A 114,452-nucleotide genomic window follows, 5' to 3' on the forward strand; every position below is an offset into this window, starting at 1 on the left:
TGGGATGCCAACTGTCCGCCGGCGCGCCCGGGCACGGCTCAAAGCAGTTCCCGGTGGACATCCAGCACGGGGGCATCGATGCGCTGTTCGATGGCCTTTTCCACCTGGTCCAGCCTGGCTGTCAGTTGCTGGGAGGTACCACCGATGGCGACAACGCTCCACACGGCACTGTCCAGCGCCTCGAAATCACCGGTCTCCGCTACGGCGAGGTCCGGTTCCCTGCCCCAGATGGCTTTCATGGGGGTGAAGGCTTTCCGCTTTGCCTTGAGATCCGCCACTCCGTACAGCTGGAAGTGCAGGGTGACGATGCCGATCTGGGGGGTCAGGCTGACGGGGGCGGCTTCCCGCTCCGCCAGCAGTTTTCGGAACAGGTCAGACATGAGGGGTCGCTCGCTGGATGATGCCGGAGGCGTCAATGCCGTGGGGCAGGGCGCCGATATTGTGGCTGCCCTGGCTGGCCAGCCTGGAGGCGCAGAACGCATTGGCCACCGCGGAAGGCGCGTGACGGATCAGCAGGGATGCCTGCAGCGAGGTGGCCAGGCGGTCCACCAGGTCACGGGCCTGGAAAGCGGCGGTCTGCTGATCCTTCACTGCGGTGGCGAAATCCTGCTTCAGCCGGTCGGTGAATCCATCGAAGTGGCGGTCCTGCCCCCGGCCCAGGCTGACTTCGCTGAAGAAGGCTTCCAGGGAATCCGGCGATTTCTGCAGCGCCCTCAGGGTGTCCAGGCATTGCACGTTCCCGGAACCTTCCCAGATGGCATTGACCGGGGCCTCCCGGTACAGCCTTGGCATGATGCAGTCCTCCATTACCCCGCTGCCGCCGATGCACTCCATGGCTTCATAGGCGTGATTCGCCGTGCGCTTGCAGATCCAGTATTTGCCTACGGGTGTGGCCAGCCGCAGGAACAGCTGCTCCTGCTCGTCGTCCCGTGCATCCAGGGCCCTGGCTATCCTCAAGGTATAGGCCATGGCCGCCTCGCTTTCCAGCGCCAGGTCCGCGAGCACATTCTGCATCAGGGGCTGATCGCTCAGGCGGGCACCGAAGGCGCTGCGATGATGGCAGTGATGCAGCGCCTGGGCGGCGGCCTGGCGCATACCGGCGGAGCTGCCGATCATGCAGTCAAAACGGGTCATGGCCACCATTTCGATGATGGTGGGAACGCCGCGGCCCTCCTCGCCAACCATCCAGCCCAGCGCACCGCGCAGCTCCGCTTCGCTGGAAGCGTTGGCGACGTTGCCCATCTTGTTCTTGAGGCGCTGGATCTGCCAGGGATTCTTGCTGCCGTCGGGGCGCCAGCGGGGCATCAGGAAACAGGAAAGGCCGCCGGGTGCCTGGGCCAGCACCAAGAAGGCATCGCACATCGGGGCGGAGACGAACCACTTGTGGCCGACCAGCTCATAGGCCTGGCCAGGTCCTCCGGGGCCGGTGGGGACGGCCCGGGTGGTGTTCGCCCGCACATCGCTGCCTCCCTGCTTCTCGGTCATTGCCATGCCGATGGTGACGGAGGACTTCTCGCTGTCCGGCACGTTACGGGGGTCGTACTCCCGGTTGAGGATCTTCGATGCCCAGCGTTCGGCAAGGTCGGGCTGCTTCATGATCGATGGCATGGCAGCGAATGTCATGGTGATGGGGCATCCGTGAGAGGCCTCGACCTGGGTGTGCAGGTAGTATTTTGCCGCCCTGGCAACGTGGGCCCCGGGCCCCGGTTTCTCCCAGGGACTGCTGTGGAGGCCGTGGTCGTGGGCAAGCTTCATGAGCTCATGGTAGGCGGGGTGAAAGCGCACCTCATCAATGCGGTGGCCGAAGCGGTCATGAGTGTGGAAGGTGGGCTTGTTGTCATTGGCCTGGAAGCCCAGTTCGATGGTTTCCCGGCGACCGGCCAGTTCACCGAAGGCCTCCAGCTCCTGGCGGGCCCACCCTGCCCCTTCCCGCTCCACGGCCTCCTGCAGGGCGGTATCCTCAGTGAACAGGTTGTAGTTCTCCAGGGCGGGCGGCTGGTTGACTACCTCATGGGTCTGGGCCAGCCAGGGGTCAGGCTGAAAACCCGTCGCGTCGGGGGTGGGGTGCTTGGCATTCATGTCGGGCCTCACAAGTCCAGGGTGTTGTATTTATTATAAAAGTCCAGGGGAATTTGATTGGGTCGCCAATCGTTACAAAAATTTACAAAAAAGACGTTGTCGCCTGATAGCGCTGTCATCAATTCCCGATTATAAAGACGCCAAGGCGCCCATGCACGTCCCTTTCTCCGCCTCGGACGGGGCGGGCGCCGATCAGGAAGCGGCATTCGGAACTTGCTCAAGTCTCCTCAGTGCGCGTTTCATCGAACAGGATTTTCGCTGATGGAGCATAGCCATGAGTGAATTCGACGAAAGCAACCTGGAAAGCTCCGGCAGCTGGAGTGAGATGGATGACACTCATTCCATCGCCGGTCGCGCCCGGATCCGTGCCCAGCTTGAGGCAGACATCCAGGCTTTCCTGAGCCAGGGTGGCCAGATCGAAGAGCTGGATACGAACCTGCGTCAGGACGCCCCCCGCAAGGTGGATATCGGCTTCAACAACCGCAGCCTCTGAGCGGTGTCCCCCGCGGCAGCCAGCCCCCCTGGCTGCCGCTTTCTGCTACGCTTTCCCTTATTCCGGTTGCCATACCGGCGTCAGGTCATGCCCCGGTAACATTCCAGGGTGTATAGTATCCTGTTGAACCCATCCACCCGGAGGCATTACCCGTGTTTTCACCCCAGAACCGTCGTTATCCCGGCACCCGGCTCCGCAGGAACCGCGCAGATGCTTTCTCCCGCCGTCTTGTGCGCGAAAGTCAGCTGACCGCGGACAACCTGATTTACCCGGTATTTGTTCTGGAGGGCGAGGGCCAGCGTGAAGCCGTGCCCTCCATGCCGGGTGTTGATCGCCTGAGTATCGACCTCCTGCTGGATCAGGCGGGGGAAATGGTGGATCTGGGTATCCCGGCCATCGCCCTGTTTCCGGTGGTGCCGCCGGAAAAAAAGGACCTGGAAGGCTCCGGCGCCTGGGACCCTGAAGGACTCGCCCAGCGGGCGACCCGCGCCCTGAAGGACCGTTACCCGGAGCTGGGGGTGATTACCGATGTGGCGCTGGATCCGTTCACCACCCATGGCCAGGACGGGATCATCAATGACACCGGTTACGTGCTGAACGACCGGACCGTGGAAGCGCTGGTGAAACAGGCGCTGTCCCACGCCGCTGCCGGAGCGGACATGGTGGCGCCTTCGGACATGATGGACGGGCGCATCGGTGAGATCCGCCAGGCCCTGGAGGAAGCGGGCCACGTCAACACCCGAATCCTGGCCTATTCCGCCAAGTACGCGTCGTCCTACTACGGCCCGTTCCGCGACGCCGTCGGGTCCGCCGGGAACCTGGGCAGGGGCAGCAAGGAAACCTACCAGATGGATCCCGCCAACAGCGACGAGGCACTCCACGAGGTGGCGATGGACCTGGCGGAAGGCGCCGACATGGTGATGATCAAGCCGGGCATGCCCTATCTGGACATTGTTCGCCGGGTCAAGCATGAGCTTCAGGTGCCTACCTTTGTCTACCAGGTCAGCGGAGAGTACGCGATGCACATGGCTGCTGCCCAGAATGGCTGGCTGGACGGCGACAAAGTCATGATGGAGAGCCTGGTGGCCATGCGTCGGGCCGGAGCGGATGGCATCCTGACCTATTTTGCCGTGCGTGCGGCGCGCCTGCTGAAGGGAGGCTGACCATGACGATGGAACCCGTGGCAAAGACCGGGGAAGTTGCAGCCATACCCGAGCCGGTGGATGTGCCGGAGCAGGTAGTGGACCTTTCCGCCCGGGAAAACTACTTCAACCGTGAGCTGAGTCATCTTCAGTTCAATTACCGGGTGCTGCAGCAGGCCCTGGACGAGACTCATCCGCTTCTGAACCGGTTGATTTTCTGCTGCATCTTCAGCAGCAACATGGACGAGTTCTTCGAGATCCGGGTGGCCGGCCTGCGCCAGCAGATGAAATACGGCCGGGAGATGGTGGGACCGGATGGCATGCTGCCGGAACAGGTGCTGGCGGAAATCAGCAGGGTGGCCCATGAGTATATCCGGGAGCAGTACGACATCCTCAACAAGGTGCTGATACCGGAGATGGAAAAGCAGGACATCCACTTCGTGCGACGCCGGGACTGGACCCCGGCCCAGGCCGAATGGGTGCGCCAGTATTTCGAGGACGAGATCCTGCCGGTGGTTAACCCCATCGGTCTGGATCCGTCCCATCCCTTTCCCCGCCTGGTGAACAAGAGCCTCAACTTCATTGTCGAGCTGGACGGCAAGGACGCTTTCGGTCGCGAGACCGGTATGGCGATCGTGCCGGCGCCCCGTTCCCTGCCGCGGCTGGTACGACTGCCCGATGATGTCTGCGACGGTGGTGAGAACCTGGTGTTTCTGTCCTCCATGATTCATGCCCATGCGGACGAGTTGTTTCCGGGGATGGAGATCATGGGCTGCTATCAGTTCCGCCTCACCCGGAACGCGGACCTTGAACTCGAGGACGACCTGGAGGACCTGGCGTCGGCCCTGCGGGGTGAATTGCTGAGTCGCCGGTTTGGTGACGGTGTCCGGCTGGAGGTGGCGGATAACTGCCCGGACGAGCTGGTACAGTTCCTGCTCCGCCAGTTCGGCCTTACCGAGCGGGATCTCTACCAGGTCCATGGCCCGGTCAACCTGACCCGGTTGATGGCGGTCAGTGGGCTGGTGAACCGTCCCGATCTGACCTATCCGGGTTTTTCGCCATCCCTGCCCAGGCAGATCCGCAACAAGGAACTGATTTTCGATGCCATCCGCAAGCAGCCGATCCTGCTGCTGCACCCCTACGAGAGCTTCACGCCGGTGGTGGACTTCCTCCGCCAGGCCGCCAAGGATCCCCATGTGCTGGCCATTCGCCAGACCCTGTATCGTACCGGCGCCGATTCGGAGATTGTCGAAGCGCTGATGGACGCGGCCCGGCGTGGCAAGGAGGTCACCGCCGTGATAGAGCTTCGGGCCCGTTTCGATGAGGCGGAGAATCTGGAGCTGGCCAGCCGCCTGCAGGAGTCCGGTGTTGTGGTGGTCTACGGTGTGGTTGGCTACAAGACCCACGCCAAGATGATACTGATCGTGCGGCGCGAGGAGGGCCGGCTCAAGCGGTATGTGCACATGGGCACGGGTAACTACCATGCGGGCAACGCCCGACTTTATACTGACTACAGTTTCCTGTCCGCGGACGACGCCCTTGGCGATGACGTCAACAAGCTGTTCCAGCAGCTGACCGGCATGGGTAAGGCGCTGAAGATCAAGAAGCTGTTCCATGCGCCCTTCACTCTCCACAAACGCCTGATCGAGATGATTGACCGGGAGGCCGGCCTGGGTGAGAGCGGACGCATCATCTTCAAATTCAATGCCCTGACGGATCCGGATGTCATGCTCGCCCTGTACCGGGCCTCCCAGGCGGGTGTTGCCATTGACCTGATTATCCGGGGTATCTGCTGCCTGCGGCCCGGGGTCCCGGGGCTGTCGGAGAATATTCGTGTCCGCTCCATTGTCGGCCGGTTTCTCGAGCATGCCCGGGTCTATTATTTTGGCAACAACGACCGGCCCGAAGTCTACTGCTCCAGCGCCGATGCCATGGTCCGCAACCTGGTTAACCGGGTGGAAGTGGCCTTCCCGGTGGAGGACCGGGATCTGGTCACCCGCCTCAAGGAGGACCTGGATGCCGGTTTACGTGACAACTGTCAAAGCTGGGTCTTGCAGGCGGACGGAAGTTACCTGCAGAATCAGCCCTCCCCGGGGGAAGAGCGTTTCGCGGCTCAGCTGACACTACTGGACCGGCTGACCGGTAAGTGACGACGTTCGCTCCCGGTTCGTTGCCCGTTCAGGCCGGATGGGCTTGTCAGTAACAGGGAGAGTTCAGGCATCCCAACCTCCCTGAAGTGGAGCAGACACATGAAAAAAGCATGGATCATTGCCGGCGGTGTCGTCGTGGCGCTGGGTGTTGCCACGCCGTGGGCCGTTGGAAAGCTGACGGAACAGCACTGGCTGACCGCCACCGATGCTTTCAACGATTCCCAGCCATTCCTGATACTGGACACCAGCGCCTATCAGCGGGGCTACCTTGGGTCGGACATGACCGGGCAGCTTACCTTTGTCGATCCGGAGACCGGGGAGCGGGAGACCCTTGGCTGGCAGGGTGATGTGAGCCATGGCGTGACCGGCAGTACCATCGATTTCGGATTCGATGCCCAGGACAGCGAGATATTCAATGCCCTGTTTCCGGAAAAGAAGCCGTCCCTGACGCTTACCTCCCACGCCTGGGGCTCTTCCCGCATCGAGCTGACTGTCCCCCAGATCAGCTACCTGGATGAGCAGACTGGCGAGTCCCTGAACGTCTCCGAGAGTTTCAGCGCCGCCACCATCGATGACAACGGGGAGTCCTTCGACGTTACCATGCGCTGGCCGGGCCTGGTGCTGCGCAGCCCGGAGTACCGGATGTCACTGGAAAATTTCAACCTCGACCAGAGCATGAGCCTGTTGGCCGGCAATATCTGGACGGGTGAGGCCAGGGCCTCACTGGACAAGGTGTCACTGGCGATGGAGGCTGAGCCGGAGGTGATTCTGGAGGGGATCGAGATGGTCAGCAGATCCAGTGCCGGTGAAGACAACGATACCGTTGGCGTGGTGACCGAGCTCACCCTCGAACACTATCGTCAGGACGCAGGGGAATACGGGCCCCATCGCATCGAGTTCCAGTTACAGGACCTGAACGTCGCAGCCTGGAATCGGGTGCTGACAGCGATTGAGGAAATGCAGAATGCAGGTCTCGACAACCAGGCGGCCCCGCAGGCGGCCTTTGAACGCCAGATGGCCGCCACCCTGGCAATTGGTGAAAGCCTGCAGGCGCTGGCGGCAGAGGGCTTCATGGCGGGTTTCACCGAGGTGGACATTGCCACTCCGGAAGGGTCCATCACAGGACGGGCGGTGATCAGCCACCCGCCCGTGGCCGCTGACGATCAGGCTGAGATGGCCATGGTAATGGCGGGCCTGGAAGGCGAGGTCCGGTTGCGGATACCCAGGGCGCTGGCGGAGAACAACCCGGAGATAGCCGAAGAGCTGGCGCCAATGATCATGCAGGGTGCGCTGGTGGAGGAGGGCGATCATTACGTCATGAAAGCCACCCTCAAGGACATGGAAATCGACCTCAACGGTCAGGTCATGCCGATACCCGCCATGATGTAGGGCACCGTTCGGCCACAAAAAGAACCGGAACCCACCTCGACCCCCTATTTCGTGAACTTGGCTTTCAGGGCGTCGCAAACCACCGGCGGCACGAACTCGGACACATCGCCGCCGAGGGACGCGATTTCCCGGATCAGGGATGAGGAAATGTAGGAAAGATGGTTGGATGGCGTCAGGAAAACGCTTTCCACCTCGGGGGCCAGGTGGCGGTTCATGTCCGCCAGCTGGAACTCGTATTCAAAGTCCGAAACTGCCCGGAGGCCCCGGAGCAGGACTGTCGCGTTCTGGTCACGGACGAAATCCGCCAGCAGATTGTTGAAGCCGATGACCCGGATGTTGTCCAGGTGGCTGGTGGATTTCTCCGCCAGCGCCACCCGTTCCTCCAGCGTGAACAGGGGGTTTTTCTTGGAACTGTAGGCGACCGCGATCACCACTTCGTCAAACAGGCGCCGGGCCCGTTCCACCAGGTCGATATGGCCGTTGGTGATGGGGTCAAAGGTTCCGGGGTAGATTACCGTTGTCATGCATTGGCTCCTTCTGGTCTGGAAGGCGACAGGATACCAGCATCAGCGCAGAATCTGACCCCCTGTCGCCGTTTCAGCGGATGAAGAACCGATAGACCAGTTTGTGCAGTGGGCCACCGTGAGGGGGGTAAACCATCTTGCCGCTGTTGAGCTTCTGCTTGCTGAAGACCGCCCGGGGATGGGAGAACGTGAGGAAACCTTCCTTGCCGTGATAGTGGCCCATACCGGAGTCACCGATGCCACCGAAAGGCAGATCATCCTGGGCCACATGCATCAGCGAGTCGTTGATGCACACGCCACCGGAGTGAGTGCCCTCGAGCATGCGCTTCTGCTCGCTCCGGTCATAGCCGAAATAATACAACGCCAGGGGACGGGGCCTCTGATTGATGAACTGAAGAGCATCGTCCAGCCCGCGGCTGGGAACCACCGGCAGGATAGGCCCGAAAATCTCCTCCTGCATAAGTTTCATGTCATCCGTGGGGTTGAGCACCAGGGTGACGGGCATCTTGCGGCAGCCATCCTCGAGGGACTCGTTCGCCGGGTTTACCTCCACCAGCTGCGCACCCTTGCTGCGGGCATCCTTGAGGTAATCCTGGAGCCGCCCGTACTGGCGTTCATTGATGATGCTGGTGTAGTCCGGGTTGTCCCTCAACGTCGGGTACATCTTCCTGAAGGCATCCTGGAAAGCATCGACGAAGGCATTCACACGGTCTGAAGGGCACAGCACGTAATCAGGCGCGACGCAGGTCTGGCCGGCGTTCAGGGCCTTGCCAAAGGCGATCCGTTCGGCGGCGTCCTCCATCGGCACGTCGTTGGCGATAATGGCCGGCGACTTGCCGCCCAGCTCCAGGGTGACCGGCGTCAGGTTCTCCGAGGCCGCTTTCATCACCAGCTTGCCCACAGCGGTGGAGCCAGTGAACAGGAGGTGATCGAAGGGCCTTGACGAGAAGTCAGCGGCGACGTCCGCCTCCCCGTTGATCACCGCCACAAGGTCTCGGGGAAAGGTGCTTTCGATCAGATTGCCCAGCAGGGCCGACGTGTGGGGGGTGAATTCCGACATCTTGATCATTGCCCGGTTGCCGGCCGCCAGGGCGGCAACCAGCGGACCCACAGCCAGGTACATGGGGTAGTTCCAGGGCACGATAATGCCGACGACCCCCTTGGGCTGATAGTGCACCCGGTTGCTGGCGGGCTGGAACAGCACGGACACATGGCGCCGGTCCGGCTGCATCCAGGACTTGAGGTTCGACATGGCGTAATTGATGCCCTGGATGGAAGGGATCATCTCGGCGATCAGGGTCTCGTCCCGGGAGCGACCGTTGAAATCCCGGTCAATGGCCTCGCAGAACTGTTCCTGCTGGGCGATCAGGGCCTTTTTCAGGCGCTCCAGGTTCTCCAGGCGCTCGTTCAGGTCCGGCAGGGGATTGTTGTGGAAAGCCTGCTTCTGCTCGGCAAGAACCCGGCCAGTGAGCTGGATCTGTTTCTTGCTCTCATTCAGTTGGACAACAGTGGCGCTCATGGTCGGCTCCTATGGTCAGACGCTGACTAGAGTTTATACTCTAAAAGGCCGGTGGAGAAATCCCCGGTCAAAAATAACCCAATCCCCTCAGCGCCGCCGGACAAACCGGGTCAGCTGCAGCTACTATCAGGTCGGTTCATGTCCGTAACGCCCTACCATCGCCCCCGAAATACCCGCCTCCGTATCCTTGAGGCCGGGCTCGAACTCTTCAATCAGCGGGGCGAGCGCAATGTGACCACCAACCATATAGCATCCGCCCTGGGCATGTCGCCAGGCAACCTCTATTACCACTTCGGCAACAAGTCAGAGATTGTCTACGAGTTGTTTCTCGCCTACGAGTCCCTTGTGGACAGTTACCTGGTGGTGAAGCCCGGCAGAGCTCTGGGCACCCGTGACCTGGTGTTTTACCTGGAGTCGGTGGTAGAGGGCCTCTGGAAGTATCGCTTCCTGCACCGGGATCTGGAGTTCCTGCTTGAGAGTGACCCCCGCCTGCGGCGGGAGTACAGGGCCTTCACCGGGCGATGTCTTGTGGCCATCGAACGGGTGTTGGCGGGGCTTGAGCTTGGCGCGGTTCTTCAGCCCCTGAGCCGGGAGCTGCGCCAGGCCCTGGCACTGAATATCTGGCTGGTGATTACAAACTGGATGGCGTTCCTGAAAACCGCCCACGAGGAACGGGAGCCCGCGAACGCGGAGGTGCGGCAGGGGATCTACCAGGTCCTGACCCTGCATGTTCCCTACCTGGCGGAATCCCATCGTGATGAGGTGCTGGCCCTCCGTGAAAGCTATCGTCCCGACCTGCTCCCCCCCCTGGGCGACGCAATTCAGTAATGAAGCTGCATTGCGGAAGGAACTTTCTGATCATTTGTTGATCATAATCATTGTCGGCATCTACGGACATGCCGGCGAGACTCAGGTCTCAGTACGTCGCAAACCCTGACGATTCCCGACCGGGTTTTCCGGTCGGGTTTTTTTTTGCCTTTCCAGGCAGTTTCCTACACCCCTTCCAGCCAGTCCGACAGGACTTTTCTGCTTTCCTCAAGCCCGGTTTTGCTGGTGGCCGAGAACATGATCAGGTGCTCAAGACACTGGACATCCTTCAGGGCTTTCCGGATTCCCAGCATCGCTGTTTTCGCCTGGCCGAATTTCAGTTTGTCGGCCTTCGTTGCCAGAATCATCAACGGAAGTTTGTTATGTTCGCACCATTCCACCATCATCTGGTCGAAATCGGTGAGCGGATGACGGATGTCCATCACCAGGGTCAGCCCTGCGAGGCTCCTGCGATCCGTCAGGTAATGGCTCAGGTGCTGCTGCCAGTCGTCTTTCATGTCACGGCTGACCTTGGCGTAGCCATATCCCGGAAGGTCCACCAGGCGGCAGTCCTCGCGATTGAGGGAAAAGAAGTTGATCAGGCGGGTCCGGCCCGGGGTCTTACTGGTTCGGGCCAGCTTGCCGTTGGCGGTAATGCAGTTGATGGCGCTGGACTTGCCGGCATTGGACCGACCGGCAAAGGCGACTTCACGTCCGGTGTCCGGCGGACAGTCCGAAAGTTTCGCGGCGCTGATCTGGAAGCGGGCACTGTTGAAGGAAATGGGTTTGGGCGCGTCGGAAGTCACAAGGGAGTCCTGAATGGCAAGCATGGGTGGTTCGGCGGTCTTCGCGAAAGCTGCCTTGACAGCGGGTTCATCTAAACAGAGCCATGGCATTTATTCGTTGGCTCCTTAATGTATAATGCTACACCAATTTCCTGACAGTGCGCAGGGTGCTACTGCCAATGGCCCGGTTTCCGGTGCCTTTTCCCAGTCCCGCCGGCGCTACCAAGAAAAACGTTTCTGATGAGAGATGAGCGGAGCGAGCATGAAAAAACTGATCGCAGGTGTGGTTCTCGGCCTGGGCCTTTCCATGACGGCCTATGGTGCGGGAGATCCTGAAGCAGGTGAAGCGAATGCCGGCGTCTGTGCGGGCTGTCACGGGCAGGGTGGTGCAGCTCCGGTAATGGCGGAGTACCCGAAGCTGTCCGGTCTGGGTGAAAAATATCTGTATCAGCAGCTGAAGTCCATCAAGGACGGTGAGCGTGTGATCCCTGAGATGACCGGTCTTCTGGATAACCGGTCTGATCAGGATCTGCAGGACCTGGCGGCTTACTTCGACCAGCAGGAGATGCCGCTGAACCAGGCGGATCCTGAACTGATCGACCAGGGCGCCTCCCTTTACCGCGGTGGCAACCTGGCGACCAACATTGCAGCCTGTGCGGCATGCCACAACCCCAATGGTCTGGGTAACGAGCCGGCGGCCTATCCCCGTCTTGGCGGTCAGAACGCCGAGTATGTCGCCAAGTCCCTGAGAGACTACCGCGCCGGCGAGCGTGATGGTCCCAATGCGCAGATCATGACCGATATTGCGGCGCGTCTTACCGATGCCGAGATCGAGGCAGTAGCCAATTACATTTCCGGTCTCCACTGAGACTGACATCGAACTGTCTGCCAGGAAAGCCCGCCTTGCGCGGGCTTTCCCATTTCTGACCGGGCTGTAATCCGGCTAGCTGGATATCTGCCGGGATGGTGGGACATAATCCGGTGCACTGAACCTTTTCCCGCGGGCCTGGTCCAGGCCTGAAGGAATCCAGTCAATCAAACAACAAGGGGTAACCGCATGGGTATTTTCAAGTCTCTGACGGCCGGCCTGATCGCCGCTTCCGTCGCTGTTTCCGCCATGGCCCAGGAAAAGTGGCAGGAGGGTCAGCATTATCAGACGCTGGCTAACCCGGTGACGGTCTCGGCCATGGACGATGGCATCGAGGTGGTTGAGGTTTTCTGGTACGGCTGCGGGTATTGCAACGAGTTCGAGCCGATTGTCCAGGCGTGGAAGAAGGACCTGTCCGATGATGTGAATTTCGTCCTCCTGCCAGCCCCCATGAGCCGCAGCTCGGAGGCCCATGCGTACGCCTTTTACGCCAGTGAGGCGCTGGGCGCCCGTGACAAGACCCATGAGGCACTCTACAAGGCCCTGGCCGTGGACAGAAAGCCCCTTAACTCCGCCTCCGAGCTGGCTGAATACCTGGCTGAGCAGGGCGTGGATCGTGAGGCCTTCATCAAGGCCTATAACAGTTTCGGTGTGAAAGCGGGGGTCCAGCGCGCCCGTTCGGTGCTCCGCGGCGCCCAGGTTTCAGGCACGCCGACGTTGCTGGTGGCCGGAAAATACAAGACCAGTCCCGCCATGGCCGGCGGTTATGAGGAATCCCTCGAGGTTGTCGACTACCTTTTAGAGAAGGAAATTGCCACTCGCGCCGAGTGAGGATTCACCCGGCGTCGCTGATGAATCGGAGCCGGTATGCTGTACAGAAGGTTCAAGCAGGGGTTCAGTGGTTTCTCGGGAGGTACCGGTCGTGTCCGGGGTTCCTCCTCGGGAATGGACCACGTTCCCGCGTTCGAGTCCCATCGCTACATACGTCTGTTGACGTTCAATATACAGGTGGGTATCAACACCGCCTCGTACCACCATTATGTCACCCGGAGCTGGCAGCATGTGCTGCCGCACCGGGGGCGTATCGATAACCTGGACCGCATTGCCAACCTGCTGCGCAACTACGACGTGGTGGCGCTTCAGGAGTGTGACGGTGGCAGTCTGCGCAGTGGCTATATCAATCAGGTCCAGTACCTGGCCGAAGCCAGTGGGATACCCTATTGGCACCAGCAGTTGAACCGCAATCTCGGGCCATTGGCTCAGCACAGCAATGGCCTGCTGAGCCGGTACCGGCCTCTGGATGTGACCGAGCATCGCCTGCCGGGATTACTGCCGGGACGGGGAGCCATCATCGCGCGCTACGGTGACGAGGAGGATCCCCTGGTGCTGGTCATGATGCACCTGTCCCTCAGTAAGGCGGCCCAGAACCGGCAGCTGGCCTACATTCACGACCTGATTGCGGACTATCAGCACGTGGTGTTGATGGGGGACCTGAACAATCACGCCGAGCAGCTGCTGACCAATACTCCGCTCAAAAATGCCAACCTGATTCCGCTGCCGGCTACCGCGCACAGTTTTCCCAGTTGGCGTCCCGAACGCGCCCTGGACCATATCCTGGTCAGTCCCAGCCTGGAAATCCGGAACTCGGAGGTGGTCAGCTACCCGGTGTCCGATCACCTGCCCATTGCCATGGATATTGCCCTGCCCAAGGGATACCTGGAGACTTTCTAGACCCATAAAAAAACCCGGCCGAGGCCGGGGTTTTTTCGAAAGCGCGAAGACCTTATTTGATCTTGGCTTCTTTGTACGCAACGTGCTTGCGGACAACCGGATCATACTTCTTGATCTCGATCTTTTCCGGGGTGTTACGCTTGTTCTTCTTGGTCGTGTAGAAGTGACCGGTACCTGCTGATGAAACCAGCTTGATTTTCTCGCGCATGATGCGGCTCCTTATACTTTCTCGCCGCGGGCACGAAGATCGGCCAGCACAGCGTCGATGCCTTTTTTGTCGATGATGCGCATACCCTTGGTGGATACGCGCAACTTCACGAAGCGCTTCTCTGATTCAACCCAGAAGCGATGATTCTGCAGGTTCGGCAGAAAGCGGCGCTTGTTGTGGTTCATAGCGTGAGAAACGTTGTTACCGGTTACCGGTCGCTTACCGGTTACCTGACAGACTCTGGACATGTTTGCCTCCGACCTGAGCGTTGGTCCTGAATACGAATTCGTTTGTGAAGGAGCCTCTGAAAAAAGGGCAGCCCCCTCTTTTCAGAGACTCCTGAATCGGGTCTCTGGTTACTGTACGTGCCTGCAGTCGCACAATGCTCGCCAGACGCCGCCAGAAAGGGACGCTTTTATACCAGAACAGCAGCCCCAACGCAAAAAATTGTTGGGAAATTGGCCAGCGGGTGGCCAGTGAGGGCGACAGTCTACATCAGTCCCCGTTCCGCAAGGGAGATTACCTCGCCGTGCCCGACAACCATGTGATCCAGTACCCTTATATCCACCAGAGCGAGCGCGTCCCTCAGGCGGCGGGTCAGGGAAATGTCCGCCTGGCTGGGTTCGGCAATCCCTGATGGGTGATTGTGAGCAAAGATCACCGCCGCCGCGTTGTGGTCCAGGGCGTAGCGAACCACTTCCCGGGGGTAGACCGCGGCGCCATCAATGGTGCCCCTGAACAGTTCCTGGTAGCGGATCACCCGGTGGCGATTGTCCAGGAACAGGCCGGCGAAGACCTCATGGTGCTGGGTGCCGAGCCGGCTGCGCAGGTAGCGGCGGGTTTCCTCTGGCGAGGTCAGCGGATTGCCCTGGCGGACAGGCTCATCCATCACCCGCCTGGCCATCTCCATGGCTGCCTGAACCTGGGCATACTTGGCGCTGCCAAGCCCCCGAACCTTGCAGAAGCTGGCGTGGGACGCGGTCATCAGCCCCCGCAGGCTGCCGAATTCCTCAAGCAGGTGGCGGGCCAGCGCCAGCACGGGCGTGCCGGAGGTGCCGGTGCGAAGAAAGATGGCCAGCAGCTCGGCATCCGACAGGCTCTCAGGCCCATGGGCGAGCAGTCGTTCCCGGGGGCGTTCGTCCCGGGGCCAGACAGTGTTGTTCATGACGATCCCTGATCCTTGTCTCTGCATCCTGCATGGGGGCGTAGCTTAGCATATCGGTCCCACTGTCGGGAAAGTCGCCGCAATGCTATCTTATAGCCCTTTATCGGGTGTTTCGGGCCCGGTCGTTATCCGGCCTGGTCCGAGCCTGTGCAACGAACGGAGACAGCATGGTCCATCGAAGAATCCTGCTTGGCGTGACAGGGGGTATTGCCGCCTACAAGAGTGCTGAACTGGTTCGGCTGTTGAAAAAGGCTGGCCACGAGGTGCGGGTGGTGATGACCCGTGGCGCCGAGGCCTTTGTCGCTCCGTTGACCTTCCAGGCCCTCAGCGGTGAGCCGGTTCGAACCTCGTTACTGGACCCCGAGGCAGAGGCAGGCATGGGGCATATCGAGCTGGCCAAATGGGCCGAGCAGATTGTCATTGCCCCCGCTTCCGCCGATTTCATGGCGCGCCTGGCCAACGGCCTCGCGGATGACCTGCTGACCACGGTCTGCTGTGCCACGGAGGCCCCCATCGCCCTGGCGCCCGCAATGAACCAGGCCATGTGGCGCAATTTCCGCACCCAGCGCAATGTCGCCCTGCTGGAGGAGGATCCCCAGGTTAGCCTGTGGGGTCCGGACCAGGGCAGTCAGGCCTGTGGCGACACCGGCCCTGGTCGGATGCTGGAGGCCCAGATGCTGTTCGATCTGGTGCAGAGGGTCACTGATGCGTCCGGCGGAGGGGGTGCCATGGCCGGGCAACGGGTGGTGATCACCGCCGGCCCGACCCGGGAGCCCATTGATCCGGTGCGTTACATCAGCAATTACAGCTCTGGTAAAATGGGCTATGCCCTGGCCGGCGCCGCCCGGGATGCCGGGGCCCGGGTGACCCTGATCAGCGGGCCGGTGAGCCTGGCAGTGCCCGCAGGCGTCGATGTCCGCTCGGTGCAGACTGCAGAGGAAATGCTCCAGGCCAGTTCCGAGGCGGTCGATGAGGGTGCAGATATCTTTATCGCCACCGCAGCGGTCGCCGATTACCGTCCGGAGAGCCGTGCCGGCCAGAAAATGAAGAAGTCGCAGGAAGAGCTTTCCCTTTCGCTGGTCCGCAACCCCGACACTCTGGCCACCATCGCGGCTCGCAGCGATGCCCCGTTCAGCGTCGGGTTCGCCGCTGAAACCAACGATGTCGAGCACTACGCCACCGACAAAATGAAGCGCAAGAGGCTCGCGATGGTTGTCGCCAACGATGTATCGACGCCAGGGCTGGGTTTCAACAGCGACCAGAACGCTGTCACCGTTTTCTGGCCCGGTGGTCAGCGTACCATCGGTCCGGCGCCCAAAACCGATATCGCCCGTGAACTGGTCGAGTTGATCAGTGAGCGCATGGCCGACCAATCCTGAGACTGTCCCCTGAAAGGAAACGCTATGAGCAAACAGCCCGTCCAGTTGCGCATTCTGGATGCACGCATCGGTGATGGTATTCCCATGCCGGGGTATGCCACCGAAGGTTCCGCTGGCCTCGACCTGAGGGCCTGCCTGGAAAAACCGCTGACGCTGGCTCCCGGTGAGAGCGCCCTGATCCCCACCGGTCTCTCCGTCTACATCGAGGATCCCTCGCTGGCGGGCATGATCCTGCCCCGTAGCGGGCTCGGCCACAAGCACGGCATTGTGCTCGGTAACCTGGTGGGTCTCATTGACTCGGACTACCAGGGTGAGTTGATGGTGTCCTGCTGGAACCGGGGTCGCAGCGTTTTCACTGTGAATGTGGGCGAGCGCATCGCACAGTTCGTTCTGGTGCCGGTGGTGCAGGCCCGTTTCGAGGTGGTGGAGGAGTTCCAGGCGAGTGACCGTGGTGAGGGCGGTTTTGGCTCCACCGGCCGGCACTGAGAAACTTGCCAATTCGCCAAATGTGTCATTAACGAAATCATGTAACCATCTATACTGTCAGCCATTCAATTATCGGTTTGACTGACGGTATGACCGAACCCGGTAAGCGTTCAGCCGAGACGGAGCGACTATGAAATTTGGCAGGAAAAAAGGGACCCCGGAGGCCGATGAGGCGGCTCTGGACGCTCCCAAGAACAAAAAAGCCAGTGCGAAAGACAAGGCAGCCGCCACGCCCGGTGCCGGACTGCGCAAGCTCTCCTCCGTTGCCGTTACCCAGGCGCTGGCGGTGGCGATTATCGGTGTGGCTGTTGCCGCCGCCCTTCATTTCCTGCTGTTCCAGCCCGCCGAACAGGAGCGCCAGCAGCGACTGGCCCAGGCAGGGGTGGACACAGCGGCGGCGGGTGTCGAGCAACGTCTGACCTGGATGCAGTCCCTGACCGACGGGCTGGGTACGCAGAGCCCGGTTCGCAGCGCCCTGACCGGAGCCGGTAGCGAACGGGAGCTTGCCAGCGAGTTGCAAACCCTGTTGCCTGGCATAGAGCGGGTATTCCTGTTTCCCTATAACGAGATCCCCCGACGCTCTGACGAGGCGGCGGGTTTCGGTTTCGCTACCCTCGATCTTGCGCGCCGGGCGGAGTCGGGGCGCAGTGTCCGGCCCGATGCCTTTCCCCGGGATGGGCAATGGTATATCCAGACAGCGAGCCGGGTGCGAAACCCCGCCACCCAGGTGGTGGAGGGGACAGTGGTGATGGTGTTCGAAGGCAGTGTTCTGGGTTCGGTATTGTCCGCAGCAGGCGGCCAGGTGACCCTGGTCCAGACGGTCAACGGCCAGGCCCGCAATGTGGTGAGTGCCGGTCAGGGCGATGGGCCCCAGGTATCCCGGCCCCTGTCAGTGCCCGGCTGGACGCTGCAGTTCCGTCCGCAGATTTCGGCCGCACCGCTGAATGGGTATATGGCGATCACCCTCATGGTGGGCGGGTTTGTGGTGGCAGCTATTGTGGCCTGGTCCCTGCTGTCGTCGGCCCAGAGCCGGCTGCGCCAGGAGACTACGGCACTGGTTCAGTGGGCCCACAAGGCCTTCGCCGGTGACCGGGCCAGCCCGCCACAGTTACGGTGGGAGATCCCCTCGGTAATCGCTGAGGTCCTGCAGCGGCTCAGTCGCGCGGTGGGAAAACGCATGGAGAGTACCTCCCGCAAGGCATCTCCCGGTGGCCGTGCAGGTGCCAGGCCGGCGGCTGAGCAGGATCCGGGAGAGCCCCTGTTCCAGGATCGCGATATGCCGGATATCGACATGCTGGATGGCGATGATGACGTTCTCGGTTTTGGCGATCAGGCGGGCGGTGCCACGCCGGAGGTCCAGGAGGCCCCGCTGCCTTCAGTGAAAATCTCCCCGGAAATTTTCCGGGCCTACGATATCCGTGGCATCGTCGGCGAAACCCTGACCCCGGACGTGGTGGGCATCATCGGCCAGGCCATTGGCTCGGAAGCCCTGGATCGTGGCCAGGAGTCGCTATGTATCGGTTTCGACGGTCGTCATTCCAGTCCGGAGCTGGCGGATGCCCTGGCCAGGGGAGTGATGTCGGCGGGCTGCAATGTTATCACTATCGGTGCAGTGCCGACGCCGGTGCTCTACTTTGCCACCCATCAGCTCGGCACCGGCTCCGGCGTGATGGTCACCGGTAGTCACAATCCGGCCAACTACAACGGTCTCAAGATCATGCTGGGGGGCGAAACCCTTTCGGAAGACAGCATCCAGAAACTGTTGCGTCGGATTCAGACCGGTGATTTCCGTCAGGGCGCCGGGACATCGTCCGAGCAGGATGTGCGTCGCGACTACCTGGATCGTATTGTTGGCGACATTGCCGTGGCAGCACCTCTGAAGGTGGTGGTGGACGCCGGCAATGGCATTGCCGGTGAGCTGGGTCCGCTGTTGCTGGAAGAGCTGGGCTGCGAGGTGATCCCGCTGTACTGCAAGGTGGACGGCGACTTCCCCAACCACCACCCGGACCCGGGCAAGCCGGAAAATCTCGAGGATCTGATCGAACGGGTCCGCCAGGAAGGTGCCGACGTGGGTATCGCCTTTGACGGTGACGGTGATCGTCTGGGTGTGGTCACCAACGAGGGCAAGATCATCTGGCCGGATCGGCTGATGATGCTGTTCGCGCGGGACGTGGTCTCCCGTAATCCCGGAGCTGACGTGCTGTTCGACGTCAAGTGCAGCCGTCGCCTCAGTGGCGTGATCAGCGCCGCCGGGGGTCGTCCGGTCATGTGGAAGACCGGCCACTCCCTGATGAAGGCCAAGATGAAGGAGACCGGAGCCCTGCTGGCAGGAGAGATGAGCGGACACATCTTCTTCAGCGAGCGCTGGTATGGTTTTGACGACGGGCTCTATTCCGCCGCCCGGCTGCTGGAGATCCTCGGCATCGAAGACCGCCAGAGCAGCGAAGTGTTTGCAGAGTTCCCCGAGGACCTGAGTACGCCCGAGATCAACCTGCCGGTGACCGAAGAGACCAAGTTCAAGGTCATCCGACGGCTTTCCGAGCTGGCGGATTTTGGCGAGGCCAACATCACCACCATCGATGGCGTCCGGGTGGACTACCCTGATGGTTGGGGTCTGTGCAGGGCCTCCAACACCACCCCGGTTCTGGTGCTGAGGTTCGAGGCAGAGACCGAGCCCGCCCTGGAGCGGATCAAGCAGATTTTCCGGGGCCAGCTCAGGGCTTTGGCACCGGATGTGGAAATAACGTTCTGACCCGCGCCGGGCGGGGGGGACCCTGTCTGGCGCAGCAATCATAAAGGCACTATCAATGGCACTGGATCGTGATACAGCAATGCAGGTGGCGGATGTCCTCAGCAAGGGCCTGCCCTACATTCAGCGGTTTACCGGAAAAACCGTGGTTATCAAGTACGGCGGTAACGCCATGGAAAACGAGGAACTCAAGAGCAGTTTCGCCCGCGACGTGGTGTTGATGAAGCTGGTGGGCATCAACCCTATCGTGGTCCACGGGGGTGGTCCCCAGATCGGTGACCTGCTGAACCGTTTGAACATCAAGTCCCACTTCGTCAATGGCATGCGGGTGACCGACTCCCAGACCATGGACGTGGTGGAAATGGTGCTGGGGGGGCAAGTCAACAAGGAAATCGTGTCCCTGATCAATGCCCAGGGCGGCACCGCAGTGGGTCTTACCGGCAAGGATGCCAACCTGATACGCGCCCGCAAGCTGGAAGTCATGGGTAAGACCGATGAACTCAGCCGGCCGGAAATCATTGATATCGGCCATGTTGGTGAAGTGGCCTCGGTCAACACCAAGGTGATCGACATGCTGACCCACAGTGATGTTATTCCGGTGATCGCGCCCATTGGCGTCGGGCCTGACGGCGCCTCCTACAACATCAACGCCGACACCGTGGCCGGCAAGGTGGCTGAAGCGGTCAACGCCGAGAAGCTGATTCTGCTGACGAACGTCTCCGGTCTCAAGAGCAAGGAAGACAAGGTGCTCACCGGACTGACCGCGGCCCAGGTCAACCACCTGATCGAGGACGGCACCATTCATGGGGGCATGTTGCCCAAGATCCGTTGTGCCCTGAGCGCCGTGGAAAACGGGGTCAGGACCGCCCACATCATCGATGGTCGTGTCGCTCATGCCTGTCTTCTGGAGATCTTTACCGACGAAGGGGTCGGTACACTGATTTCCCGCAATTAAGCAGTCGCCAACGCCAGCGGGCCACGCCCCGAGGGCAGGGAGAAACGAGCAGGGAGATGGAACCTTGAAGAAACTGTTGTCGCTGATCGTTATCCTGGCCCTGGTGGCGTGGGGTGGCTACAAGGGAGCGGTGTGGTGGCTGGCGGACCAGACCCTGACCGATATCCGCCGGGCACTGTCAGACCACGGCGCTTTGGTACAGGGGCAGATTGGCTCCACCATCGACGGCGAGCTCACGCTCACCGATACGCGTTTCCAGCCTTTCCGACTGACCGAGGCGCTGGCGCTGCAGCAGATGCATTTTCGTACCCCATCGCCCCAGGCGCTGATAGCGGCTCTTTCCGGCGAACACGACCTGCCGGCCAGCTGGCGCCTTGATGTCACGGACTGGTCGCTTCCCCTCGGCACCGCCATGCTCCGTGACTGGGTTACTTCGGGCGGGGAGCGGGAGCGCCCGCTCCTGCTGCCCGTCTGTGAGGTCGACGGCGGCAGACCGCTGGGCAGCGATGACCTGATCAACATGGGCATCGAGGGGCTTGGGGGGGATGCCCAGCTCCATCAGACCGGCTCTGGCGTCAGGCTGGAAGTCTTTTCCCGGGATGCGGGGAGTGTGGACGTGTTCTGGTCCGGCGCCCGGCTCAGATTCGACCAGGGACAGACGGAGTTTAACCCGGGGGCTGAGGAGATCCGGGTGATTCTCCGGGATGGCGGCCTGATGCGTCGTATTGCTGCCTATTGCGCCCGGGAAACCGGCATGCCGGTGCCGGCATGGGCCGAGCTGGTGCTGACCTCGTTCCGCGATGGGCTGGAGGCCAGGGGGGTCGGGGCGTCACCCCAGCTATTGGCGCTCTATCGGCGCTGGCTGACCGAGGGGGGCGAGCTGGAGCTGGCCCTCGACCCGGATGCGCCGATGATGGGGATTCCGGTGGGTGAGCCGGCGGCAGAGGAAGGCCTGGAGCAGGCTGGTGAGCCGGTGCCTGCCCTGGATGTGATCTACAATGGCGCCAAGGTACCGGATGTGTACCTGATCAGAGCCGATGGCCCTGCTTCAGAGCCGTCCCAGGAGAACAGGCAGAGTGCGGCGGCCCCCAGCCAGGCCCCTGCCGTTGTCGCGGGCTGGCAATCCATTCCGGTGGATGAGGCAGAGCAGTGGCTTGGTTATACTGTCAGGGTAACCCTGTCCAACGGCCGGGGGGTCGAGGGTCGGCTTATCGGGGTGGATGACCGTCAGGTCGAGGTGGCAAGGCCCGTGGACGGGGGTGAGGTGGCCTATCCCATGGCGACCCGCGCCGTCGCCAGGTTCGAGGTCTGGCGCCGAGGCCAGCGGAACCCGTAACCGGCTGCGCCCCGGCACCTTTTCATTCACGTGTTTTCCAGGAGCCTGGCACCATGACAGAGCGAGACCCGCGGTCCACCGGAAACGGACAGGCCCCGCCCGATGTGCGGGAAATGCTCTCCCGCCTTGTTGCGATCCCGTCCATCAGTAGCGCGTCACCGGACTGGGACCACAGCAACGAACCCGTAGTCCGGCTGCTGGCGGAGTGGCTTGAGCAGCTTGGTTTCCGCAACGAGATCCTTCCGGTGCCGGGAATGCCGGGCAAGTACAACCTGGTGTCGACGCTTGGGTCAGGCCCTGGCGGGCTGGTGCTGTCCGGTCATACAGATACCGTACCCTACGACGACCAGCGCTGGCAGAGCGATCCCTTCAAGCTCACCGAGAGAGAGGGGCGTTTCTACGGTCTGGGCACCTGTGACATGAAGGGCTTCTTCGCCCTGGCCATCGAGGCGGCCCGTGAGGCTGCCACGCAGTCCCTGAAGCAGCCCCTGATCATCCTCGCCACGGCGGACGAGGAAAGCTCAATGAACGGCGCGAAGGCGCTGGCGGAGGCTGGCTATCCCAAGGCCCGCTATGCGGTAATTGGCGAGCCCACCACCCTCAAGCCAGTGCGCCTGCATAAAGGCATCATGATGGAGCGGCTGGTTTTCGAGGGGCAGTCCGGCCATTCCTCCGATCCCTCCCTGGGGCGCAACGCCCTGGAGGGTATGAATGAGGCCATGACCGAGCTGATGGCCCTGCGCAGCCACTGGCAGGAGCGGCACCGTAATCCCAATTTTGAGGTCCAGTATCCGACACTGAATCTGGGCTGTATCCATGGCGGCGACAATCCCAACCGTATCTGCGCCCGTTGCGAGCTGCATTTCGACCTCCGCCCGTTACCGGGTATGGAAATGAGCGAGCTGCGACAGACGATCCTGAGCCGGCTTCAGCCCGTGGCCAGCCGGCATGATCTGTCCCTGAGCTTCGAGCCGCTGTTTGATGGTGTACCGGCCTTCGAGACGGCCGCGGAGGCCGAACTGGTGCGGGTATGCGAGGAACTGACGGGGCACCGGGCTGGTGCGGTGGGTTTTGCCACCGAAGCGCCCTGGCTGCAGCAGCTGGGCCTTGAGACCCTGGTTATGGGGCCGGGCTCCATCGATCAGGCCCATCAGCCGGACGAGTTCCTGGAACTGTCCCAGATCGACCCCACCATATCCATACTGAAGAAACTGATCAGGCATTTCTGTCTATGAGTGCAACCGACTGGCTCCACAGCTTTCGCCATTCCTCCCCCTACATCAATACCCATCGGGGCAGTACGGTGGTGCTGGTGCTGGGAGGCGAAGCCCTGGCCAGCGATAACCTGCTGAACATCATCCATGACATCACTCTGCTCAGCAGTCTGGGCATCCGCCTGGTGGTCACCTTCGGCGCACGCCCGCAGATCCAGCAGCGACTGGAGCAGGCCGGCCACGAGTCGGAATTCGTGGGGGGACTCCGGATCACCCGTGAACAGGACCTGCCCCTGATCATGGAGGCGGTGGGGAGTCTGCGCTCCTGGCTGGAAAGCCGCCTGTCCATGGGTCTGGTCAATTCGCCCATGCACGGGGCCCGTATCCGGGTTATCAGTGGCAATTTCGTGGCGGCCCGCCCGGTGGGGGTGCTGGATGGTGTGGATCACGGTTACACAGGCCGGGTTCGCCGGGTCGATACCACGGGGATTGAGCGCCTGCTGGAACTCGGCCACATAGTGCTGATGCCTCCCCAGGGCTATTCTCCCACGGGTGACATCTTCAACCTGTCCTACGAGGATGTGGGCAGCCAGGTGGCATCCGCCCTGAAGGCGGACAAGCTGATTATCTGCACGGATGACCAGGGTGTGCTGGATGAGGACGGCTCGCTGATCCGGGAGCTGACGGTGCGCCAGGCCATGCAGAAAGTGTCCGATCATGTGGTCTCCGGCCACGACGCGGACCTGCTCCGCGCGGCCTGCGACGCCTGCGTGAAGGGCGTGCGGAGGGCCCACATCATCAGTTACCTGCGGGATGGCGCGATTCTGGAAGAGCTTTTCACCCGGGATGGTTCCGGCACCCTGGTGAGCGACGACAACTACGAGCAGGTCCGCCGGGCCCGGGTCGAGGACATTGGGGGCATCCTGGAGCTGATCCAGCCCCTGGAAGAGCAGGGTATCCTGGTGCGCCGGTCTCGTGAGATGCTGGAAACCGAGGTGGATCAGTTTGTGGTGGCGGAACGGGATGGGATGATTATCGGCTGTGCTGCCCTTTACGATTACCCGGAGGAGCAGGCCGGAGAGCTGTCCTGTTTCGCGGTGGATCCCGGCTATCGCCGGGGCGGCCGGGGAGACGAAATACTGGCTCTGATCGAGCGCATGGCCCGGGCCAAGGGGTTGGCCCGGCTGTTCGTACTCACCACCCAGACCGAGCACTGGTTCCGGGAACGCGGTTTCGAGCCCTCCAGTGTGCAGTCATTGCCCGGACCCAAGCTGGCCTCCTACAACACCCGTCGGAATTCCAAAGTGTTCGTGAAGTCCCTGGCCTGATGGGAAGCAGGGCCGTCATTTCTTTGCGCCGGTTGTTCTTGACGATCAGTAGCGAAAATAGTCATATATGGTTCGGGCTGGGACGGAACCGTGCTGGCCCCCTGTTTAACACGGGTTGACATTCAGAAACCTTTTGAAGCGCTATACTGGCAGGGCTCAACGCTGTTCGGCACGGTTACCGGTCAGTGCCTGTCAGCGCCGGATACGACACCGCAGGCATCCATCCCGTCTGCCCAAAGGGAATCGCCCCATCGTCATCGATGACGCTGGGCTTTATCAAAGATCAGGTAGTTCATGGATCCGAAGGAACGACGCTCCAGTCCCCGACGCCCCATCAAGCTTGCCGCCCAGGTTGATCTTGGCGAGGCGGGGGTGTGGCCATGTCAGATTGCGGACTTCTGTGCTGAAGGGCTGTTCGTTCGGTATTCCGGCGACACCTCGGAAAAAATCCGCACTCACCTCCAGGCCCGTCCGGGGCACGATCTTTCAATCTTTTTTCGCACGGCCGACGGCCGGGACCGTCATGAGCTCAAGGCCCGTCCGGTCCGGCTTATTGATGGCGCGATGGGTGTCGAGTTCACCCGTTCCAGCCCCCAGGCCGTGGAGGCCATGCTGAGCCAGTGCGGAGCGGACAGTACCCTTCAGGAGCGCTCGGCCCTGAAGCCACCGAGTGAGCGTGTCCAGTTTGTCCTTCACCAGTGTGCCCGGGCCGTGAGTCAGCATATCGAGCCCCTGATGACGGACTGCTTTGCGGGTATGGCGGAGAACCTCCGTCAGGCGGCCCTGAAAGCAACGAACGACCAGCAGGCCAATGAATACATGGACGCCGCGGCACAGGTCGAGGCCCGCCAGCGTTCGGTGTGGCTGCTGATGTCCCGCTACCTGGATTCCCCCCTGAAGCCGGCCCGGGACAACCAGAATGCCAGCAGCCTGTCCCTGGTGGACAAGGGCGAATTCGAGGACTGGCTGGCCATCAAGGTAATGGTGACAAAGGCCGATACCCTTTATCGGGCGGAGTTGCTCCAGTTGCGGATGCGGCTGGATCGGCTCGGAGTCACCAATGCTACCGGTCATCAGAATCCGCTCGGGCCTTCTCTGATCTGTGAGGCCTTCCGAATTGGCCTTGAAAGCCTGCGCACCAGCCGTGGAGTGGAGAAGGTCTGCCTCAAGACCTTCGAGTCCCTGGTTCTGCAAAAGGTCGGCCCGCTTTACCAGGAGCTGAATCAGATCCTGATTCGCCATGGCATTCTGCCAGACCTGGATCTGAGTCGTTACCTGAGCGAGCGGAAATCCCGCAACGGATCGGAGCCGGAGGCCACCGCGAAGATGCCGGAGCCCAAACCGAAGCTGGCGCCGGTGGTCGAGCCCAGGCCTCCGGCGAAGGCTACGGAAAAGGCGGGTGCCGTTACCGCCACCTCCAGCCCCCATCATGACGGCTCCGGGGCCGTAACGGGGGCTCAGCGGGTAACCGGCTTTCAGGATCACATGAGCGTGGCACGGTCCGCGTTCGCGACGGTCCGCAATCTCCTGGACACCCTCAAGAGCAGCAGGACGCAAGCGGCGGAGCCGGCGCCTTTCCCGGAGAATGCACGGCCCCTGTCCCAGGGGGAATTTCACAAGGAGCTCCAGAGTCTCCAGCGGGCCCCGGCAACGGACATCGGCGAGGCGCCTTTGAAGGAGCGGGTCATCGACCAGGTGCGAACCTCAGGCAATCATGCTCTGGATAGCGAGCAGCAGGCCACACTGGATGTCGTCGACCGCTTTTTCAGAAGTGTCGTGGAGAGCCCGAAGCTGTCGGACCACGCCCGCCAGCAGATACGCCAGCTGGAAGTGCCTGTGCTGAAGGTCGTGCTCCGCGATCCGGCCTTCTTCGACGATATCGAAAGCCCGGTTCGCGGTGTGATGAACCGTCTGGCGCAGCTTGGCCAGAAAGATGGCCGTACCAATCCATCTGTGCAGCGCCGGGTCGATGACCTGGTAAGCCGGATTGCCGCCGAGTTCGAGCAGGATACCCGGGTATTCGAGGGCGCCGTTGGTGAGCTGGATACCCTGATTGATCGTCAGAATCTCATCTACCGGCGCAATGTGGAGCGGGTCACCGCTGCCGCGGAAGGTGCACAGAAGGTCGCTGAATCCAAGGCTGCAGTCAGCAGGGCCCTGGACGACCGGCTTGGGGGTCGGGACGTGCCCAGGGCGGTCCTCAGCCTGCTTAATGCCGGTTGGCGGGATCTGCTGTCACTGACCTGGATACGGCAGGGGCAGGACAGCTCGCTGTGGCAGGACTACCTGTCGGTGGTGGATACCCTGATGGCCTTCGCCGATGACCCGGACATCGACCTCAACCTGTCAGAGCTGCTGCGGTTGATTCAGGAGGGCCTGGGTTCCATATCCTCCAATCACCTCCCTGCATCCCAGGTGCGGGAGGAGCTGAAGCATTTCCTGGTGCGCCGGCCCGAACAGCCGGTGGAACGGGTACCGGTGCCCCGGGCGGAGCCACCGGAGTCCGCTGAGCAGAAGCAGCACGAACGCCTGCAGCGCCGGCTGCAGCGCTGGATTGCCCGGGCCCAGAAGCTGCGCACCGGCGACTGGTTGCGCGACCAGACCCGACCAGAGAATCCCCAATACATCCGCCTTGTCTGGATTGCCCGTGGTTTCAATCGGTTTGTGTTCGTCAATCATCAGGGCATGCGGGTTGTGGAACTGGAACTTGTGGCCCTGGCCGAGCAGATGCAGAAGGGCATTATTGTGCCCGACACCCAGTATGAAAGGCCGCTGGTGGATGAGAGCATTGATCGCATGGTGCGCAAGGTCTATGACCAGTTGTCCTGGGCATCCACCCACGACGAACTGACCGGGCTGCTGGAACGACGGGAGTTCGAGCGGGTCCTGGAGCAGCAACTCAGCCTCAACGAGGATGAGCGGACCCTGGTGAGGCTGGATCTGAGACAGTTTCGTCTGCTCAATGACACCGCCGGTTCAGCCGCCGGTGACGAGGCACTGCGGCGGGTGGCGGATCTCCTCAGGGAAAGGGTGACCGAGGGGATGCCCCTGGCCCGCCTCGGAGGAGATCAGTTCGGGTTCCTGCTGGCGGCTGAGAGCGCGGAAGTGACCGTCCACGGCATCATCCGCGCGGTGGAAGCCCTGGAACTGAACTGGAAGGGACGCAGGTATGCCCTGTCTGCCAGTGCCGGACTGGCGTCCCAGTTGCCGGTACTCACCACTGCCGAGCGGTGGCTGAGGGCCACCGAGGAAGCCTGTAAACTGGCCAAGGTCCGTGGAGCCGGCAAGTACATGGTCTACAACCTGGAGCAGGAGCACTACGACCTGCAGGAGCAGATCGCGGCAAAGGTTGCGGCGCTGGGAGATCTGGACGAGGAGCGGATGCTGCTGCGGTGCCAGAAGATCATACCCCTGCACAAGCACGCCCGGCTGCCGACCCAGTACGAAGTACTGATCAGCATGTACGACGATCAGGGTAACCTGATCACGGCGGCGGACTTCGTCCGTACAGCCGAGCGCTATAACCGGATGCAGTCGGTGGACCGCTGGGTTGTGGGCTACATGCTGGACTGGCTGATGGCACGCCAGCCAAAGGGCGGTCGCCCTGTGGGCGATGATGGCAGTGAGCCGGGCTATTGCATCAACCTTTCCGGCTATTCCCTCAACGACGAGTCGCTGCTGGAGTTCATCTACAACAAGCTGAGTGAGCAGGACGCCCCGATCGAGCGCCTGTGGTTCGAGATTACCGAAGCCGCGGCCATTCGTGATGTGAATTCCGTGGCGGAGTTCATTGCCGAGATGCGCGAGCTGGGATGCCGCTTCTGCCTGGGCAATTTCGGCGCCGGTCCCACATCCTATCAGTACATGCGCAGTCTTCCGGTGGACATGATCAAGCTGGATGGCGGGTTTGTCGGTGATATTGCCAACAATGAGACCGACCAGGCCATGGTGCGCTCGATGGTGGAGATGGCTCACTACCTGGACCGGGAGGTGATCGCCACCCACGTGGAGAGTCGGGAGGCGCTGGATGTCCTGCGCAGGCTCGGCGTGGACTACGGCCAGGGCTACGGGATTGAGAAGCCCAGGCTGCTGGAGAGCCTGGGCACCCCCTGATCAGCGCCAGGCGCCCTGAGAGTCAGGCTGTGAGCCGACCGCCCTGAAAGTCACGCAGAGCCTGCTCGATTTCCTCACGGCTGTTCATGACGAAGGGGCCGTACTGCACCACAGGTTCCCCGATGGGCCGCCCGGCTATCAGCAGCAGTCGGCTGCCCTCATTGCCCGCTTTCACCCGCACTTCGTCGCCATCTCCTAATACTGTCGCGGCCTGGTGGGCCATGGCCTCTCCGGCAACTGAGGCCTTTCCCTCATAGAGATACAGCAGACCGTTGAGGTGACCCGGCAGGGGCAGGGCCAGTTCGGCATTGGCATCGAGTTGCAGGTCGGCGTACAGCGGTTCTGTGTAGCCTCCTGTCACGGCTCCCTCATGCCGGACGCCGCCCAGTGCCAGACGCCCGGCGATCAGGCGGATGCTGGCCCCGCCGTGGCGGATCAACGGGATCTCCTCCGGCTGGATGTCCCGATACCCCGCCGCCTTCATCTTTTCCGCTGCCGGAAGATTCAGCCACAGCTGGAAGCCGCGCATGACGCCTTCCTCCTGCTGGGGCATTTCCGAATGGACGATGCCACGGCCCGCGGTCATCCACTGTACGCCGCCATTTCGCAGGTTGCCGCGATTACCCAGGTGGTCCTCGTGGAGCATGTGCCCCTCGATCATGTAGGTGACGGTCTCAAAACCACGGTGGGGGTGTGCCGGAAAGCCGGCCAGGTAGTCCTGGGGCTGGTCGGAGCCAAACTCGTCCAGCATCAGAAAGGGATCAAGCCTTACCAGCTGGGTCTGACCCAGTGAACGACGGATACGGACACCGGCTCCGTCGGACGTTTCGATGGATGGTATGACACGCTTGATGGAACGGACTGTCATGGTTGCCTCCTCAAATAGTAACTGTCTTCTATTAGACGGCGAGGGGAGGGAGGAAGAAACCGAAGAATTCTGGCGGGACTGTTCAGTAAATCTGAAGAAAGATCTGCGGCGGCCAGCGAGGCCGCCGCAAAAGGCCCTATTCCACGTTGCGGGAGTAGAAAATCTCAAGCATTTCCCGTTTCAGGCGCTCTTCGATGGAGCTGGCTTCGGCCGGGTCCAGTTCCTCGGCGTTGACGCCGAAAACGTAGTTGTCCAGCCTGAAGTTCTTCAGCATCATCTTGGTGTGGAACATGTTCTCCTGGTACACGTTGACGTCGATCATCTGATACGCCGCCTGGGTATCCTCGGTCAGGTAGTTCTGGATCGAGTTGATGTCATGGTCAATGTAGTGCTTGGTGCCATCTACATCCCGGGTGAAACCCCGGACCCGGTAGTCCACCGTCACCACGTCGGAATCAAAGCTGTGGATCAGGTAGTTCAGTACCTTGAGGGGCGAGATCAGGCCACAGGTGGACACGTCGATGTCCGCCCGGAATGTGCTGATGCCCTCGTAGGGGTGACTTTCCGGATAGGTGTGGACCGTTACGTGGCTCTTGTCCAGGTGCGCCAGGATGGTATCCGGCAGCGGGCCCGGTGATTCCTCGTTGTCCGGCGACCCGTCGCTGAGCTCATGCTCGGCGATCAGCATGGTAACGGAGGCACCGTGGGGCTCGTAGTCCTGGCGGGCGATATTGAGCACGTTGGCCCCGATGATCTTTACCACATCAGTGAGAATCTGGGTCAGCCGCTCGGCGTTATACATCTCGTCAATGTAGTCGATGTAAGCCTTGCGCTGTTCTTCCGTCTGAGCGTAGCAGATGTCGTAAATGTTGAAGCTCAGGGATTTGGTCAGGTTGTTGAACCCGTGCAGCTGGAGTTTTGATTCCATGATCAGCCCCTCCGGATGATGGAGATGAATAATGACAGAGTCGTCCATTCCTCACGGATGGTTCGATCTGCTGAGGCCGCCACCGACTACTGACCTGGCTGTACAGCTTTTGTGCAGACCGGCGGAGAAGGGTGCGTATTATGCCTACCGCAATGGCGTTTTAACAGAGTTCCGCACCACATTTTAGCATCCAGGAGGGCGTCGCCAGGCCGGTCCCAGTATACACCGGTAGAGCCGGGGCAGCGGAGGATGCAATGGCTCAGGCCTCACGGATTTCGTAACTGTGGGTCAACTCGACCCCGGCCTTTTCCAGCATGATGGAGGCGGAACAGTATTTTTCGGCCGACAGGCTGACGGCACGCTTGACCAGGTTTTCCTTGAGCCTGTTACCGCTGACCACGAAGTGGAGATGGATTTTCGTGAACACGGCGGGAATGGCATCGGCGCGCTCGGCTTCCAGCTCGGCGTGGCAGGCCGTGACATCCTGGCGGCTTTTCTTCAGAATGCTCATGACATCAAAGGATGAACACCCCCCGAGACCCATCAGCAGCATTTCCATGGGACGGGGACCGAGATTCTCGCCACCGTGATCCGGTGGTCCGTCCATCTGAATCTCATGGCCGCTGCCACTGGTGGCCTTGAAGCTGGCATTTCCGGTCCAGTTGATTGTTGCTTTCATGATAAAGTATTCCTCGAATAAAGCGCCTGGCCCGGAATGCTAGCATAAAGCTGTAAAAACCTGTGAAATGCGTCTCTGTTGAGACTTGCGTTGTGGACGCTCTGTCGGGCTCGGCTTAAGATCGTGAGGCATAAGGTTATTTCGTCCTGAAAAGCGACATACCCCAAGGAGATGCGATCCGGCGCGATTTCGTCGGTCGTTAAAAAGAACAACAAGTCTGCAGGAGCGCGGACCCACCAACGGAATACCCAGGGATTGGCGAAAGTTGAGGAGGCACGACACATACCATGGCTACCATTGTCCGGCCCGTTGAGCAGAAGACCAAGCACCTGGACTATTTCCTGTCCCAGTGCCACCGTCGTCGTTACCCGGCGAAAAGCACCATTATTTATGCCGGGGACAAGAGCGACTCTCTTTTCTTTATTGTCAAAGGTTCCGTTACGGTCATCATCGAGGATGAGGACGGACGGGAAATGATCATGGCCTACCTGAATGCCGGGGATTTCTTCGGCGAGATGGGGCTGTTCGACAATATGGACTCCCGCAGTGCCTGGGTAAAAGCGAAAACGGAATGTGAGGTGGCGGAGATCAGCTACACTAAATTCCGGGAAATTGCCCAGCAGGACCCCAGGGTGCTGTACTTCATTGGCGAACAGATGGCGACCCGCCTTCGCCAGACAACCCGCAAGGTGGGTGATCTCGCTTTCCTGGATGTCACCGGGCGCGTGGCACGTACCCTTCTGGATCTGTGCAAGGAGCCCGATGCCATGACCCATCCGGACGGGATGCAGATCAAGATCACCCGGCAGGAAATCGGTCGCATTGTGGGCTGTTCCCGTGAGATGGTGGGGCGCGTGCTGAAGACTTTGGAAGAGCAGGGCCTGGTGCAGGTGAAAGGCAAGACCATGGTGGTCTACGGCACCCGCTGATTCTGGCGGTGCGATCCCCCAGGACACCTGGCCGGTCAAAAAAGGAATGTTATGACGATTGGCCGCTTGGCCGGCCTGACGGCGCTGCTTGGCGTGGTGCTGCTGGCCGGTTGCTCCCAGTATGATGTTTACGAATGGTTGATTGAGCGGGAACGGGAGAAAGCCGGGCTCACCCTGGAGCAGGTCACTGTGGATGACCTGTCGATTCATTATCTTTCCCGCAGCCCGGATGATGCCGAACGCACCCTGTTGATGATCCATGGCTTCGGGGCCAATAAGGATAACTGGGTGCGCATGGCCGCCCATCTGCCGGATGACTACCGGTTGCTGATCCCCGACCTGCCAGGTCACGGCCAGAGCAGCATTGCCTCCTCCGCCGATTACACCGTTGAAGCACAGACCGAGGCTCTGAAAAAGTTCCTCGACAGGTTGGGGGTCGAGCGTGTGCACATGGCAGGAAACTCCATGGGCGGGGGCATCACAGCCTTCTTCGCCAGCCGCTATCCGGACCGGGTGGCCACCATTGCACTGTACTCGCCCGCCGGTTCGGATCACTACCCCTCCCAGCTGGACGACGCCCTGGCAGAAGGTGACAACCCACTGGTTGTCCGTGAGCCCGGGGATTTCGACAAGCTGATGGATTTCGTTCTGGAGAAACGTCCCTTCGTGCCCTGGCCCGTGGCCTCGGTCATGGAGGAAAACGCCATTGCCCGGCAGTCCATCAATGACCAGATTTTTGAAGCCATCGTCCTGTCCGCCGTCGATTTTGAGCTGGAAGGCATACTCTCTTCCATCAAAGCACCGACGCTGATTGTCTGGGGCCGAGAAGACCGGGTGCTGGCCCCGGAAAACGCCCGGGTATTTGACCAGGCGATTGAACAGTCCAGGGTCGTGTTACTGGAAGGAGTGGGGCATGTGCCCATGCTGGAGGTGCCGGAGCGATCCGCCGACCTCTGGCTGGAGTTTATCCATGCCCAGGGAAACTAGCGGTGCTCCCTGTAACAATCGGCGACTGGTTCCAGCCGTTCCCGGTTATCCTGGCGCCACTGCGCCATGGCTTGAGGCAGTCTCTGTGGTTTTGGCCAGGGCACAGGATATTGCTCGGGCATGAATAGCGGTGCAAACAGGGCGCCGGCCGTCAGGTCCGCCCGGCTGAAGCTGTCGCCGGCCAGATAGCGGCCACTCCGGTAGATATCCCCGATCTCATCCAGCAGGTCCTCCACAACACTCTGCGCTTTGGCGGCGGTTTTCTCATTGATGCGCATCATCTCCCGCATGGTTTCTTCCACCCGGCTGAAGGCAAGGCGAATCAGGTAGGCGTTCCAGAAGGGGGTTTTGGCCGCCAGAAGCGGGGCTACCAGCTTCGGCCGCTGAAGCAGGTGGTGATAGGCAAAGGTGCGAACCGCCGGCCCGGCCTCGTCGTCCAGGCGCTTTTCCCAGGCCAGGGCGTCCCCCCGGGCTTTACTGTCCGCTGGCAGCAGCGCCGGATCCGGTGAGATTTCCTCCAGGTGGTCGAGAATGGCGGCCGACCCCTGGATAACATGGCCGCTGTCCACCAGCACCGGCACGGAGGTGACTTTCTGACCGGTCAGCCCGCGGATGGTCCTGACGTGCATGCCGGGCAGCAGATACTTCGGCTCGTGGGCAATACTCTTGAGGTCCAGTGCCCAGCGAACCTTCTCGGAATAGTGGGATATAGCGAATTGGTAGAGTTCGATTGGCATGGACGGAGTGACTCCTGAGGTCCTGGTTGTTCGCCGCTGGGGTCGGATGCGACCGGATTGGCTGTCATCATAGCAAATCGCAAGACCAGTCAAAGGTCGAGCAGACTTTCCGGAAAGCGTCCGGCAGGGGGGCCCGGCAGATCATTGGGCGGCCGCTGACCGGGTGTTGGAATGCCAGCCGGCTGGCATGGAGGTAGAGACGACTGTCGCCGAACTCGCGGGCAAAGGCGCGATTGTGGGGCCCTTTGCCATAACTGCTGTCGCCGATAATGGGATGGCTCAGATGCTTCAGATGGCGCCGAAGCTGATGGCGGCGACCGGTGCGCGGGCGGCAGCGGACCAGGGCGTAACGGCTGGTGGGGTAGCGGCTGTCAACAGTCCAGTCCATGGTTACGGTCGCCAGCCGGTAATAGAGGGTCAGCGCATCCTGGGCCTCGCCCGCGAGGGTGCGGCGGGATCTGGTGTCGTCCTTCAGGGTCAGGGGATGCCGGATAATTCCGCCCACGGGTGGGTGTCCCCGGACCACCGCCAGGTAGTCCTTGAGCACTTTATGCGCCTCAAAGGCACCGGCAAGGCTGCGTGCCACTTCCCGGTTCAGCGCAAACACCAGCAGGCCGGACGTGGGACGGTCCAGCCGGTGGGCGGGATAGACCCACTGTCCGAGCTGGTCCCGCAGGATCATCATCGCGGAGCGGGTCTCTTTACGGTCGATCTCGCTGGGGTGCACCAACAGGTCGGCGGGCTTGTCCACCACCACCAGGTGCTCGTCCTGGTGGATCAGCGGCAGTGTTTCCTGGTTCATGGGTTAACGGCCAGTGATTAATGGTGGCATGATAACGATTTCCTCCGGTGACGCCCATCAATCCGTTTGCCGGCCGGGCGAGGTTTGGGTATGGTTCATCCTTTCCAGATTCCCTGAACTTTTCCGGAATGGCGCGACCACCATGAGCAAGACACGAGTACTGACGGGCATCACCACCACCGGCATTCCCCACCTGGGCAACTACGCGGGCGCGATAAGGCCGGCCATCCGCGCCAGTAACGATCCCCAGACAGAGTCCTTTCTGTTTCTCGCCGACTACCATGCCCTGATCAAGTGCCAGGAGCCGGAGCGGGTGCGGGAGTCGGTACGCGCCATCGCGGCCACCTGGCTGGCCTGCGGCCTGGACCCGGAACGGGTGACCTTCTACCGCCAGACCGATGTGCCGGAGATCACCGAGCTCAGTTGGGTGCTGACCACCGTGACCGCCAAGGGCCTGATGAACAGGGCACACGCCTACAAGGCCGCGGTGCAGGAAAACGAAGAGGCCGGCGGCGCGGATCCCGACAGGGGAATTACCATGGGGCTGTTCTGCTACCCGATTCTGATGGCATCGGACATTCTCATGTTCAATGGCGAGAAGATTCCCGTGGGTCGGGACCAGACCCAGCACATCGAGATGGCCCGGGACATCGCTCAGCGTTTTAATTTCCTGTTCGGCGAGACCTTCACCCTGCCCGAGGCGGTCATCGAAGAGTCCGCCATGGTGCTGCCGGGGCTGGACGGCCGCAAGATGTCCAAGAGCTACAACAACACCATTCCTCTGTTCGAGAGCGAGAAGAAGCTCCGCAAGTCCATCAACAAGATCAAGACCAACCTGCTGGAGCCGGGCGAGCCCAAGGATCCGGATAGCAGCGCGCTGTTTGCCATCTATTCCGCGTTCGCCAGCCCGGACCAGATCCAGGCCATGCGCCGGGAATTCGAGAACGGCATTGCCTGGGGCGAGGCCAAGAAGCAGGTATTCGAGTTCCTCAACGAGGAGCTGGCGCCGATGCGTGAAACCTACAACGGCCTGATGGATGACCCCGTGCATCTGGATCGTATCCTGCAGCAGGGCGCCGAGAAGGCCAGGGATCATGCCACACCGCTGATGAGCGTTGTGCGCAGCAAAGTTGGGATTGGCCCCATCGCAGGCTGAGTCGCGCGCCATAACGGGGCAGTTTTTTGGCGTCCGCACGGTTATCGTGCGATTTAACTTGATTTTTCCTTCTTGAGCCCTGATTCCGTTGATGTTTTTTGGGCGTGAAATTTGCTTTATCCGTAAGCGACCCGGTGCACAGCGCACCAGATTGGCGATCAGCCCAGGCTGATTGAAGTACGGACCATCGGATTTCACGCCCATGACACTCAAAAGCGACGCCATGCCCCTCACTCGCAGTGAGCAGCACTGGTTAACCTGGTTTGGCCACAACGGCAAGCTTGCCCTCGGCTGGTCCTGCCTGCTGAACCGCTCCCGATACCAGACCAACGAACAGATCTTCGAGAGTACCGCCCGCACCCGGGTCGAGTTACTGAAGGGTTGGACGGAGAATAAGTGGTCTTTCCTTGAGGCTCTGGCGCAGCGGCTTTCCGTGATTGCTCCCGATCAGGTGCCCCGCCTTCTTGAGGAAAATCGGGGCCGTCTCAGGGACATTGCCGAGCTGTTCGTTATAGACCAGCAGGGCCGGGTAATGGGCTCAACCGCCCGGCCAGTGTCCGACGCCGCCGGGCTGCCGTTGGACGCGGTTCGCCGCGGGTTGTCTGAGCGTTTCCTCCACGGCCCCTACAAGGACGCCGTTACCCTCAGACTGGGACCCACGACGTCCCGCTTCCATGATGATGTCACGCTGATGTTCTATCAACCCGTCACGCTGGTGGATGGCAGTGCGGCCGCAGTCTGCGCCCGGGTGCCCAATGATGTGATGAGTGATGTGATACAGCGCGAAGCTGGCCACGTCTTCGAGGAATCCGGTGACAACTACATCTTCATGCAGGAGAGTCACTTCGACCCTTCGATTCTGCCGGGGACCGCGCTTTCGCGTTCCCGCTTCGAGGACGCCACCTTCAGTCATGGCGACAACCTGAAGGATGGCATCCGCACCGGCTTCGGCACTCTCAAAATTCACCATCACACTGAATTTGAAATCCGCTTCACGGATCCGGCGACACGCCAGCTCCACCCGGGTGTCAGGGAAACCATGGCGAGGGGTGAAAATCTGTTTGTGAAGTACCCGGGATACTCCGATTATCGTCACATCCCTGTTATCGGCAAGGGCGTGACCTTCAGTCTGCCTGGATCACCGGATCGCTGGGGGATGATGTGCGAGGCGGATCTTGAGGAGGTCTATCGGAGACGGTCCGTCGAATACCAGTTGACCGTGCAGGTCGGTTGGCTCCTGGTGCTGCTGTGGGGTGTGAACCTTGGGTTGGCATTCAGTGGCGTTCCCCTCCTCCTGGAGGCGGCGCTGAATGGCCTGGTGATGCTGGGCGGGCTGACTCTGTATCGGTTCGGTATGGCGCAACCACTGACGAAAAGGCTGGGAGCCCTGGCAGACATCGTTCGTGGTATTGCAGAAGGCGGTGGTAACCTGAGTCAGCGGGTGGACCTGAGCCGTATGAAACGGGATGAGACCGGCGATCTGGCCCGCTGGATGAACAGCTTTATTGATAGCCTGGATGGCATGGTGGGGCAGGTCATTCAGTTGGCGGCCAATTCCGGGCGGGCCAGTGAGGCTTTATTGGAGCAGAACCGGTTAGCTGAAGAACGGATCATGGCGGTCCTTGAGGAAATCGACGCCATGCTCCAGGGCGCCGATGGCCAGCAGCAGCAGATTCGCAGTGCATCCGCCACGGCCCACGATGTGAGGACCACCATGGACGAAGTGGTCACCAGTGCCCGCGAACGTCTGGCGCAGGTGAGTCAGGAAACCAATGCGGTACGGCAGGTCATCAGCGATTCTGCAAAAAGTATCCAGGGAGCAAACGACCGAACCCGGGAGATCGCGGATATGGCAGGCATTATTGATGAAATCGCTGATCAGACCAATCTGCTCGCACTCAACGCTGCCATCGAGGCGGCTCGTGCCGGCGACCACGGCCGGGGCTTTTCCGTCGTTGCCGATGAAGTCCGCAAGCTGGCGCACCGGACCACGGACGCCACCCGTGAGATTGGTGAGCGTCTGGGGATGGTTCAGGCAGAGACCCGGCAGGCGGTAATTACCATGGAGCAGGGCATGGCTGACATGGAAGAACGTCTCCGCCAGACCGAGGCGGCAGCGGAGGACAACTCCCAGCTGACGGATGTGGTCGATCGTCTGTTCTCGGCCATAGACACCATTGCTGAAACCGGCGAAGCCCAGGGCCGCCGCACCGCGACCGTTGACGCGGGAGCTCGGGAAATGACCGCCGTCATAGCACAGCTGACCGGCAAGGCAGAGCAGACCGGCACTGCGGCTCGCAAGTTGCAGGCGCTGACGGGGCAGTTCCAGGTTACCCAGGCGAGCTGACTGTCATCAGGGCGGCGCATCTGTGTGGCGGACCGGGCAGATGACGTGCAGCGGCGTATTCTGCAATTGACGTCCAGCCGGCGGATTCCGGTGAAGCTGTTATCTCCCCCTGGTCACTGCAGTGGCTCAGCTTCGGATCGCGGGCCAAGAACGGCCCGGCGCGAATCCACCCCCCTGCCGGGGCGCCTACTGCTGGGAATGGCCACTGCTGGTTCATCCGGATGCCGGCCACGATCTGCCCCTCGATGATCCACAATGGATTATGGATCAGTTTCAGTCAGTTGCTTGACGCAAACCCCTTTGCGCGCCAGTCTGTAAAACCTGAAAACCTGTGTCCAATCACGAGGCTCCGTAACAATGAAAATCTACGAAACCAGAACCGCTCCCAACCCACGGCGCGTGCGCATGTTCATGGCCGAGAAAGGCCTGCTGGACAAGGCCGAGTTCGTCGAGCTCGACCTGCAGAAAGGGGAGAACCTGACCCCGGAGTTTGTTCAGAAGAACCCCATGAAGAAAGTGCCGGTGATGGAGCTGGACGATGGCGCCTGTATTTCCGAAACCATGGCAATCTGCCGCTATTTCGAGGAGGCCTATCCGGATACCCGCCCGCTGCTGGGAACCAGCGCTCTTGAGAAAGCCCAGCTGGAGCAATGGCTACGCTGGATCGAGTACTACCAGTTCATGCCCACCGGTATGTGTTTCCAGCACTCCACCGGTTATTTCAAGGATCGGATGACGCCCGTAAAGGAGTGGGGCGAGGAGTGTGCCAAGCAGGTGGCCAGCTTTTATGGCTTCCTGAACGAACACTTGGAAGGACGCGACTACATTTATGGGGATGATCTGACGGCGGCGGATATCAACGCTTTCTGTGCGGTCGAGTTCGCCAAGGTCATGAAGATACGGATCGAGCCGGATCAGTTGCACCTGCAGGCCTGGTATGAGCGGATCAAGGCGCGCCCCTCGGCAAAGGTATAACCGCCATGAGCACCGACAGCCCCCTAAGCTGCACCCTGGACGCCATAGATGCGGCCAACCGGAAGGACCCCAGCGTGGAAGTGGTGGACGGTCAGTCGCTTCCCCGCGAATATGCCTACAGCCTGCACATGACCCGCTGGCTGCTGGCACTGGAGACGGCGCCGTCGGAGCGCATGCAGATCGCCTGCCGGGCCCAGCACATCGAGCGCTGGACCCGGCCCCGGGCTGACTACCCGGAAGGCCGCAAGGGCTACTATCAATGGCGCCAGGATTGCGGTCGCTTCCATGGCGAGCGGGCGGCCCAGCTGATGGGCGAGTGCGGATATCCGCAGGAGGAGTGTGGCCGGGTCGCCACCATCCTCACCAAGCGGGAACTGCGCAATGATCCGGATACCCAGCTGCTGGAAGATGTGGCCTGCATGGTTTTCCTGGAGCGCTATTTCGCCGATTTCTACCAGGACAAGGCGGATTACGACAAGGAGAAGTGGCTGAGAATCGTGCGCCGTACCTGGGGCAAGATGTCGCCCCGTGGACACGAGGCCGCCCTGCAGTTTGCGGGGAGCATGCCCCATCATCTCCAGGCCCTGTTGCAGGAGGCGCTGTCGGAGTCTTCCGGATAGTGTCCAAAAAGCACCGGCGGCGGCTTTTCCCCTGGTCGCCGGCGTGTTTCTGACTTACCCGAACAGCTCCCGTAATTTTTCCCCCGGCTCCTCCGCCCGCATGAAGGACTCGCCCACCAGGAACCCATAGATTCCCCGGTCGGTCATGGCGGACACATCCTCGCGGTGCAGAATACCGCTCTCGGTGATGGTGAGCCGGTCACCGGGAATCCGTTCGTGCAGGTCAAAGGTGGTATCGAGGGACACCTCAAAGGTATGCAGATTGCGGTTGTTGATGCCCACGAGGGGAGTGTTCAGGGTGAGGGCGTCATCCATTTCCTCGCCATCGTGCACCTCCACCAGCACGTCCAGGCCGATCTCGTAGGCGATGCCTTCCAGTTCCTGCATCTGGTCTCTGGTCAGGCAGGCCGCGATGAGCAGTATGCAGTCCGCACCCATGGCCCGGCTTTCATACACCTGGTAGGGGGCCACCATGAAGTCCTTGCGAATCACGGCCAGGCTGCAGGCCTTGCGGGCTTCTTTCAGGTAATCCTCGTGGCCCTGGAAGAAATCCCTGTCGGTCAGCACGGACAGGCAGGTGGCGCCGCCTTCCTGGTAGCTTTCGGCGATGGCCGGCGGATCAAACGGCTCCCGGAGGATACCCTTGCTGGGAGATGCCTTTTTGATCTCCGCAATGACGGCTGGCTTCCGGGCTTCTATACGATCCGCCATGGCCCGGGCAAAGCCACGGGCCGGGGGCTGATCGGCGGCTCGCGCCTTGAGGTCACCCTGGGTGGCGCGGCGTTTGCGCTCGTCGATTTCTTCCCACTTGCGGTCCACGATCTTGCGCAGGATCGTGGGGGTGCGGTCGTTATGTCGGTTGGTCATATCGCTTGCTCAGTCGAAACAGTGGGAGAAGTCGGCCAGCTCGGACATCTTGCCGGCGGCCAGGCCGCTGCCCATGGCGTCGAGGGCCATGTCCACGCCCATTTTCGGTGTTGTGGCAAGACCGGCGATATAGATGGCAGCTCCGGCGTTGAGGGCGATCATGTCGCGGGCTTTTTCGGCCATCTCGTCATGACCACGACCAAAGGCCGCCCGGATCAGGGCCAGGGACTCATCGGAGGTTTCCACACTCAGGCCGACGATGGACTGGCTCTTGATGCCCAGGTCTTCCGGAACAATATCGTACTCGGTGATCTCGCCATCCTTCAGTTCGGCCACATGGGTACTGCTGGCCAGGCTGATTTCGTCGAGGCCGTCCTTTGAACATACGACCATGATGTGCTCGCTGCCCAGTTTTTGCAGCACCTCCGCCACGGGGCGACACAGCGCGGGGGTGAATACCCCAAGCAGCTGGCGCCTGACCCCGGCGGGGTTGGTCATGGGACCCAGGATATTGAATATGGTCCGGCAGCCCAGTTCCTTGCGGGGGCCGATGGCATGCTTCATGGCACCGTGGTGGCTGGGAGCGAACATGAAGCCGACGCCGATCTGCTCCACGCAGCGGGCGACGTGCTCGGGGGTCAGGTTGAGGTTCACTCCGGCCTTCTCCAGCAGGTCGGCGCTGCCGCTTTTGGAGGAAACGGCCCGGTTGCCGTGCTTGGCGACGAAACCACCAGCGGCCGCGACCACGAAGGCGGAAGCGGAAGAGACATTGAACAGGTTGGCGCCGTCGCCGCCGGTGCCGACTATGTCCACCAGGGGGTCCGCATTGACGCTGACCCCGGTTGCCAGCTCCCGCATGACTTCGGTGGCGCCGGTGATTTCGTCGATGGTTTCGCTTTTCAGGCGCAGACCCATCAGGAAGGCGCCGATCTGGGCATCAGTGGCCTCACCTTTCATGACGATGCGCATGACCTCTTTCATTTCTTCCCGGTTCAGGTCCAGGTTCGAGGCGATTCGGTTCAGGGCTTCTTTCATGTCCATGGTCTGGTGGGCCTCTCGCTTTTGATTCTGTCTGTACTTGGATTCTGGTTTGGGTGGCTGGCCGGTTGATGCCGGAGCCTTCCAGTCTGGGTGCCTGGCCGGGAGGTGGTGGGGGAGTTTTCTCCGCCGCAATTCACGGTCCGTCCCTGGACCGGCCTTGCTCCGCGCCATCCATGGCGCTGCTGCGAAAACTCCCCCACCACCTCCCGTCCGACGAGCTCCGTTCAGGATTCATGCAGTTTATGGCGGTACTTTTCCCGGACCTGCGCACGTGCTCGCGGCCTGCACAGAGGGCGGGGTGGGGGATTATTTTCCCGGACCGTCGGCAGCCAGGGATGGCTGCCGTCGAGCCCCACATGGATGTGCTCGTGGGCGTGTCCGGGAAAATGATACCGCTCCCCGTCCGATCAATCCGACTGGCAACCAGCCTTCAGGCCCGCAAAAAGTTCCTCAATAACTCATGTCCTTCCTCAGTCATAATAGACTCAGGATGAAACTGCACCCCCTCAATGGGCAGCGTCTTGTGCCGAACCCCCATGATCTCCTCAATGGAGCCATCCTCATTGCGGGTCCAGGAGGTGACCTCCAGGCACTCCGGCAAGGTCCGCTTGTCCACCACCAGGCTATGATACCGCGTGGCCTGCAACGGGTTGCTCAGCCCCCGGAACACCCCCGTATCGGAGTGGAAGACCGGCGACACCTTGCCATGCATTACCTGCCCGGCACGAATCACATCGCCGCCGTAGACCTGGCCAATGGCCTGATGGCCCAGGCAGATGCCCAGTATGGGCAGCTTGCCGGCGAAATGGCGAATGGCCGCCATGGAAATGCCCGCCTCATTGGGCGTGCAGGGCCCCGGTGAAATCACCAGACGCTCTGGTTTCAGGGCCTCAATGTCCGCTACCGTAATCTCATCGTTCCGGTATACCTGAACGTCCGCACCCAACTCTGCCAGATACTGGACCACGTTGTAGGTGAAGGAGTCGTAGTTATCGATCATTAACAGCATGGTGGATCCCCCGCCTCAGTGGTCGAAATCGTTGTAGGTCATGGCAACGGCCCGGAAGATGGCCCGGCCCTTGTTCATGGTTTCCTTCCACTCAAGGCGAGGCACCGAATCCGCCACGATTCCGGCACCGGCCTGGATATGCAGGGTCTTGTCCTTGATGACCGCCGTGCGAATGGCAATGGCGGTGTCCATGTTGCCGTTGAACGACAGGTAGCCCACGGCGCCGCCATACACACCACGCTTCACCGGCTCCAGCTCGTCGATGATTTCCATGGCACGGATCTTCGGTGCACCGCTCAGGGTGCCGGCGGGCAGGGTCGCCCGGAGCACATCCAGGCAGGAGGTGTTCTTTTTCAGGCGCCCGGTAACGTTCGACACGATGTGCATGACGTGGGAATAACGCTCCACGATCATCCTGTCGGTCAGTTTTACCGTTCCGGTTTCGGAGACACGTCCGGCGTCGTTGCGCCCCAGGTCGATCAGCATCAGGTGCTCGGCGATTTCCTTGGGGTCGCCCAGCAGTTCCTTCTCCAGTGCCTTGTCCTCGGCGTCGGTGGCGCCGCGTTTGCGGGTGCCGGCGATGGGGCGGACGGTCACTTCCCCGTCTTCCACCCTGGCCAGGATTTCCGGGGAGGACCCGACGATATGGAAGTCCTCCAGGTCCAGGAAATACATATAGGGTGATGGATTGAGCACCCGCAGTGACCGGTAGAGGTTCAGGGGCGGCGCCTCGAAGGGGATGGACATGCGCTGTGAGATCACCGTCTGCATGACGTCACCATCGAGCACGTAGTCCTTGATGCGGTCGACAGCCTTCTCGAACCGGTCCTGGCTGAAGCCGGAGATGAACTCGCTCTCGTCCACGGTCTTGCCGCGGAGATGGGCCGGGGTGCGAGGTGCATCGGCGGTCTGGCGGTGCAGCCGATTCTCCAGTTCGTCGATGCGGCCCAGGGCCTGGTTATAGGCGCCCTCGACGGATGGGTCGACGTGAACGATAAGATGCAGTTTTCCCCGCAGGTTATCGAACACCACGATTTCGTCAGACACCATCAGCAGGATATCCGGGGTGCCGATTCTGTCCGGCGGGCAGGTGTCGCTCAGCCGTTTCTCGATATAGCGCACCGTGTCGTAGCCGAAATAGCCCACCAGGCCGCCGTTGAAGCGGGGCAGGTCCTCAAGGTCCGGGGCGTTGAAGCGGGCCTGGTACTCTTCCACAAAGGTAAGGGGGTCATCCCGCCGGGTCTCCTCCACCACCTCGCCATCACGGGTGACGGTGATGGACTGGCCGTGGACCTTCAGGATTTCCCGGCTGGGCAGGCCGATGATGGAGTAGCGGCCCCACTTCTCGCCGCCCTGGACCGATTCGAACAGATAGGAGTAGGGCCCGCTGGCCAACTTGAGATAGGTGCTTAGCGGGGTGTCCAGGTCCGCCAGGACCTCACGGTAAACGGGAATGCGGTTGTAACCGGCCGCGGCGGTGGCGGCGAATTGATCGGGTGTCATGATGCGTTCCTGCCTGAATTCTGATCTGCGTTTTCCGCTGTTCCGTCAGTCGCGGATGCGGCGATTGTGGCTGGCGGGCATGACCGCTCAGCAGGGCTTTCTCAGCCGGTGCGCCATCGCCACCATCGTGTGGCGCGGGTGGTGAGAACACCACCTGATGCAGTCAGATTCAGTCCCTGCACGGCAGGAATCTCCCGAAAAGAAAGGTTCACGGTAAAAAGTCCCTGTGAGGTTACAAAAGCTCGGTCAGTGAATCAACAACCACGTCAGCGCCGAGGTCGTCCACCGGCGCTCCGAAATTGTAGCCGTAGCGAACAATCACCGACGGCAGGCCGGCGTTTCGGGCGGCTTCCACGTCGGCGGCGGAATCGCCGATCATCACGGTATTCCCGAGATTGCCCCCAAGAGCGTGCATGGCCAGCAGCAGGGGGCCCGCATCCGGCTTCCTGACCGCCAGGGTATCTCCGCCGACCGCCCTGTCGAACCAGTGTTCCAGCCCCATCTGCTCCAGCAGTGGGCTGATGAAGCGCTCGGGCTTGTTGGTGACCACTCCCATACGGCAACCCTGTTCATGCAGGTGTCGCAGGAAGGGCTCCACTCCTTCATAGACAGTGGAGTGCGCGCCGTTGAGCTCCTCATAGGAGTTCAGGTAGTGGTTCAGGGCGTCATTGACCAGAGCGTCGTCCAGGGGCTCTGCGGCCCGCCAGTCGACACGCCCGGTCAGGGCACGGCGAACCAGCTCCTCGGAACCATTGCCCACCCAGTGGCTTACCTTTTCCGCATCCACCGGCTTGCGGTCGAAGGTTTCCAACATGTGGTTGACCGCAGCGGCCACGTCCGGAGCGCTGTCCACCAGGGTGCCGTCAAGATCGAACAACGCGACCCCGGGCCACTGGTGCGTAAAAGTGAATCTCGCTTCCATGGTGTCGGTGTACCTTATCCGGCCCTGGCGATCTCGGCGCGCATGGCGTCGATGGTGGCCTTGTAGTCATCGGTATTGAAGATGGCGGAGCCGGCAACAAAGGTGTCGGCGCCAGCTTCGGCAATCTCACGGATGTTGTCCGCCTTCACGCCGCCATCGATCTCCAGGCGGATTTCCCGTCCGCTGTCGTCAATGCGCTTGCGGGCCTGGCGCAGCTTGTCGAGAGTACCGGGAATGAATTTCTGACCACCAAAGCCGGGGTTCACCGACATCAGCAGAATCATATCCACCTTGTCCATGACGTAGTCCAGGTGACTCAGGGGCGTGGCGGGGTTGAACACCAGCCCCGCCTTGCAGCCACCGTCACGGATCAGCTGCAGGGAGCGGTCGACATGGTTGCTGGCCTCCGGGTGAAAGGTGATATAGCTGGCGCCGGCGTCGACAAACATGCGGATCAGGTCGTCCACCGGAGAGACCATCAGGTGCACGTCGATGGGGGCGGTAACGCCATGCTTGCGTAGCGCCTCGCAGACCATCGGGCCTATGGTCAGGTTCGGGACATAATGGTTGTCCATGACATCGAAATGAACGATGTCGGCACCCGCGGCGAGGACGCTGTCCACTTCCTCGCCCAGGCGGGCGAAATTGGCAGAGAGGATGGAAGGTGCAATCAGTTCAGGCTGTTTCATCGTGCTCTCGTTTGCATGGTTGTCGCGATCCATCGGCGGATCGCGAAGGCATGTCTGGCCCGCAGTGACAGGAACTCCGGTCGGATGTGCAGCACCTGGGTGAGCGCACAGCGTGACCGGGGCTTTGTGATAAAATTTCCTGACACGTTCTGGACCCGCTCCAGAACCTCGCATTCTACCAGCTCCCAGTGGGGATTGTCCGTGGCACTATCCGAAATCCGAAGCCGTTGTTCAGGTGGTTGCGCCGTGGCACTGCCAGCTCTTCTGGCGCTGCTCTTCAGTGGCATGCCAATGGCCCAGGACGGGGCATCCGGGAACGGCGGGGAGCCGGTGGCAGACGACGAAACGCCCCAAGTGGCGCCGCTGGAGCGGGTATTCATCCAGTCCGGATCCGGGCAGGGGGCACTGGCCCAGCGTTATCCCCATCTCGCAGTCTGGCTCGAGCCGGAGGACTCCCCCCGGGTCCTGGCCCTGGTGGAGCGGGAGTCAGCAGGGCAGGCCAATGGAGCGGTCATTATCATCGGTGATGAGGGCGACTCCGCCAATGCGCCTTTGCTTGCAGCCATGCGCGAGAAGCTCACGGAAGCCGGGTGGGCTGCCATGACGCTGGGCATGGATTCGCCCTCCCTGGCCCTGCAACAGGCCCGGGATCACCATGCCCGCTCGGAGGACGAAAAGGCCGCCGGGCAGCCGCAGTCTGACGGGCCGGTGATGATTGATGTCAACAGCCAGGCGGTTGCCGACCTCCTGCAAGCTCATCGCGACAGCATGAATGCCGTGTTCGAGGCGGCTACCGGATGGCTGGCCGAACGCGGTTATCAGGAAATCGTGCTGGTGGGAATCGGCCGTGGCGCCGCAGCGGTTCATGGCTACCTTCCGCAGGCGCCCTCCTCGGTGCGCAGGGCGGCCTGGGTGGCGGCCGACTTCGGCCGGCAGACCGGAGAGACAGTTCTCGAGGGGCTGTCCGCTGTCGACGGACTGGCATTGCTTGATCTGTACAGTTCGCGGGGATCCGGCATCCAGGATCGCAAGGCGGCCTTTTCCCGCAGGCAGTGGCAAGACTACACAGCCCTGCCTGTCCCGACGGACCCCCAGCTCCGGGCGTTGAGGGCGGGATCGGTGGTGAACCGTCTGGTGGGCTGGCTGATGCCGTCCCGATAACGCCCCCCGGCGTGTTCTCAGCGGGTCAGCCGGTCCCGGCGCTTGATGACATCCCAGGCCTGTTGCAGGCGGAGTAGTTGATCCCTGGCCCGAACCTGTTCCGGCGGACTCAGATCCTGGCCCAGCTTGTCCGGGTGGTAGCGGGAGACCTCGCGGCGGTACGCTCGCTTGATCTCGGCAAAACTGGTCCGTGCGTCGACTCCCAGAATCCGGTAGGCATCCTGCAGGGTTTCGGGTTTGGGCGGTGGTTCGCTGATCCAGACATGCTCCCGGTACCAGCGGGAAAGATAGTCAATGGCAGCCATGGGCAATTCGAGCCGGAAGAAGGCATCCTCGCAGCGATACCGCCGGGGTTTCCGGGGTGGGCCCGGCAGCTGCGCCCCATGAAAGAGACACAGGCCAATCAGCAGGCGCTTTCGCAGGTGGGTTCGCCCCAGCAGGCGCCAGAGTACCAGTCGTATACCCGGGAGGTCGGTGCAGTCGCGGCCCTGCTGAAAATGCCGGATTGCCTGGCGACGTGTCTTTCCTGAGAGTTCCAGTCCAACCATCAGGTTCTCCGCATAGCGGATATCGCTCTCGGTGACGCGACCATCCGCCTTGGCGATGTAACCGAGGCAGAAAAAGAGAATGCGGCGTCCTCCCCGGGACAGGGTATGTTCCGCCAGGAGCTTGCTGGGCTGATGGTGGTGACCGTCGAATTCAGCAAGCAATTCGTCGAGGCGGTCCCGGAGACCTGATGATAATGCCTGTGGTTCACGTCCACTCATCATACTGAGGCCTGGCGTCAGAGCGCGTTCTGCTTCCTGAGTAACTGGTCGAGCTGGTCAAGGCGTTCCGGCGTTCCGATGTCCAGCCATTGGCCCCGGTGGTGAAGCCCCGCCACCTCGCCGCCTGCCATTGCTTCCCTCAGCAGGGGCGCAAGTTTACGGTGTCCGGGGTTCAGACCCTCGAACAGGGAGGCGTGAAGCAGGCTGATGCCGGTGAATGTGAGGCGATCTCCCTCCCCGTGCTCCAACCTGCCGTCCGGTTGCAGGACAAAGTCGCCCCCGGGATGGTGGGGCGGGTTGTCCGTCAGGACCAGCAGGGCCTTGCCCTGAGTCGGAGGGCTGAGTCGGGTCAGGTCGAGATCGTGCCATATATCGCCATTGATCACCAGGAACCAGCTGTCATCATCGGTCAGCAGTGGTAGCGCCTGGATGATGCCGCCCGCGGTTTCCAGGGGGGCATCCTCGCGGGAGTACTGAATGGTGACGCCATAGTCACCGCCATCCCCCAGGTACGACTCTATCTGATCGCCAAGCCAGGCGTGGTTGATAACCAGCTCGGTCAGCCCGGCAGCCCGCAGCTTGCGGATATGATGCACGATGAGCGGAGCGCCGCCGGCTTCCAGCAATGGTTTTGGCGTTGTCAGCGTGAGGGGGCGCATTCGTTCCCCCTTGCCGGCGGCGAGGATCATGGCTTTCACTCGGGCGGCCGCTGCACGTAACCGTCGTCCTCGGAGCGGGTGGCGAGCTTGTGGTGGATCTCAGGAACGACCTCATCCCGCAGCCATTCGTGGAAGCTGCGGAGCGCCGGAAGGGGTTCGCTCGCCTCCACCAGGTAGTGGACCGTTCTCGGAATGTCAGCCAGGTAGCCGTGCTTGTCGTCCCTCAGGGAAAGCCGCGCGAAGATGCCGGCAGCCTTGAGGTGGCGCTGCATGCCCATCAGGTCGAACCACTGCTGGAACGTGTCACTGTCAGCCTTGTGCAGCCCGGCTTCGAAGCTCATCACACGGAAATCCTCGAGCCAGCCATTGCGGCGGCCAGGAGGCCATTCGATGTAGCAGTCCTTGAGCAGTGAGGCCACGTCATAGGTGACCGGGCCCCTGACCGCGTCCTGGAAGTCGACGATGCCCGGTGCCCGGGTGCCCGGACGGACCAGCAGGTTGCGGGAATGGTAGTCCCGGTGGACGGTGACGGTGGGTTGGGCAAGAGCGCTCTCTTTCAGGAAAGCGAAGGTGGTTTCCAGCATGCTCCACTCATCGGTGCTCAGCTTCATCTGCAGCAGGCCTTCGAGCAGCCATTCGGGGAAGAGATTCATTTCCCGGTCCAGAAGCGCCTCGTCGTAGGCGGGGAGGGTGTAGTCCGGATTTTCCGGGAGTTGCTGGATCTTGAGCAATTCTTCCAGGGCGCCGTGGTAGAGATCGTCGGCAGTAATACCGTTCATCCGCCCCAGCATCAGCTGGTCGCCGAAGTCCTCCAGCAGCAGGAAGCCCTGATCCAGATCCTCCGCGAGAATGTCCGGAACGGCGATACCATTCTCGCGCCAGTGGCGTGCAATAGCCACGAACGGACGACAGTCCTCTTTTTCCGGCGGAGCGTCCATGGCGATGACGGTGGTCTCCTTGCCGTGGCTGTCTTTCTGACTGGCACGGAAGTAGCGGCGGAAGCTGGCATCGCCGCTCACCGGCGACAGATGGGCATGCTCAAGACCGGGATGCTGGTGAACCCAGTAGGTGAGTTTTTCCAGACGTTTGTCCATGGAACCTCTGCCATTTGTCAGTGAAGTGGTTCGGAATTCGCATTCCGTTCGTCACGCCTGAGTATAACCTGCGTGCCCTGGCCCGTCATGGAACCCGCGGACAAGCGCGTTAACAACCCCTGCCCAGCCGTGTAAACTAGCCCCGTTTTCAGGGAGTTTCCCGCGGAGGCTTCACGTTGTCATTCCGACCACCAACAGGATGCCGGACCCGGTGCCATTGATCTCTCTCTCCAGGCCACTGTCAGATTGCCTGCCGCCGGTAGCGGTGTCGGGCCTCGTTTACGCCGGCAGCCTGCTGGCGGCTGCCGGCCTGGTCCTGATATCAGGTCAGGTGATGGCGCAGCAGACAGCGGCGGAGATGGACTGGCGCCCAAAGGCCGAGCTGCCTGCGGATGACCGTGATCGCTTGCCCGCCTATTGCGCCGGCGGCTACCTGCAGGCGGGGCAGGGGTATATGAATCCGCAAACAGCCGCCGACGTGGCGGCACCGGTGACGGCCAGCGCTCTCTCGGCAAGGTACGAAATCGATACCGAGTTGCAGCTGCAGGGGGATGTCAGGCTCTCCCAGGGCGGCACCGAGCTCACCAGTGAGAGTGCCCGATATGATCAGCGCCGTGGCGTGATCGAGCTGAAGGGCCCGATGACCAGCCGCAGTCAGGGTCTGTTGCTCACGGGGGAGGAGGCCAGCTACAACGTCAACAGCGGATATTTCGAACTGACCGGGGCCAGCTTCCTGCTCCACGATGCGGAAATACGCGGCGCGGCCAGCCGGGTCAGTCGCCCGGAGGCGGCCGTGGTGCGAATTGAGGGCGGCTTTCTGACCACCTGCGCTCCCGGCCAGAATGACTGGTCGCTGGTGGCCTCTGACATTCGGCTTGACCAGGAAAAGGGTTTTGGCACCGCCCGCCACCTGCGCCTTCAGGTCAGGGGCGTGCCGGTCTTTTACTGGCCCTGGGCCACCTTTCCCATTGACGACCGCCGCAAGACCGGGTTTCTCTATCCCGCTTTCGGCACCTCCAACGCGGGCGGTGGCGTCTATCTTTCGGCGCCTTACTACCTGAACCTGGCATCCCATTACGATGCCACTCTGACGCCACAGTATATTCATGGCCGGGGTCTGTTCACGGAGGCGGAAGGGCGCTACCTGAGCCGGTTCGGGGAGTCGGTGCTGCAACTGGGTTATATCGGCGAGGATGAGGAATTCCGGGATCAGTATCCGGCCGAGTCCGGCGAGCGCTGGGCCCTGGATTTCTACAGCCGCGCCGATTTTGGCAGTGGCTGGCAGGGCTACGCTGATTATTCGGTGGTGTCCGACAACGACTATCTCGGTGATCTCAATCAGACCCTGGATATTGGCCGGGCCACTCACCTGGAACGTCGCGGCGGCATCGCCTACCAGGACCACTGGCAGAATCTGGAGGCTTACGTCGCCGGCTATCAGACCTTGACGGACACCGTGGCGGAGGATGACAAACCCTACGACCAGCTACCGGCGATCCTGTATGATGCGCGGATTCCCGCAGGACCCTTCCAGATGGCTCTGGATAGTCAGTACATCTGGTTTGATCGTGATAACGAAGGCCTCACCGGACTGGACCGAGCTGTTGGCCAGCGGGTACGCGCCGTGCCGGAAGTCGCCCTGCCTCTGCGTTCCGCCTGGGGGTATATGCGGCCCTCGGTCGGCGTGGACCAGACCTGGTACGACCTTGACGACTACACCCTGGGTGACGGCGATTTCGACCGCACCGTGCCGGTGGCGCAATGGGACAGCGGCCTCTACTTCGACCGCCAGACCCGGCTTTTCGGCAATGCCTATAATCAGAGTCTGGAGCCACGGTTGTACCATGTATGGGCGGATGCGGACTCCGACCAGGAGCACATTCCAAATTTTGACTCCGGCCTGCGGTCGTTCCGGTTCGACAACCTGTTCCAGCCCAACCGGTTTGTGGGGGGCGACAGGGTGGCCGACGCCAATCAGACCGCTGTCGCCCTGACCAGCCGCTTTCACGACGTCGGCTCTGGCGCTGAGCGGGCCCGTCTCAGTCTGGGGCAGCTTTATTATCACGATGACCGGGAGGTGGCCCTGGAAGGCCTGGGGTCCGGTGCCCGCAGCGAATCGCCGCTGGCGGGCGAAGTGGTGCTGCGCCCGCTGGATGCCCTTGATTTGCGTGTGGCCGGGCTATGGGACCCTCGGGAGAACCGGACCGACGAGGGCCGCAGCCAGCTGGTGTATCATTCGCCGGGCTACCGCTACCTGGCGAGCCTGGGCCACACCTACAGTCGTGGCGCCAGGGCCGGAGATTCTTTCGAGCAGATGGATATCGGCGCCATTTTTCCGGTCTCAGACCGGATAAGTCTGATTGGTCGCTGGGTGTATGACTCGCAGCTTGACCGCACCGTGGGTACACTGGCCGGCATCGAATACAACGACTGCTGCTGGAGTTTCCAGCTCGTGGGCCAGAGCTACCTTACGGACGACGAGGAGCTGGACAACCGCATTGTGTTCCAGATCCAGCTCAAGGGTCTCGGTGGCGCCGGCGGAACCGGCAGTACCCTGTCCAGCGCGTTTTACGGTTATGACGAGCGTGAGCACCGCCGTTTCGGCTCACGCCCCTGACACGGATTTTTGATACATGAACGAGGTGAGTATGCAGGCAACCCGACGCCTGGCGGGATTCAAGACGCTGTTGATGGCAATGTTGATGCTGATCGCGGGTGCGGTACAGGCAGAGCGCCAGTTGCTGGACCAGGTTATTGCCATTGTGAACGACGGCGTGATCCTGCAGTCCGAGCTGGATGCCCGGGTCGGCACCATAACAGCGCGATTGCGGGGACAGGGTACCGGCCTGCCGCCCCGGCAGGTACTTGAGGAGCGGGTGCTCGAGCAGTTGATTACCGAAAGCATCCAGCTGCAAATGGCCGAGGACATGGGCATGCGCATCAGCGACAACGAGCTCAACGAGACCATCAGCCGTATTGCCCGGAGTAACAACCTTACCCTGGCGGAGTTCGAGCAGCAGCTTGAGGCGGAAGGGGTGACCTACCGGGAAGCCCGGGAGCAGATCCGTCGCGAAATGCTGGTCAGTCGGGTACAGCAGCGCCGGGTGGACAGCCGGGTCCGGGTCAGTCCACGGGAAGTCACCAATTATCTTGAGCAGACCGGCACCGAGGCGGAGACCACCACTGAGTACCTGTTGGGCCATATCCTGATCTCTGTGAATAATTTTTCCGACCAGGCGGAAGTGGAAGCCGCCCGGCAGAAGGCTGAGCGACTGCAGGAGGAAATCGCTGACGGTCGTGACTTCCAGTCTGCGGCGGTAGCCGAGTCGGATGGCAGCAACGCCCTTGAAGGTGGTGTCATGGGCTGGCGCAGCCGCAGTGAGCTGCCCTCCCTGGTGACGGACATTGTGCCAGAGCTGCCGGTTGGTCAACCCTCCGAAGTGCTCAAGAGTGGCAATGGCTTTCACATCGTCCAGGTGCTGGATCGTCGTGGCGGCGAAACCCGCAATGTGGTCCAGCAGGCCAGGGTACGGCATATCCTGATCCGTCCCTCCGACGTGGTCTCCGACGCGAAGGCCGAAAACCGCATCAACGAGCTGTACCAGCGGTTGCAGCAAGGCTCGGACTTCGCGGAGCTGGCACGGGAATTTTCCGATGATCCGGGATCAGCCTCCGAGGGCGGCAGCCTGGGGTGGGTCAGCCCGGGGCAGATGGTGCCCGCCTTTGAAGAGGCCATGATGAATGCGGGTGTCGGAGAAACCACGCGCCCCTTCCGCTCCCGTTTCGGCTGGCACATCCTGGAGGTGCAGGATCGTCGTCGTCAGGACATCAGCGAGCAGGTGCGCGAGTCGGAAGCGCAACAGGCCCTTTACCGCCGGAAGTACGAAACAGAGCTGCAGAACTGGTTGCAGGAAATCCGAGACGAAGCCTACGTGGAGATCAAGAATTCATGACCTCCCCGGTCACCCTCGCCCTGACCGCTGGTGAGCCGGCGGGTATCGGTCCGGAACTCTGCCTACAGCTGGCCCTTGAAGAGCGGGGCCAGCGCATTGTGGTGGTCGCCAGCCAGGCACTGCTTCAGGCCCGGCAGAACGATATGGGTCTCTCGGTGCAGCTGGAGTCCTGGCAGCCCGGGCAGCCGGTTACCTGTGACGCGGGGCACCTTGCCGTAATGGATATATCGGGCGTCGCCACCACCAGCGCCGGCAGGACCGACCCGGGTAACAGCCAGTACGTGCTGGACACGCTCACGGCCGCCGCTCAAGGCTGCCTTGATGGTGTGTTCGACGGCATGGTGACGGCTCCGGTGCACAAGGGCGTGATCAACGAGGCGGGCATTGCCTTCAGTGGCCACACTGAGTTTCTGCAGGAGTTCTGCGGTGTGGAGCGTGTTGTGATGATGCTGGCCACTGAAGAACTGAGGGTGGCCCTGGTGACCACCCATCTCCCTCTCAGGGATGTACCCGGGGCAATTACCCCCGAACGAATCACCCAGGTGACCCGTATACTCGACCAGGACCTGAAGACCTTCTTCGGAGTGGCTCATCCCCGGATTCTGGTGGCCGGCCTGAATCCCCATGCCGGCGAGGGCGGGCATCTGGGGCGGGAGGAGATCGACATCATCGAGCCGACCCTGGAGCGGCTGCGAAGCGAAGGCATCCGGCTTACCGGACCGTTGCCGGCGGACACTCTGTTCACGCCCCACTGGCTGGATGACGCCGACGCCGTGCTGGCCATGTATCACGATCAGGGTCTGCCGGTCCTCAAGTTCCAGGGCTTTGGCCGGGCTGTGAATGTCACCCTGGGGCTGCCCATTGTCCGTACCTCGGTGGATCATGGCACCGCGCTTGATCTTGCCGGCACTGGCAAGGCCGACGCCGGCAGCCTGCACACGGCCATCCGGGTGGGGGAGCAGATGGCCCGGCACCGGCGTGAACATCGGAAGCCCCCGGGAGGCAAGCCATGAGCCGTCATCCAGGCCACCAGGCCCGCAAGCGGTTCGGGCAGAATTTTCTCCACGACCCCGGTGTGATCGAGCGGATCGTTCGCTCCATCAACCCGAAACCGGACGACACCATGGTGGAGATTGGCCCGGGACTGGGTGCCCTGACGGAAGAACTTCTCGCCGTCAATCCGCGGCTGCAGGTGGTGGAGCTCGACCGGGATCTGATCCCTGTGCTGCGCACCAAGTTCTTCAACTATCCGGAACTGCGTATCCACGAAGCGGACGCCCTGAAGTTCGACTTCAGCCAACTCGCTTCCGAGCGTGCTTTGCGGATAGTGGGCAATCTGCCCTATAACATCTCCACGCCGCTCATCTTCCACCTGCTGGAACAGTCCGGCGTAGTGGAGGACATGCATTTCATGCTGCAGAAGGAGGTGGTCCAGCGTCTGGCAGCCACCGCGGGCGATAACAACTATGGCCGTCTCGGCATCATGGCCCAGTATTTCTGCAAGGTGCAGCCCCTGTTCGAGGTGGGTCCCGGCGCCTTCAAGCCGGCCCCGAAAGTGGACTCGGCGATCGTCAGGCTGGTGCCCCACAAGGTCCTGCTCCATCCGGCAAGGGATCTCTCCACCCTGCAAAGAGTGGTTCGCACTGCCTTTAATGCCCGCCGCAAGACCCTGCGCAAATCCCTGGGCAGCCTGATCTCCGTGGATGCGCTCCGGTCACTGGGAATCAATGATAACCTGCGGCCCGAGAACCTGACCCTTGCTGATTACGTAACCATTGCCGACTATCTGGTGGATCACCCGCCGGAAACTTATTCTGGCAACGAGGCTGACCATGACTGATTACGCCATTGGCGATATCCAGGGTTGCTACGAGCGCCTGATGGACGTGCTGGACAAGGTGGACTTCTCTCCTTCGAGGGATCGTCTCTGGGTGGCGGGAGACATCATCAACCGCGGGCCTTCCTCCCTGGAAAGCCTTCGCTACGTGCGTAATCTGGGCAGCTCCGCTGTGGTGGTACTGGGTAACCATGACCTGCACCTGCTGGCGGTGGCCCTCGGCGGCCACGGTCTGAAAAAGAAGGACACGCTCCGGGACATTCTGGAGGCCCCTGATCACCGGGATCTCCTGGCCTGGCTGCTCCAGCAGAACATCTGTGTGCATGACCCTCAGCGCAATTTTGCCATGGCCCATGCCGGCCTGCCCCACATCTGGGAGGTTGACAAGGCCATGGGCCTGGCCCGGGAGCTGGAAGCGGTGCTGCGAGGCCCCGAAGTGGCTACATTTTTCCGGCAGATGTACGGCAACGAGCCTTCCTGCTGGCGGGATGACCTTGTGGGAATGGAGCGCTGGCGGATGATCACCAACTATTTCACTCGCATGCGTTTCATCGCCGAAGACGGCACCCTGGAACTGACCGCCAAGGAGTCGGCCGATGATGCCCCGGATGGGTACGCTCCGTGGTTTTCCCATGAGCGGCCGGATGATGTCAGAGTTATTTTCGGCCACTGGGCGGCCCTGGAAGGGGACACCGGTAGCGAGCGCTATATCGGACTGGATACGGGGTGTGTCTGGGGCGGCAAACTGACGGTCATGAACCTGGATACCGACGAGAAGATACACTGTGATTGCTGACCGCCAGGTTCACCGTGGCTTTCTGGCCACTGGCGCCCTGGTCGCGCTTGTTGCGGTGATGGCCGGCGCCTTTGGTGCCCATGGTCTGCAGGGAGCGGTCAGCGCCCGGGGACTTGAAGTTTTCCAGACCGCCGTCACTTACCAGATGTACCATGGCATTGCCCTGGTGCTGGTGTCACTGCTGGCGGCCGCCGGTCTGGCCAATCGCTTGCTGGCAGTGGCTGGTGCGTTTTTCCTGGCCGGCGTGCTCCTGTTCAGCGGCAGTCTTTATCTCCTGGTGCTGACGGATATCCGCTGGGTTGGCCCCATCACCCCATTGGGCGGTGTCTGTTTCATGGTCGGCTGGGCAGCGTTGCTGTTGGCAGCGGTGAGCCGACCCGAGCATTAACGAGGCAATAATGAACGTCTTTATCAATGGCGAACCCCGCGATATTCCGGACAAATCCAGCCTGCAGACGCTGATCGAGAGTCTGGGTCTGACCGGCAAGCGCCTGGCTGTGGAAGTGAACGAAGACATCGTACCCCGCAGCCAGCACAGCGAGTTCCGGCTCAGTGAGAATGACCGGGTGGAAATCGTCCATGCCATCGGCGGCGGCTGATCCCCGCCGGCCGCCATCCCGTACGTTTGTTCCCGAACCTTTTCCGTAGACTCCAAGGACTCCAATGACAGACCAGAGCCAGATCCAGCTCCCTGAAGACAAGCCCCTTGAAATTGCCGGACGGGTTTACAAGTCCCGGCTGCTGGTAGGTACGGGCAAGTACCGTGACATGATGGAAACCGGCCACGCCATCGAGGCCAGCGGTGCGGAGATCGTCACCGTGGCCGTAAGGCGAACGAATCTGGGACAGAACCCGGATGAGCCCAACCTGCTGGATGTAATCTCCCCGGACAGTTTCACCATTCTTCCCAACACTGCCGGGTGTTATAACGCCAGGGATGCTGTGCGCACCTGCAAGCTGGCCCGTGAACTGCTGAACGGCCACAACCTGGTGAAGCTGGAAGTGCTGGGGGAGGAAAAGACTCTGTATCCCAATATGACCGAAACCCTGGTGGCCGCGGAAGAACTTATCAGGGACGGGTTTCAGGTCATGGTCTATTGCTCCGACGATCCGCTGCTGTGCAAGCGGCTGGAGGAAATGGGCTGCATTGCCATCATGCCCCTGGGCGCGCCGATCGGCTCTGGCCTGGGGATCCAGAACCGGTACAACATCCGGTTGATCGTTGAGAATGCGTCTGTGCCTGTGCTGGTGGATGCAGGCGTCGGCACCGCATCGGATGCCACCATTGCCATGGAGCTGGGGTGTGACGGCGTGCTTATGAATACCGCCATCGCCCAGGCCCAGGATCCGATCCGCATGGCCAGGGCCATGAAGCTGGCCATCGAGTCCGGCCGCGAGGCCTACCTGTCGGGCCGTATGCCGAAGAAGGCGTACGCCAGTGCGTCCTCGCCTATCGATGGCATCTTTTTCTGAAAACAGCATAAAAACTCTTTTTGCCACGGACGACACGGACAAGCACGGATGCAACAGGTAAAACGACTGGGCCCGGAGCTGTCAGGTCGGGTGTCGGTTTATTGAGACAAGACATCCCGTCTTTGTTCGGGTCAGTCCGTGCCGTCCGTGGCTAAACTAAAAAACCATCTCATAGCGCTGTAGTACTGCCATGACCGATTCGAAGCCCAGCCGCAAGGAATCCATCCTCCAGGCCCTCGCTGAAATGCTGGAGAACGACCCCGGTGCCCGTATTACCACCGCCGGCCTGGCGAAGGCCGTGGGCGTCACCGAGGCAGCCCTGTACCGGCACTTTCCCAGCAAACGGAAAATGTTCGAGGCGTTGATCGAGTTCGCCGAAGACACGGTGTTCTCCCGCTGCCAGGTGATCCTCCAGGAAGAGCAGGATGTGCGCGTCCGCCTGCAACAGCTCACCCGGCTGGTACTGATCTTCGGCGAGCGTAACCCCGGCCTTTGCCGGGTACTCACCGGCGAGGCCCTGGTGGGTGAGAATGAAGCCTTGAGAAAACGCGCCTCCCAGTTCTTCGAGCGACTGGAAACCGAGATCCGTCAGATCCTGAAAGAAGGCGAGATCCGCCAGGGCCTTCGTCCCCATCCCAGCGTCATCCGCGGCGCCGACTGGGTCATGACGTTCATCGAAGGACGTATCCAGCGCTTCACCCGCTCCGGCTTCAGCCGTCTGCCGTCGGCGGAGATCGAGGCGCAGTGGCAGATGCTGGTGCGGGACCTCTGGGTCGCAGGCTGATTGCTGCGACAGGAATAGTCCCTGTATTTTTCCCGCGAGGTTGACCATCCCATGGACACTCCTGACCGAATTCCTACGACAATTAGTTGCTGAACTATCTGGTATTTATCAACCCTTTTAGGGCATGATCTGTTTTTAAATGGCACGCGCTCGGTGCATTTCGTTCGGGCGGTATCAAGCAGAACAAAGCGCATGTTTAATCCGGGGAGTATCTATGGAACGTCAGTACCTCACAGGCACCAATGGCATCCGTCTGGCGGCGGATGTGGCGGGCGATCCCTCCCACCAGCCGGTGGTGATGCTTCATGGCGGTGGCCAGACCCGCCATTCCTGGGGCGCTCTGGCCAGGGTGCTCGGCAATAACGGCTACTACGCGGTGAATGTGGATATGCGCGGCCATGGTGAAAGCGAGTGGTGCCCGGACAGTGACTATACCCTCGACCGTTTCGTTGAGGATGTGCACCAGATTCTGGAAAACCTGACGCAGCCGCCGGTACTGATTGGCGCCTCCCTTGGTGGCATCAGTTCGATGATTGCCGCCGCTGCCCGTGAAGCGGACCACATCCGTGGCCTGGTGCTGGTGGATATCGTCCCCAAGATGGAAGTCGAGGGTATCCAGCGGATCCGCGATTTCATGCTGGCCCACCTGAATGGCTTTGATTCCATGGAAGAGGTGGTGGACGCGGTGAGCGCCTATATGCCGCAGCGCAAGCGGGCCGGCAACTCCGAAGGGCTGCGGAAGAACCTGCGTCAGGGGGAGGATGGCCGACTCTACTGGCATTGGGATCCGGCTCTGATGGTGGGTGAGCGGACACCGAACTCCGTCCGCAATGTGGACCGATTGCGTGACGCCGCGAGGCGGATTCAGGCACCAACGTTGCTGGTGCGGGGCAAGATGAGCGACGTCGTGAGCGAGGAAGGCGTCAAGGACTTCCTGGAGCTGATTCCCGGCTCACGGGCCGTCGATGTCAGCGGGGCGGGGCATATGGTGTCCGGCGATCAGAACGACGTCTTCAATGACGCCATCCTCGACTTCCTGGCAAAGCTGGACCAGCGGGAAAAGTCCGCGGTCCTGTCGTAGACGGGCGACGATGACGGGCACCATTGAGTGCTTGCCGGTCACCCTTCCCCGCTGCCGGTTCAGCAGATACCGAGACAGGCCTTCTGTTTGCCATACCCGAACTTGATAATGCTCAAGCGCCTGCCCCCGCTTGTGATCGGTTTGACCGTGGTGGCCTTCGGCACCAGTGCGCCCGAGCTGGCTGTGAGTGTCAGATCGGCTTATGCCGGGCAGGCGGAGTTGGCGATCGCCAACGTGGTTGGGAGTAATACCTTCAACGTTCTCTTTATCCTTGGTCTCGCCGCGGTGATTTCACCGCTGGTGGTCTCGAAGCAGCTGATTCGCCAGGACGTACCCATCATGATTCTCGTCTCGGTGGCGGCCGTGGTGATGGTCTGGGACGGACAGATCGGGCGGCTGGAAGCGGCCCTGCTGCTTGTCGCGCTGATTGCCTACACGGGTTTCCTGTTTGTCCAGGGCCGGCGCCAGAATAACGAAATGTCGGCGAATGAGGTCAGCGAACTGATTCAGGTCAAAGTCCCGACCTGGCGCAACATCCTTCTGGTTGTCGTGGGACTGGCGTTGCTGGTGGCGGGTGCCCGCATGCTGGTAACCAGTGCCGTGACGATTGCATCGTCCATGGGCATCAGCGAAGCCGTCATCGGCCTTACTATCGTGGCGGCAGGCACGTCGCTGCCCGAGGTGATGACGTCGGTGATCGCCACCATCAAGGGTCAGCGGGACATTGCCATCGGCAACGTGGTCGGCAGCAATATCTTCAACATTCTCTGTGTGCTGGGGCTCTCTGCGATGATTTCTCCCGAACCCCTGCTGGCCGGATCGCAGATGGTGGCGCTGGATATTCCGGTGATGCTGGGAGTGGCGGTATTGTGTCTGCCCCTGTTTTTCTCGGGGGCCTCACTGGACCGCCTGGAAGGAGGCCTTTTCCTGTTGCTCTACGTCAGCTATGTCTGGTACATGATCGCCATGTCCCTATCTGCCGGTTATCTTTCACAGCTGCAGTCAGCCATCCTGTTCGGCCTTATCCCGGTGGTGGTTCTGTATGTGGCGGGGAGCCTGGGCAGGGATCTGGTCAAGCGGCGGCAGTCCACCTGAGGGGGTGGGTATCCCGGGCCCGGGCAGGTTCCCCTGTCCGGCACCCGGTGCCACTACCCGAGATCCTGATCCGGTTTCCACTGGTACATGATGAAGTCGCTCGGTCCTGAGGTATAGCGGTCATAGAAACCGCGCCCGCGTTCATTGAAGTACTGGGTTATCCACCGTATGGCTGGCCAGCCACGCTCGGCGGCCAGGGCACGCAAGCTTTCAAACAGGGCATCCGCCGCTCCGCTGCCACGGGCTTCGGGAGCAACGAACAGGTCGTCCAGAAATCCCATCTCGCAGCCCCCCAGAGTTCTGGGACAGGCCCGCACATGCGCCAGGCCAATAGCCTTTCCGGCGCCATCTCGAGCGACCAGAGCCTCAAGGACGTGATTCGGGTCGAGTAGCCAGTCCCACACTCTGTCCGCCGTTGCGTCATCCATTGGCACATCATAGAAGCGGGCATAGCCATCGAACAGGGTGCGCCACTCGGCCTTGTCGTCTACTGTGACAAAGCTGGTCCTGTAGTCAGTCATGATCCATCCTTAATTTTTCGGTTGCTTGTATCTGGTACGGTGGTGGTCTGGATATGCCGCCCTCAGCGCTCGGGGAGAAGCGCGGAGTTCGGCCGCTCGATTGGCTATGCTCGTTACTGGCAGCCACCGCCCGAGTAAGTGCGGCGCGGTCTCTGCCGGGCGTACAGTTGGATCCGGGCCTGGGATGCCGGGCCTTCAGGAAAGGGAAGACAGCGTGTTCGATATCCTACTGACAGTCATCGCGGCTGCCCTGGTCGCCGTCACCATCCTGGCAAGACTGCCTCTGTTTGAGTGGTGGGCACGGGCATGCGATTTTCCGCGGGTTCAGTTTGCTGTCGCAGCGGCACTGGTGCTTGGGCTGAGCGCATTCACCAGCCAGCCCTGGCAAGTTTCGATACAGATTATGGGGCTGGCTGTCCTGCTCTGGCAAGGCTGGCGTATCCTGCCCTATACCCCTGTTTGGCCCAGGCAGGTGCAGACGGCCCAGACTGGCAACGAAGATTACTGCTTTACCGTTCTGGTGGCCAACGTGCTCACCTCAAACCGTAATGCCAGTGGACTGCTGGAGCAGATTGAACGCTGGCAGCCGGATCTGGTTCTGACTCTAGAGAGTGACCAGTGGTGGCAGGATCAGCTGGATCCGGCCCTTGCTGCCGAGTGGCCCCATGCCGTGCGAATTCCTCAGGATAACCTCTACGGCATGCATCTTTATTCCCGCCTGCCCCTGGTCGATACCGAAGTGAAATGGCTGGTGCAGGACGACATCCCGTCAATCCATACGTGGCTGCGTTTGCGAAGCGGTGACACGGTCAGGCTTTATGCGCTCCATCCGCGGCCGCCGGCGCCCGGTGAGAGTGAGGAATCGCTCTGGCGGGATGCCGAACTCCTGTTGGTTGGCAAACGTATCACCAAGCGGCAGGACCCCTGCATCGTTATGGGTGACCTGAATGATGTTGCCTGGTCCCGCACCACCCGCCTGTTCTGCCGGGTCAGCGGCATGCTGGACCCCAGACGGGGGCGCGGTATGTTCAGCAGTTTTCACGCGGATTACTGGTTCCTCAGGTGGCCCCTGGACCACCTCTTCAGCAGTGAACATTTCACCTTAAAGCACATGTATAGGCTGAAACCTTTCGGATCTGATCATTTTCCAATTCTGGTGAAGTTCTGTTACCGGCCCAGCCGGTCTGGCGAACATGAGAATCCGGAGGCTGACGCAGAAGACCAGGAGCAGGCGCGGGAAACCATCGGAGAGGGCCGCGCCAGGAAACAGAAGGAAGATCGCTAGGTACCAATGAGTATTGAAGGTAAGGAGGGTTGCAGGCAGGCTGTCTGAATGAAGCGTCAGACCGTGAAGTTCCGGCTTTCGAAGAGACAGTGAGTTAGGGGGCGGAAGTATGAGATCCGATGCGCGAATTGCGGAAATGCAACGTCGTATTCAGCGCTGGCTGGGTTCGGGGCCGGGAGGGCAGGAGAAACAGGCCGATGGTACCGTCGAGGGGCTGGACGCCGACCTTCAGGAGCTGGAATCGAAAATGCGGGCGTTGTTTCCCGGCCGTGAATCCACCAAGGATGTGTTTGAGGCCCTCAGGGACCAGTCAATGTTCCGGACGGTGCTGGAATCCGTGGTTGAGGGGGTGGTGGTGGCCGACATGGACGGCCAGCCTCTTGTTTTCAATCCCGCGGCCCAGAAACTTCTTGGCAGGGCGCCTGGAGAGGGAGACTCCGATAACTGGAGCGCGGAGTACGGTTTTTTCTATCTTGATGGTCAGACGCCTTGTCCCACCGAACGGCTACCGCTCAGCAGGGCGATCCAGGGAGAGCCCGTGGACGGGGAGGAGTTGATTGTCCGTACGCCTGGGCGGGACGCGGACGTTTATATACACGCAACCGCCAGGCCGCTTTTCGATGCCGAAGGTGATCAGATGGGCGGTGTCGTGGTGTTCCATGACGTCACTGAGTCCTGGATCGTCGAACAGGAACAGCAACGTGCCCGCAAGGCGGCGGAGGTCGCCTCCCAGGCAAAGAGTGAATTTTTGGCCAACATGAGCCATGAAATCCGCACGCCGCTGACCGCCGTGCTTGGTTTTGCGGACCTGCTTATGGATGGGCAGCTGGGCGAGAGTGAAAGGCTCAATTACATCCAGGCGGTCAGGCGAAACGGCGAACATCTGCTTGCGCTTATTAACGACGTTCTGGATATATCGAAGATCCAGGCCAGCAAGATGCATGTTGAAAGCCTCAGCTGTTCCCTCCACCAACTGGTGCACGAAACCGCTTCCATCATGCAGGTCCGGGCCCACGAGAAGGGCCTTCTATTCGAAGTTGAATACGAAACACCCATTCCGGTGCACATCCGCAGTGACGCCATGCGAGTGCGCCAGGTGCTCCTCAATCTTCTCAGTAACGCCATCAAGTTCACCCGTCAGGGGCGGGTCAAGCTTACTGCCCGCTGCGTCGGCCAGGGTACCGAAGAGTCCCGGGTCGAACTGGCAGTCAGTGACACAGGTATCGGCCTGAGTGACGAGGATCTTGAGCAGCTGTTCCAGCCGTTCCAGCAGGCGAGCCGTTCCACCACTAGAGAGTACGGTGGTACTGGCCTCGGCCTGGCCATCTCCCGGTCGCTTGCAGAGGCACTTGGTGGTGAGATTCGGGCAGACAGCAGACCAGGCGAGGGCAGTACCTTTACCTTTGTACTCTTTCACCCGATTGATGAAACCACAGAGATGGTTTCCGAGCACGGCCTGGCTTCCGAAGAGCTTCAGCTGGAAGCGCCGGCCATGCCTGAGCACATGCTGGCCGGGCGAGTGCTTCTGGCGGAGGATGGGTTGGACAATCAGCTGCTGATTTCAACCATCCTGCAACGCCAGGGCCTGGAAGTGGAGATTGCCGAGAACGGCGAAATCGCCGTGAACGAGGGAATGAGGGCTTTGGAAAGTAGTGTGCCCTATGACCTGATTTTGATGGACATGCAGATGCCGAAGCTGGATGGCTACGGGGCTACCGCCAAGCTGCGCAGCAGGGGTTACACGGGGCCCATCGTCGCCCTGACCGCCCATGCAATGACCGGCGAGAGAGAACGATGTATCCGGGCCGGCTGTGATGACTATCTTACCAAGCCGATAGCTCGCACGGTGCTGATCGCAGCAGTGGCTTCACATCTGAGCCGGGTCCGGGGGGGGCTTTCAGAGCCAACTGTGAGCGGTCCGGAACTGACAGACTCACCGCTGCCGGACGGGCCGGGAACCGGAGACCATCCTCAGCCTGTTGGAGAGGCCCTTTATAGTAGTTATGCCGATGACCCGGACATGGATGAACTTATCTCGGGCTTTGTCGAGCGTCTTCCCCAACAAGTGGCGGACCTACGCCTGGCTGCGGACGAACGGGAGCTTGAGAAACTCAAGCGCTTGGCTCATCAGCTAAAAGGCGCCGCCGGCGGTTATGGTTTCATGCCAGTGAGCGAGCAGGCGGCTGCCGTAGAGACGTTCGCGCGGGAAGATCGCCTTACAGACGAAACGAAAGAGGCGGTGGCCCGCCTTGAGAGCATCTGTGAACGCGTACGCCATGGACCAACAGCTGAGGGCAGGAGCCGTGAGTGATTTGGTGCACCAGTCGGTTCTGATTGTTGACGACTCGCTGGACATCCATCAGTTGGTGGGCGCCCGTCTGCGGTCCGAGCGGGTGAATCTCCTCCATGCCTACGACGCCGCCGAGGGATTCCAGCTTGCACGGGCTGAACAGCCCGACCTGATTCTCCTGGATCTGGACATGCCAAACACCGATGGCATGACACTCTGTCGCCAGTTAAAAGCCGAATACGATCTTTCCCTCATCCCAGTGATATTCTTGACCGGAACCATCGACGTGCAGACCAAGGTTCAGGCCTTTGAGCTGGGGGCGGTGGACTACGTCACCAAACCATTTGACGCCATCGAACTGAAGGCGAGGGTGAGGTCCGCCCTGCGGACCAAGCGCTATCACGATCTTCTCACCACGAAGGCTCAGATTGATGCCATGACGGGCCTCTGGAACCGTGGCTATTTCAATGATCGACTGACTGTCGAAATGTCAGTACTTGAGCGCAAGGGGCGTCCTGTGGCCGTAGCCATGGTGGACATCGATCACTTCAAGCCGATCAACGACACCTACGGACATCCCTTTGGTGACACGGTCATCCAGCGCATCGCGGTTGTGCTCAGCAGTGTGTCCAGGGACAGCGATGTGGTTTGCCGTTACGGAGGGGAAGAGTTTGCCATCATCCTGCGGGACACGCCGTCAGCGGGAGCAATGACTGTTGCAAAGCGCATTCGTGAAGCGGTGGAAGCCTTGATATTGACCTTCGGGCGAACACCCGTGCCAGTGACCGTGAGCATCGGCGTCGCGGGCAGCGACGAGATTGAGGATTCCGCAGGAGTAACCAGCGAAACCCTTCTGGAGGCGGCCGACCGGGCACTTTATCGTGCAAAGGGGGCAGGCCGTAACCGGGTCGAGGGTTAGGGCCCCGGAGCAGTCGGGCCCCGGTCGAGGCTGTCTGCTTCACCCAATCCGGTATTTTGCAATTACCTTTTTCAACTCCGTGGCCATAGAGTCGATCTGGCGAATACCTCCCCCTTATCGGTTTCTGCGGCGTTATCCTCGGACAGGTCGTTGATTCACATCACATTAACGAGCATATCGCCGTTCAGGGGCGGCGATGTCAGTGCCTGCCCAGGCATCCTCCCGTGGCTGACGACTCGCCTGGTGGCGGGGTCTGCTTTCAGGCGCCTCCGGCGGAGGCTCGACGGCCACTGGAATAAACGCTCAACGCGGTCACTGTGACCAGGATCAGGCCCATACCAACGATCTGTAGACCACCCAGGCCCTCATGCAGGACCACGACGCCGAAAAGCGAAGCGGTAACCGGCTCCACCATTGCCACAACAGAGGCCACCGCGGGTGCTGTATGGTTCAGGCCGACGATGTAGAAAATGAAGGACAGCCCGGCGCCAAGCACTCCCAGCACCGCGAACAGGGGCCATGCCGGTGTACTCAGAACCGAGAAGGTCTGCTGCGGATCGCCGAGCCAGACAAGGATGCAGACGAAGACCGCGAACGCCACCGCGAGAATCGCCTGGGGGCTGCCGTGAGGCGCGGCGTACTTGAAGCCGAAAATGAACAGGGCGTAGGACAACCCGGCAAGCAGGCCGGCGCCAATGCCGATTGGCGTGACGGCGCTGGTGCCAATGTCGTACACGCGGGTCAGCAACACGATCCCGACCATCACCATGAAAATTGCTGCCCACTTGAGGGGGGAGGCACTTTCGAGTCTGAGAGCGAACGACACGAGATAGACGAAGACCGGTGCGCAGTACATCAGGGTAGCGGCAACCGCGACACTGCCCTCGGCAATGCTCAGGAAATAGAAAGAGAAGTTGCCGGCCACGCCAATACCGGCAACAGCTGACCAGAACCATAACCGGCGATTTGCCAGGCCGCTGTTCCGCCACCTCAAGCCCAGCCAGAGCAGTACAAAGAGCAGTCCGATCGCGCCCCGGTATAATGCCACCACAAAGGGATCCCAGCCGTCGGCAATGAGAACCGCGCCGATGCCGCCCGCCAATCCCCAGCACAGTGCTGCCAGGACAACCAACGCCGTACTTATCCCCGCCTTCTCCGGTGATGGAATAAACTTCACCACGGGTGAGGAGTGCCAGATCATTCCGTAAATCCCCTGAAGTCGGTTCCAGTCGAGGGACAGGTCACGGGCTGCCTGATGCCAACAGTCAGGCCCCGGCCAGCAAGCCCCGAATCTTCTCGTAGATTTCGGGAGCGGCTATCAGGTTGTCCTTTCCCCATAAATCCTCCGGGTACCCTTCCGGCACCGCACTGAAGTGTCCGGCCTTCGCCCCTGCTTCCCGGGCTATCAACTTGGCGGCGGCGAAATCCCAGGGACTGACGGTCTCGTAGTAGGCATCGAGACGACCACAGGCCACCCAGCAGATATCCAGGGCAGCGGAACCGATACGGCGCAGGTCGCGACAGTGGTGGATCATCACCTCCAGTCGACGGAGCAGGGGGGCCAGGTCGTCCTTGGTGTAGGGAAACCCGGTGGCGAACAGGGACTGGCGCAGATCGGTGGCGCCGCTGTGTTTTATAGGGCGGCCGTTGAGAGTGGCTCCATATCCCTTTTCAGCCCGGAAGGTTTCTCCGGAGAAGGGCGCATGCACAATGCCCACCCTGACCCGACCTTTTTCCGCCCAGGCGATGGAGACCGCCACCTGGGGGTGGCCGTAGGCGTAGTTCACGGTGCCATCAATGGGATCGACGACCCAGAGGGGGGTGTCCGCCTCTTCTGCCTGGGACAGGTCCGGCATGGACTCTTCGGACAGAATCCGATGCTCCGGGTAGGCCTTGCGGATGGCCTTGGTGATAAACTCATCGGCCATGATGTCGGCGTGGGTGACCAGTTCGGTCTGCTGCTTGTAGTCCGTGCGCAGGGTGTTCTGTTCCCGCTCCCGTCGAATAAGTTCGCCGGCCTCCCGGGCGATGTGTTCGGCAAAATCGGCAATCTCGGACACGGTGGCCTCCCTGAAGTTTGGTGATATGGGATCACCTTTACAGGAAGTCGTGGCTGAATCAATCGTCCTGCGTCGTGTTGATGGCGATCACCACCATCATGCCCGGGCTCAGGAGGGTGAGGTCGCCTTCATCAATGCTGATGCGAACCGGAATCCGCTGGGTAATCTTGGTGAAGTTGCCCGAAGGGTTGCTGCTGGGGATAAGCGCAAACTGGCTGGTGGCTGCTCGCCCGATCACCATCACCCTCCCTTTGAAGGTCCGGTCCGGATAGGCGTCGACGCCTATTGCCACCGGCTGCCCGGGCGCCAGCTTGCGTATCGCTGTTTCCTTCACTTTGGCTTCGACCCACAGGTTGGCCGGATCATGCATCATCAGGATGGGCTGCCCGGCGGCGAGGTACTCCCCTGGCTCGACGAAGGTTCGAGTCACTATTCCGGAGGAGGGGCTCCGAATGGTCATGTCCTCCAGAACGGCCTGCTGTTGCTTCAGTTCGGTCCGTGCCTCCCGTAAGTTCTGGCGGGTAATGCTCATCCTCGCCCGCAACAGGTCCGGTGTAGGCAGCGTCATGGGAGCCCCGGAGAGCAGCCCTTGGTAGGCATTGGCCAGTTCAGTCCGGCGCAGGTCAATTTGTTGGCGCGCCTGCTCTTCCCTCGCGCGGGCGGATAGCAGATTGTAGTAGTCCCGGTCCCTTTGCTGGGCCGACAGGGTGCCGCTCCTGAACAGGCGTTCGGAGCGCTGCCAGCTCTGTTCGGCGTCCTCCCGTTCCGCCTCCGCCACCTTGAGGGCAGCCTGGTCGGTTTCGAGTTGGCGGCGGGCATTGGCAATCCCCCCCGTCAGCTGTTTTTCGGCCAACTGGATCTGGCGTCCCTCGAATTCCAGCTGGGCCTCACTCCGTGCGACCCGGGCGTGGTGGCTGGCCAGTTCCAATGCCTCCGGTCGGCTGTAAAGCAGGGCGATCGGTTGCCCTGGTGTCAGCTCGTCGCCTTCCCTGATTTCAAGTGTCTGTACCTGCCCCGGCAGCCGGCTGGATACTGTAACAAGGTCGGTGGTGATGGTGGCATTGTCTTCCACCACGTGGGTCTGGCGGTACCAGAACCATTGGCCGAGCCAGACCGCCCCCGCAATCAACAGTGCCAGGATCACCAGGACGCGGGTCGCCTGGCCTGCCCGGAGCGGCATTCGCTGGCGCGGCTTGTGGGCAGCGCTTTTATCAGTCATCGGTGTTATCCAGGGTCAGGTTGATGGGTAGAGTTCGGTCTGGCCCGCCGGCTCAACAGCCAGGAGGGCAGGATCACGAAGGTCAGGGCCAGCAGTATGACCCAGAATCCATCCTGGTAGGCCCGGATGGAAGCCCAGAACATTTCTGTCTCACTCAGCTTCTGAAGCGCTGCACCCTGTTGCCAGGCGGTGGGGACGCCCACCTGATCCAGTGCCCCCCGCCACTGCTCGAGACCTGCGATGGCTGCGTCATTGCCAGGGTGGATCCCTTCGCTGAGGTGGTCGCCATGCCAGCTGATCCGGCGGTCTATCAGCAGAACAAGCGCTGCGGTACCGAATGCGCCGCCCATTTGTAACACAAAATTGATGACCCCCGAGCCGTAGCCCATCAGGGGTGCGGGCAGCGAACCGATGGCCCGGGAGAACGTGGGCGGTGGAAACGAGGCCATTCCGGCACTCATCAGCGTCAGCGCGAGGGCAAGATAAAAGAAGGAGGTATAGGCGTCCGCCTGGGCAAACAGGAAGACGGCAAAAATGGCAAAGCCCAGTCCTGGAAGGGTCATGTAATGGGGTGGGTAGCGATCACTCATCTTGCCGATAACCGGAACCAGCACGGCGAGGATGAGAGTGGAAGGCAGGAACAGCATGCCTGCCGTCACTGGTCTGTAGTGGAGGATGGACTGGGAAAACAGTGGCAGCAGGTACATTATCGCGTAGAAGGAACCGCCAAACAGGAAAATGGACAGGCAACCCAGGAGAAACGCCCGGTGCCGGAATATGCTCAGGTCCAGCAGCGGCCGGTTGACATGGTTTTCCCACCAGATGAAGCCCGCCCCGAGAGCGAGGGAAAGTGCAATCAGGCCATGAACTCCGCCGCTGTCCCATCCCCAGCGCTGGCCATTGGAAACCGCTGTCAGCAGAGCGAAGATACAGGCGAAGAGGCTGGTTGCGCCTATCCAGTCGAACCGCGGTCGGGGACCGCTGTCTACCCGGTCAGGAAGGAAGAGGTAGCCCATGGCCATGGCGATCAGGCAGGCAGGAGGCGTAATGAAGAACACATAACGCCAGGTAAAGGTTTCAACCAGCCAGCCCCCGACGACGGTGGCGAGGGTCAGGGGGAGACCAAGGCTCATGCCATAGATTGCGGTGGCCATCCCCCGCTCATTGGCGGGAAAAACGGAAAACATGGCTTCCATAGCCAGGGGCCGGATCAGGCCGGTCATGGCCCCCTGCACAACCCTCGCCGTAACAATGGCGGCCATGCTGGTGGCAAAGCCGCCAACGAAGGAGGCGACGATGAAGGTGACCAGCAACCCGATAAAAGTGAACCGCTGGCCGAATGCCTCCACCAACCAGGGTGAGATCAGCAGGGCCACGGTGGTAGCCGCCAGGAAGCCGGTGGAAATCCACTGCACCTCCACGTCACTGAGGCCGAGGGAGCCCTTGATATAGGGTGTGGCCACATTGACGATGGTAATGGACATGCCCAGCGCCACCAGGCCGGTCAGCATGGTAAGGGTCACGAGCCATTTGTATTTTGGCCCATAGCGCTCAAACATCAGCTCCACTTGCGACATGGCATTTCCGGTTTTTTATCGTGTGGCGTTGGTGGAGTGGCGACTGCCCACGGGACAGCCTAATATGGGCCGACCGCAACGCCTTCGTCGGTTCCGACGATTTAGCAAGCTGACTAATTATGGTCCGGAAAGGGAAGAGGTGGTATTGAAAAATCAGGAACTGACACTGCTGTATATTTTCGACGCCATCATGACAGAGGGTTCCATCACCCGGGCGGCTGAGCGCCTGTCGATGACACAGCCCGCGGTGTCCAACGCGGTGTCACGCATGCGTCATGCCTGGAGCGATCCGGTCTTCGTGAAGAAGGGGCGCCGTATTGAACCGACTTCTTTTGCTCTGAGTCTCTGGGATCAGGTACGCGGCCCGATGCATGAACTGTCCCGGGCCACCAGCACTTCCGCCTTTGACCCGGCGACATCGCGGCGAAAATTCCGTATCGCCCTGTCCGACCTGATTCTTGATCTTCTGTGGCCCCCGCTGGTCAGCAAACTTGAGAGGGATGCTCCAGGTGTGGACCTGCATGCGGTTCCCTACACGGTGGAGGGTGCGCATCTGCAGTTAAGGGAGGCACATGTGGATCTGGCGATAGGGATGCTGTCCGAGCACGATCATAGTCTTCGCAGCACCTGGCTGCTGGATAGTGGCTACGTCCTCGCCATGCGCGAGGATCATCCCCTGGCTGGCCGTCCGGTAACCCTCGAACAGTTTCTGGACGCCCGGCACCTGCTGATTTCGCTGTCCGGCGACAGCCACGGTCCAGTGGATGCGGCTCTGGACGGGATGGGGCTGAGTCGCCGGGTTGCCGTAACCGTCAACCACTTCCCCGCGATACCCGCCTTGCTTAAGGGTTCGGACATGATTACCGCCGTGCCCGACGGCATGGTCCAGGAGGCCAGGTTCCGGGAAGGGCTGGCATTGACGCGGTTGCCCTTCCACGTCGACCCCATCAGCGTATACCTGATCTGGCATGCCCGCCATGACCGTGATCCGGGCCTGATCTGGATGCGATCCCTGGTGGGATTCCTGATCCGCGAGCGATGGCAGGATCTGATCGCTGAAATGGGTGACCCCCTTTAACAGCCTTATGGCAAGCTGGATTCATCACCTCAGATGATGTCAGGAATACGGTTTGACAATTTTTCCCTGTCCATCAACTCCCGAATAATAGCCCTATCGAGATCGCCAGCCACGAAGGGCGGGTGATCCCAGAGGTTCCATTTTACGGACATTCGGGAGTTTACTATGTTTAGAATCAATGCAGACCTGAAGAAAGTCGTCGCCGGCTTCGCTATCGCAACCGTTGGCCTGGCGGCTGCGGCCAATGCCGGCGCCCAGCAGTACATTGCCGAGGAAATGCTGGACCAGCAGCGCAACAGGATGGAGCAGCAGGCGGCAAAGTCAGAGAATGAAAAGAAAGAGGACAAGGCCGAGAGGAAAGAGGGCGACAGGAAGAAGGACCAGTCCAGGCAGGTCCGCACCAGCCCGGCCTATTTCGGCATTGAGGCTGATACCATCATCTGATGGCAGGCGGCAGCGCAAAGAAAAACCGGACCGACCGCTGATTCAGCGAGCCGCTCCGGTTTTTTTTATTGCTTGCCGGTCTCCGAAAAGCTCAGAGCCCTTTCAGCCAGGCTTCCAGCCGGTCCATGGCGGTGACCAGTTTCGGACTGGCCTGGTGGACAAACTCGTCTCCCAGCTCCGCGTCGGCGAAAGCCCCTGAGGCCAGTTGAAGCGCTGCGCTGCCATCGAAATCCACAAACGCCAGGCGGGCACTCATCTGGTCGGGCACGAAACCGAAATCGCTTCCTGGCAGGATGGCGATGCCGGTGTCTTCCAGCAGGGCCGTGCAAAAGGCCGCGCTGGTCTTGATGTCATGCCTCGCCAGGTCGTCCCGGTAGCCGGAGAAATCCGGAAACAGGTAGAAGGCGCCCTCGGGCTTGCGGACGTCCACATTCATGTCCGTCAGCCGGCGATGGGTATACTCACCGATCACCTTCAATACCCGCCGCGAATGGTGCAGGTACTCATCAATATCCTCCCCCCCGGTAAAGGCGGCGATGCCGGCGTGCTGGATGGGCGCGCTGGTGGAGGTGAAGGTCTCGCTGGCGATAATGGCCATGGCGTCCTGCAGCGGGCGCAGCTCGGGGGGGAAGATAAAACAGCCCAGGCGCCAGCCGCCCGCCCCCAGCCACTTGCTCATGCCGGTACTGATGATGGTTCCTTCCGGATAATACCGGGCGATGGACTTATGCCTGCCATCAAACTGGACTTCTCCGTAGATCTCGTCCGACAGCAGGATAATCCGGTACTTGCGGGCGACATTGGCGATGGCCAGCAGCTGATCCTCGGAATAGGTACAGCCCGTGGGGTTGGACGGGTAGTTGAGGATCAGAATGCGGGGACGGCCCGGGTCGTCCCGGCAAATAATGTCCAGTTCATCGGCGGTCAGCTGCCAGTTGTTCTCCGCGTGGGTCGGCAGCCAGTAAACCGAGCGGCCGATGATCCGTGCCTGGGGAGCGTATGACACCCAGCTGGGCCGTGGGATAAGCAGGTCCCCATAATAGGCCAGCTGGAGAATGAACAGCAGTTCCTTGGAGCCGGGGCCGATAAGAACGTCTTCCCAGCTGCAGCGCATGCGCTCGGACCGGTTGATGTAGCCCGCAATCGCTTCCCTCAGACCCTTGAGCCCCTTGACCGGCAGGTAGTCCTTTTCGTGGGAATGGTCCCGGAGTGCCTGCACCACCCGCTCGGGCACCGGAAATGGCGACTGCCCCAGGCCCAGCTTGATGATATCGCGTCCCTCCGCCCGCAGCTGGTTGCTCAGCTCATTGATACGGAGAGTTGCTGAGGGCTGAATGCCCCGAACGTTCAGGTTGATCGCATAACGGTGGTCGTTCTGGATATCCATGATCCTGTCTTTTCGCGTGAGGGGTGGCTTTCAGGCGCAGTATAGGCAAGTCAGCCCCTGGAGCGGGATAAAAGCCGGTAGGGGATTGCCGAAAGTCCGGGCATTTCCTAACAGTTGGCCTTCAGGTCCCGGGTCAGCTCCGACAGCTCCCGGTTGAAGACCCGGTCATTCTCGCTGTAGTCCACCGGCACGTTCACCAGGTGCACGCCTCCCTCTTTCATGGCTTTCTTCAGGGTTGGCTGAAGCTCCGCGGCTTCGGGTATGTGGTGGCCCGTGGCGCCATAAGCCTGGGCGTAGGTCACGAAGTCCGGATTGCCGTAGTCGAGACCGAAACTGGGGAACCCCTCCTGAGCCTGTTTCCACTTGATCATGCCATAGGCATTGTCGTTGATGATCAGGATCACCAGATTCAGCTTCAGGCGGACAGCGGTTTCCAGTTCCTGGCTGTTCATCATGAAACCGCCATCGCCACAGATCGCCATGACATTCAGGTGGGGGTACAGCATGGCAGCCATCATCGCGCTGGGCAGGCCGGCGCCCATGGATGCCAGGGCGTTGTCCAGGAGTACGGTGTTGTTGTCGTAGGCCTTGTAGTTGCGGGCGAACCACAGCTTGTACATGCCGTTGTCCAGGGCGATGATGCCGTCGTCCGGCATGATCCGGCGCACATCCCGGACAATGCGCTGGGGTATGACCGGGAAGCGGCTGTCCTCGCAGCTGTCCTCCAGGTGTGCTTCAAGGGCCTCCTTTACCCGCAGGAACTCGGCGAAGTCGTGATCGGTGCAATGGCCACAGTGATTGGCCAGCCATTCGATACTGTTGGCGATATCGCCCACCACCTCATGCTGGGGGAAATAGACCGGGTCCACGTCGGCGCCACTGAAATTGACATGAATCACCTGCTTGCCCCCCGGTTCCATGAAGAAGGGGGGCTTCTCCACCACGTCGTGACCCACATTGATCACCAGGTCGGCATGATCGATCGCACAATGGAGAAAGTCGCCCGCTGAAAGTGCCGCGCAGCCAAGGTAGCGGGAATGGCGCTCGTCCACCACGCCCTTGCCCATCTGGGTGGTGAAAAAGGGAATGTCGGTGGAATTCACCAGGTGGATGAGGGCCTGGGAGACGCGCTTGCGGTTGGCGCCGGCGCCGATCATGATCAGCGGGTGCTTTGCTTCCCGGATCATGTCGGCGGCCATTTCCAGACTCTTGATGCTGGCAGTGGGACGACGGGCATCTCCGGGACTGAATATATGGGTGTCCGGCGCCGACAATTCGGCGGCGATGTCCTCCGGCAGCTCAAGGTGAACCGCGCCAGGGCGCTCCTCCGCCGCCAGCCGGAAGGCTTCCCGGAGTTTCGCGGGAATGGTGTTGGCGTTGGTGATCTGCCTGGTGTACTTGGTGAGTGGGCGCATCAGGTCCACCACATCCAGGATCTGGAACAGCCCCTGCTTGGAAGACTTGATGGGCTTCTGTCCGGAGATCATCATCATCGGCATGGCACCGAGCTGCGCGTAAGCGGCGGCGGTAACAAGATTGGTGGCCCCGGGACCCAGGGTGGACAGGCAGACGCCCACCCGGCCGGTCAGCCGGCCATAGGTGGCGGCCATGAAGCCCGCAGCCTGTTCGTGGCGATTGACAACCAGCTCGATGGACGATTCCCGCAGTGCCTCCAGCAGGTCGAGATTTTCCTCCCCGGGAACCGCAAAAATGTAGCGTACCCCCTCGTTTTCGAGGGCCTTCACAAACAGTTCCGCCCCGGTCTGGGCGCCCGCGTTTTCCATCTCTTCGCTCATACACCGCTCTCTCATCGAGTGTGTCAGGGACGATCAAGATCAGTCTGGCCCGGAGGAACATAAATGCAAACCCGGTTCCCGCTCAGGACCCGCAGTAGTATACGTCGCCGGACCAGGAGCCGGTTTCACGCCTCGGGCAGGCGGTGAGGGTCAAGCTCGATGTGTTCAACCCTGGGGCCCAGCATGATGACCCGTCCGAGATAGCGTTCCTCGCCAGTGGTGGTGAAGTCGAACAGGAACCGGCGCCACACCCGCAGCCGGCCCTGGCGGTCCCGCTTGAACCAGAGGCCTCGCAGGTAGACGGCATCGTCAAGGAGCAGCACGTCCATGCGGCGGCAATAGTCCTTCGTAGTGGCGAGAACCTGGTCCTTGATGGCCTTGGCCCGCCACCAGTACCAGACGGCAAAACAGGCAACGAACAGCCAGGTGAGGGTTGAAAGGGTCACGATCGTGTTCCGTGTTTATTAGGGCCTGTTCAAGGCTACACAGAAACTTCCAGGAATACGAGCCAGGCCGCCGGAGCCCATTGGCGCCATCCCCGGTGGTGTTTTTGAAGGCTCTGTCATTCCACCGCAGACCGGGCAGTGTAGAATCGGGGCATACTCTACCGGAGACATTGTCCATGCACTGGATTCTCGGGCTGGGCCTGGCGGCCCTCCTGTTCATTGTCCTCAAGCGCTGGGGTGCGCTCGACCCCACCCAGAAAAAGGCAGCCACCTGGAAGCTGGCGCTCGCAGTGGCCGGGGTATTGCTGTTGCTCATGGTGCTCACCGGGCGGGTACACGTGCTGGTCGCCGCCGTTGCCGCCCTGGTCCCGTTGCTGCGCAGGTTGCCATCTCTGCTCCAGTTCATGCCCCATATTCGTCGCCTCTTCGGAAAAGAAGACACCGGCCCGGAACAGGGGCGGGAAAACCGGTCGTCAACGGCGTCTTCAGGGCAGATGAGCGAGCGCGAGGCCTGTGAGGTGCTGAACGTGAAGCCAGGATGCAGCCGGGACGAAATTGTGGCCGCCCATCGCCGGCTGATGCAGAAGTTACATCCGGACCGCGGTGGCAACGATTACCTCGCCGCCAAGGTGAATGAGGCCAAGACCGTGCTGTTGGGAAAGCGGGGAAGCCGCGGATGAGCCGGTTCAGGCGATGTCCATGTCTGTCTCGGAGCAGATCTGGTTGCGGCCCCGGTTTTTTGCCCGGTAGAGGGCACGGTCGGCCCGTCTGATGATTTCCCCGATGGAGTCGTCGCCAGGCCACAGTTGCGCAATGCCTACCGACACGGTCGCGTGTATCAGGGTGTCGCCGCTGTAGAAAGCCTCTGTGGCGATAGTGTGTCTGACGCGTTCGGCGATGCCGGCGGCATCGTCGAGGTCCGTGCCGGGGAGGATCAATGCAAACTCCTCGCCCCCAACGCGATAGGCCCGGTCCCCCGAGCGCAGCTGCTCAAGAATCCGCCGACTGGCCTCCCGCAGCACGATATCCCCCGTCGGATGGCCGTGGTTATCATTGATGGATTTGAAGTGATCGAAGTCGTATGTGACCAGGGCGCAGCCGATGCCGGTGCGGCGGAGCGTCCCCAGCTGATGGGAAAGGTCGAGATTGAACTGCTTCCGGTTGAGCAGTGTGGTGAGTTCGTCGGTCACGGATTCCTGCCGCAGCTTCTGCTCGCGGGCCTTCTGCTGGGAGATATCCCGTATGATGGCAACGGCCACCGGCATACCGCCCATCTCCACCCGGTTGAGCATGATATCCACCGGAAACAGGGAGCCATCCCGTCTGCGGCCATTGAGGCTCAGCCCGCTTCCCATCGGTCGCATTGTCGGGCTGCTGAAATAATCCTCGACATGGTGATTGTGACGCTCGCGAACGTCGTCCGGCAGCAGCGTTTCAAGGCTCAGGTTGATAAGCCCTTCCGGAGGATACTGAAATACCTCGCACGCCCGGGCGTTGGCCGAGACAACCCGTTTCTCCCGGGTAACCACAACCACGGCATCCGGTATGACATCGAGAAACCGTGTCAGCTCAGCAAGGGACATGCCCTGTGGCTTTCCCAACGGGTTGGAAACCGGGGTCGGCGATGGTGGTTGGCTGGACTGCATCGGTGGTCTGACAGACTCGGTCAAAGACGAAAGAACGCTTAAATGGTTATTATGACGCTTTCGGGGCAGGTTTGCTGCGCCTGAACTGTAAAACATTGCCAGTTTTCGTGGCACGACAACAGGGAGAAAAATCGATGGCAGAAGCGGAATCCATTCAACGGCTCTATGGTGTGCCTCATTCGCTCTATACCGGCGTGGCACGCTGCTACCTGAGGACGCAGGGCATACCCTATGAGGAGCTGCCCACTGCTCATCCGGATTTCCAGGAACGGATTCTGCCGGTCACCCGGCGCAGTATCATTCCGGTGCTGGAGACCCCCGAGGGAGACGTCATTCAGGACAGTCTAGACATCATCGATCATTTCGAGGCCCGGGGCGTACCATATTCCGCTTATCCCGATAGTGCGCTTCAGCGTGTGCTGGCCATCATTATCCAGTACTACGGCAGCCAGTCGATGCTCAAGCATGCCATGCACTATCGCTGGACCTACCGCACCCAGCAGGAAGAGTTCCTGCGGGATGCCTTCGCCGCCGGTGCCGGCGAAGAGCTGGCAGACAGGATCATGTCGCGAATGAACTCCTACCTGCCGCGGCTGGGGGTCACCGAACACACCGTTGCGGAAATCGAGGCGTCCTACTTCCAGTTGCTGGATACCCTGAACGTCCATTTCAGAAAACATCCGTATCTGTTCGGGGGGCGGCCATCGGTCGGCGACTATGGGCTGATCGGTCCTCTGTTCGCTCACCTCGGGCGTGACCCTGTGCCCTGCGACATTATGAAGGTGAGGGCACCACGGGTGTATCGCTGGGTCGAGCGAATGACCGCGCCGGGGCTGGATACGCCTGAATTCCAGGGTTACGGCAGCGAGTTCCTGCCGGGCGACGAGATTCCGGAGACCCTGGTGCCCCTGCTGGAACAGATCGCTGATGAAATCTTCCCGGAGCTGACCGACAAGTTCGTGTTCCTGGACGATCTGATCGAGACTCATCGGCCAGAGGATGGCCAGCCGGTTTCCGACAAGCCCCACCAGCGATATGTCGGACTGGTGGACACCCAGTTCCGGGGGATGCCGATGCAATCCGGGGTGGAGCCCTATCTGGTTTACATCCTCAGGCGGGCGGATCAGGTCCTGGCCTCAGTCTCTCAAACAGAGCAGCAGGCGGTAAGGGCATTCCTGGAAACCTACCGTCTGGCCGATGCTTTACCCGGTAATCGGGGGTATAGCGTCGATCGCCGGAACCAGATCGAAGTCTGGGAGCGGTAACCGTCAGGCGCTGCCAGGTCCGGTGGCGCCATCCAGCAGAGCCAACAGGGCGCGGCGACGATCTTCGGTCATGAAGGCCTCTTCCAGGGCGTTGCGGGCCAGTTGCCGGAACGTCTCCTCGTCCCAGCCGAAGGCCTGCTGGCAGGCGAGAAAGTTGGTCAGCACGCCACCGCCGAAATAGGCGGGGTCGTCCGAATTCAGGGTAAGCTTGAGCCCTGCCTCCAGCAATGCCGGCAGCGGGTGCCTGGCAAGCTCGTCGACCACCTTCAGGCGAACGTTGGATAAGGGACACACTGTCAGCGGAATCTGGTCATCCCGAAGGCGCTGCACCAGTGCGGGGTCCTCCAGGCAGCGCACACCGTGATCAATGCGAATCACCCCAAGAAGGTCCAGGGCATCGCGGATGTAGTCCGGCGGCCCTTCCTCGCCGGCATGGGCCACACCAGGAATGCCCGCTGCCCGGGCGCGGCGGAACACTTCGGCGAAGGGGGCGGGCGGAAAGCCGGCCTCCGCACTGTCCAGGCCTACGGCGCTCAGGTGCCGATGCCAGGGACCGGCCAGTTCGAATACGTCCAGGGCGCTTGCCGCGGGCTGGTCCCTCAGAAAGCTCATGATCATGGCCGTCGAAAGATCCAGTTCCTGCCGCGCCTCCTCCATGGCCGCCAGCAGTCCCTCCATCTGGGCCCGCATGCCAACTCCCCGGCTCAGATGGGCCTGCGGGTCGAACGAAAGGTCGACATGGACCACGCCCTCGCTGGCGGCCCGCTGGAAGTAGTCCATTGCCAGGTCGTGGAAATCGTCTGCGGTCTGCAGAACCGCCATGCCCTGATAGTAGAGGTCGAGGAAGGATTGCAGGTCGGCGAAATCATAGGCCTCGCGCACATCCTCCACTGAGTCATAGCGCAACCCCACGCCGTTCCGCTCGGCCAGTTTGAACATGAGCTCCGGTTCCATGGAGCCTTCGATGTGCAGGTGCAATTCGGCCTTGGGCAGCGCCCTCAGAAAATCGTACATGTCAGTGCCTCTTCCGGGATGCGCGGATTAAAGTACTTCCACTTTCACTTCGAATTGCTGGTTGCCCTGCCGGCTGTCCCCCACCCGGTAGGTGATACCGGACTGCTGCCCCTGCTGGCTGCTTTCGGAACCGCCCACCTCCACCCATTCGCCCGGCGCGACCCTGCGCTGAGTGACCACCGCCTCGGTCTCATAGCCCGGCATGCCGGCGTCGGGGGTATTGTCGAAGGCGGTGATGCTCAGCTCGATCTGCTGGTCGGAAATGTGCTGGGGAGTCACGATGAAGCCGCTGCGTATGTCCACCTGCTCGAAAATGGCGGCGGGATGGCTGCCGCCGCGAATAGCCACTGGCAGGGGGCGGACCTGGCCGGAACTGATGTGGGCTGACTGACCGTCCTGCACCACAATGTGCTGTTGGCGATCGCGCTGGGTGGTTACCGTGCGGCTCTCACCCTGGATCCGGACGACATCGCCATGGCCACTGACGCCACCGCCCTGACGTTTACCCATGGCCTGGGCTCCGCTGCGCACGGTAATACGTAACTGCACCGGCGCCACGTCCATGGTGTTGATCAGATCGCCCACTTCGTCCAGCAGCCTGGGCTCCGCCCTGATCACCAGCTGGCTGCCGCGGGCGGTCAGTGCCAGTTCATCCGCCGGGTACAGGTCCCGCAGCTGGTGGGCCACTTCCTGGGCTGGCCGGTTGTGCAGGGTATAGGTGCGGGTTTCCGAAGCGGCAAGGGCCAGTACTGGCAGCACAGCGAGGATCAGAAACAGGGCACGAAAACGTGCAAAGCGCATGGAAGTCTCCCTCATCATGAAAAACCTGGGTGTTACCGGTTGCAAACCGGGAAAGCCGGAGAGTATATTGAAAAGCATGAATACGACTAACGCACCCTGTCAATTGAATGTTTTGACACGCTCCGCAAACGCGGCGGCGGGTGCAGCGGTGTTTTTCTGGTGGTTTTTTGGTTATGGCTTTTATTTTAGCCAGAGCCGAGGCCGCCTGTAACACACGCAACACAGAATCAGGAAAAGGCAGCCCGGCACCGAACCCAGGCTGCCACCGGACCCCGAAAAGCCCCGACTGGTAGCCTCCCAGCCGGGGCTTTTTCGTCTCAGCCAGGCAAACAAACGAGAAGGACTCAACAATGAACATGCCGCTGGATGTCCGGACCACAAACGAGGCCCAGACCGTGGATAACAACAAGCAGGACCCTTTGGCGCCAGCGTCGTCCGCGATGCTCCTGGCGACACCTTCGGCACTACGCCGCGACATCCCCAGGCCGGACTACCTGGGCCAGCAGATCGACACCCACCGCCAGGCCATCCGCCGGATCCTCGACGGCCAGGATGAGCGTCTTCTGGTGGTGGTGGGTCCCTGCTCGATCCATGATGAAGTGGCCGCCCTGGAGTATGGCGAAAAGCTCGCCGCCCTGGCGGACGAAGTCAGCGACCGGATGCTGATCGTGATGCGGGCCTACCTGGAAAAGCCCCGCACCACAGTGGGCTGGAAAGGTCTGCTGTACGATCCGGAGCGCACCGGCGACGGCAACCTGGCGGAGGGGCTGATCCGCTCCCGACGGTTGCTGGTCAACCTCGCTCACCTGGGACTGCCACTGGCCACCGAGGCCCTGAGCCCCATGGCCATGGATTACCTGGACGACCTCATCAGCTGGACCGCCATCGGCGCCCGCACCACGGAGTCCCAGATTCACCGGGAACTGGTCAGCGGTCTACCCATGCCCACCGGTTTCAAGAATGGCACCGACGGGTCCTTCGCGGTCGCCGTCAACGCCATGAAATCTGCCGCCCACAGCCACCATCGCATCGGCTTCACCCAGGATGGCCAGCCCGCCATGATCACCACGGCCGGCAACCCCCACACCCATCTGGTTCTCCGGGGTGGCCGGGGCATCACCAATTACGATGCCGACAGTGTTCAGGCGGCGGTTGACGCCCTGTCGACGGCGGGCGTGAACACCTCGGTCATGGTGGACTGCAGCCATGACAATGCCTGCAAGCAGCCGGAGCGCCAGCCGGATATTGCCCGGGAAGTGATCCGCCAGCGCCGGGCGGGCAACCACAGCATCAAGGGGCTGATGATCGAGAGCTTCCTGGCGCAGGGGCGTCAGGACGACGGCGAAGAGCTTGTCTATGGTCAGTCCATTACCGACCCCTGCCTGGGCTGGGAGGACACCGAAGCCCTGTTGCGGTCCCTGGCATAGGTTGCGGCGAAATCTTTCACTGTGGCGGGCCGCTGTTCCCGGTCAGATCGGAGAACAGCAGTTGCCCCGCCAGAAGCAGCAACACCCCGCCCATGAGCCGGTCCAGCCAGTAGCCAAAGCGGTTGAACAGCTGGCGTATCCGGGGCAATGTAAAGAACACCGCCACCCCCGCGAACCACAATCCGGTGGCTATCGCCATGTACAGGCCGTAGCCGGCCTGAATCCAGACTGGCGTTCCGGGGCTGATCACCACGGAAAAGAGAGACACGAAAAACAGGGTCGCCTTCGGATTCAGGGTATTGGTCAGAAAGCCGAGCCTAAAGGCTGCTATCCCGCCCTGGACACGCTTTTCCCCCATCTCGACATGAACCCCGCCCGGCTTCGATCTGAGGCACAGGATGCCGATCCAGGTCAGATAGAGTGCACCGATGACCTTGAGGATCGTAAACAACGTGAGTGACTGCTGAATCAGCAGGCCGATGCCGAGCAGCGAATAGCTGACATGAACCAGTATGCCAAGGCCGATGCCAAGCGCAGTGAGCAGGGCATTACGCCGAGTCTGGCACAGGGCCTGGCGAAGCATGATGGCGAAGTCCGGCCCCGGGCTGGCCACGGCAAGCAGGTGGACGACGGCCACCAGCGCAAACTCGGCCCAGTAACTGGTCATGGAGGATTCCTGTGTTGAGGTGGCTGAAGAGGGCAGGATAGTGATTCCGGGACCGGTTCGCCAGAGCAGGGAACATGTCATGACGAGCGCCACAATTGCGGCTAAGGTTAGGGGAGTTCGGTAAACGTTCCGGCACGAAATGCTCCTATTCCAGTCCGACAGGAGGAAGATTTGTGGAGAAACGTCAAGTAGAGGTCGCCATCCTGGGTGCCGGCACTGCCGGTATGAGCGCCTATCGCGTCGCCCGAAAGCACACCGACAGCGTGGTCATGATTGAAGGCGGGCCATACGGCACCACCTGCGCGCGGGTGGGCTGCATGCCAAGCAAGCTGCTGATTGCCGCCTCGGAGGCGGCTCATGACGCCAGGCGCGCCGGCCTGTTCGGGATTCGTCCCGGCAATGTGAAGGTGGATGGCAGGGCCGTCATGGAACGGGTAAGGCAGGAACGCGACCGGTTCGTCGATTTCGTGCTGGACGCCGTTGATGACTTCCCGGAAGAGCACAAGATCCGTGGCTACGCCCGCTTCCTGTCGCCCCATGTGCTGCAGGTGGACGACAGCCATGAGATCGAAGCGGAGCGGGTGGTGATCGCCACCGGCTCCCGTCCCAATGTGCCGGATTTCCTGAAGTCGGCAGAGGATCGTCTGGTGGTCAATGACGATATCTTCGAATGGGAGGATCTGCCTTCGTCGGTGGCCGTGTTCGGTCCGGGGGTGATCGGGCTGGAGCTGGGGCAGGCCCTCAGCCGTCTTGGTGTCCGAGTCCGCATGTTCGGCGTCGGCGGTGGTGTGGGACCGATCCAGGATGAGGAAATTCGCGAATGCGCCCTGGAGGCGTTCAACCAGGAATTTCCTCTGGATCCGGATGCCGATACCAAGAAGGTCGAGCGCACAGGTGACGGAGTCGCCATCACCTTCGTGGACGGCGAACGGGGAGAAGTGACGGAAACCTTCGATTACCTGCTTGCTGCCACGGGGCGCCGTCCGAACGTTGACGGACTGGACATCCAGAACGCCAATCTGGAACTGGATGACCGCGGAATGCCCTACTACGAACACTACACTCTGCGATGCGGCGACAGTCACGTGTTCATCGCGGGTGACGCAACAGCCGACCTGCCGTTGCTGCATGAGGCGGCTGATGAGGGCAGGATTGCCGGTGAAAATGCGGCCTTCTACCCGAAGGTCAGGGTGGGCCTGCGCCGGACTCCGCTGGCGGTGGTGTTTACCGACCCCCAGATTGCCACCGTGGGCAAGACCATTCAGCAGGTGGACGAAGACTGTCGGGGCCGGTTTGCCGTAGGTTTCGTCTCTTTTCAGGGGCAGGGCAGAAGCCGGGTGATTGGCAAGAACCGGGGTCTGCTTAGGGTATATGGCGAGCACGGATCAGGGTTGTTCATGGGCGCGGAGATGTTCGGACCCGCGGCGGAGCATATTGGCCACCTGCTGGCCTGGGCCGCCCAGAGCCGGATGACCGTGACTGACATGCTTGACATGCCCTATTACCATCCGGTCATCGAGGAAGGGCTGCGGACCGCACTGCGGGACCTGAACCACAAACTGAGCCTCGGTCCCGAAGTGGTGGAGAACTGTCTCGACTGTGGTCCGGGTGGCTGATGCCACCCGCCGCCCGGCTGGGTGGGGCGTCCGGCTGTTGCAGCCGGACGCCCTCGTGTCAGGCTACGGTGACGCCGCGGTGGCTGTGCGGGGCTGTTGTCTCCCGTTGACGCCGGTTTTTCCTGGCCCACAGTTTTTCATGGAAGAAATAGGCGACAGTGTTAATAGCGGGCTCCACCATGGCAATCAGGCTTCCGATGAGGATATCACCGGTCAGCAGATAGGCCACCGTAAACGCCACGATGAAATGAGTTATGGCGAAGGTGAGGGTCTTCATCAGCGAGTCGTCCACCCCGCCACTGTGGTTATGAACAAACACCTTTAGCGCACTCATTTGCCAACTCCCTATCAGTGATTACTACAGACTCAGATTAGAGGCGAATGAGAACCACTGTTAAGTTAATTGTTTCTTGGTTGCTGATAGCTCCGAATTATCAACGGAGCTGAGATTCGGTGTTGATAACGAGCTCCGGCGCCACATTGAGTGGCCCTATGGAGGGCATTGGATAAGTTCGTTTCATCCCCATATTGGATACGGTTATAGTTAGTGCAGTTTTCAGATCAATCTGAGGATTTAAGGAGCAAGTCTTATGACCACGAACTTTATCGGCCTCGACACCGCCAAAACCGAGAAGCTGGCCAGCGCCCTCAATGAGCTGCTGTCCAACTACCAGATTTTCTACATGAATGTGCGCGGCTACCACTGGAACATCAAGGGCGATAATTTTTTCGAGCTGCACGCCAAGTTCGAGGAGCTTTACGACGACCTGCTGCTCAAGATTGATGAGATCGCCGAGCGCGTGCTGACCCTGGGCCATCGTCCGGCACACGCCTACAGCACCTACATCGAGAAGTCCGACGTGCCGGAGCGCAAGGATGTGTCCGATGGCAAGGAGGCGGTGAACAACATCGTTGAAAGCTTCGCCAAACTGATTTCCAAACAGCGTGACCTGCTGGCTCTGGCGGGAGAAGCGGATGACGAGGGCACCGTTTCACTGATGAGTGACTACATCTCCCAGCAGGAAAAGACCGTCTGGATGTACCGCAGCTACCTCGGTCTTTAAGCTCTCCCCAGGATCCCTTCGTTGGCGGCCCCCGGGCCGCCTTTTTTATCGGTTGCCCTTTGCCAAACTCTTTGTGTCCCAGAATGAGACATTTTCATTTAATTGAAACCGTTCATTAACGGTCTGTTCATAAAAGCTCTCCATAGTGGTGGCCACGGAATTAACCACCGATCAAAAATGATCACGTCTGGAGAGAAAACGAATGAAAAAACAACTGCTCGCACTGGCTATCGGTTCTCTGGTTGCTGCGCCTTCCCTGGTGCTGGCTGACAAGGGGCCAACCGTCTACGGCAAGGTCAATATCACCTATGAGAACGTCGACGACGGCACCGATGATCAGTGGGAACTGCGGAGCAACGCTTCCCGTATCGGCGTCAAGGGCACCCTCGACCTGGATATACAGAACGTTCAGGCCATCTATCAGGCTGAGTTCCAGATGGATGTTGACGACGGTAACCGTGGTGACAACAATGTCTTTTCCCAGCGCAACATCTACGGCGGCTTCAGGCACGCCAACCTGGGCACGCTGATCGCTGGGAAGTTCGATACCCCGCTCAAGAAAGCCCAGATGGACGTGGACCAGTTCGGTGACCTGGCGGCGGACATCGGCGCCATCGTTGACGGCGAGGAGCGCCTGAGCAATATTATCCAGTACAGCACGCCCAAGCTGGTCAATGCCGTGACCCTCAACCTGGCAATGATTCCAGGCGAGGGCAGCACCCGCGCCGGTGAGGTACGCGACGGTGCGGCGGATGCTTTCTCCTCTTCACTGGTATTCGACAGTGGTACCTTCTATGGTGCCCTTGCCTATGACTCGGAAGTGCCCACCACCGTGTACGACGCGGACTTCGCCGGCGTTTCCAGCGCTGATTACACCGCCGATGCAGTTCGCCTGACAGGTGGAGCCCGTATCCAGAACTTCGAGATTGGTGCCCTTTACCAGATGTCCGAGACCTCGGACGACGTGGCGGGCGTTTCTTATGAGGACAGCTCCTATGTCCTCAGCGGCGCGGTCAAACTGTCCCGCTGGAAGCTCAAGGCCCAGTACGGTCTGACCGACCTGGATCAGTCCGACGATGATCTGACCCTGATGGCGTTGGGAGCGGACTACAAGGTGGGTGACAAGAGCAAGATATTCACCTATTACGCCAACGTTGAAGCTGACGACGCCGCGCTGGAAGACACCAACTTCGGTGTTGGCTTCGAACACAAGTTCTCCATGTAATGCTCCAGGCCAACCTCACGGGGTAGGCCGTTGTGCCTGAGTTGAAGACTTCGACTTGAGTTGACGACGCTTTACCGGGATCTTCGAGTCCCGGTTTTTTCGTTCAGGCGGGGCGCCAGTAGGCGGTTTCCCGGCCAACCCGGGAAGGCGCGGGCAATTCCAGGGGCGGGACCTGGCGGTGCAGGAACCAACGCTCCGCCACGATCCGGCGGGTAAACCAATGGGACTTCATCAGGCTGGCAGCCAGGGGCATCTTGACCCAGTCGGGCACCTGCAGGGCCGGGTCGGCGCTCATGGAGCGGGTGCCAAAGCGTTGGGCAATGGCTTCCCCGTAGGGTTGCAGGCTGCGGGCAGAGAGATCAGGCTCCGAGCGAATCACATTGGCGGCGATCAGCGCCGATTCCACCGCAGGGCGTATCCCCTCCCCGCTCTGGTTGAAGGCCAGGCCAGCGGCATCGCCGATCAGCATGATGCCGTCGTCCACCAGGGGGCGCTCGGCGTGGTCGTAGAGCAGGTAGGCGTGGTCCTTGAAGCGGCCAGGAAGGTTCGCGGGGATGCGCCCCTGGGACTGCATATTGGCGACAAACTTTTCCAGGTGTCGCGACAGCCTGGTGGGATCTTCCCGCCCCAGGCCCACACTCAGGTAATTTTGCTTGCGGAATATCCAGGCGTAACCCTTCAGGTCCCGGCAGAACCAGAGCTCGGGACGATCTCCCCGTGCCTGACAGTCACCGGCCTGCTCCGGGGTCATCTCGAACTCCATTTCCTTGGCCGCCACGGTGGTTTCGTGGCTGCCAGGCCCCGCCCCGAGATACCGGGCCACGGGGCAGAAGTGGCCTCCGGCGCCGATCAGCAGCGGCGTTTCCCACCGGTCGTTGATGATCCAGTTGCCATTGCCGTGGCCGATGTCGGTGATTTCGGTGCCCAAGGCCTGGTCGGTACCGGCACGGTCGAGGAGATAACGATCAAACTCGTTGCGGCGGATGCCGTAGCTGACGTTCTCACCGTGATCGTTTTCCACGGCATTGTTGCCAATCATACCGATCCGGAAGCCGCGTATGGGCTCCAGAACATGATTCCTGGCATAGTCGTCGGGATCGATTTGCAGGGCGTCGAGTACCGCCGGGGTGATCCAGCCCGCACAGCTCTTGTCCCGCGGGAACCGGGCCTTGTCGATGAGCAGAATGCGCTTGCCGGTGTTCTGAAGGGCCCAGGCGAGGGTCGATCCGGCCGGCCCTGCGCCCACAATGATAAGATCGTAGTAATCCATATCAATGGGTCCCTTCCCACGCGGGGCGGAATAAAGGCATCGGGCTGGCTCCAGCATGTTGTTGTTGTGGATGCGTCAAGAGCGCACGGGTGTCAATGTCACCTGAATGAACAGTATAGAAAATGATCGGGTTTTGTCACCTTTTACCTGTGTCGTCCCTCTACGGATTGTTTCCGGTCTCTACTCGTTCAGCCGACCACAAGCTGCTGGGCCAGAGCCACCGCCAGCCCGGCCACCAGTGAAATCGCCATGGGTACCCCGACGGAGAGGCCCAGTCGCCGGGTGCCGATGCTTGCGGCCATGGTCGATTTCACAAGGTTATTGACCGAGGCCGCGATAACGATCCCCACGACTGCGGTACTGGCGGCAATGGACTCCTGGGACATGCGGGTCAGTGAGAGGGTGATGGCGTCAACATCGGTAATGCCGGAGGTGGCGGCCAGAACGTAAATCCCCAGGTCCCCCAGCCACTGGCGAAGCCATTCTCCCAGCATCAGTATGACAGTCAGCAGGGCGCCGAAGATCAGTGCGGACTTGAGGTCCAGGGGGTTCTGGTTCAGTGTGGGCTGGTCGACTCTCAGATCGCGCCGGTTGCGATGCCAGATGATTCCCGCGCCCAGGTAGAGAACAGCCGCCATGCTCAGGACCGGCCAGAGCAGGGCGGGCACGAGGGCGGTATTGATGATGGCACCGTAGATGAGGATGCGGGGGAACATGGTGCCGCAGGCTATCAGGATGCCTGCTGCGAACATGGGGCTCAGCGCGCCATTCTGCCTGGACTCACGGGCATAGTGCAGGGTGAGGGCGGTGGACGAACTGAGGCCGGCAAACAGGCTGGTGAAGAGGATGCCCTTTTCCGGTCCGCCCACCCGGATGGCGAAGTAACCCACGAAAGAGACCGAGGCGATCAGCACAACCATCCACCAGATCTCGTAGGGATTCAGTACGTCGCCGGGGCCCATGCCCTGATTGGGCAGCAGCGGCAGCAGCACCACGGTAATCAGCAGCAGTTTCAGCCCGGCGTCCAGCTCCCGTTCCTCCAGTTTATGGAGGGCGCCATGGATCTCCTGTTTATTGTCCAGGATCAGGGCGGTCACCACCGCCGCGGCCGCCGCCATCGCCATGTCCACGGCCACCACCATGGCGCCGAAGCAGAAGGTGAGCAGAATGCCGACAATACCGGTGATACTGTAGTCGCGGGTGTCGGCGGTCTGGATCCGGTAGGACACCAGGTTGACGCCGATAACCCCGAGGAACATGGCCGGAAACGCCCACACGGTCAGCGCCTCCGTCAGCTGTGCCGACACGGCCCCGAGCAGGCCGGTGAGAGCATGAGTGCGGATGCCCGCTATACGCTCGCCGGGTTTTTTCTCGCGGGCTTCCCAGCCCCGCTGAAGGCCGATCAGGGCGCCGAGTAGCAGAGCGATCGCCAGCTGGAGGGCAACTTCATTACTGTCCAGGAAAGAGCTTGCGACTTCATTCACGGGAGGTCAGATCCGGTCTGTTAGAATTGGGCATCGGGCAATCGGCAGCGTCAGGGTGGTGCGCCAGAAAGAACTCCGGCTTCCCCGGCGATCTTATTTTCGGGCCGCGCCGCACCAAGCATAACGGAAGTGGCCAGATCTTGTTAACCGGGCCGGTTCACCAGCCAGCAACCTTATGAGGCGCACTCCACATGTCTATCCTTTCCCAGACGGTATCCCTCGGCCCACTGGGTTTTACCGTGTCCCAGGTGTTGATGTTGTTCGCTCTTGGCGTTGCGCTTCTGGTGGGGGCGTTTCTGGGCCGGCGATATGGGGTGGTGGTCAGTGATGCGCTGTTCACCCTGATTCTGGTGGCGTTCGCCGGTGCCAGGGTGGTTTTCGTGCTTCGCTATCACGAGAGCTACGGAGGCGTACTTTCGGTGCTGGATATTCGGGATGGCGGCTTTGATGTCACAGCCGGGGTAATTTCTGGCCTGCTATGGTTGTGCTGGTCCAGCTGGCGAAGCGCATCCCTGCGTCGCCCGCTCTCCGCCGCGGTGTTGTCGGCCGTAATGGTCTGGGGGGTGCTCGGCGGTCTGATTCTGTTGATGGACAGTGATAGCAGGCCGGTGCCCGACCTGACCCTTGCTTCGATGGATGAGAGTGCCATCAACCTTCGTGATGTTCAGGGGGGGAACGGACCGGCCCATGGTCGTGAATCTCTGGGCCACCTGGTGTCCGCCCTGTCGTCGTGAAATGCCCGTGCTGGCGGAGGCCCAGGCCGGCCAGGAGGGCATCGACTTTGTCTTCGTGAACGTGGGGGAGGAGCCACCCACTATCCGAGGCTTTCTCGACTCCCAGGGCCTGGCCCTGGACAATATCCTGCTGGACCGCAATAACCGTCTGGGCGCGGTTACCGGCACCCACGTTCTGCCGACCACCCTCTTCTACAACGCTGATGGGTTGCTGGTGTACAGTCATACCGGTGAGCTGTCCCGGGCGACCCTACGGCAGGGGGTGGAAAAGCTGTTGCCGCATTAACGTCCGGAACTCGCGCCTGTCGCCGGTTGTCAGGAAACGCTACCCGACGACCCATTCTCGCCTCCGGTCCCGGGGGCCATCATCAACAAAGGTCGGACTGCCCATATGATACCGGAGCTGGGAATAATCGAGGGGTTCTACGGGCCCATGTGGGGATGGGGCGACCGTCGTGCCCTGATGAGCTTGTTGCGGCCCCATGGCTACGACTTCTACTGGTATGCCCCCAAGGCTGACAGCTTCCTGCGTCGTGCCTGGCAGGAGCCCCATCCGCCGGAAGTGGCCGCGGAAATCGAGGGTTTTGGCCGGTGGTGTGATGATCAGGGCATCGGCTTCGGGATCGGGCTGAGCCCCTGGGAGGTGTTCAATCATTTCGATGACACCGCTCGCCGTGCGCTGGCCGACAAGCTGGCGTTTTTCGAGTCGGTGGGCGTGACCCGCCTGGCGATCCTGTTCGACGATATGAAGGCCGACACTCCCGAGCTCGCCCTGCGGCAGGTTGAAATCATTGACTGGATACGCCAGAGAACCGGTTTCCGACAGCTGGCGGTATGTCCGTCCTACTACTCGGATGATCCGGTGCTGGACCGGATCTTCGGACAACGGCCATCAGGTTACCTGGAAGATCTGGGGGCGGCGCTGGATCCCACGGTGGATGTATTCTGGACCGGCGAGGAGGTTTGCGCACGGCAGGTGTCCCCGGGACACCTGCGCCGGGTTGCCCGGCAACTGGGGCGCAAGCCATTGCTCTGGGACAACTATCCGGTAAACGACGGCGACCGTATGTCGCGGCACCTGCACCTGCGGGGGTTCACCGGGCGACCGTCGGTCAATGCCGGGCTCATTCGCGGCCACGCCATCAACCCGGCCCTCCAGCCCACGCTGACCGCCATTCCGGCCCTGACCCTGGCCCGCAGCTACCTTGAGGGGGAGGACTACTGTTATGCCGAGGCGTTCCGGCTGGCGGCCCGGGAGATCGCCGGAAATGAGCTGGCGGAGATGCTGCTGGAGGACCTGCTGTTGCTGCAGGATTCCGGACTGCACCGGCTCGGCGACGAGCGGGTGAGCCGGCTGAGGGAGCGTTACCGGCCATTCGAAGACCAGCACCCGGTCGCCCGGGAGGTGGTGCGTTGGCTGGCCGGCAGCTACCAGGTCACCGATGAGATGGTTCAGACGCAGTAGGCGGTTGGCGCCTGCTGACTGCTACTGACAATCCAGCTTTCGGGCCTGGCTGAACTGTTCCATCAGGGCGGCCTTTCCGCGTTGCTCGTCCCGGTATTCTTCCGGCAGGGGCTGTACGAAGTACAGGTAGTCACCTTTTTCGGCGTGTTCTGCCGGCAGTGGCGTGGCTCCCGGTTGTTCAAGAATGACCGGACTGATGACAGCGATGGTCAGGTCCGGTCGCCGTTGTTCCAGTACCCCCACCAGTCCCATCCGTTCCTCGCTGTGGAATGTCCCCGTGATCACCAGAACCTGATGGCCGGGATCTTGCGCCAGGGTGACCAGGACCCGGTCGGCCATGGTGTTGTCCCGCAGCAGCTGGGCCTGGTAGGAATTTTCCAGGCGCTGCCGGTTTGCCTGCGTGTGGCTGCCATGGCCGTTGCTGCCCATGACCTCGAGAAATTTCTGGCGGTACCCCGGCGCCTCCCGGAAGGGCTGCGCCGGAAGCCGGTTTCTCACGGAGGACGGCAGTCCATCCAGGTACCCGGGCCCCTTACGCCCCACGCAGCGCACCACCTCATCGGGGGCGTTGGCGGCCACCACCGGAAGCTGATGCCAGCGGGCGAACTCCATCAGGGGCCGGTACGAGGCCCTGTAGTTGCGCCAGGCGCCGGCATCCTCGATCAGTTCCTCCTCCCCCAGCCGGCCTTCCAGGTACTGGTCCACCTCCCTCTGATGGTCCAGGTCAAAGGGCTCCAGCGCCAGTGCCTGCTCCGGGTTCCGGCTGTAAAGCGCCGCCTGCAGACGGGCCTGCAACAGGTGCGATGCCTGATGACCGTGATGCTCTCCCACCACGATCACGTCCATTTCCGACAGCTGGTGGGCCAGCTGCGAAATCGTCACCCCTTTACCGGAATCGGCGCTGAACACCGCGGCATCGTAGAGCGTCACCGGTATTTCCTGCCGAGGCTGTTGCGGAGTCGCGCAACCAAGCAGGAGCGGCAGCGCCACCAGAAGTGAGGCAATCGGTTTCATGGCCATGGTGTCAGCTCCGGAGAGTCATCATGTGACAGGGGTGAGTGTATCCGAAAATCCAACCGGATCTCGACGAGAGGCAGGCAGAAGGAAACATCTGGGTTATGCTGATGCCATCTTTTCAATCGGATTCTGATCGGGACCCAAATGCTGCCATTCCGGATTGTTGATCGTGTCAAATTTCTCGTCGAGCGCCAGCTGGTAAAGGGTGCCGGCTTCCAGTTACTGGTGGTCGCCGCCTTCATCGCCATCATCTCGATCATTGGCGGAATTCTGGTGGTGCCCCTGGAAGGTGAGTTCGATCACCTGGGTACCGCCATCTGGTGGGCGTTTCTGCGGCTGACGGATCCCGGTTACCTGGGTGATGACGTCGGTGCCTGGCGGCGCTTCGTCTCCACCCTGCTCACCATCAGTGGTTACGTAGTATTCATGGGTACCCTGGTGGCCATTCTTACCCGCTGGCTGATCGCCAGGATGAACGAGCTGGAGCGGGGGCTGACGCCGGTTACCCTTAAAAACCACATCGTGGTACTGGGCTGGACCAGCCAGACCCTGCCCATGCTGTCCGAGCTTCTGGGCTCTACCGGGCGTATGCGTCGCTTCCTGGAAAAGCACGATACCTCCCGGCTGAACCTGGTGGTGCTGGCGGAAGAGGCCAGCGCCCAGCAGGTGCACGAGCTTCGCAGCGAGCCGGGTATTGGCAGCCGGGCCCGGCAGGTCATTCTGCGCTCCGGCCTGCCCATCCAGCCCGACGCACTGCATCGGGTCGCGTGCCTCGATGCCGCCGCGGTGATTGTCCCCAGTGCCGTCCACGAGGCGGGAAGCCTGGTGACGTCGGACATGGAAACAGTCAAGGCACTGCTTTCCATCGCGGGACAGGCCCGGCACTATCGTTCCTCACTGCCCTTCGTGGTGGCGGAACTTCAGGACATCCGCAAACTGCCGGTGATTGAACGGGCCTACCCCGGAGACATCGAAGTGGTTGCCGGGGATGCCACCATCAGTCGGCTGATGGCCCAGAATATCCTTCATCCGGGGCTCTCGGAAGTCTACAACGAACTGCTGGCCGGAGAAGGCGATAACGAAATCTATGTGCGCAGCGGTGACTCCGTGGCCGGCTTGAGCCTTGGTGATCTGGCGTCCCAGAGACCCAGTGCCATCGTTCTGGGCGTGTTGAAACCTGCGGTAAATGGCTGGGCCGTGCACCTGGCGGCGCCATCTGACACGCTCATCGAAGCCCGGGATCGGGTCGTGATGATCGCCCGGGATTACACCGCCACCGAGGCCGACGCCAAACGGGCACCCCTGCCCCTGATCGTCCGCGGTGAGGTCAGCTCCCGGCCCCCGGAGATAACTGCCGCCGCCCACAGGGTGCTGGTACTGGGCTGGAACCGGCGCGTGCCGAGTCTTATCGCCGAGCTGGCCAGTTACCGTGGCTGCCGCTTTGAGGTGAGGGTGGTTTCGGTGATCCCGACAGCGGAACGGGAGCACAGTATTGCACAGTACGTTGGCCCCGAGATGCCTCTCCCCTGCCACCACCTGGAAACGGATTTCATGGTGGAAGAGGAGCTTCGCCGGATACAGCCGGCTGACTACGACTCGATTATTCTGCTCAGCAGCGACCGCCTGGCTTCGGGCGAGGAGGCGGATGCCCGGGCCATGGTGGGCTACCTGCAGCTGGAAGACCTGCTGAGCGAAGGGCAGCGGCGACCGCAGGTGATGATGGAGCTGAGTGATCCCGACAACCGGCAATTGCTGTATGGCCACCGCAGCGAGATGATGATCAGCTCGATGATCCTCAGCCACGTGCTGGCACAGGTTGCCCTGCGCCGTGAGTTGAGGGTGGTGCTCGACGAGCTGTTTACCGTCGGTGGGGCGGAGATCCTGTTTCGTGATCCCGCGGACTATCCACTGCCCGCCAGTGCCGATTTCCAGTTACTGGAAAAAACCCTCGCGGCGGAGGGCGAGATTGCCCTGGGGGTCCGCCGGGCCGTCGCTGACGAACGGGGCCATCATCTGCAACTGAACCCGCCGAGGGACGAGTACCTGGAACTGGAAGCTGGCGACCGCCTGGTGGTCATGACCGTGGTGACGGCAGATGCCCTGCAAAGCCGATAGATCAGGGGATCTGGTGGTCTTTTCAGTCATTCATTAAAAAAATGCCGGGAATAGATAATATAAATTTCAATTATGCGATAAAACTCACTAGAGTATCCGCCATCTTCGGTGATCTGCTCAAAATTTGAGCGGAGCGCTGGTTCACTGCAAGATCCTCCAACCCGTAATAGCAAGGACCAAGACCATGCCTTACGCACAAGACGTTGATGCAGTCTCACAACTGCTCAAGAAGCACCCGACCTGGAACGCGATCAATCCCAAGCACGCTGCCCGCATGCGCGCCCAGAACAAGTTCAAGACAGGTCTGGACATCGCCAAGTACACCGCCAAGATCATGCGCGAAGACATGGCGAACTACGACAAGGACACGTCCCAGTACACCCAGTCTCTGGGCTGCTGGCATGGCTTTATCGGTCAGCAGAAGATGCTGTCCATCAAGAAGCACTTCGGCTCCACCAAGCGTCGCTACCTGTACCTGTCCGGCTGGATGGTTGCTGCCCTGCGCTCCGAGTTCGGACCGCTGCCTGATCAGTCCATGCACGAGAAGACCGCTGTTTCCAGCCTGATCGGCGAGCTGTATACCTTCCTGCGCCAGGCGGATGCATGGGAACTGAACCACCTGTTCCGTGCCCTGGAAGAAGCCGAGCAGGCCGGTGACACTGCCAAGGCGAAGGAACTGGAAGAGAAGATCGACAACCACGAAACCCACATTGTGCCGATCATCGCCGACATCGACGCTGGTTTCGGTAACGCCGAAGCGACCTACCTGCTGGCCAAGCAGATGATCGAGGCGGGTGCCTGCTGTATCCAGATCGAGAATCAGGTTTCCGACGAGAAGCAGTGTGGCCACCAGGACGGCAAGGTGACCGTTCCCCACGCCGACTTCCTGTCCAAGATCAACGCTGTTCGTCTGGCGTTCCTGGAGCTGGGTGTGGACGACGGTGTGATCGTTGCCCGTACTGACTCCCTGGGTGCCGGCCTGACCCAGAAGCTGGCCGTGACCGACGAGCCGGGCGACCTTGGTGACCAGTACAACGCCTTCCTCGACGGCGAATACATTGAAAGTGCTGACGACATCAACAACGGGGATGTTGTGATCAAGTCCGAAGGTCGTCTGCTGAAGCCGAAGCGTCTGCCGTCCGGCCTGTTCCAGTTCCGTGCCGGTACCGGTGAAGACCGCGTCGTGCTGGACTGTATCACCAGCCTGCAGAACGGTGCCGACCTGCTGTGGATCGAGACCGAGAAGCCCCACGTTGGCCAGATCGCCTCCATGGTTAACCGCATCCGTGAAGTGGTGCCTGACGCCAAGCTGGTTTACAACAACAGCCCGTCCTTCAACTGGACCCTGAACTTCCGTCAGCAGGTATTCGATGCCTGGAAGGAAGAAGGCAAGGACGTATCCGCTTACAACCGCGACAAGCTGATGAGCGAAGAGTACGACAACACCGAGCTGGGCAAGCTGGCCGACGAGTGGACCGCCAACTTCCAGCGCGATGCGGCCCGTGAAGCAGGTATCTTCCATCACCTGATCACCCTGCCGACGTACCACACCGCGGCTCTGTCCACCGACAACCTGGCCAAGGGCTACTTCGGTGACGAAGGAATGCTTGCCTATGTCGCGGGCGTACAGCGCAAGGAAATCCGTCAGGGTATCGCCACCGTGAAGCACCAGGACATGGCCGGTTCCAACATCGGCGATGACCACAAGGAATTCTTCGCGGGTGACGCGGCCCTGAAGGCCGGTGGTAAGGACAACACCATGAACCAGTTCGGCTAAGCCGACGGGTTCAGTGTTCTCTCCGGTGGGCCAGGGCCCGCCGGAACCACTGACAGAAAGGGCTGGCGGGAGAGATCCCGCCAGCCCTTTTTGTGTCTGGCGTCCGGTTTGGTCAGTTCGCTGGCCTGCTGAGCCGCTGAGAGTCTTGAGAGTGAGGCGCGGTGGCAAAGCTTTGGCGGTTCCGCATTGAGTCAGCGCAGCGCCGCTTCCTCGAAGCGGGCAATCCGCTCCTCCGTCATGGGGTGTGTGGGCTGGGCTCCGCCCAGTGCTTCGGTCCAGCCGCCGTCAGGGAAATGAGACGGAATTCTTGAGCGGCTATTATTAAATGAAATTCATTAACTCCCCGTGATGTTATCCACGTTTTCTGAGATGCTTCGGGCCTACATCGTGGTTTCCAGGAGAGGAGGTGCCATTAGTGAGTACTGATCAGGCCATTGTTTTTACCGTATTGGTGGCTACTCTTGCCCTGTTTGTCTGGGATCGAATCCGTTTTGATATCGTGGCCATGCTGGCCCTGCTGGCCGTGGCCGTCACCGGCTTGGTCCCGTCAAAGGATCTTTTCTCCGGCTTCGGGCACCCGGCCATCATCACGGTAGCGGCGGTGCTGGTGATCAGTCAGGGACTGGTCAACGCCGGCGTTGTGGACAGTATTGCCAGGCAACTGGGACGGGTAGGGGATAACCCCACTCTTCAGGTGATCACGATAACCGGTGTGGTGGCCCTGTGCTCGGGCTTCATCAATAACGTGGGCGCGCTGGCTTTGCTGATGCCGGTGGCGATATGGATGGCGCGGGAATCCGGGCGCTCTCCCTCCTTTCTGCTGATGCCCCTGGCTTTTGGCTCGCTGCTGGGCGGTACCATGACGCTCATCGGCACGCCGCCGAACATCATCATTGCCTCGTACCGGGAAGGCGATGCCAACTTCGGCCTGCTGGACTTCCTGCCGGTGGGCGCCACGATAACCGTGGTGGGGCTGGCTTTTATCAGCCTGGTGGGGTGGCGGCTGACCCCCAGGCGAGAGGATAGTGGTACCGGCAAGAAGCTGTTCAGCGTGGGTGACTACGTTACCGAACTCCGGGTCCCGGAAGGGTCCGATTATGTCGGTCAGACCCTCCATGACCTGATCGTCGATATCCGTGACGAGGCGGATATCGCCGTGCTGGCGCTGGTTCGCGACGACGACCGAAAACTGTCTCCCTCCACCCATAAGGTGCTTCGTGCCGGTGACGTGCTGCTGGTGCAGACCGACACCGACAATCTTCAGTCTGTCCTGGACCGGGCGGATCTTGAGCTGGGGGAGCCGGATGAGGGAAGAGACGAACTGGAAGAGGGTGACGCCCGGATCGTGGAGGCGGTGATTACGCCGGATTCCCACCTCACCGGTGAGACAGCCAATCGTCTGCGCCTTCGGGAGCGACACGGTCTGAACGTCATTGCGGTGGCCCGGCAGGGACGCCGGTTGAAGGAACGCGTGGGCCAGATCAAGTTACGGTCGGGGGACATCCTTCTGGTACAGGGCCAGGAAGACTCCCTGAGTAATGACCTGCGAGAGATCGGGGCCCTGCCTCTGGCAGAGCGGGGGCTGAGATTCAAGACCGAACGCCGCACCTGGGTTGCGGCCGGGATTTTCCTGTTGGCGATTGTCAGCATTCTGGCTGGCGCCTTGCAGCCGCCGGTTGCTCTTGTGGCGGCAGCCGTACTGATGGTTGTTGCCAGTGTTCTTGATGCGAATGAAGCCTACAAGGCCATTGACTGGTCCGTGATTGTCCTGCTGGGAGCCATGATTCCCGTTGGCACGGCCCTGGAGACGACGGGTGGCGCCGAGTTGCTGGCCAGCCAGCTGTTCGCTGCAGGGGAATCGCTATCGCCGGGCCTCCTGCTCGCGGTCCTCGTGGCAGGCACCATGATTCTCTCCAATATCGTCAACAACGCGGCTGCGGCAATCCTGGTGGCGCCCATTGCACTCAGCATTTCCGACAAGATGGGCATCGCCTCTGACGCCACGCTGATGGCGGTAGCGGTGGGGGCCTCCTGTGCCTTCCTGACGCCCATCGGGCACCAGTCCAATGCCCTGGTCATGGAACCGGGAGGCTACGAATTCGGAGACTACTGGCGTCTTGGGCTGCCGTTGTCAGCCCTGGTAGTTGTCACCTCGGTGCCGGTCATCCTGTGGGTATGGGGATAGCAGCCAGCCACCGCACTTCTCCCGCCAGAGTCGCGATGACGGTAAGGCTGATCCATTGTGGTAGTCTGCCTGTACATACTGGACAATCAACCAACGACGGGTAGCTCATGTACGACAAAGCGTGGTTGCTGAGTTTGCTGGAAGAAACGCGGGATCGCACCCTTGCAATGGTGGATACGCTGGCAGACGAGCAGCTTCAGGTGCCCTACCATCCCGGCGTCAATCCGCCGCTATGGGAAATGGGGCATGCGGCCTTCTTCTACGAAGTGTTCGTGTTCAATCTGCTGGATGGCACGCCCAGCCACAATCCGGCCATGGACGACTTCTGGGATTCGTTCCACATCGACCACCACGATCGCTGGAGCCGTGAGTTTTTTCCCGGCCGCGACAAGACCCGTGACTACTTCAATATCGTCTACGACCGGGTCGCGGAGCGCATCTGCGAACAGCCGCTGGGTGAGCGGGAACTGTACCTGTACCGGTACGCCATCTACCACCAGCACATGCACATCGAATCCATGACCTGGTGCCGGCAGACTGTGGGCTACCCCGCCCCCCCTGGTGTTGAAGTCCAGGCCTCGGAGGCGAATCCGCCCGGTGGCACCGATCTCGGCGACGCGGAGATTCCCGCAGGCACATGGCTGATCGGAATGCCTGGAGAGTCGGACCTTTATGCCCGTGACGATTTCGCTTTCGACGCGGAAAAGCCGCGTCATCCGGTTTTTCTGGAGGCCTTCCGTATTTCCCGGACGCCCGTTTCCAATGGCGAGTTCCTGGCCTTCGTGGAAGATGGCGGCTACAGGCGTCCGGAACTCTGGTCCTTTGGCGGACGCAAATGGCTGCAGACGGAGACGGACGTGGCCCTGGTCCATGGCGCCACCACGCCGGTCATGCGGGAGCCCCGGCACCCCCTGTACTGGCGGTATCATGAAGGTCAGTGGCAACAGCGGCTGTTTGATCGCTGGCACCCCCTGAACCCGGCGGCACCGGTCCTGCATGTCTCCTACTGGGAGGCGGAAGCCTGGTGCAACTGGGCTGGCCGTCGTCTGCCCACGGAGGCGGAGTGGGAGGTTGCGGCCCTGGGAAACCGGCCGGACGGACCTTTCCGGCGGTTCCCCTGGGGTAACCAGCCGCCCTCCCCGGAGAATGCGGACCTGGACGCCCGGCGCATGGGCCGTCTGGCGGTCACCGATCTGTCCGCCGGTGACAGTCCCTTTGGCTGCCGGCAAATGGTGGGAACCGCCTGGGAATGGACCAGCGAGCAGTTTCTCCCCTATGACGGCTTCAAGGTGGACATGTACCCCTTCATGTCGACGCTCCAGTTCGGCGACCACAAGGTCACCAGGGGCGGCAGTTGCGCCACCTCGTCGGTGCTGATACGGGGCACCTACCGGCAGGCCTACCTGCCCCAGCGCAACGATGTCTATACCGGGTTCCGGTCCTGTGCTCTCTGAGCCTATCCACGGGAGAAACTGATGAACGTCTATGAAACCGACGAACTGTTGGGGCAGTACCTCGCCTTTCACTTTGGCGATAGTCACTTCGGAGTTGGCAATTACCCGGCGCGCTGTGCCGGCGTATGCCTGGAGCTGATGGCCGGACGTGAGAAAAAGCGTGCCCTCGACCTGGGTTGCGCCGTTGGCCGCACCAGTTTCGAGCTTGGGCGGGCCTTCGAGGAGGTTGTCGGCCTGGATCTTTCGAATCGCTTCATCCATGCCGCGCAGACGATGAAGTCCGAAGGGGCCATGGATTACTTTCTCCGGGACCAGGGCGATTTGGGCAGCACCGCCAGCGCCAGCCTGGAGGCCCACAACCTGGGCAATGCCGCGGCAAGAGTGCAGTTCCAGGTGGCTGATGCCTGCAGCCTTGGTCCGGAACACGAAGACTATGACCTGGTCTTCGCCGGCAATCTGATCGACCGCTTACAGGACCCGGGAGCGTTTCTGCAGAGCGTCCACCGTCTGCTGAAGCCTGGCGGTGTTCTGGTGATCAGTTCCCCCTACACCCTGATGGAGGACTTCACGCCAAGGGCAAACTGGATCGGCGGTTTCGAGCTCAATGGTGAGCCGGTGACCGTGCTTGACGGCATGAGATCCATTCTGGCACCCCGTTTCGAGCAGATGCAGAATCCGGTGGATATCCCCTTCGTGATCCGCGAAACCGCCCGCAAGTATCAGCACACCATCGCCGAGCTGAGCGCCTGGCAAAGACGGGTTTAGCCGCGGAATCCGCGGGAGTACGCGGAAAAAAGTAAAAATTGACCGGCTGCGGACGCACTCGGGGAAGGGCAAAGAACCTTTACGGGTGTGATTCTTTCGTCAGGAAGTCTTGGCGAAGGCCGTGGCAGGCCCCTTTTTTGGCTTTATTCTGATCCTTTCTCTTTGTTTTTCAGTCCTCTCCGAGATTTTCACGGCTATCCCGCCTTTATCGTTCGGGCGTAATCCTTGGGCAGAATACAGGCCCTGGGGGCGTGGTCAGGTCCGGACTACTGCCTTGGTCTGTACGTAATTTTTACAGAGTCTTCGTTGAGCTATATGCATGATATTCAGCCATAAGTTCAACTGTCGGGATCTGGGGAGCACGGGCAGGTGTTCCACTATTGCGACAGAAATCGATGCCCGGAGTTTTCTGTCTTCGGGTGAGTATTAAAAAATCATATTTAAAACAAAGCATTAGAAATGCTCCTTGGAAATGGCACGGGAATCGCAATCCCCTTCCAAGCGGGCCTGGTGCATGGAGTACCTGTAAGCGCTTAGGTGTCGGAGGCCCCGAATAACCAAGAGCCAATAACACAGAAGGAAGGGATATCATGAATGCCAAGAAAAGCTTACTGGCGATGGCCATTGCATTTGGACTGGGTGTTTCCGGTGCTGCCTACGCGGACCTGGGTGGGGACGGAGATCCGAATACCAACGCAGATGATACGTCTACTGCCAACAACGACCATTCCGGTAACACCGACTCCGGTAATGACAATTCCACAACCACCGATGTCGCCGATTCGTTCAAAATCGCCGACAGTGGAAACGACATGTCTGACAATTCGGACAACTCCGATAATTCGGACAACTCCGATAACAGCCTGACAAACGCCAACACCGACAATTCGGACAACAGCACCAATGTCACCGACTCGTTCAAGGTGGCTGACAGTGGAAATGACATGTCCGACAACTCTGACAACTCCGATAATTCGGACAACTCGGATAACAGCACCAACGTCAGTGATTCTTTCAAGATCGCTGACAGTGGAAACGACATGTCTGACAATTCGGACAATTCCGATAACTCGGATAATTCCGATAACTCGGATAATTCCAATAACTCGGACAATTCGGACAACAGTACCGATATCAGCGACTCCTTCAAAGTTTCAGGGAGTGGCAATAGTGACAGTTCCGACAATTCCACGAATACCAGCAATTCCTACAACACCAGCGACAGCTCCGACAGTAGCGTTACCGAGCTGAATCTTGATGTGTTCATGAACGACGCCGAGCTAGATGGCTCGGTCAGTGGCACCACCGTGACGTACGGTTCTGCCAGTAGTGAGAATTCCTATACCGAAGCCCGTGCCGCCAACGAGATCTCCGGCGGCTCGGCCAACTTCACCGGTGTAGGCGCCTTCGCCCAAAATACGGGTGCCGGCAGCGTGACTCAGGCCAACGTCAGTGTCATGTCCAACCTGTCCACTGGTGGCAACTAAGGAAAATCGGGCTGCCTGCCTCTGGCGGCGGCCCGTTTTTCAGGAGGACGGCTATGGCTAAGGTCATCAGACGGACTTTGCAGGCTGCCGTGTTGCTCTGGGTACTGCCCTCGGCCCCGCCTGGCCTGGCTGAGCAGTGGATGGATGCAGCCACGCTGACTGAAGATCAGTTGGCTGGTACCAGTGGCCGCCAGGGATTACCCATGCAATGGCAGGTGAACAATGCCCAGCAGAACGGCTCTGTTGCCAATAATGTGCTGACTGGCAACGTGGTCACCGGTGACAACCAGCTGTCCGACGGGGCATTCGAGCATATGAATGGCATTGCCACCGTAATCCAGAATACCGGAAACCAGGTTGTCATTCAGGACAGTACGCAGATCAACATTCTGATCAACCAATAAAGGGGTGGGGCATGGGTAGGCGCGAAGGCATGATAGCCGGGCTGTTGTTTGGCCTGCTCCTGCCCCAGGTTCAGGCGGGATCGGTGACTGTACCGGGAATCGGTGGGAACCTGTCCGTCCCCGTGGAAAGCTACCGTGAGAAAACCTTTAGTGAGGTCATTCGTCAGCAGTACGACTTCAGTTGTGGTTCGGCGGCGGTGGCGTCACTGCTGTCGTACCATTACGCACACCCGGTATCAGAGCAGGAAGTGTTCCGGACGATGTTTGCCCTGGCGGACGAAGACAAGGTTCGCAGTGAAGGTTTTTCGATGCTGGATATGAAACGTTACCTGCAAATGGAAGGCTATCAGGCGGACGGTTTTCGCATGCCTCTGGCTGGTCTGAAGGAGCAGGTCCGTCTTCCGGTGATTGTCCTGATCAATATCCGGGGCTTCCGTCATTTCGTGGTGATCAAGGGTATCAGCGACCAGGAGGTGCTGGTTGGGGACCCGGCCCGAGGGCTCAAGGCATACAGTCACCGGGAGTTCGAGGAATACTGGGACGGTACGGCTTTCGTCATTCGCAGTCATCTGCAGCAGGGGCGCGCGTCCTTCCTTGGCGATGACGACTGGCCGGCAATGGCCAGAGCACCGGTGCACAAGGCGCTCCGGGAACTGCCGGGAGCTCACAGCCTGCCATACTGGCCCTCATCAAGGGAGTGGTGAACGATGAAAACACCGCGAGGCCTGCTTTTCCTCAGTTTGATACTTCCTGTCCTGGCTTCTGCCGGACCCTCAGGAACTGTGGAGTTCGATTTCCGCGGTGTCCCGCTGGCAGATGAAGAGCTTGACCAGCTTCGTGGCGGTTTTCTACGGGGCGATCTGGAAATATCCATTGGCCTGGACCAGATTGTCACCTTCAACGGTGAGGAGTTGGTCGTAAACCGTCTGACCATCCCCAACCTTAACCAGCGTGTCAGTGGCCGGGCGATGGATTACAGCCACGAGACGGTAATTCAGATACTGCGGCCTGATCAGACCGGCGGTGCCCGGGTGGCGACAAACCCGAGTGTGGGAGGCCAAGGCTGGACCACGGTGATCCAGAATAACCTCAATGACTCCGTGATCCAGAATATCCATCAGCTCAATATCGAGCTCGATAACCTGGCCGTCAGCCACCAGATGCCGCTGCACCTCGGGGAGCACCTGAATCGTCTGCTCAGTCGCTAGGAAACGCCGCAAACTTTTGTTACGGGACACCAGACAACACCCCGAGGCCAGTCTCAGAGGCTGACAGGCAGGCGCAGGGTGATCTCCGTATTGGGGGCGTTGTCCGTCACACCGACGCTGACCGCCGTACTCAGGCTGGTATCGCTGGTCAGGCGATGGGACAGTCCGAAAGTCAGTGAACCGACGTGGATGCGATCAAACCGGGTATCGAGCAGGCTGATGTCCCGCTCGTAATCGGTATCCCCAATGATCGAATGATCATAGCCCAGGCTGAAAGACGTGCGCTCGTTAAAGGCGAAACCCATGCCGAAGCCGAAACGGATCACGTCCCCGGGGTCGACGGTAAGTCCGTTTTCCCAGCCTTTGTCTTCTTTTATGGTCCAGACGTAACTGAGGTTGCCGAACAGCACAGCAGGGTCGGTGGGATAGATGAAGGATAGGCCCGGTTCCACGGACCAGAATCCGGAGCCAGTGGGACGCTCGCTCAGCTCCACCCCGATCGGATTGTTGTTGCTGTCGAACAGGACCCGCTGGTCGACATCGTAAGGACCTTCGCCGGTGGGGGTCTTTGCCCTCAGGCTGCCGATCAGGTACGGCCAGCCACCAATGCCGTCATTGAGCTGGTACCGGGCTGACACTTCCACATCGCCCAATCCCTCGCCAGAAGACTCCCGTATGGTATCCACCGGCGTGCCCTGGAAAACCTCCCGTTCCCGCAGGTCCTCGTTGATGATCAGGTAAGGAACCCGGACGCCAGCCTCGAAACGGCTGGTGAAACCGTATTTCATGGCCAGGCTGCCGGTAAAGATGTCTCTCTGTACCTCCGAGATATTGATCAGGCCAACCAGCAACGCCGGAATCACCGTATAACCCTCGACAGCGACCACAGTGGAATTACTGTGGGCATATGATATCGACGGCTCCAGTGTCAGCCGCCCGGGAGAGGTAACAATACCGCGATCGTAGGTTATGGAAGCAACGCTGGTGGCCTGATTCTCGGAAATTTCCCTGGCGTCCGGGCCTGCAGTTGTATCTGGCTGGGGTTGTTGAGCGTGAGTGGCAGCAGGTATCAGTCCCAGGGCCATGGCCAGCGGGGGAAGGTGCCTGGACAGGTTCATTGCGATTCCTTACCGACGATTGTCTCGTCTGGAGGCAGAAGGTGAGTTGATAGTGTCTGATGCCGACATCCGGTACTTATCGACCAGCCGGTAAAATGAGGCCCGGGAAATGCCCAGCAACCGGGCTGCTGCTGAAATATTCTGATGGCACAGGGCCAGGCTGCAGTGCAGAGCCTGCCGTTCGGCCCGCGCCCGAAACTGCTTCAGACTGAGGTCATATCGATCGTAAACGTTGGCGGGGGCCTCATACAGGCCGAGGTCCATCGCCTCGATTCGTGAATTCTCGCTGAGCAGAAGGGCCCGGCGAAGACGGTTCTGAAGTTCGCGCAGGTTCCCCGGCCAGGGGTGATCCATCAGCCACTGCATGGCAGCTGGGCTGGGCTGTTTCGCAGGCAGGTGAGGAGGTGAGCGTTCCAGCAAGCTTTCCACAAGGAAAGGGATGTCTTCCCTGCGGTCTTTCAGCGCGGGCAGGTTTACCGCCATTTCGCCCAGCCGGAAGAATACATCGCTGCGGAATTTGTCCTGGGCAACCAGTTCCACCAACGGGGTCGAGGCGGTGGCGACAAGCCGTGCATTGACACGAATCGGCTCATTGGATCCTACTCGTTCCATGACGCCCTCCTGCAGGAATCGCAGCAGGGAGGACTGCTGCGCCAGTGACAGCTCGTCAACTCCGAAGAGCAGAAGGCTACCGCCATTGGCGGCTTCGATCCGGCCAATCCTCAGGTCTGTGGCGTTGGTAAACGCTCCCTTTTCATGGCCAAACAATTCACTCTGGGTGAGTGATGCGGGAAGTGCCGCGCAATTGATGACCACCATGGGGCCATGCCGGACCATGGAATGGTCGTGGACAAAACGGGCGGCTGATTCCTTGCCGGTCCCGCTGGGACCATAGATCAACACCGGTTCGGATGTCCTGGCGAAACGCTTCAGGCAGGAAATGGCGTGGCGTATGCCCGGAGAGATTCCGGTAAGGGCAACCGCCTGATAGTCCTCCCCTGTGGCTTGACTGGTTTCCTGCTGAAGTTCCGCCATGCCCCAGAAGTGACCGGCAGCCATGGCAAGCCTGGACCAGTCAATCGGGGGCGTGTGGTAATCGGAGCAATAGAGGGAGGCCAGATACGCAAGGTGGCGATTGATCGCCGGGGCACCGGGCAGGATGCCGATCCAGAATGGAATTCTCAGCTGCTCGATCCAGCGATCCAGATACGGGCTGCCATTGTCCGGGTGATCGGTCAGGTCCAGAACCCCAACGTGGCAGGCCAGACTATCCGAAAGCCCGGCTGGCGGCACCGTATAGTTGACCTGGCGAAGTTGCCAGTGGGACCGCATGTGAGCGGGCATCGGGACGCTGGCAGACCCGGCTTTCAACCATGTCAGGAGGCGTGTGTGCATATCCTACCGTCTCCGGTCGGGAGTGCGATGGTCCGGTTTTTGTATTTGGCATAGGCCGGACACGATCAAATTCGACGAGGGGTGGCCGGGCTGTGCTTGATAATCCGGTGCCCCGACATCGAGTCTTTTGCGACAGCCAAACAGGTTGCGTGCCACTCAATGTGAATTGGTGCGCATTCATGGTGTTAAATGGTTCACCAAAATGTCGTTCAGTGCGCTGTGTAAAATAATTGGACGGGAGATCGATGGAGCACGGCGAAAGGGGCCGTATCGGTGCGGTCAGTAAAAGGGCGTGTAGCCGCGGAATCCACGGAAGAACGCGGAAAAGGGGTTATTAGCCACGGAATCCACGGAAGAACACGGAACTAATAGACTAAAAAAAGAAAGAATCAGCCACGGACATGCACGGACGGAGGATTAGAAAGTTACAAACGGATTCTTTTGTTTTGTCCGTGTCGTCCGTGGCCAATCGTTTTCTTTTTTTCCGTCTTCTTCCGTGGATTCCGTGGCTAACAAGTGATGTTTTCAGGCCCGGGGCATGGGCAGGTCCGGCAGTCCGGTTTCCTTCACCAGGCCCTGCATCAGCAGCGTCCTGCTGGCTTCCTCGTCGCCCATGTGGGCATTGAGGCGGCTCAGCTCGGCGATGGTTTCCTGACTGCGCCGCAGGTGAAGGCTGGTCTCGAAATACTCGCGGGCCTTGCCCCAGAGCTGGTTGCGAAGGCTCAGTCGGCCCAGGGCCAGGAGCAGCTCGGGATTGTTGGGGCGGTCCTGGAGCCAGCGTTCAGCAGCCAGCAGCTGCTCGTCCGGCTTATCGCCCTTGATGCGGCCGTACAGTCGGATCAGCTCATCGCTCCAGTGATTCCTCAGTACCTTGCGAAGCAGGGTTTCCGCCTGGGCTTCGTCGCCGCTTCTGGCCAGCATGTCGGCGTATACGCTGATGGTATGGCTGTCCCGGCGCATACTGCCGGGCAGCTCGTCCCAGAGTCCGGTGAGTGGCGCCAGGTCCTGGCTATCACGGCGCTGGCATTCGTCAGCGGCCCGCTGCAGCAGCTTGTGCCAGGCGGTGCGTTCGATCCGGTCCAGTTCTTCCGGGTCTCCCAGCTGACGCTTGCGAAGCTCCGGTAACAGCCGCGCCAGCTCCCGCCAGTCTTCGAGGCGGAGATAGACTGTTTTCAGCAGCTTCAGGACAAAGGGGTGGTGGGGGGCCTGCTTGCGCAGACGCACCAGCGTGGCCAGCGCCTGTTCCAGGCGATTGGCATTGAGTTGGAGCTGGGCCTGGGTGATGCCCACGGCCAGGTCGGATCCGGGCGTACTCTCAAAGGCCTTGCGCAGCAATTCGTCCACATCGTCATGGTCGCCGGCCTCGGAGGCCGCCTGGGCGGCGGCAAGGTAGTTGATCAGCGGCGTATCCGCCTGCTCGGCGGAGGCTTCCAGTTTTCTTCGGGCGTGGGGCCAGTTGCCTTCCGCCAGCGCCAGCAGGCCTTCCGTTGTGCGTCGCCGGGCCTTGCGTTTCTGGCTTTTTGCCAGCCAGTGGGTGACCACGCCGGTGCCATGGAAGAGGCGACGGAGCACCGCCGCGAGAGCCAGAAGCAGCAGAACCAGCCCGACAATCAGCACCAGCCCCACCCAGAAATTGGTCTCGACCAGGTAGTGGCCCAGGCTGATTCGTATATAACCGAGGTCGTACTGCAGGCCCATGCTAAGGCCGAGTCCGAGGAGCAGGGCTATGACGAGAACCACCACCAGACGGATCATGAGTCGTCGCCCCCGGCTTCGCCATCGCCCTGATCCTGGCTCTCACCATTCATTCTGGCTTCGGTGTTGGTATGACGGCCGGCGATGCGACCCTTGAGCAGGGTCAGGGAGCGACTGATATCCGGCAGCTCGGGGTCAATGTCCCGTTGCCGCAGTTCCGCCACGGTTTCCCGCAGGGCCTCCACTCGCTGATCGTCATGATACCAGCGGTTCAGCGCGTCGATGGCCTTGTCCAGGGACCGCTGGTACAGCTCCGGGTGGCCCTGGAGTACCGCCAGCTCCGCCTGTTCCAGCATCAGCTGCAGGTTCAGGCGGGCCCAGGCGCTCTGTTCCGGTGAAAGCAGCGGCTCCACTGGCTGATCCAGCCGCCGGATCGAAACAACATTGGCCAGGCTGCTCCTGACCTGCCGCCAGGCTTTCGTGAAAGGCCCGGCGTCCTCCCCGGTGGCACCTTCGCCCTCGCTGCGCATCCCTGAGAAACCGGGTGCACGCTCTTCGATCAATGCACGGTCCGTCAACTGGCTTACCGCTTCGCGGGCGGCTTCCAGCTTCAGGTAGAGGCCGGTGCGGTCAACATTACTGACACTGCGCAGGGCCATGATGTCCCGGGCCAGCTGCTCCCGTACGGGGTAGGTGCCGATGTCATCAGTTTCCCGGAGCACTTCGTCCGCTTCGCGAAGAGCGGCCAGGCCGCCCCGAATATCGTTTTCGATCTGCAGGCGCTGATTGGCGATCCGCAGCAGGTATTCGGCTTCCGCCAGCAACCAGTCGGTACGTGTGCGGTTACCCGCCTCCAGCAGCTCTTCGGCCACATGATCCAGCTGGCGCTGCTGCTGGTTGAGGCGTTGCTGCAGCTCCTCCAGGCCCTGCCGGAGATCCCGTTGGCTGGTCTGCAGGGAGTCGATATGCCCGGAGCGGCCCTGGTTGACCTCCTTCAGGCGGTTGTCCAGCTGATTGTTGATCTCGGAAACATGGTCGATGGTCTGTTGCAGGTTCTGCTGGGCCTGCCGTTGTTGCCAGTTCCAGCCGGCGAGGGCAATCAGCCCCACTAACAGCAGAATGCCGAGAATCCACAGGGGCCAGAGACGGGCCTGGGGGGCATCGGAGGAATGGTTGGGAACCGTTGCGGGAAGCTGACTCTGGTTGTTGGATTCGGTCACGGGCATCCTTACTGGCTGTCAGGGTGGTCCGGGTATCGGCGTTTCCTGTCTGGAGAATCAGAATAGCAGTCAATCACCCGGTTCACGATGTCCTCGTCTGTCATGCCGTCGGCGCAGATCACCCGGGAGAAACCAGCCGCTGTCGCCTCGCGGGCTACCCGTTCCACCGGCACCAGTAACAGGCTGTCATGGCAATTATGTCCACTATTGTGGCTCAGTGCGATGAAATTGTTCAATGTTTCCCCGGACAGGGTGACGATCACATCCGGGTGGAAATCGTCGAGGCAGTATTTCACGGTGTCCGCCGGGTGGCACGGAAGCACCCGCCGGTAAAGAGCCAGCGCCGTCACCCGGGCCCCCCGTTGTTCTAGGGTTTCCCGGATCAGCTCCCGGCCATGCTCGCCCCGGGCCAGCAGGACCTGATCGTGGTCGAGCCGCTGCAGGGATGGGAGAGCCAGCAGGGCCTCGCTGGTGTAGCCCTGCTTCGGGGTCTCCGGGTGCAGGCCCGCCTTCCGGAACACGGCGGCGGTACCGGAGCCAACGCCGTACCAGTGGATCCCCGTGGGAAACTGCGGCCACCACTCGTCGATGCGTTCGAGCAGCTGCCGTGCGGCGAAGGGGCTGACGGCGATCACGTGCTGGAAGAGGTCGAGGTCGAGAACCAGCTGCCGGGCTTCCGGTGTTTCCGGCAGGGGTTCCCGCTCAATAGCGGGAAGCGCCCGCGTGTCGGCGCCTTTTTCCCGGAAAGCCCGGGCCAGCCGGCTGGCCTCGGGTTCCGGGCGGCAGATCAGTACCCGCGCGCGGCTGAGCGGTCCGTTGCGGTTATCTCGGGGTGTGCCCATAGATTTCCGCAAGGATGCGATCCGCACCCATGGCCAACAGATCTTCAGCCAGCTCGCGGCCCAGTTTCTCGCCATCACGGCGGTGGCAGCGGCCTTCCACCCTGAGTATTTCCTCGCCATTGACCGCACCCACCAGGCCTCGCAACCAGAGGGTGTCTTCGTCCTCAAGCAGGGCGTAGGCTGCAATCGGCACCTGGCATCCTCCTTCCAGGCGACGGTTAAGGGCCCGTTCCGCCTTCACACGGTCAGAGGAATCCTTGTGGGCGAGCGGCTCCAGCAGCCGGATCAGCTCGTGATCGTCCAGGCGGCACTCAATGCCCAGCGCGCCCTGGCCCACAGCGGGCAGTGACAGGCTGTCGGGGATGGTGTAACGGATACGGTCGTGGAAGCCGAGGCGCTTGAGGCCGGAGGAGGCCAGCACAATGGCCTGGTATTCCCCCGCGTCCAGTTTGGCCAGCCGGGTATTCACATTGCCCCGCAGCGTGCGGATGTCCAGATCCGGCCGATAGGCCCGGAGCTGGCATTCCCGCCGCATACTGGCGGTGCCTACCACGGCGCCATGGGGCAGGGTGTCCACGTTTTCGTAATCATTACTGACAAAGGCATCGGTGGGATCTTCACGCTCGCAGATGGCGACCAGACCAAGGTTTTCCGGAAACTCCATGGGCACGTCCTTCATGGAATGGACCGCCAGGTCGGCGCGGCCTGCCAGCATCGCCTCTTCCAGCTCTTTCACAAACAGACCCTTGCCACCAATCTTGGCCAGCGGCACGTCCAGGATCTTGTCGCCCTGGGTTTTGATGCCCACCAGCTCCACCTCGACGTTGTCGTGCAGGCGCTCAAGTTCGGCCTTGATGAATTCCGCCTGCCAGAGGGCGAGGGCGCTGTTTCGGGTTGCAATGCGCAGGGTTCGTTTTGCCATGATTCCGTGTTCTTGCCTGGTGAAAGTAAGCCCCAAGCCTAACGCGACCGGGGCAAAAAGTCCCGCGATGGGGATGAGCGACGTGCAATCAGGAGTCACCCCGCTCACTGAGCCACTGGCGAACGCGGGCGGTATGGCGCCGGCTCACGGGCAACGGATCCGGCACCTGTTCCAGCCGCATCTGGTAACTGCCATCAGATTGTCGGTCGAGAGACCGGATGTAACGGGTGCCCACCAGGGTGTTACGGTGAATCCGTAGCAGTTCCTCCGGAAACCGGCTTTCCAGTGCTTTCAGGCTGAGGTCGGTCAGGCTCTCGCCGTCCCGGTGGTGCAGGGTGACGTATTTCTGGTCGGCCTCGCAATGGGTTACCCGGGTCATGTCCACCAGCTCGGTGCCGCGGGCGCTGCTGACCGTAAGGTGGTGGCCCTCCGGCGCTGCCGAGGTGCCCTTTAATGCCCGCAGTTGCGCCCGGTTGACGCGCTCGGCCCTGGCCAGTGCCTCGGCCAGGGCATCCCGGCGCACTGGCTTGAGCAGGTACGCGGCGGCCTGAACCTCAAAAGCGCGGATGGCGTACTCGTCATAGGCGGTGCAGAAGATGATGGCTGGCGGGTCGGATTGTGCCGCCAGTTGCCTGGCCACCGCCATTCCGTCACCGCCCGGCATGCGGATGTCCAGCAGGAGAATATCCGGCATCTCGGTGACGACCGCCGACAGGACCTGGTCACCGCTGGCCGCCTCACCGCAGACCCGGTAGCCCTCAAGGTCGGAAACCAGACGGCTCAGCCGCTCTCGCGCCAGGGGTTCGTCGTCTGCGATGAGCACTCTTATCGGTGTGGTCATGGGTATCTGCTCACGGTTTGCCAGGGAAGTCTGAGGGTGACGGTATAGCGGTTTTCCTGCCGGCTGTTCTTCAGCACGGCGGTTTCTCCGAACAGGGCCTGGATGCGGGCCTGGGTGTTGCTGAAAGCCACCCGGTTGCCCTGATGCTCCTGGGCGCCAGGCTCCGGCAGCGGGTTCTGCACCAGCAGGTAAACGTAGTCACCGCTGCGCTGGCTCTCAATGACAATCGTGCCGCCCGCGGTCCTGGGCTGGATGCCGTGGTAGATGGCATTCTCCACCAGAGGCTGAAGGGTCAGGGGCGGGATGGCCTGGTTCGCCAGGGTCGGGTCGGTGCGCCACTCCACGGTCAGGCGGTCTCCCAGCCGCAACTGTTCCAGGGCCAGGTAACGCCGGCAGAGCCCCAGCTCCTCGCTGAGGGGAACCAGGCGCTCGCTGGTCCTCAGGGAGGCCCGGAACAGCTCGGAGAGGTCCAGTACGGCATCCTCGGCCTGTTCGGGTCGGGTGCTGATCAGGCTGGCGATGGTGTTCATGCTGTTGAACAGGAAATGGGGGTGGATTCGGGCCTGGAGTGCGGTCAGACGATAAGTCATTTCTGCCTGCTTCTGCTGGCGCCACTGGTGCTGCAGATAGAAATAGCGCAGCACCATGAGGGTGGCGATCACGGCAATCAGCAGGCTCTTTCCCGTGGCCTGCCATCGCTCCGGCCCCGGCTCCGGATAAATGAAGGTGCTGGCCAGGCTGCTGAACACCACGACATCCACGGCTACCAGCACGACCATGGCCAGGGTTGCGCCAGCGGTGCTGCGACGGGAAAGCCAGGGCCGGGCGAGGCAGATCAGGGCGGCGCAGGTAAGCACGGTCCACTGCACCAGCATCGACACCAGGCCGAAATAGCTCCAGTCGATCCACTGGCCCCGGGCGTGGGCCATGGCCAGCAGCAGCGCCATGAGTTCGCTGCTTACCACCAGCATGAACACCGAACGTACCCGGCACAGGTCCGGCACGAAAAAGCCGTTGCCCGGGCTGGTCAGGTCATCGTTTGGTCGGTTTTTGCCACTGCCAGACGTCATGCGGGGTGAGAGTCCTTGCCAGGGTGTTATAATCCGCTCACATTTTTTCGGACCCGGATTATTCTGCCGGGCAGTCAGCAGGAAAGATACACCATGACCGATCAGAACAAGACCTCGGAAAAACCCTGGGGTGGCCGATTCAGTGAACCAACCGATGCATTTGTGGAGCGGTTCACGGCCTCCGTGGGCTTCGATCAGCGTCTTTACCACCACGATATCCGGGGCTCGATTGCCCACGCCACCATGCTGGCAGAAGTGGGGGTGCTCACCGCCGGCGAGAGGGATCAGATCCTGGAGGGGCTGGAAGCTGTCCGGGCGGACATCGAAAGTGGAGCGTTCCAGTGGTCTGTCAGCCTTGAAGATGTCCACATGAACATCGAGGCCCGCCTGACCGACCGCATCGGCATCACCGGCAAGAAGCTCCACACCGGCCGCAGCCGCAATGACCAGGTGGCCACGGATATCCGGCTCTACCTGCGGGATGAGATTGACGCCATCGCCGAAGAACTGACCCGCCTGCGCTCTGGGCTTCTGACCCTGGCCGAACGGGAAGCCGACACCATCATGCCCGGGTTCACCCACCTCCAGACGGCCCAGCCGGTGACCTTCGGACACCACCTGCTGGCCTGGGCGGAAATGCTGGAGCGGGATGCCGAACGCCTCCAGGACTGCCGTAAACGGGTGAACGTCATGCCCCTGGGCGCGGCGGCCCTGGCGGGTACCACCTATCCCATCGATCGCACGATTACCGCGAAATTGCTGGGTTTTGACCGGCCCAGCGAGAACTCCCTGGATTCGGTCAGTGACCGGGACTTCGCCATCGAGTTCTGCAGCTTCGCCGCACTGCTGATGACCCATCTGTCCCGGTTCAGTGAAGAGCTGGTGCTATGGACGTCGGCCCAGTTCGACTTTATCGACCTGCCGGATCGTTTCTGCACCGGCTCCTCCATCATGCCCCAGAAGAAGAACCCGGACGTGCCGGAACTGGTGCGGGGTAAGACCGGCCGGGTGAACGGGCACCTGATCAGCCTGCTGACCCTGATGAAAAGCCAGCCGCTGGCCTACAACAAGGACAATCAGGAAGACAAGGAGCCGCTGTTTGATACCGTGGATACCGTGAAGGGCTGCCTTCGCGCTTACGCGGACATGGTCCCGGCCATCACCCCCCGGGCCGACAACATGCGCGAGGCGGCGCGCCGGGGCTTCTCCACGGCAACGGACCTGGCCGATTACCTGGTCAAGAAGGGCGTGGCGTTCCGGGATGCCCACGAGATTGTCGGCAAGGCGGTGGCCTTCGGCGTGGCGGAAAAGAAGGATCTCTCAGAGATGACCCTGGACGAGTTGCGCCAGTTCTCCGACACCATCGGCGCCGATGTGTTCGATGTGCTGACTCTGGAGGGTTCGGTGCAGGCCCGCAATCATCTGGGGGGCACCGCGCCGGAGCAGGTCCGTTCCGCCGTGGTCCGCGCCAGGAAGCGGCTGGGCTGAGATTCCGCGAGGCCTTCCGGGGCCTCGCGGGAGAACTTCAGTCAACTGTCACGGAGCCTGACAAAAGGGAATCGGGGGTCAGGCAATGGCGCCGGCGGATTTCGGTCCCCGGTTGCCTTTTCCCAGCTCCGTCAGGGGCCGGGGCTCGCCAACAATCCGACCCTGGACATAGTGGACGCCCAGGCCCTGGGCACGCCGCCAGACAATGTCGTTTTCCACGCTGGTGGCAACGGTGATCTTGCCTGTGGTGGATGCGATGCGCTGGAGGGCCTCGATCATGACCAGATGGGTTGGCTCCTCATGCAACTCCTTCATCAGCGCGGGAGCCAGCTTGATGAAATCCACCGGCAGTCGCCCGGCAAGGCGGTAACTGTCCATGGTGGTGCCCGCGCCATCAAGCGCTGTCCGGCAGCCAAGCTGTTTCAGCATCCGGCAGGTATGGCGGCAGTCCGCCGTAAATGCGACCGCGTGGTGAGCAGGTATCTCGAAACAGAGCGTGGATGGATCCAGGCCGGTTTTTTCCAGGGCTCGGGCAATGAACGCCGGGAAGGTCCGGTCCTGCAGAGAGCC

The 114,452-nt window shown here is 61.1% G+C and carries 105 protein-coding genes and 1 pseudogene (1 of these 106 running past the window's edge); 59 read left to right on the plus strand and 47 right to left on the minus strand.

Going from position 1 to position 114,452, the window contains the following annotated elements:
- Positions 1-38 precede the first annotated feature (38 nt).
- Both BM346_RS15900 and BM346_RS15905 read right to left on the minus strand, forming a co-directional pair.
- Entirely contained in the window at positions 39-380 is a 342-nt protein-coding gene (locus tag BM346_RS15900) for a DUF503 domain-containing protein (protein ID WP_092015485.1), read from the minus strand.
- On the minus strand, positions 373-2,079 hold the full coding sequence (locus BM346_RS15905) for an isovaleryl-CoA dehydrogenase (RefSeq protein ID WP_092015488.1): 1,707 nt from the start codon (positions 2,077-2,079) through the stop codon (positions 373-375). The genes BM346_RS15900 and BM346_RS15905 overlap by 8 nt, the downstream gene beginning before the upstream one ends.
- Before the next feature lie 274 nt (positions 2,080-2,353).
- Between BM346_RS15905 and BM346_RS15910 the strand changes: the two genes are divergently transcribed.
- The 4 genes from BM346_RS15910 (at position 2,354) to BM346_RS15925 (ending at position 7,253) form a co-directional block, all read left to right on the plus strand.
- On the plus strand, positions 2,354-2,572 hold the full coding sequence (locus BM346_RS15910; protein WP_092015490.1) for a hypothetical protein: 219 nt from the start codon (positions 2,354-2,356) through the stop codon (positions 2,570-2,572).
- 152 nt (positions 2,573-2,724) lie between these two features.
- Positions 2,725-3,735, plus strand: coding sequence for a porphobilinogen synthase (gene hemB, locus BM346_RS15915; protein WP_167812586.1), 1,011 nt, complete (start codon positions 2,725-2,727; stop codon positions 3,733-3,735).
- Positions 3,736-3,737: 2 nt separating this feature from the next.
- Positions 3,738-5,864 carry a polyphosphate kinase 1 gene (gene ppk1, locus BM346_RS15920; protein WP_092015495.1) on the plus strand — a complete coding sequence of 709 codons (2,127 nt, stop codon included), beginning with the start codon at positions 3,738-3,740 and terminating at the stop codon, positions 5,862-5,864.
- Positions 5,865-5,963: 99 nt separating this feature from the next.
- The gene (locus BM346_RS15925; protein ID WP_092015498.1) at positions 5,964-7,253 is read left to right on the plus strand and encodes a DUF945 family protein; all 1,290 of its coding nucleotides are present in this window, start codon (positions 5,964-5,966) and stop codon (positions 7,251-7,253) included.
- Positions 7,254-7,297: 44 nt separating this feature from the next.
- Here BM346_RS15925 and coaD read toward each other — a convergent pair whose 3' ends face one another.
- A complete protein-coding gene (gene coaD, locus BM346_RS15930; RefSeq protein WP_092015501.1) occupies positions 7,298-7,777 on the minus strand; it encodes a pantetheine-phosphate adenylyltransferase in 480 nt (159 codons plus the stop codon).
- A gap of 73 nt (positions 7,778-7,850) precedes the next feature.
- Positions 7,851-9,296 (minus strand): coniferyl aldehyde dehydrogenase, encoded by a 1,446-nt coding sequence (locus BM346_RS15935; protein WP_092015504.1) that lies wholly within the window; start codon positions 9,294-9,296, stop codon positions 7,851-7,853.
- Between the two features lie 138 nt (positions 9,297-9,434).
- Here BM346_RS15935 and BM346_RS15940 point away from each other — a divergent pair, with 138 nt between their 5' ends.
- Positions 9,435-10,124: a TetR/AcrR family transcriptional regulator gene (locus tag BM346_RS15940; RefSeq protein ID WP_092015507.1), complete on the plus strand. Its 690-nt coding sequence runs from the start codon at positions 9,435-9,437 to the stop codon at positions 10,122-10,124.
- Positions 10,125-10,288: 164 nt separating this feature from the next.
- On the opposite strand, the gene yihA is transcribed toward BM346_RS15940, so the two are convergent.
- On the minus strand, positions 10,289-10,933 hold the full coding sequence (gene yihA / locus BM346_RS15945; protein ID WP_092016030.1) for a ribosome biogenesis GTP-binding protein YihA/YsxC: 645 nt from the start codon (positions 10,931-10,933) through the stop codon (positions 10,289-10,291).
- A 217-nt stretch (positions 10,934-11,150) separates the two neighbouring features.
- On the opposite strand from yihA, the gene BM346_RS15950 reads away from it, so the two are divergent.
- From BM346_RS15950 to BM346_RS15960, 3 genes are all read left to right on the plus strand, one after another.
- Positions 11,151-11,756 carry a c-type cytochrome gene (locus BM346_RS15950; protein WP_092015510.1) on the plus strand — a complete coding sequence of 202 codons (606 nt, stop codon included), beginning with the start codon at positions 11,151-11,153 and terminating at the stop codon, positions 11,754-11,756.
- A gap of 189 nt (positions 11,757-11,945) precedes the next feature.
- Positions 11,946-12,587, plus strand: a complete 642-nt coding sequence (locus tag BM346_RS15955; protein WP_227662790.1) for a thiol:disulfide interchange protein DsbA/DsbL — start codon at positions 11,946-11,948, stop codon at positions 12,585-12,587.
- A gap of 114 nt (positions 12,588-12,701) precedes the next feature.
- On the plus strand, positions 12,702-13,487 hold the full coding sequence (locus BM346_RS15960; protein WP_227662909.1) for an endonuclease/exonuclease/phosphatase family protein: 786 nt from the start codon (positions 12,702-12,704) through the stop codon (positions 13,485-13,487).
- Between the two features lie 52 nt (positions 13,488-13,539).
- Here the strand turns inward: BM346_RS15960 and rpmG are convergent, their stop codons facing one another.
- From rpmG to radC, 3 genes are all read right to left on the minus strand, one after another.
- Entirely contained in the window at positions 13,540-13,695 is a 156-nt protein-coding gene (gene rpmG / locus BM346_RS15965) for a 50S ribosomal protein L33 (protein ID WP_008173465.1), read from the minus strand.
- Positions 13,696-13,706: 11 nt separating this feature from the next.
- Positions 13,707-13,943, minus strand: a complete 237-nt coding sequence (rpmB, locus tag BM346_RS15970; RefSeq protein ID WP_092015516.1) for a 50S ribosomal protein L28 — start codon at positions 13,941-13,943, stop codon at positions 13,707-13,709.
- Between the two features lie 242 nt (positions 13,944-14,185).
- Positions 14,186-14,860 (minus strand): RadC family protein, encoded by a 675-nt coding sequence (radC, locus tag BM346_RS15975; protein ID WP_092015519.1) that lies wholly within the window; start codon positions 14,858-14,860, stop codon positions 14,186-14,188.
- Positions 14,861-15,027: 167 nt separating this feature from the next.
- Between radC and coaBC the strand changes: the two genes are divergently transcribed.
- The 8 genes from coaBC (at position 15,028) to BM346_RS16015 (ending at position 28,420) form a co-directional block, all read left to right on the plus strand.
- A complete protein-coding gene (gene coaBC / locus BM346_RS15980) occupies positions 15,028-16,239 on the plus strand; it encodes a bifunctional phosphopantothenoylcysteine decarboxylase/phosphopantothenate--cysteine ligase CoaBC (protein ID WP_092015521.1) in 1,212 nt (403 codons plus the stop codon).
- A 24-nt stretch (positions 16,240-16,263) separates the two neighbouring features.
- Positions 16,264-16,725 (plus strand): dUTP diphosphatase, encoded by a 462-nt coding sequence (dut, locus tag BM346_RS15985; protein WP_092015524.1) that lies wholly within the window; start codon positions 16,264-16,266, stop codon positions 16,723-16,725.
- A 130-nt stretch (positions 16,726-16,855) separates the two neighbouring features.
- A complete protein-coding gene (locus tag BM346_RS18395) occupies positions 16,856-19,477 on the plus strand; it encodes a phosphomannomutase/phosphoglucomutase (RefSeq protein ID WP_092015527.1) in 2,622 nt (873 codons plus the stop codon).
- Positions 19,478-19,532: 55 nt separating this feature from the next.
- The gene (argB, locus tag BM346_RS15995; RefSeq protein ID WP_092015530.1) at positions 19,533-20,429 is read left to right on the plus strand and encodes an acetylglutamate kinase; all 897 of its coding nucleotides are present in this window, start codon (positions 19,533-19,535) and stop codon (positions 20,427-20,429) included.
- A gap of 64 nt (positions 20,430-20,493) precedes the next feature.
- The gene (locus BM346_RS16000; protein ID WP_092015534.1) at positions 20,494-21,765 is read left to right on the plus strand and encodes an LSm family protein; all 1,272 of its coding nucleotides are present in this window, start codon (positions 20,494-20,496) and stop codon (positions 21,763-21,765) included.
- 53 nt (positions 21,766-21,818) lie between these two features.
- A complete protein-coding gene (argE, locus tag BM346_RS16005; protein ID WP_092015537.1) occupies positions 21,819-23,000 on the plus strand; it encodes an acetylornithine deacetylase in 1,182 nt (393 codons plus the stop codon).
- Positions 22,997-24,307: an amino-acid N-acetyltransferase gene (gene argA / locus BM346_RS16010; RefSeq protein WP_092015540.1), complete on the plus strand. Its 1,311-nt coding sequence runs from the start codon at positions 22,997-22,999 to the stop codon at positions 24,305-24,307. The genes argE and argA overlap by 4 nt, the downstream gene beginning before the upstream one ends.
- Positions 24,308-24,601: 294 nt before the next feature.
- Entirely contained in the window at positions 24,602-28,420 is a 3,819-nt protein-coding gene (locus BM346_RS16015) for a DUF1631 family protein (protein ID WP_092015543.1), read from the plus strand.
- 22 nt (positions 28,421-28,442) lie between these two features.
- On the opposite strand, the gene BM346_RS16020 is transcribed toward BM346_RS16015, so the two are convergent.
- The 3 genes from BM346_RS16020 to BM346_RS16030 form a co-directional block, all read right to left on the minus strand.
- The gene (locus BM346_RS16020; RefSeq protein ID WP_092015546.1) at positions 28,443-29,288 is read right to left on the minus strand and encodes a pirin family protein; all 846 of its coding nucleotides are present in this window, start codon (positions 29,286-29,288) and stop codon (positions 28,443-28,445) included.
- A 136-nt stretch (positions 29,289-29,424) separates the two neighbouring features.
- On the minus strand, positions 29,425-30,216 hold the full coding sequence (gene speD, locus BM346_RS16025; protein ID WP_092015549.1) for an adenosylmethionine decarboxylase: 792 nt from the start codon (positions 30,214-30,216) through the stop codon (positions 29,425-29,427).
- Positions 30,217-30,475: 259 nt separating this feature from the next.
- Complete coding sequence (locus BM346_RS16030) at positions 30,476-30,895, minus strand: OsmC family protein (protein ID WP_092015552.1); 420 nt, start codon at positions 30,893-30,895, stop codon at positions 30,476-30,478.
- 287 nt (positions 30,896-31,182) lie between these two features.
- Here BM346_RS16030 and crp point away from each other — a divergent pair, with 287 nt between their 5' ends.
- Together crp and BM346_RS16040 are read left to right on the plus strand one after the other, a co-directional pair.
- Positions 31,183-31,824, plus strand: coding sequence for a cAMP-activated global transcriptional regulator CRP (crp, locus tag BM346_RS16035; protein WP_092015555.1), 642 nt, complete (start codon positions 31,183-31,185; stop codon positions 31,822-31,824).
- Positions 31,825-31,875: 51 nt separating this feature from the next.
- Positions 31,876-32,811, plus strand: a complete 936-nt coding sequence (locus BM346_RS16040; RefSeq protein WP_092015557.1) for an alpha/beta fold hydrolase — start codon at positions 31,876-31,878, stop codon at positions 32,809-32,811.
- Here the strand turns inward: BM346_RS16040 and BM346_RS16045 are convergent.
- Positions 32,808-33,548 carry a glutathione S-transferase family protein gene (locus BM346_RS16045; RefSeq protein ID WP_092015560.1) on the minus strand — a complete coding sequence of 247 codons (741 nt, stop codon included), beginning with the start codon at positions 33,546-33,548 and terminating at the stop codon, positions 32,808-32,810. The two genes, BM346_RS16040 and BM346_RS16045, sit on opposite strands and share 4 nt — an antisense overlap.
- Positions 33,549-33,615: 67 nt before the next feature.
- Positions 33,616-34,350 carry a pseudouridine synthase gene (locus tag BM346_RS16050; RefSeq protein ID WP_092015563.1) on the minus strand — a complete coding sequence of 245 codons (735 nt, stop codon included), beginning with the start codon at positions 34,348-34,350 and terminating at the stop codon, positions 33,616-33,618.
- Positions 34,351-34,492: 142 nt separating this feature from the next.
- Here BM346_RS16050 and BM346_RS16055 point away from each other — a divergent pair.
- The 4 genes and pseudogenes from BM346_RS16055 to BM346_RS16070 form a co-directional block, all read left to right on the plus strand.
- Positions 34,493-35,488, plus strand: a pseudogene (locus tag BM346_RS16055) (tryptophan--tRNA ligase); the annotation flags it as partial.
- Positions 35,489-35,708: 220 nt separating this feature from the next.
- Positions 35,709-37,853 carry a methyl-accepting chemotaxis protein gene (locus tag BM346_RS16060; protein WP_092015569.1) on the plus strand — a complete coding sequence of 715 codons (2,145 nt, stop codon included), beginning with the start codon at positions 35,709-35,711 and terminating at the stop codon, positions 37,851-37,853.
- A 357-nt stretch (positions 37,854-38,210) separates the two neighbouring features.
- Positions 38,211-38,828 (plus strand): glutathione S-transferase family protein, encoded by a 618-nt coding sequence (locus BM346_RS16065; protein ID WP_092015572.1) that lies wholly within the window; start codon positions 38,211-38,213, stop codon positions 38,826-38,828.
- Positions 38,829-38,833: 5 nt separating this feature from the next.
- Positions 38,834-39,448, plus strand: coding sequence for a DUF4202 domain-containing protein (locus BM346_RS16070; RefSeq protein ID WP_092015574.1), 615 nt, complete (start codon positions 38,834-38,836; stop codon positions 39,446-39,448).
- Between the two features lie 54 nt (positions 39,449-39,502).
- Here the strand turns inward: BM346_RS16070 and trpC are convergent, their stop codons facing one another.
- The 4 genes from trpC to trpE all read right to left on the minus strand — a co-directional run bounded on the left by trpC (position 39,503) and on the right by trpE (position 43,868).
- Positions 39,503-40,315: an indole-3-glycerol phosphate synthase TrpC gene (gene trpC / locus BM346_RS16075; RefSeq protein WP_092015577.1), complete on the minus strand. Its 813-nt coding sequence runs from the start codon at positions 40,313-40,315 to the stop codon at positions 39,503-39,505.
- Positions 40,316-40,324: 9 nt separating this feature from the next.
- Positions 40,325-41,356, minus strand: a complete 1,032-nt coding sequence (gene trpD / locus BM346_RS16080; RefSeq protein WP_092015580.1) for an anthranilate phosphoribosyltransferase — start codon at positions 41,354-41,356, stop codon at positions 40,325-40,327.
- Between the two features lie 430 nt (positions 41,357-41,786).
- Positions 41,787-42,365: an aminodeoxychorismate/anthranilate synthase component II gene (locus BM346_RS16085; RefSeq protein WP_092015583.1), complete on the minus strand. Its 579-nt coding sequence runs from the start codon at positions 42,363-42,365 to the stop codon at positions 41,787-41,789.
- Positions 42,366-42,380: 15 nt separating this feature from the next.
- A complete protein-coding gene (gene trpE, locus BM346_RS16090; RefSeq protein WP_092015586.1) occupies positions 42,381-43,868 on the minus strand; it encodes an anthranilate synthase component I in 1,488 nt (495 codons plus the stop codon).
- Between trpE and BM346_RS18120 the strand changes: the two genes are divergently transcribed.
- Positions 43,867-44,013 (plus strand): hypothetical protein, encoded by a 147-nt coding sequence (locus tag BM346_RS18120; protein WP_167812585.1) that lies wholly within the window; start codon positions 43,867-43,869, stop codon positions 44,011-44,013. The genes trpE and BM346_RS18120 overlap by 2 nt on opposite strands.
- A gap of 87 nt (positions 44,014-44,100) precedes the next feature.
- On the opposite strand, the gene BM346_RS16095 is transcribed toward BM346_RS18120, so the two are convergent.
- Positions 44,101-44,790, minus strand: coding sequence for a phosphoglycolate phosphatase (locus tag BM346_RS16095; protein ID WP_092015589.1), 690 nt, complete (start codon positions 44,788-44,790; stop codon positions 44,101-44,103).
- A 14-nt stretch (positions 44,791-44,804) separates the two neighbouring features.
- On the minus strand, positions 44,805-45,479 hold the full coding sequence (gene rpe / locus BM346_RS16100) for a ribulose-phosphate 3-epimerase (protein WP_092015592.1): 675 nt from the start codon (positions 45,477-45,479) through the stop codon (positions 44,805-44,807).
- Between the two features lie 246 nt (positions 45,480-45,725).
- Here rpe and BM346_RS16105 point away from each other — a divergent pair, with 246 nt between their 5' ends.
- On the plus strand, positions 45,726-46,640 hold the full coding sequence (locus BM346_RS16105; protein WP_167812584.1) for a DUF3530 family protein: 915 nt from the start codon (positions 45,726-45,728) through the stop codon (positions 46,638-46,640).
- A gap of 17 nt (positions 46,641-46,657) precedes the next feature.
- Here the strand turns inward: BM346_RS16105 and BM346_RS16110 are convergent, their stop codons facing one another.
- The 3 genes from BM346_RS16110 to BM346_RS16120 are packed head-to-tail and all read right to left on the minus strand — an operon-like array spanning position 46,658 to position 49,160.
- On the minus strand, positions 46,658-47,410 hold the full coding sequence (locus BM346_RS16110) for a DnaJ domain-containing protein (protein WP_092015595.1): 753 nt from the start codon (positions 47,408-47,410) through the stop codon (positions 46,658-46,660).
- A 14-nt stretch (positions 47,411-47,424) separates the two neighbouring features.
- On the minus strand, positions 47,425-48,105 hold the full coding sequence (murU, locus tag BM346_RS16115; protein WP_092015598.1) for an N-acetylmuramate alpha-1-phosphate uridylyltransferase MurU: 681 nt from the start codon (positions 48,103-48,105) through the stop codon (positions 47,425-47,427).
- Positions 48,102-49,160: an aminoglycoside phosphotransferase family protein gene (locus tag BM346_RS16120; RefSeq protein WP_092015601.1), complete on the minus strand. Its 1,059-nt coding sequence runs from the start codon at positions 49,158-49,160 to the stop codon at positions 48,102-48,104. The genes murU and BM346_RS16120 overlap by 4 nt, the downstream gene beginning before the upstream one ends.
- A gap of 211 nt (positions 49,161-49,371) precedes the next feature.
- Between BM346_RS16120 and BM346_RS16125 the strand changes: the two genes are divergently transcribed.
- From BM346_RS16125 to BM346_RS16175, 11 genes are all read left to right on the plus strand, one after another.
- A complete protein-coding gene (locus tag BM346_RS16125) occupies positions 49,372-51,777 on the plus strand; it encodes an LPS-assembly protein LptD (RefSeq protein ID WP_227662789.1) in 2,406 nt (801 codons plus the stop codon).
- Between the two features lie 16 nt (positions 51,778-51,793).
- Entirely contained in the window at positions 51,794-53,113 is a 1,320-nt protein-coding gene (locus BM346_RS16130; protein ID WP_227662788.1) for a peptidylprolyl isomerase, read from the plus strand.
- Positions 53,110-54,126 (plus strand): 4-hydroxythreonine-4-phosphate dehydrogenase PdxA, encoded by a 1,017-nt coding sequence (gene pdxA, locus BM346_RS16135; RefSeq protein WP_092015604.1) that lies wholly within the window; start codon positions 53,110-53,112, stop codon positions 54,124-54,126. Before BM346_RS16130 ends, pdxA begins: the two co-directional genes overlap by 4 nt.
- Positions 54,123-54,953 carry a 16S rRNA (adenine(1518)-N(6)/adenine(1519)-N(6))-dimethyltransferase RsmA gene (rsmA, locus tag BM346_RS16140; RefSeq protein WP_092015607.1) on the plus strand — a complete coding sequence of 277 codons (831 nt, stop codon included), beginning with the start codon at positions 54,123-54,125 and terminating at the stop codon, positions 54,951-54,953. The genes pdxA and rsmA overlap by 4 nt, the downstream gene beginning before the upstream one ends.
- Positions 54,946-55,746, plus strand: a complete 801-nt coding sequence (locus BM346_RS16145; protein WP_092015611.1) for a symmetrical bis(5'-nucleosyl)-tetraphosphatase — start codon at positions 54,946-54,948, stop codon at positions 55,744-55,746. Before rsmA ends, BM346_RS16145 begins: the two co-directional genes overlap by 8 nt.
- Positions 55,747-55,804: 58 nt before the next feature.
- Positions 55,805-56,134 carry a DUF423 domain-containing protein gene (locus BM346_RS16150; RefSeq protein ID WP_092016045.1) on the plus strand — a complete coding sequence of 110 codons (330 nt, stop codon included), beginning with the start codon at positions 55,805-55,807 and terminating at the stop codon, positions 56,132-56,134.
- 10 nt (positions 56,135-56,144) lie between these two features.
- Positions 56,145-56,345: a sulfur carrier protein ThiS gene (gene thiS / locus BM346_RS16155; protein ID WP_092015614.1), complete on the plus strand. Its 201-nt coding sequence runs from the start codon at positions 56,145-56,147 to the stop codon at positions 56,343-56,345.
- A gap of 64 nt (positions 56,346-56,409) precedes the next feature.
- Positions 56,410-57,219 (plus strand): thiazole synthase, encoded by an 810-nt coding sequence (locus tag BM346_RS16160; RefSeq protein ID WP_092015617.1) that lies wholly within the window; start codon positions 56,410-56,412, stop codon positions 57,217-57,219.
- 190 nt (positions 57,220-57,409) lie between these two features.
- A complete protein-coding gene (gene slmA / locus BM346_RS16165) occupies positions 57,410-58,003 on the plus strand; it encodes a nucleoid occlusion factor SlmA (RefSeq protein WP_092015620.1) in 594 nt (197 codons plus the stop codon).
- Between the two features lie 214 nt (positions 58,004-58,217).
- Positions 58,218-59,084: an alpha/beta fold hydrolase gene (locus BM346_RS16170; protein ID WP_092015623.1), complete on the plus strand. Its 867-nt coding sequence runs from the start codon at positions 58,218-58,220 to the stop codon at positions 59,082-59,084.
- Between the two features lie 108 nt (positions 59,085-59,192).
- Positions 59,193-60,179 (plus strand): calcium/sodium antiporter, encoded by a 987-nt coding sequence (locus tag BM346_RS16175; protein ID WP_092015626.1) that lies wholly within the window; start codon positions 59,193-59,195, stop codon positions 60,177-60,179.
- Positions 60,180-60,232: 53 nt separating this feature from the next.
- Here BM346_RS16175 and BM346_RS16180 read toward each other — a convergent pair whose 3' ends face one another.
- Positions 60,233-60,700: a GNAT family N-acetyltransferase gene (locus BM346_RS16180; RefSeq protein ID WP_092015629.1), complete on the minus strand. Its 468-nt coding sequence runs from the start codon at positions 60,698-60,700 to the stop codon at positions 60,233-60,235.
- A gap of 214 nt (positions 60,701-60,914) precedes the next feature.
- Between BM346_RS16180 and BM346_RS16185 the strand changes: the two genes are divergently transcribed.
- From BM346_RS16185 to BM346_RS16195, 3 genes are all read left to right on the plus strand, one after another.
- On the plus strand, positions 60,915-61,985 hold the full coding sequence (locus BM346_RS16185) for an endonuclease/exonuclease/phosphatase family protein (protein WP_092016048.1): 1,071 nt from the start codon (positions 60,915-60,917) through the stop codon (positions 61,983-61,985).
- 109 nt (positions 61,986-62,094) lie between these two features.
- Complete coding sequence (locus BM346_RS16190) at positions 62,095-64,296, plus strand: ATP-binding protein (protein WP_092015632.1); 2,202 nt, start codon at positions 62,095-62,097, stop codon at positions 64,294-64,296.
- Positions 64,289-65,194, plus strand: a complete 906-nt coding sequence (locus tag BM346_RS16195; RefSeq protein WP_167812582.1) for a diguanylate cyclase — start codon at positions 64,289-64,291, stop codon at positions 65,192-65,194. The genes BM346_RS16190 and BM346_RS16195 overlap by 8 nt, the downstream gene beginning before the upstream one ends.
- 259 nt (positions 65,195-65,453) lie before the next feature.
- Here BM346_RS16195 and BM346_RS16200 read toward each other — a convergent pair whose 3' ends face one another.
- The 4 genes from BM346_RS16200 to BM346_RS16215 all read right to left on the minus strand — a co-directional run bounded on the left by BM346_RS16200 (position 65,454) and on the right by BM346_RS16215 (position 70,050).
- The gene (locus BM346_RS16200) at positions 65,454-66,395 is read right to left on the minus strand and encodes an EamA family transporter (RefSeq protein ID WP_092015638.1); all 942 of its coding nucleotides are present in this window, start codon (positions 66,393-66,395) and stop codon (positions 65,454-65,456) included.
- A gap of 64 nt (positions 66,396-66,459) precedes the next feature.
- Positions 66,460-67,254: an inositol monophosphatase family protein gene (locus BM346_RS16205; protein ID WP_227662787.1), complete on the minus strand. Its 795-nt coding sequence runs from the start codon at positions 67,252-67,254 to the stop codon at positions 66,460-66,462.
- A 58-nt stretch (positions 67,255-67,312) separates the two neighbouring features.
- A complete protein-coding gene (locus tag BM346_RS16210; RefSeq protein ID WP_227662786.1) occupies positions 67,313-68,473 on the minus strand; it encodes an HlyD family secretion protein in 1,161 nt (386 codons plus the stop codon).
- 5 nt (positions 68,474-68,478) lie between these two features.
- Positions 68,479-70,050 (minus strand): DHA2 family efflux MFS transporter permease subunit, encoded by a 1,572-nt coding sequence (locus BM346_RS16215; protein ID WP_092015644.1) that lies wholly within the window; start codon positions 70,048-70,050, stop codon positions 68,479-68,481.
- Positions 70,051-70,195: 145 nt separating this feature from the next.
- Here BM346_RS16215 and BM346_RS16220 point away from each other — a divergent pair, with 145 nt between their 5' ends.
- Both BM346_RS16220 and BM346_RS16225 read left to right on the plus strand, forming a co-directional pair.
- Positions 70,196-71,128, plus strand: a complete 933-nt coding sequence (locus tag BM346_RS16220; protein WP_092016052.1) for a LysR family transcriptional regulator — start codon at positions 70,196-70,198, stop codon at positions 71,126-71,128.
- 165 nt (positions 71,129-71,293) lie between these two features.
- Complete coding sequence (locus BM346_RS16225) at positions 71,294-71,572, plus strand: hypothetical protein (protein ID WP_092015647.1); 279 nt, start codon at positions 71,294-71,296, stop codon at positions 71,570-71,572.
- A 91-nt stretch (positions 71,573-71,663) separates the two neighbouring features.
- Here the strand turns inward: BM346_RS16225 and BM346_RS16230 are convergent, their stop codons facing one another.
- From BM346_RS16230 to BM346_RS16240, 3 genes are all read right to left on the minus strand, one after another.
- Positions 71,664-72,959 (minus strand): pyridoxal phosphate-dependent aminotransferase, encoded by a 1,296-nt coding sequence (locus BM346_RS16230; RefSeq protein WP_092015650.1) that lies wholly within the window; start codon positions 72,957-72,959, stop codon positions 71,664-71,666.
- 107 nt (positions 72,960-73,066) lie between these two features.
- The gene (locus BM346_RS16235; protein ID WP_227662785.1) at positions 73,067-74,755 is read right to left on the minus strand and encodes an acetolactate synthase large subunit; all 1,689 of its coding nucleotides are present in this window, start codon (positions 74,753-74,755) and stop codon (positions 73,067-73,069) included.
- Positions 74,756-74,880: 125 nt separating this feature from the next.
- Complete coding sequence (locus tag BM346_RS16240) at positions 74,881-75,201, minus strand: DUF3301 domain-containing protein (RefSeq protein ID WP_092015653.1); 321 nt, start codon at positions 75,199-75,201, stop codon at positions 74,881-74,883.
- A gap of 176 nt (positions 75,202-75,377) precedes the next feature.
- Between BM346_RS16240 and BM346_RS16245 the strand changes: the two genes are divergently transcribed.
- Positions 75,378-75,881 carry a DnaJ domain-containing protein gene (locus BM346_RS16245; protein WP_092015656.1) on the plus strand — a complete coding sequence of 168 codons (504 nt, stop codon included), beginning with the start codon at positions 75,378-75,380 and terminating at the stop codon, positions 75,879-75,881.
- A 6-nt stretch (positions 75,882-75,887) separates the two neighbouring features.
- On the opposite strand, the gene BM346_RS16250 is transcribed toward BM346_RS16245, so the two are convergent.
- Positions 75,888-76,784 (minus strand): sensor domain-containing diguanylate cyclase, encoded by an 897-nt coding sequence (locus BM346_RS16250; protein WP_167812581.1) that lies wholly within the window; start codon positions 76,782-76,784, stop codon positions 75,888-75,890.
- A gap of 197 nt (positions 76,785-76,981) precedes the next feature.
- Between BM346_RS16250 and BM346_RS16255 the strand changes: the two genes are divergently transcribed.
- Positions 76,982-78,112 carry a glutathione S-transferase family protein gene (locus tag BM346_RS16255; RefSeq protein WP_092015662.1) on the plus strand — a complete coding sequence of 377 codons (1,131 nt, stop codon included), beginning with the start codon at positions 76,982-76,984 and terminating at the stop codon, positions 78,110-78,112.
- Positions 78,113-78,115: 3 nt separating this feature from the next.
- Here the strand turns inward: BM346_RS16255 and BM346_RS16260 are convergent, their stop codons facing one another.
- Both BM346_RS16260 and BM346_RS16265 read right to left on the minus strand, forming a co-directional pair.
- A complete protein-coding gene (locus BM346_RS16260) occupies positions 78,116-79,126 on the minus strand; it encodes an adenosine deaminase (protein ID WP_092015664.1) in 1,011 nt (336 codons plus the stop codon).
- A gap of 27 nt (positions 79,127-79,153) precedes the next feature.
- Entirely contained in the window at positions 79,154-79,927 is a 774-nt protein-coding gene (locus tag BM346_RS16265) for a hypothetical protein (RefSeq protein ID WP_227662784.1), read from the minus strand.
- A gap of 350 nt (positions 79,928-80,277) precedes the next feature.
- On the opposite strand from BM346_RS16265, the gene BM346_RS16270 reads away from it, so the two are divergent.
- Entirely contained in the window at positions 80,278-81,354 is a 1,077-nt protein-coding gene (locus tag BM346_RS16270) for a 3-deoxy-7-phosphoheptulonate synthase (RefSeq protein ID WP_092015667.1), read from the plus strand.
- Positions 81,355-81,370: 16 nt separating this feature from the next.
- Here the strand turns inward: BM346_RS16270 and BM346_RS16275 are convergent, their stop codons facing one another.
- A complete protein-coding gene (locus BM346_RS16275; protein ID WP_092015669.1) occupies positions 81,371-82,021 on the minus strand; it encodes a LysE family translocator in 651 nt (216 codons plus the stop codon).
- A gap of 173 nt (positions 82,022-82,194) precedes the next feature.
- Here BM346_RS16275 and BM346_RS16280 point away from each other — a divergent pair, with 173 nt between their 5' ends.
- Positions 82,195-83,637: a dihydrolipoyl dehydrogenase gene (locus BM346_RS16280; RefSeq protein ID WP_092015671.1), complete on the plus strand. Its 1,443-nt coding sequence runs from the start codon at positions 82,195-82,197 to the stop codon at positions 83,635-83,637.
- A 58-nt stretch (positions 83,638-83,695) separates the two neighbouring features.
- On the opposite strand, the gene BM346_RS16285 is transcribed toward BM346_RS16280, so the two are convergent.
- A complete protein-coding gene (locus tag BM346_RS16285; RefSeq protein ID WP_174805133.1) occupies positions 83,696-83,971 on the minus strand; it encodes a DUF2061 domain-containing protein in 276 nt (91 codons plus the stop codon).
- Between the two features lie 256 nt (positions 83,972-84,227).
- Here BM346_RS16285 and BM346_RS16290 point away from each other — a divergent pair, with 256 nt between their 5' ends.
- Together BM346_RS16290 and BM346_RS16295 are read left to right on the plus strand one after the other, a co-directional pair.
- Positions 84,228-84,701, plus strand: a complete 474-nt coding sequence (locus tag BM346_RS16290; RefSeq protein WP_092015673.1) for a Dps family protein — start codon at positions 84,228-84,230, stop codon at positions 84,699-84,701.
- A 202-nt stretch (positions 84,702-84,903) separates the two neighbouring features.
- The gene (locus BM346_RS16295) at positions 84,904-85,926 is read left to right on the plus strand and encodes a porin (RefSeq protein WP_092015676.1); all 1,023 of its coding nucleotides are present in this window, start codon (positions 84,904-84,906) and stop codon (positions 85,924-85,926) included.
- 103 nt (positions 85,927-86,029) lie between these two features.
- Here BM346_RS16295 and BM346_RS16300 read toward each other — a convergent pair whose 3' ends face one another.
- Both BM346_RS16300 and BM346_RS16305 read right to left on the minus strand, forming a co-directional pair.
- Positions 86,030-87,196 carry an NAD(P)/FAD-dependent oxidoreductase gene (locus BM346_RS16300; protein ID WP_092015679.1) on the minus strand — a complete coding sequence of 389 codons (1,167 nt, stop codon included), beginning with the start codon at positions 87,194-87,196 and terminating at the stop codon, positions 86,030-86,032.
- 188 nt (positions 87,197-87,384) lie between these two features.
- On the minus strand, positions 87,385-88,680 hold the full coding sequence (locus BM346_RS16305; protein ID WP_092015682.1) for an MgtC/SapB family protein: 1,296 nt from the start codon (positions 88,678-88,680) through the stop codon (positions 87,385-87,387).
- A gap of 191 nt (positions 88,681-88,871) precedes the next feature.
- Between BM346_RS16305 and BM346_RS18145 the strand changes: the two genes are divergently transcribed.
- From BM346_RS18145 to BM346_RS16315, 3 genes are all read left to right on the plus strand, one after another.
- A complete protein-coding gene (locus BM346_RS18145; protein ID WP_206675656.1) occupies positions 88,872-89,414 on the plus strand; it encodes a prolipoprotein diacylglyceryl transferase in 543 nt (180 codons plus the stop codon).
- The gene (locus BM346_RS18150; protein ID WP_206675655.1) at positions 89,368-89,700 is read left to right on the plus strand and encodes a TlpA family protein disulfide reductase; all 333 of its coding nucleotides are present in this window, start codon (positions 89,368-89,370) and stop codon (positions 89,698-89,700) included. The genes BM346_RS18145 and BM346_RS18150 overlap by 47 nt, the downstream gene beginning before the upstream one ends.
- Positions 89,701-89,805: 105 nt before the next feature.
- Complete coding sequence (locus BM346_RS16315; RefSeq protein WP_092015686.1) at positions 89,806-90,879, plus strand: beta-N-acetylglucosaminidase domain-containing protein; 1,074 nt, start codon at positions 89,806-89,808, stop codon at positions 90,877-90,879.
- A 21-nt stretch (positions 90,880-90,900) separates the two neighbouring features.
- Here BM346_RS16315 and BM346_RS16320 read toward each other — a convergent pair whose 3' ends face one another.
- The gene (locus BM346_RS16320) at positions 90,901-91,899 is read right to left on the minus strand and encodes a ChaN family lipoprotein (protein WP_227662782.1); all 999 of its coding nucleotides are present in this window, start codon (positions 91,897-91,899) and stop codon (positions 90,901-90,903) included.
- 141 nt (positions 91,900-92,040) lie between these two features.
- Here BM346_RS16320 and BM346_RS16325 point away from each other — a divergent pair, with 141 nt between their 5' ends.
- The 9 genes from BM346_RS16325 to BM346_RS16365 all read left to right on the plus strand — a co-directional run bounded on the left by BM346_RS16325 (position 92,041) and on the right by BM346_RS16365 (position 103,291).
- The gene (locus tag BM346_RS16325; RefSeq protein WP_092015689.1) at positions 92,041-94,011 is read left to right on the plus strand and encodes a CASTOR/POLLUX-related putative ion channel; all 1,971 of its coding nucleotides are present in this window, start codon (positions 92,041-92,043) and stop codon (positions 94,009-94,011) included.
- A gap of 184 nt (positions 94,012-94,195) precedes the next feature.
- Positions 94,196-95,788 (plus strand): isocitrate lyase, encoded by a 1,593-nt coding sequence (locus BM346_RS16330; RefSeq protein ID WP_092015692.1) that lies wholly within the window; start codon positions 94,196-94,198, stop codon positions 95,786-95,788.
- 415 nt (positions 95,789-96,203) lie between these two features.
- Entirely contained in the window at positions 96,204-97,973 is a 1,770-nt protein-coding gene (locus tag BM346_RS16335; protein ID WP_092015695.1) for an SLC13 family permease, read from the plus strand.
- A gap of 107 nt (positions 97,974-98,080) precedes the next feature.
- Positions 98,081-99,427 (plus strand): selenoneine synthase SenA, encoded by a 1,347-nt coding sequence (senA, locus tag BM346_RS16340; protein ID WP_092015699.1) that lies wholly within the window; start codon positions 98,081-98,083, stop codon positions 99,425-99,427.
- 21 nt (positions 99,428-99,448) lie between these two features.
- A complete protein-coding gene (locus BM346_RS16345) occupies positions 99,449-100,192 on the plus strand; it encodes a putative 4-mercaptohistidine N1-methyltransferase (RefSeq protein WP_092015702.1) in 744 nt (247 codons plus the stop codon).
- Between the two features lie 590 nt (positions 100,193-100,782).
- Entirely contained in the window at positions 100,783-101,679 is an 897-nt protein-coding gene (locus BM346_RS16350) for a hypothetical protein (protein ID WP_092015705.1), read from the plus strand.
- A 53-nt stretch (positions 101,680-101,732) separates the two neighbouring features.
- Positions 101,733-102,083 (plus strand): hypothetical protein, encoded by a 351-nt coding sequence (locus BM346_RS16355; RefSeq protein WP_092015708.1) that lies wholly within the window; start codon positions 101,733-101,735, stop codon positions 102,081-102,083.
- Positions 102,084-102,094: 11 nt separating this feature from the next.
- On the plus strand, positions 102,095-102,787 hold the full coding sequence (locus tag BM346_RS16360) for a C39 family peptidase (RefSeq protein WP_092015711.1): 693 nt from the start codon (positions 102,095-102,097) through the stop codon (positions 102,785-102,787).
- A gap of 78 nt (positions 102,788-102,865) precedes the next feature.
- Complete coding sequence (locus BM346_RS16365; protein WP_092015714.1) at positions 102,866-103,291, plus strand: hypothetical protein; 426 nt, start codon at positions 102,866-102,868, stop codon at positions 103,289-103,291.
- Positions 103,292-103,344: 53 nt separating this feature from the next.
- Here the strand turns inward: BM346_RS16365 and BM346_RS16370 are convergent, their stop codons facing one another.
- From BM346_RS16370 to BM346_RS16405, 8 genes are all read right to left on the minus strand, one after another.
- Positions 103,345-104,409, minus strand: a complete 1,065-nt coding sequence (locus BM346_RS16370) for a transporter (RefSeq protein WP_092015717.1) — start codon at positions 104,407-104,409, stop codon at positions 103,345-103,347.
- 9 nt (positions 104,410-104,418) lie between these two features.
- Positions 104,419-105,804 (minus strand): sigma 54-interacting transcriptional regulator, encoded by a 1,386-nt coding sequence (locus tag BM346_RS16375; RefSeq protein ID WP_092015720.1) that lies wholly within the window; start codon positions 105,802-105,804, stop codon positions 104,419-104,421.
- Between the two features lie 525 nt (positions 105,805-106,329).
- Entirely contained in the window at positions 106,330-107,559 is a 1,230-nt protein-coding gene (locus BM346_RS16380; RefSeq protein WP_092015723.1) for a heme biosynthesis protein HemY, read from the minus strand.
- The gene (locus tag BM346_RS16385; RefSeq protein ID WP_092015726.1) at positions 107,556-108,725 is read right to left on the minus strand and encodes a uroporphyrinogen-III C-methyltransferase; all 1,170 of its coding nucleotides are present in this window, start codon (positions 108,723-108,725) and stop codon (positions 107,556-107,558) included. Before BM346_RS16385 ends, BM346_RS16380 begins: the two co-directional genes overlap by 4 nt.
- Before the next feature lie 2 nt (positions 108,726-108,727).
- A complete protein-coding gene (locus BM346_RS16390; protein ID WP_092015729.1) occupies positions 108,728-109,561 on the minus strand; it encodes a uroporphyrinogen-III synthase in 834 nt (277 codons plus the stop codon).
- Positions 109,542-110,483, minus strand: a complete 942-nt coding sequence (gene hemC / locus BM346_RS16395) for a hydroxymethylbilane synthase (RefSeq protein ID WP_092015732.1) — start codon at positions 110,481-110,483, stop codon at positions 109,542-109,544. The genes BM346_RS16390 and hemC overlap by 20 nt, the downstream gene beginning before the upstream one ends.
- 88 nt (positions 110,484-110,571) lie before the next feature.
- Positions 110,572-111,324 (minus strand): LytR/AlgR family response regulator transcription factor, encoded by a 753-nt coding sequence (locus BM346_RS16400; protein ID WP_092015735.1) that lies wholly within the window; start codon positions 111,322-111,324, stop codon positions 110,572-110,574.
- Entirely contained in the window at positions 111,321-112,394 is a 1,074-nt protein-coding gene (locus tag BM346_RS16405; protein WP_092015738.1) for a sensor histidine kinase, read from the minus strand. Before BM346_RS16405 ends, BM346_RS16400 begins: the two co-directional genes overlap by 4 nt.
- A gap of 93 nt (positions 112,395-112,487) precedes the next feature.
- On the opposite strand from BM346_RS16405, the gene argH reads away from it, so the two are divergent.
- Positions 112,488-113,882 carry an argininosuccinate lyase gene (argH, locus tag BM346_RS16410; RefSeq protein ID WP_092015741.1) on the plus strand — a complete coding sequence of 465 codons (1,395 nt, stop codon included), beginning with the start codon at positions 112,488-112,490 and terminating at the stop codon, positions 113,880-113,882.
- Between the two features lie 78 nt (positions 113,883-113,960).
- On the opposite strand, the gene BM346_RS16415 is transcribed toward argH, so the two are convergent.
- Positions 113,961-114,452: the end of an EAL domain-containing protein gene (locus tag BM346_RS16415; RefSeq protein ID WP_167812579.1), read on the minus strand. Its footprint extends 714 nt past the window's final position; only the last 492 of its 1,206 coding nucleotides appear in the window; its start codon lies off the right edge, out of view; its stop codon occupies positions 113,961-113,963.

The sequence above is a fragment of the Marinobacter daqiaonensis genome (genome assembly GCF_900115285.1).
GTDB lineage: Bacteria > Pseudomonadota > Gammaproteobacteria > Pseudomonadales > Oleiphilaceae > Marinobacter > Marinobacter daqiaonensis.

Bases quoted from the DNA above. Each gene is read 5' to 3' on its own strand.
- BM346_RS15900 (WP_092015485.1), bottom strand. From the start codon at position 380: ATGTCTGACCTGTTCCGAAAACTGCTGGCGGAGCGGGAAGCCGCCCCC.
- BM346_RS15905 (WP_092015488.1), bottom strand. From the start codon at position 2,079: ATGAATGCCAAGCACCCCACCCCCGACGCGACGGGTTTTCAGCCTGAC.
- BM346_RS15910 (WP_092015490.1), top strand. From the start codon at position 2,354: ATGAGTGAATTCGACGAAAGCAACCTGGAAAGCTCCGGCAGCTGGAGT.
- ppk1 (WP_092015495.1), top strand. From the start codon at position 3,738: ATGACGATGGAACCCGTGGCAAAGACCGGGGAAGTTGCAGCCATACCC.
- BM346_RS15925 (WP_092015498.1), top strand. From the start codon at position 5,964: ATGAAAAAAGCATGGATCATTGCCGGCGGTGTCGTCGTGGCGCTGGGT.
- coaD (WP_092015501.1), bottom strand. From the start codon at position 7,777: ATGACAACGGTAATCTACCCCGGAACCTTTGACCCCATCACCAACGGC.
- BM346_RS15935 (WP_092015504.1), bottom strand. From the start codon at position 9,296: ATGAGCGCCACTGTTGTCCAACTGAATGAGAGCAAGAAACAGATCCAG.
- BM346_RS15940 (WP_092015507.1), top strand. From the start codon at position 9,435: ATGTCCGTAACGCCCTACCATCGCCCCCGAAATACCCGCCTCCGTATC.
- yihA (WP_092016030.1), bottom strand. From the start codon at position 10,933: ATGCTTGCCATTCAGGACTCCCTTGTGACTTCCGACGCGCCCAAACCC.
- BM346_RS15950 (WP_092015510.1), top strand. From the start codon at position 11,151: ATGAAAAAACTGATCGCAGGTGTGGTTCTCGGCCTGGGCCTTTCCATG.
- BM346_RS15955 (WP_227662790.1), top strand. From the start codon at position 11,946: ATGGGTATTTTCAAGTCTCTGACGGCCGGCCTGATCGCCGCTTCCGTC.
- BM346_RS15960 (WP_227662909.1), top strand. From the start codon at position 12,702: ATGGACCACGTTCCCGCGTTCGAGTCCCATCGCTACATACGTCTGTTG.
- rpmG (WP_008173465.1), bottom strand. From the start codon at position 13,695: ATGCGCGAGAAAATCAAGCTGGTTTCATCAGCAGGTACCGGTCACTTC.
- rpmB (WP_092015516.1), bottom strand. From the start codon at position 13,943: ATGTCCAGAGTCTGTCAGGTAACCGGTAAGCGACCGGTAACCGGTAAC.
- radC (WP_092015519.1), bottom strand. From the start codon at position 14,860: ATGAACAACACTGTCTGGCCCCGGGACGAACGCCCCCGGGAACGACTG.
- coaBC (WP_092015521.1), top strand. From the start codon at position 15,028: ATGGTCCATCGAAGAATCCTGCTTGGCGTGACAGGGGGTATTGCCGCC.
- dut (WP_092015524.1), top strand. From the start codon at position 16,264: ATGAGCAAACAGCCCGTCCAGTTGCGCATTCTGGATGCACGCATCGGT.
- BM346_RS18395 (WP_092015527.1), top strand. From the start codon at position 16,856: ATGAAATTTGGCAGGAAAAAAGGGACCCCGGAGGCCGATGAGGCGGCT.
- argB (WP_092015530.1), top strand. From the start codon at position 19,533: ATGGCACTGGATCGTGATACAGCAATGCAGGTGGCGGATGTCCTCAGC.
- argE (WP_092015537.1), top strand. From the start codon at position 21,819: ATGACAGAGCGAGACCCGCGGTCCACCGGAAACGGACAGGCCCCGCCC.
- argA (WP_092015540.1), top strand. From the start codon at position 22,997: ATGAGTGCAACCGACTGGCTCCACAGCTTTCGCCATTCCTCCCCCTAC.
- BM346_RS16015 (WP_092015543.1), top strand. From the start codon at position 24,602: ATGGATCCGAAGGAACGACGCTCCAGTCCCCGACGCCCCATCAAGCTT.
- BM346_RS16020 (WP_092015546.1), bottom strand. From the start codon at position 29,288: ATGACAGTCCGTTCCATCAAGCGTGTCATACCATCCATCGAAACGTCC.
- speD (WP_092015549.1), bottom strand. From the start codon at position 30,216: ATGGAATCAAAACTCCAGCTGCACGGGTTCAACAACCTGACCAAATCC.
- BM346_RS16030 (WP_092015552.1), bottom strand. From the start codon at position 30,895: ATGAAAGCAACAATCAACTGGACCGGAAATGCCAGCTTCAAGGCCACC.
- crp (WP_092015555.1), top strand. From the start codon at position 31,183: ATGGCTACCATTGTCCGGCCCGTTGAGCAGAAGACCAAGCACCTGGAC.
- BM346_RS16040 (WP_092015557.1), top strand. From the start codon at position 31,876: ATGACGATTGGCCGCTTGGCCGGCCTGACGGCGCTGCTTGGCGTGGTG.
- BM346_RS16045 (WP_092015560.1), bottom strand. From the start codon at position 33,548: ATGCCAATCGAACTCTACCAATTCGCTATATCCCACTATTCCGAGAAG.
- BM346_RS16050 (WP_092015563.1), bottom strand. From the start codon at position 34,350: ATGAACCAGGAAACACTGCCGCTGATCCACCAGGACGAGCACCTGGTG.
- BM346_RS16060 (WP_092015569.1), top strand. From the start codon at position 35,709: ATGACACTCAAAAGCGACGCCATGCCCCTCACTCGCAGTGAGCAGCAC.
- BM346_RS16065 (WP_092015572.1), top strand. From the start codon at position 38,211: ATGAAAATCTACGAAACCAGAACCGCTCCCAACCCACGGCGCGTGCGC.
- BM346_RS16070 (WP_092015574.1), top strand. From the start codon at position 38,834: ATGAGCACCGACAGCCCCCTAAGCTGCACCCTGGACGCCATAGATGCG.
- trpC (WP_092015577.1), bottom strand. From the start codon at position 40,315: ATGACCAACCGACATAACGACCGCACCCCCACGATCCTGCGCAAGATC.
- trpD (WP_092015580.1), bottom strand. From the start codon at position 41,356: ATGGACATGAAAGAAGCCCTGAACCGAATCGCCTCGAACCTGGACCTG.
- BM346_RS16085 (WP_092015583.1), bottom strand. From the start codon at position 42,365: ATGCTGTTAATGATCGATAACTACGACTCCTTCACCTACAACGTGGTC.
- BM346_RS18120 (WP_167812585.1), top strand. From the start codon at position 43,867: ATGATGCGTTCCTGCCTGAATTCTGATCTGCGTTTTCCGCTGTTCCGT.
- trpE (WP_092015586.1), bottom strand. From the start codon at position 43,868: ATGACACCCGATCAATTCGCCGCCACCGCCGCGGCCGGTTACAACCGC.
- BM346_RS16095 (WP_092015589.1), bottom strand. From the start codon at position 44,790: ATGGAAGCGAGATTCACTTTTACGCACCAGTGGCCCGGGGTCGCGTTG.
- rpe (WP_092015592.1), bottom strand. From the start codon at position 45,479: ATGAAACAGCCTGAACTGATTGCACCTTCCATCCTCTCTGCCAATTTC.
- BM346_RS16110 (WP_092015595.1), bottom strand. From the start codon at position 47,410: ATGATGAGTGGACGTGAACCACAGGCATTATCATCAGGTCTCCGGGAC.
- BM346_RS16120 (WP_092015601.1), bottom strand. From the start codon at position 49,160: ATGGACAAACGTCTGGAAAAACTCACCTACTGGGTTCACCAGCATCCC.
- BM346_RS16130 (WP_227662788.1), top strand. From the start codon at position 51,794: ATGAACGAGGTGAGTATGCAGGCAACCCGACGCCTGGCGGGATTCAAG.
- pdxA (WP_092015604.1), top strand. From the start codon at position 53,110: ATGACCTCCCCGGTCACCCTCGCCCTGACCGCTGGTGAGCCGGCGGGT.
- rsmA (WP_092015607.1), top strand. From the start codon at position 54,123: ATGAGCCGTCATCCAGGCCACCAGGCCCGCAAGCGGTTCGGGCAGAAT.
- BM346_RS16145 (WP_092015611.1), top strand. From the start codon at position 54,946: ATGACTGATTACGCCATTGGCGATATCCAGGGTTGCTACGAGCGCCTG.
- BM346_RS16150 (WP_092016045.1), top strand. From the start codon at position 55,805: ATGGCCGGCGCCTTTGGTGCCCATGGTCTGCAGGGAGCGGTCAGCGCC.
- thiS (WP_092015614.1), top strand. From the start codon at position 56,145: ATGAACGTCTTTATCAATGGCGAACCCCGCGATATTCCGGACAAATCC.
- BM346_RS16160 (WP_092015617.1), top strand. From the start codon at position 56,410: ATGACAGACCAGAGCCAGATCCAGCTCCCTGAAGACAAGCCCCTTGAA.
- slmA (WP_092015620.1), top strand. From the start codon at position 57,410: ATGACCGATTCGAAGCCCAGCCGCAAGGAATCCATCCTCCAGGCCCTC.
- BM346_RS16170 (WP_092015623.1), top strand. From the start codon at position 58,218: ATGGAACGTCAGTACCTCACAGGCACCAATGGCATCCGTCTGGCGGCG.
- BM346_RS16175 (WP_092015626.1), top strand. From the start codon at position 59,193: ATGCTCAAGCGCCTGCCCCCGCTTGTGATCGGTTTGACCGTGGTGGCC.
- BM346_RS16180 (WP_092015629.1), bottom strand. From the start codon at position 60,700: ATGACTGACTACAGGACCAGCTTTGTCACAGTAGACGACAAGGCCGAG.
- BM346_RS16190 (WP_092015632.1), top strand. From the start codon at position 62,095: ATGAGATCCGATGCGCGAATTGCGGAAATGCAACGTCGTATTCAGCGC.
- BM346_RS16200 (WP_092015638.1), bottom strand. From the start codon at position 66,395: ATGATCTGGCACTCCTCACCCGTGGTGAAGTTTATTCCATCACCGGAG.
- BM346_RS16210 (WP_227662786.1), bottom strand. From the start codon at position 68,473: ATGACTGATAAAAGCGCTGCCCACAAGCCGCGCCAGCGAATGCCGCTC.
- BM346_RS16215 (WP_092015644.1), bottom strand. From the start codon at position 70,050: ATGTCGCAAGTGGAGCTGATGTTTGAGCGCTATGGGCCAAAATACAAA.
- BM346_RS16225 (WP_092015647.1), top strand. From the start codon at position 71,294: ATGTTTAGAATCAATGCAGACCTGAAGAAAGTCGTCGCCGGCTTCGCT.
- BM346_RS16230 (WP_092015650.1), bottom strand. From the start codon at position 72,959: ATGGATATCCAGAACGACCACCGTTATGCGATCAACCTGAACGTTCGG.
- BM346_RS16235 (WP_227662785.1), bottom strand. From the start codon at position 74,755: ATGAGCGAAGAGATGGAAAACGCGGGCGCCCAGACCGGGGCGGAACTG.
- BM346_RS16245 (WP_092015656.1), top strand. From the start codon at position 75,378: ATGCACTGGATTCTCGGGCTGGGCCTGGCGGCCCTCCTGTTCATTGTC.
- BM346_RS16250 (WP_167812581.1), bottom strand. From the start codon at position 76,784: ATGTCCCTTGCTGAGCTGACACGGTTTCTCGATGTCATACCGGATGCC.
- BM346_RS16255 (WP_092015662.1), top strand. From the start codon at position 76,982: ATGGCAGAAGCGGAATCCATTCAACGGCTCTATGGTGTGCCTCATTCG.
- BM346_RS16260 (WP_092015664.1), bottom strand. From the start codon at position 79,126: ATGTACGATTTTCTGAGGGCGCTGCCCAAGGCCGAATTGCACCTGCAC.
- BM346_RS16265 (WP_227662784.1), bottom strand. From the start codon at position 79,927: ATGCGCTTTGCACGTTTTCGTGCCCTGTTTCTGATCCTCGCTGTGCTG.
- BM346_RS16270 (WP_092015667.1), top strand. From the start codon at position 80,278: ATGAACATGCCGCTGGATGTCCGGACCACAAACGAGGCCCAGACCGTG.
- BM346_RS16275 (WP_092015669.1), bottom strand. From the start codon at position 82,021: ATGACCAGTTACTGGGCCGAGTTTGCGCTGGTGGCCGTCGTCCACCTG.
- BM346_RS16285 (WP_174805133.1), bottom strand. From the start codon at position 83,971: ATGAGTGCGCTAAAGGTGTTTGTTCATAACCACAGTGGCGGGGTGGAC.
- BM346_RS16290 (WP_092015673.1), top strand. From the start codon at position 84,228: ATGACCACGAACTTTATCGGCCTCGACACCGCCAAAACCGAGAAGCTG.
- BM346_RS16295 (WP_092015676.1), top strand. From the start codon at position 84,904: ATGAAAAAACAACTGCTCGCACTGGCTATCGGTTCTCTGGTTGCTGCG.
- BM346_RS16300 (WP_092015679.1), bottom strand. From the start codon at position 87,196: ATGGATTACTACGATCTTATCATTGTGGGCGCAGGGCCGGCCGGATCG.
- BM346_RS18145 (WP_206675656.1), top strand. From the start codon at position 88,872: ATGTCTATCCTTTCCCAGACGGTATCCCTCGGCCCACTGGGTTTTACC.
- BM346_RS18150 (WP_206675655.1), top strand. From the start codon at position 89,368: ATGGTCGTGAATCTCTGGGCCACCTGGTGTCCGCCCTGTCGTCGTGAA.
- BM346_RS16315 (WP_092015686.1), top strand. From the start codon at position 89,806: ATGATACCGGAGCTGGGAATAATCGAGGGGTTCTACGGGCCCATGTGG.
- BM346_RS16320 (WP_227662782.1), bottom strand. From the start codon at position 91,899: ATGGCCATGAAACCGATTGCCTCACTTCTGGTGGCGCTGCCGCTCCTG.
- BM346_RS16325 (WP_092015689.1), top strand. From the start codon at position 92,041: ATGCTGCCATTCCGGATTGTTGATCGTGTCAAATTTCTCGTCGAGCGC.
- BM346_RS16330 (WP_092015692.1), top strand. From the start codon at position 94,196: ATGCCTTACGCACAAGACGTTGATGCAGTCTCACAACTGCTCAAGAAG.
- senA (WP_092015699.1), top strand. From the start codon at position 98,081: ATGTACGACAAAGCGTGGTTGCTGAGTTTGCTGGAAGAAACGCGGGAT.
- BM346_RS16345 (WP_092015702.1), top strand. From the start codon at position 99,449: ATGAACGTCTATGAAACCGACGAACTGTTGGGGCAGTACCTCGCCTTT.
- BM346_RS16350 (WP_092015705.1), top strand. From the start codon at position 100,783: ATGAATGCCAAGAAAAGCTTACTGGCGATGGCCATTGCATTTGGACTG.
- BM346_RS16355 (WP_092015708.1), top strand. From the start codon at position 101,733: ATGGCTAAGGTCATCAGACGGACTTTGCAGGCTGCCGTGTTGCTCTGG.
- BM346_RS16360 (WP_092015711.1), top strand. From the start codon at position 102,095: ATGGGTAGGCGCGAAGGCATGATAGCCGGGCTGTTGTTTGGCCTGCTC.
- BM346_RS16370 (WP_092015717.1), bottom strand. From the start codon at position 104,409: ATGAACCTGTCCAGGCACCTTCCCCCGCTGGCCATGGCCCTGGGACTG.
- BM346_RS16375 (WP_092015720.1), bottom strand. From the start codon at position 105,804: ATGCACACACGCCTCCTGACATGGTTGAAAGCCGGGTCTGCCAGCGTC.
- BM346_RS16380 (WP_092015723.1), bottom strand. From the start codon at position 107,559: ATGATCCGTCTGGTGGTGGTTCTCGTCATAGCCCTGCTCCTCGGACTC.
- BM346_RS16385 (WP_092015726.1), bottom strand. From the start codon at position 108,725: ATGCCCGTGACCGAATCCAACAACCAGAGTCAGCTTCCCGCAACGGTT.
- BM346_RS16390 (WP_092015729.1), bottom strand. From the start codon at position 109,561: ATGGGCACACCCCGAGATAACCGCAACGGACCGCTCAGCCGCGCGCGG.
- hemC (WP_092015732.1), bottom strand. From the start codon at position 110,483: ATGGCAAAACGAACCCTGCGCATTGCAACCCGAAACAGCGCCCTCGCC.
- BM346_RS16400 (WP_092015735.1), bottom strand. From the start codon at position 111,324: ATGACCACACCGATAAGAGTGCTCATCGCAGACGACGAACCCCTGGCG.
- BM346_RS16405 (WP_092015738.1), bottom strand. From the start codon at position 112,394: ATGACGTCTGGCAGTGGCAAAAACCGACCAAACGATGACCTGACCAGC.
- argH (WP_092015741.1), top strand. From the start codon at position 112,488: ATGACCGATCAGAACAAGACCTCGGAAAAACCCTGGGGTGGCCGATTC.